The 89174-nt window shown below is 45.0% G+C and carries 89 protein-coding genes and 7 pseudogenes; 55 read left to right on the top strand and 41 right to left on the bottom strand.

Going from position 1 to position 89174, the window contains the following annotated elements:
• The 19 genes from KNP95_RS14670 to KNP95_RS14580 form a co-directional block, all read right to left on the bottom strand.
• Window positions 1–392, bottom strand: a 392-nt coding sequence (locus KNP95_RS14670) for an ArdC-like ssDNA-binding domain-containing protein (protein ID WP_251138575.1), incomplete at its 3' end; no start/stop codon positions are given.
• A gap of 4 nt (window positions 393–396) precedes the next feature.
• On the bottom strand, window positions 397–684 hold the full coding sequence (locus KNP95_RS14665) for a hypothetical protein (RefSeq protein ID WP_214754919.1): 288 nt from the start codon (window positions 682–684) through the stop codon (window positions 397–399).
• 5 nt (window positions 685–689) lie between these two features.
• A complete protein-coding gene (locus KNP95_RS14660) occupies window positions 690–1139 on the bottom strand; it encodes a hypothetical protein (protein WP_214762886.1) in 450 nt (149 codons plus the stop codon).
• Between the two features lie 9 nt (window positions 1140–1148).
• Entirely contained in the window at window positions 1149–2303 is a 1155-nt protein-coding gene (gene mobP2, locus KNP95_RS14655) for a MobP2 family relaxase (protein WP_214838120.1), read from the bottom strand.
• Complete coding sequence (locus KNP95_RS14650) at window positions 2296–2547, bottom strand: hypothetical protein (RefSeq protein ID WP_058765879.1); 252 nt, start codon at window positions 2545–2547, stop codon at window positions 2296–2298. Before KNP95_RS14650 ends, mobP2 begins: the two co-directional genes overlap by 8 nt.
• Window positions 2548–2739: 192 nt before the next feature.
• Window positions 2740–3579, bottom strand: a complete 840-nt coding sequence (locus KNP95_RS14645; RefSeq protein WP_214838117.1) for a hypothetical protein — start codon at window positions 3577–3579, stop codon at window positions 2740–2742.
• Entirely contained in the window at window positions 3580–4158 is a 579-nt protein-coding gene (locus KNP95_RS14640) for a hypothetical protein (RefSeq protein ID WP_214838114.1), read from the bottom strand. It lies immediately after the preceding gene.
• Between the two features lie 30 nt (window positions 4159–4188).
• Window positions 4189–5295, bottom strand: coding sequence for a lysozyme family protein (locus KNP95_RS14635; RefSeq protein ID WP_214838111.1), 1107 nt, complete (start codon window positions 5293–5295; stop codon window positions 4189–4191).
• On the bottom strand, window positions 5295–7247 hold the full coding sequence (locus KNP95_RS14630) for a VirB4 family type IV secretion system protein (RefSeq protein ID WP_214838108.1): 1953 nt from the start codon (window positions 7245–7247) through the stop codon (window positions 5295–5297). The genes KNP95_RS14635 and KNP95_RS14630 overlap by 1 nt, the downstream gene beginning before the upstream one ends.
• A 17-nt stretch (window positions 7248–7264) precedes the next feature.
• Window positions 7265–7885, bottom strand: a complete 621-nt coding sequence (locus KNP95_RS14625) for a hypothetical protein (protein ID WP_214838105.1) — start codon at window positions 7883–7885, stop codon at window positions 7265–7267.
• A gap of 1 nt (window position 7886) precedes the next feature.
• Window positions 7887–8186, bottom strand: coding sequence for a DUF5592 family protein (locus KNP95_RS14620; protein ID WP_029336108.1), 300 nt, complete (start codon window positions 8184–8186; stop codon window positions 7887–7889).
• A 6-nt stretch (window positions 8187–8192) separates the two neighbouring features.
• Window positions 8193–10160: a pLS20_p028 family conjugation system transmembrane protein gene (locus KNP95_RS14615; protein ID WP_353048999.1), complete on the bottom strand. Its 1968-nt coding sequence runs from the start codon at window positions 10158–10160 to the stop codon at window positions 8193–8195.
• Between the two features lie 20 nt (window positions 10161–10180).
• Window positions 10181–10588, bottom strand: a complete 408-nt coding sequence (locus KNP95_RS14610; RefSeq protein WP_214834974.1) for a hypothetical protein — start codon at window positions 10586–10588, stop codon at window positions 10181–10183.
• 16 nt (window positions 10589–10604) lie between these two features.
• Window positions 10605–10847 carry a hypothetical protein gene (locus KNP95_RS14605; protein WP_012390470.1) on the bottom strand — a complete coding sequence of 81 codons (243 nt, stop codon included), beginning with the start codon at window positions 10845–10847 and terminating at the stop codon, window positions 10605–10607.
• A gap of 16 nt (window positions 10848–10863) precedes the next feature.
• Window positions 10864–13227 (bottom strand): VirD4-like conjugal transfer protein, CD1115 family, encoded by a 2364-nt coding sequence (locus KNP95_RS14600; protein ID WP_214838098.1) that lies wholly within the window; start codon window positions 13225–13227, stop codon window positions 10864–10866.
• Between the two features lie 14 nt (window positions 13228–13241).
• Entirely contained in the window at window positions 13242–14342 is a 1101-nt protein-coding gene (locus KNP95_RS14595; RefSeq protein ID WP_214838095.1) for a hypothetical protein, read from the bottom strand.
• A gap of 66 nt (window positions 14343–14408) precedes the next feature.
• Window positions 14409–14633 carry a hypothetical protein gene (locus KNP95_RS14590; protein ID WP_012390467.1) on the bottom strand — a complete coding sequence of 75 codons (225 nt, stop codon included), beginning with the start codon at window positions 14631–14633 and terminating at the stop codon, window positions 14409–14411.
• A 12-nt stretch (window positions 14634–14645) separates the two neighbouring features.
• Window positions 14646–14828 (bottom strand): hypothetical protein, encoded by a 183-nt coding sequence (locus KNP95_RS14585; RefSeq protein ID WP_021065836.1) that lies wholly within the window; start codon window positions 14826–14828, stop codon window positions 14646–14648.
• 299 nt (window positions 14829–15127) lie between these two features.
• Window positions 15128–15616, bottom strand: coding sequence for a helix-turn-helix domain-containing protein (locus tag KNP95_RS14580; RefSeq protein ID WP_214838092.1), 489 nt, complete (start codon window positions 15614–15616; stop codon window positions 15128–15130).
• A 367-nt stretch (window positions 15617–15983) separates the two neighbouring features.
• Here KNP95_RS14580 and KNP95_RS14575 point away from each other — a divergent pair, with 367 nt between their 5' ends.
• Window positions 15984–16178, top strand: coding sequence for a helix-turn-helix domain-containing protein (locus KNP95_RS14575; protein ID WP_214838089.1), 195 nt, complete (start codon window positions 15984–15986; stop codon window positions 16176–16178).
• Window positions 16179–16282: 104 nt separating this feature from the next.
• On the opposite strand, the gene KNP95_RS14570 is transcribed toward KNP95_RS14575, so the two are convergent.
• From KNP95_RS14570 to KNP95_RS14560, 3 genes are all read right to left on the bottom strand, one after another.
• Complete coding sequence (locus KNP95_RS14570) at window positions 16283–17080, bottom strand: hypothetical protein (RefSeq protein WP_214838087.1); 798 nt, start codon at window positions 17078–17080, stop codon at window positions 16283–16285.
• 240 nt (window positions 17081–17320) lie between these two features.
• Window positions 17321–17764 (bottom strand): hypothetical protein, encoded by a 444-nt coding sequence (locus KNP95_RS14565; RefSeq protein ID WP_214838084.1) that lies wholly within the window; start codon window positions 17762–17764, stop codon window positions 17321–17323.
• A 5-nt stretch (window positions 17765–17769) separates the two neighbouring features.
• Complete coding sequence (locus KNP95_RS14560) at window positions 17770–18150, bottom strand: DUF1878 domain-containing protein (protein ID WP_214838081.1); 381 nt, start codon at window positions 18148–18150, stop codon at window positions 17770–17772.
• Between the two features lie 269 nt (window positions 18151–18419).
• On the opposite strand from KNP95_RS14560, the gene KNP95_RS14555 reads away from it, so the two are divergent.
• Both KNP95_RS14555 and KNP95_RS14550 read left to right on the top strand, forming a co-directional pair.
• Window positions 18420–19445 (top strand): tyrosine-type recombinase/integrase, encoded by a 1026-nt coding sequence (locus KNP95_RS14555; protein WP_214838078.1) that lies wholly within the window; start codon window positions 18420–18422, stop codon window positions 19443–19445.
• Window positions 19446–19813: 368 nt separating this feature from the next.
• The gene (locus tag KNP95_RS14550) at window positions 19814–20053 is read left to right on the top strand and encodes a hypothetical protein (protein ID WP_214838075.1); all 240 of its coding nucleotides are present in this window, start codon (window positions 19814–19816) and stop codon (window positions 20051–20053) included.
• Between the two features lie 315 nt (window positions 20054–20368).
• Here KNP95_RS14550 and KNP95_RS14545 read toward each other — a convergent pair whose 3' ends face one another.
• Window positions 20369–21160, bottom strand: coding sequence for a hypothetical protein (locus KNP95_RS14545; RefSeq protein WP_214838073.1), 792 nt, complete (start codon window positions 21158–21160; stop codon window positions 20369–20371).
• 586 nt (window positions 21161–21746) lie between these two features.
• Between KNP95_RS14545 and KNP95_RS16245 the strand changes: the two genes are divergently transcribed.
• Window positions 21747–22154 (top strand): transposase family protein, encoded by a 408-nt coding sequence (locus tag KNP95_RS16245; RefSeq protein ID WP_214838071.1) that lies wholly within the window; start codon window positions 21747–21749, stop codon window positions 22152–22154.
• Window positions 22155–22520: 366 nt separating this feature from the next.
• Window positions 22521–22916, top strand: a complete 396-nt coding sequence (locus KNP95_RS14535; RefSeq protein ID WP_214838133.1) for a site-specific integrase — start codon at window positions 22521–22523, stop codon at window positions 22914–22916.
• Between the two features lie 208 nt (window positions 22917–23124).
• Here KNP95_RS14535 and KNP95_RS14530 read toward each other — a convergent pair whose 3' ends face one another.
• Window positions 23125–24492 carry an AbiJ-related protein gene (locus tag KNP95_RS14530; RefSeq protein ID WP_214838069.1) on the bottom strand — a complete coding sequence of 456 codons (1368 nt, stop codon included), beginning with the start codon at window positions 24490–24492 and terminating at the stop codon, window positions 23125–23127.
• Window positions 24493–25027: 535 nt separating this feature from the next.
• Between KNP95_RS14530 and KNP95_RS14525 the strand changes: the two genes are divergently transcribed.
• Window positions 25028–25876 carry a hypothetical protein gene (locus KNP95_RS14525; RefSeq protein ID WP_214838067.1) on the top strand — a complete coding sequence of 283 codons (849 nt, stop codon included), beginning with the start codon at window positions 25028–25030 and terminating at the stop codon, window positions 25874–25876.
• 298 nt (window positions 25877–26174) lie between these two features.
• Here the strand turns inward: KNP95_RS14525 and KNP95_RS14520 are convergent, their stop codons facing one another.
• A complete protein-coding gene (locus tag KNP95_RS14520) occupies window positions 26175–26798 on the bottom strand; it encodes a BA5345 family protein (protein WP_214838066.1) in 624 nt (207 codons plus the stop codon).
• Window positions 26799–27971: 1173 nt separating this feature from the next.
• Here KNP95_RS14520 and KNP95_RS14515 point away from each other — a divergent pair.
• From KNP95_RS14515 to KNP95_RS14480, 8 genes are all read left to right on the top strand, one after another.
• Entirely contained in the window at window positions 27972–29408 is a 1437-nt protein-coding gene (locus KNP95_RS14515) for a hypothetical protein (RefSeq protein ID WP_214838064.1), read from the top strand.
• An 837-nt stretch (window positions 29409–30245) separates the two neighbouring features.
• Window positions 30246–31313 carry a hypothetical protein gene (locus tag KNP95_RS14510; protein ID WP_214838060.1) on the top strand — a complete coding sequence of 356 codons (1068 nt, stop codon included), beginning with the start codon at window positions 30246–30248 and terminating at the stop codon, window positions 31311–31313.
• A 703-nt stretch (window positions 31314–32016) separates the two neighbouring features.
• Window positions 32017–32799 (top strand): ParA family protein, encoded by a 783-nt coding sequence (locus KNP95_RS14505; protein ID WP_214838057.1) that lies wholly within the window; start codon window positions 32017–32019, stop codon window positions 32797–32799.
• Window positions 32796–33485: a hypothetical protein gene (locus KNP95_RS14500; protein ID WP_214758469.1), complete on the top strand. Its 690-nt coding sequence runs from the start codon at window positions 32796–32798 to the stop codon at window positions 33483–33485. Before KNP95_RS14505 ends, KNP95_RS14500 begins: the two co-directional genes overlap by 4 nt.
• Window positions 33482–34258 carry a ParA family protein gene (locus tag KNP95_RS14495; RefSeq protein WP_214838054.1) on the top strand — a complete coding sequence of 259 codons (777 nt, stop codon included), beginning with the start codon at window positions 33482–33484 and terminating at the stop codon, window positions 34256–34258. Before KNP95_RS14500 ends, KNP95_RS14495 begins: the two co-directional genes overlap by 4 nt.
• On the top strand, window positions 34255–35058 hold the full coding sequence (locus KNP95_RS14490; protein ID WP_214838050.1) for a hypothetical protein: 804 nt from the start codon (window positions 34255–34257) through the stop codon (window positions 35056–35058). The genes KNP95_RS14495 and KNP95_RS14490 overlap by 4 nt, the downstream gene beginning before the upstream one ends.
• Before the next feature lie 86 nt (window positions 35059–35144).
• Window positions 35145–35702 (top strand): DUF6036 family nucleotidyltransferase, encoded by a 558-nt coding sequence (locus tag KNP95_RS14485; protein ID WP_214686071.1) that lies wholly within the window; start codon window positions 35145–35147, stop codon window positions 35700–35702.
• 32 nt (window positions 35703–35734) lie between these two features.
• Entirely contained in the window at window positions 35735–36085 is a 351-nt protein-coding gene (locus KNP95_RS14480) for a hypothetical protein (RefSeq protein WP_214838048.1), read from the top strand.
• Window positions 36086–36272: 187 nt separating this feature from the next.
• On the opposite strand, the gene KNP95_RS14475 is transcribed toward KNP95_RS14480, so the two are convergent.
• Window positions 36273–37019, bottom strand: coding sequence for a hypothetical protein (locus tag KNP95_RS14475; protein ID WP_214838045.1), 747 nt, complete (start codon window positions 37017–37019; stop codon window positions 36273–36275).
• 302 nt (window positions 37020–37321) lie between these two features.
• Between KNP95_RS14475 and KNP95_RS14470 the strand changes: the two genes are divergently transcribed.
• The 10 genes and pseudogenes from KNP95_RS14470 to KNP95_RS14425 all read left to right on the top strand — a co-directional run bounded on the left by KNP95_RS14470 (window position 37322) and on the right by KNP95_RS14425 (window position 48170).
• Complete coding sequence (locus tag KNP95_RS14470; RefSeq protein WP_214686063.1) at window positions 37322–37576, top strand: hypothetical protein; 255 nt, start codon at window positions 37322–37324, stop codon at window positions 37574–37576.
• 87 nt (window positions 37577–37663) lie between these two features.
• Window positions 37664–37834: pseudogene (locus tag KNP95_RS14465) on the top strand (family 1 glycosylhydrolase); the annotation flags it as partial.
• A gap of 264 nt (window positions 37835–38098) precedes the next feature.
• Window positions 38099–39277 carry a galactokinase gene (locus tag KNP95_RS14460; protein ID WP_483299319.1) on the top strand — a complete coding sequence of 393 codons (1179 nt, stop codon included), beginning with the start codon at window positions 38099–38101 and terminating at the stop codon, window positions 39275–39277.
• The gene (gene galE / locus KNP95_RS14455) at window positions 39274–40272 is read left to right on the top strand and encodes a UDP-glucose 4-epimerase GalE (protein ID WP_214838042.1); all 999 of its coding nucleotides are present in this window, start codon (window positions 39274–39276) and stop codon (window positions 40270–40272) included. The genes KNP95_RS14460 and galE overlap by 4 nt, the downstream gene beginning before the upstream one ends.
• Complete coding sequence (locus KNP95_RS14450) at window positions 40269–41741, top strand: UDP-glucose--hexose-1-phosphate uridylyltransferase (RefSeq protein ID WP_214838040.1); 1473 nt, start codon at window positions 40269–40271, stop codon at window positions 41739–41741. The genes galE and KNP95_RS14450 overlap by 4 nt, the downstream gene beginning before the upstream one ends.
• Window positions 41742–41843: 102 nt before the next feature.
• Window positions 41844–42872 carry a LacI family DNA-binding transcriptional regulator gene (locus tag KNP95_RS14445; RefSeq protein ID WP_211780506.1) on the top strand — a complete coding sequence of 343 codons (1029 nt, stop codon included), beginning with the start codon at window positions 41844–41846 and terminating at the stop codon, window positions 42870–42872.
• Between the two features lie 110 nt (window positions 42873–42982).
• The gene (locus KNP95_RS14440; protein WP_214838037.1) at window positions 42983–45193 is read left to right on the top strand and encodes an alpha-galactosidase; all 2211 of its coding nucleotides are present in this window, start codon (window positions 42983–42985) and stop codon (window positions 45191–45193) included.
• Window positions 45190–46437, top strand: a complete 1248-nt coding sequence (locus tag KNP95_RS14435) for an extracellular solute-binding protein (protein WP_214838034.1) — start codon at window positions 45190–45192, stop codon at window positions 46435–46437. Before KNP95_RS14440 ends, KNP95_RS14435 begins: the two co-directional genes overlap by 4 nt.
• A gap of 21 nt (window positions 46438–46458) precedes the next feature.
• Entirely contained in the window at window positions 46459–47331 is an 873-nt protein-coding gene (locus KNP95_RS14430) for a carbohydrate ABC transporter permease (RefSeq protein WP_114167080.1), read from the top strand.
• 11 nt (window positions 47332–47342) lie between these two features.
• Window positions 47343–48170, top strand: coding sequence for a carbohydrate ABC transporter permease (locus KNP95_RS14425; protein WP_251136609.1), 828 nt, complete (start codon window positions 47343–47345; stop codon window positions 48168–48170).
• 136 nt (window positions 48171–48306) lie between these two features.
• Here KNP95_RS14425 and KNP95_RS14420 read toward each other — a convergent pair.
• From KNP95_RS14420 to KNP95_RS14410, 3 genes and pseudogenes are all read right to left on the bottom strand, one after another.
• Window positions 48307–49568: pseudogene (locus KNP95_RS14420) on the bottom strand (IS3 family transposase); the annotation flags it as partial.
• Between the two features lie 107 nt (window positions 49569–49675).
• Window positions 49676–49828 (bottom strand): AbrB/MazE/SpoVT family DNA-binding domain-containing protein, encoded by a 153-nt coding sequence (locus KNP95_RS16240; RefSeq protein ID WP_214720060.1) that lies wholly within the window; start codon window positions 49826–49828, stop codon window positions 49676–49678.
• A 71-nt stretch (window positions 49829–49899) separates the two neighbouring features.
• Entirely contained in the window at window positions 49900–51564 is a 1665-nt protein-coding gene (locus KNP95_RS14410) for a multicopper oxidase family protein (RefSeq protein WP_214720059.1), read from the bottom strand.
• 345 nt (window positions 51565–51909) lie between these two features.
• Between KNP95_RS14410 and KNP95_RS14405 the strand changes: the two genes are divergently transcribed.
• From KNP95_RS14405 to KNP95_RS14355, 11 genes and pseudogenes are all read left to right on the top strand, one after another.
• A complete protein-coding gene (locus KNP95_RS14405; protein WP_251129040.1) occupies window positions 51910–52299 on the top strand; it encodes a QcrA and Rieske domain-containing protein in 390 nt (129 codons plus the stop codon).
• A gap of 357 nt (window positions 52300–52656) precedes the next feature.
• Window positions 52657–53805 carry a YncE family protein gene (locus tag KNP95_RS14400; RefSeq protein ID WP_214838008.1) on the top strand — a complete coding sequence of 383 codons (1149 nt, stop codon included), beginning with the start codon at window positions 52657–52659 and terminating at the stop codon, window positions 53803–53805.
• A 90-nt stretch (window positions 53806–53895) separates the two neighbouring features.
• Window positions 53896–54531 (top strand): annotated as a pseudogene (locus tag KNP95_RS14395) (transposase); the annotation flags it as partial.
• 674 nt (window positions 54532–55205) lie between these two features.
• Complete coding sequence (locus KNP95_RS16235; protein ID WP_081828361.1) at window positions 55206–55580, top strand: thioredoxin family protein; 375 nt, start codon at window positions 55206–55208, stop codon at window positions 55578–55580.
• Between the two features lie 112 nt (window positions 55581–55692).
• Window positions 55693–56151 carry a CopY/TcrY family copper transport repressor gene (locus tag KNP95_RS14385; protein ID WP_029336169.1) on the top strand — a complete coding sequence of 153 codons (459 nt, stop codon included), beginning with the start codon at window positions 55693–55695 and terminating at the stop codon, window positions 56149–56151.
• A 45-nt stretch (window positions 56152–56196) separates the two neighbouring features.
• Entirely contained in the window at window positions 56197–56412 is a 216-nt protein-coding gene (locus tag KNP95_RS14380; RefSeq protein ID WP_029336168.1) for a heavy-metal-associated domain-containing protein, read from the top strand.
• 18 nt (window positions 56413–56430) lie between these two features.
• The gene (locus KNP95_RS14375; RefSeq protein WP_214838006.1) at window positions 56431–58890 is read left to right on the top strand and encodes a heavy metal translocating P-type ATPase; all 2460 of its coding nucleotides are present in this window, start codon (window positions 56431–56433) and stop codon (window positions 58888–58890) included.
• Between the two features lie 14 nt (window positions 58891–58904).
• Window positions 58905–59180: a glutaredoxin family protein gene (locus KNP95_RS14370; protein ID WP_214838004.1), complete on the top strand. Its 276-nt coding sequence runs from the start codon at window positions 58905–58907 to the stop codon at window positions 59178–59180.
• A 142-nt stretch (window positions 59181–59322) separates the two neighbouring features.
• Complete coding sequence (locus KNP95_RS14365) at window positions 59323–59565, top strand: heavy-metal-associated domain-containing protein (protein ID WP_214684165.1); 243 nt, start codon at window positions 59323–59325, stop codon at window positions 59563–59565.
• Between the two features lie 50 nt (window positions 59566–59615).
• Window positions 59616–60293: a hypothetical protein gene (locus KNP95_RS14360; protein ID WP_236355812.1), complete on the top strand. Its 678-nt coding sequence runs from the start codon at window positions 59616–59618 to the stop codon at window positions 60291–60293.
• A 79-nt stretch (window positions 60294–60372) separates the two neighbouring features.
• Window positions 60373–61794 carry an MATE family efflux transporter gene (locus tag KNP95_RS14355; protein ID WP_214838001.1) on the top strand — a complete coding sequence of 474 codons (1422 nt, stop codon included), beginning with the start codon at window positions 60373–60375 and terminating at the stop codon, window positions 61792–61794.
• A gap of 227 nt (window positions 61795–62021) precedes the next feature.
• On the opposite strand, the gene KNP95_RS16115 is transcribed toward KNP95_RS14355, so the two are convergent.
• Window positions 62022–62249 (bottom strand): PRD domain-containing protein, encoded by a 228-nt coding sequence (locus tag KNP95_RS16115; protein ID WP_260564213.1) that lies wholly within the window; start codon window positions 62247–62249, stop codon window positions 62022–62024.
• A 60-nt stretch (window positions 62250–62309) separates the two neighbouring features.
• Between KNP95_RS16115 and KNP95_RS14345 the strand changes: the two genes are divergently transcribed.
• Window positions 62310–62537 (top strand): Lrp/AsnC ligand binding domain-containing protein, encoded by a 228-nt coding sequence (locus KNP95_RS14345; protein WP_214686849.1) that lies wholly within the window; start codon window positions 62310–62312, stop codon window positions 62535–62537.
• A gap of 531 nt (window positions 62538–63068) precedes the next feature.
• A complete protein-coding gene (locus tag KNP95_RS14340; RefSeq protein ID WP_214720068.1) occupies window positions 63069–63986 on the top strand; it encodes an IS3 family transposase in 918 nt (305 codons plus the stop codon).
• Between the two features lie 62 nt (window positions 63987–64048).
• Here KNP95_RS14340 and KNP95_RS14335 read toward each other — a convergent pair whose 3' ends face one another.
• The gene (locus KNP95_RS14335) at window positions 64049–64768 is read right to left on the bottom strand and encodes a peptidoglycan DD-metalloendopeptidase family protein (protein ID WP_029336161.1); all 720 of its coding nucleotides are present in this window, start codon (window positions 64766–64768) and stop codon (window positions 64049–64051) included.
• 226 nt (window positions 64769–64994) lie between these two features.
• On the opposite strand from KNP95_RS14335, the gene KNP95_RS14330 reads away from it, so the two are divergent.
• Genes KNP95_RS14330 through KNP95_RS14315 form a run of 4 tightly spaced genes read left to right on the top strand, consistent with a single transcriptional unit; the run spans window position 64995 to window position 68574 of the window.
• Window positions 64995–65693, top strand: coding sequence for a cytochrome c biogenesis CcdA family protein (locus KNP95_RS14330; RefSeq protein WP_285801155.1), 699 nt, complete (start codon window positions 64995–64997; stop codon window positions 65691–65693).
• Between the two features lie 37 nt (window positions 65694–65730).
• Entirely contained in the window at window positions 65731–66537 is an 807-nt protein-coding gene (locus KNP95_RS14325; RefSeq protein WP_214837995.1) for a hypothetical protein, read from the top strand.
• A 52-nt stretch (window positions 66538–66589) separates the two neighbouring features.
• On the top strand, window positions 66590–67906 hold the full coding sequence (locus KNP95_RS14320) for a sensor histidine kinase (protein WP_214837993.1): 1317 nt from the start codon (window positions 66590–66592) through the stop codon (window positions 67904–67906).
• Window positions 67903–68574, top strand: coding sequence for a response regulator transcription factor (locus KNP95_RS14315; RefSeq protein WP_214837990.1), 672 nt, complete (start codon window positions 67903–67905; stop codon window positions 68572–68574). Before KNP95_RS14320 ends, KNP95_RS14315 begins: the two co-directional genes overlap by 4 nt.
• A 60-nt stretch (window positions 68575–68634) precedes the next feature.
• Here KNP95_RS14315 and KNP95_RS14310 read toward each other — a convergent pair whose 3' ends face one another.
• Window positions 68635–69207, bottom strand: a complete 573-nt coding sequence (locus tag KNP95_RS14310) for a YdhK family protein (RefSeq protein ID WP_214735356.1) — start codon at window positions 69205–69207, stop codon at window positions 68635–68637.
• 187 nt (window positions 69208–69394) lie between these two features.
• Here KNP95_RS14310 and KNP95_RS14305 point away from each other — a divergent pair, with 187 nt between their 5' ends.
• From KNP95_RS14305 to KNP95_RS14290, 4 genes are all read left to right on the top strand, one after another.
• Window positions 69395–69730 (top strand): hypothetical protein, encoded by a 336-nt coding sequence (locus tag KNP95_RS14305; RefSeq protein ID WP_214686842.1) that lies wholly within the window; start codon window positions 69395–69397, stop codon window positions 69728–69730.
• Window positions 69714–70910 (top strand): multicopper oxidase family protein, encoded by a 1197-nt coding sequence (locus KNP95_RS14300; RefSeq protein WP_214837988.1) that lies wholly within the window; start codon window positions 69714–69716, stop codon window positions 70908–70910. The genes KNP95_RS14305 and KNP95_RS14300 overlap by 17 nt, the downstream gene beginning before the upstream one ends.
• 91 nt (window positions 70911–71001) lie before the next feature.
• Window positions 71002–71328, top strand: a complete 327-nt coding sequence (locus KNP95_RS14295; protein WP_214720047.1) for a four-helix bundle copper-binding protein — start codon at window positions 71002–71004, stop codon at window positions 71326–71328.
• A gap of 319 nt (window positions 71329–71647) precedes the next feature.
• Window positions 71648–72328: a response regulator transcription factor gene (locus KNP95_RS14290; RefSeq protein ID WP_214684184.1), complete on the top strand. Its 681-nt coding sequence runs from the start codon at window positions 71648–71650 to the stop codon at window positions 72326–72328.
• On the opposite strand, the gene KNP95_RS14285 is transcribed toward KNP95_RS14290, so the two are convergent.
• The gene (locus KNP95_RS14285) at window positions 72251–72868 is read right to left on the bottom strand and encodes a PCYCGC domain-containing protein (protein ID WP_214837986.1); all 618 of its coding nucleotides are present in this window, start codon (window positions 72866–72868) and stop codon (window positions 72251–72253) included. The two genes, KNP95_RS14290 and KNP95_RS14285, sit on opposite strands and share 78 nt — an antisense overlap.
• Before the next feature lie 643 nt (window positions 72869–73511).
• Between KNP95_RS14285 and KNP95_RS16230 the strand changes: the two genes are divergently transcribed.
• Together KNP95_RS16230 and KNP95_RS14275 are read left to right on the top strand one after the other, a co-directional pair.
• Window positions 73512–73730 carry a PRD domain-containing protein gene (locus tag KNP95_RS16230; RefSeq protein WP_214841450.1) on the top strand — a complete coding sequence of 73 codons (219 nt, stop codon included), beginning with the start codon at window positions 73512–73514 and terminating at the stop codon, window positions 73728–73730.
• Window positions 73706–73912 (top strand): annotated as a pseudogene (locus tag KNP95_RS14275) (GGDEF domain-containing protein); the annotation flags it as partial. The gene KNP95_RS16230 and the pseudogene KNP95_RS14275, both read left to right, overlap by 25 nt.
• A gap of 261 nt (window positions 73913–74173) precedes the next feature.
• Here KNP95_RS14275 and KNP95_RS14270 read toward each other — a convergent pair.
• From KNP95_RS14270 to KNP95_RS14260, 3 genes are read right to left on the bottom strand one after another with little or no spacing between them, the layout of a single operon-like run.
• Complete coding sequence (locus tag KNP95_RS14270; RefSeq protein ID WP_214837982.1) at window positions 74174–74734, bottom strand: hypothetical protein; 561 nt, start codon at window positions 74732–74734, stop codon at window positions 74174–74176.
• 3 nt (window positions 74735–74737) lie between these two features.
• The gene (locus KNP95_RS14265) at window positions 74738–74992 is read right to left on the bottom strand and encodes a hypothetical protein (RefSeq protein WP_214837978.1); all 255 of its coding nucleotides are present in this window, start codon (window positions 74990–74992) and stop codon (window positions 74738–74740) included.
• Window positions 74993–75042: 50 nt separating this feature from the next.
• Complete coding sequence (locus KNP95_RS14260) at window positions 75043–75528, bottom strand: hypothetical protein (protein ID WP_029336194.1); 486 nt, start codon at window positions 75526–75528, stop codon at window positions 75043–75045.
• Between the two features lie 292 nt (window positions 75529–75820).
• On the opposite strand from KNP95_RS14260, the gene KNP95_RS14255 reads away from it, so the two are divergent.
• Entirely contained in the window at window positions 75821–76942 is a 1122-nt protein-coding gene (locus KNP95_RS14255; RefSeq protein WP_214841448.1) for an ISL3 family transposase, read from the top strand.
• A 54-nt stretch (window positions 76943–76996) separates the two neighbouring features.
• On the opposite strand, the gene KNP95_RS14250 is transcribed toward KNP95_RS14255, so the two are convergent.
• The 4 genes and pseudogenes from KNP95_RS14250 to KNP95_RS14235 form a co-directional block, all read right to left on the bottom strand.
• On the bottom strand, window positions 76997–77476 hold the full coding sequence (locus KNP95_RS14250) for a TVP38/TMEM64 family protein (RefSeq protein WP_214686824.1): 480 nt from the start codon (window positions 77474–77476) through the stop codon (window positions 76997–76999).
• 143 nt (window positions 77477–77619) lie between these two features.
• A complete protein-coding gene (locus tag KNP95_RS14245; RefSeq protein ID WP_214837972.1) occupies window positions 77620–78780 on the bottom strand; it encodes a D-alanyl-D-alanine carboxypeptidase family protein in 1161 nt (386 codons plus the stop codon).
• Window positions 78781–78805: 25 nt separating this feature from the next.
• A complete protein-coding gene (locus KNP95_RS14240; RefSeq protein ID WP_214837970.1) occupies window positions 78806–80257 on the bottom strand; it encodes a UDP-N-acetylmuramoyl-L-alanyl-D-glutamate--2,6-diaminopimelate ligase in 1452 nt (483 codons plus the stop codon).
• Window positions 80258–80456: 199 nt separating this feature from the next.
• A pseudogene (locus KNP95_RS14235) lies at window positions 80457–80882 on the bottom strand (YdhK family protein); the annotation flags it as partial.
• A gap of 185 nt (window positions 80883–81067) precedes the next feature.
• Here KNP95_RS14235 and KNP95_RS14230 point away from each other — a divergent pair.
• The 5 genes and pseudogenes from KNP95_RS14230 (at window position 81068) to KNP95_RS14210 (ending at window position 85799) form a co-directional block, all read left to right on the top strand.
• Window positions 81068–81818 (top strand): annotated as a pseudogene (locus KNP95_RS14230) (cytochrome c biogenesis CcdA family protein).
• 77 nt (window positions 81819–81895) lie between these two features.
• A pseudogene (resA, locus tag KNP95_RS14225) lies at window positions 81896–82402 on the top strand (thiol-disulfide oxidoreductase ResA).
• A 330-nt stretch (window positions 82403–82732) separates the two neighbouring features.
• A complete protein-coding gene (locus KNP95_RS14220; protein WP_029595519.1) occupies window positions 82733–83641 on the top strand; it encodes a F510_1955 family glycosylhydrolase in 909 nt (302 codons plus the stop codon).
• 99 nt (window positions 83642–83740) lie between these two features.
• Complete coding sequence (locus KNP95_RS14215; RefSeq protein WP_214837968.1) at window positions 83741–85144, top strand: sensor histidine kinase; 1404 nt, start codon at window positions 83741–83743, stop codon at window positions 85142–85144.
• Window positions 85122–85799: a response regulator transcription factor gene (locus KNP95_RS14210; RefSeq protein WP_029595517.1), complete on the top strand. Its 678-nt coding sequence runs from the start codon at window positions 85122–85124 to the stop codon at window positions 85797–85799. The genes KNP95_RS14215 and KNP95_RS14210 overlap by 23 nt, the downstream gene beginning before the upstream one ends.
• Window positions 85800–85858: 59 nt before the next feature.
• Here the strand turns inward: KNP95_RS14210 and KNP95_RS14205 are convergent, their stop codons facing one another.
• The gene (locus tag KNP95_RS14205; RefSeq protein WP_081828355.1) at window positions 85859–86191 is read right to left on the bottom strand and encodes a four-helix bundle copper-binding protein; all 333 of its coding nucleotides are present in this window, start codon (window positions 86189–86191) and stop codon (window positions 85859–85861) included.
• Between the two features lie 272 nt (window positions 86192–86463).
• Between KNP95_RS14205 and copZ the strand changes: the two genes are divergently transcribed.
• On the top strand, window positions 86464–86667 hold the full coding sequence (copZ, locus tag KNP95_RS14200) for a copper chaperone CopZ (RefSeq protein WP_029336157.1): 204 nt from the start codon (window positions 86464–86466) through the stop codon (window positions 86665–86667).
• Window positions 86668–86804: 137 nt separating this feature from the next.
• Window positions 86805–88943: a heavy metal translocating P-type ATPase gene (locus KNP95_RS14195; RefSeq protein ID WP_251138574.1), complete on the top strand. Its 2139-nt coding sequence runs from the start codon at window positions 86805–86807 to the stop codon at window positions 88941–88943.
• The last annotated feature ends 231 nt before the right edge of the window (window positions 88944–89174 follow it).

Genomic DNA, 89174 nt, shown 5'->3' with positions numbered 1-89174 from the left:
TTGAAGTACATCATCTTGCGTGACGGGATGCGTCCTTGTTTCACGCCGTCCTTGATTGGCTTCGGTGCCTTGCTGAGCGGTACCCATTCATCTTTGTGCAAGACATACGTCACCGGGTTCGGGACAAATACTTTGATGCCACGCTCACCTTTTTGGACCTGTGCGCCTTGCTTTTCCCAGAACGGGTAAGAGCCGACCGCGACCGCGCCGGGGAATTGGGACTCGATCAAAATTGCGTTCCGCATCGAGTATTGATGAAACTTGCCGAGGAACTGTAGATGTTCCCGGATTTTTTCCGGACTCTCGAAGTAGCTGTCGATCTGTTTTCCCATCTGTTCGGTCAAGGCCTCGAGCTCGGCCTTCCGTTCTTCGTTCGTCTTCATCTTGGCCATCGTGTCAGACTCCTTCCTTCAACAAGTCGGTGACAGATTCATCACTATCCGCAAATTCGTCCAGTTCACGCTCGAGTTGTGGCGACGTTTCCGGTATGTCGAGTAACAGCTGTGTCCGCTCGAAATTGACGGGAAGCAAGACGATCTCGTCTTGCGCGACGGCGGTCAAAAGTTGGTGCTCGGAAACGGACACCGGCATGTCGTATCGCTTTCCATAGATGAGGACCGTGACGGTATCCGGTTGAAGCGTCAACAGTTGTCCCATCGTGAAGGGACGGTCAAGTGGTCGCATAAGATTCATCCTCTCTCAACAGTTAATGTGTCCTTCTTCTGTTTTTGGTGTTCGATGCGCTCCTGGACGATGCGTTCCGCCGTCGCGAGAAACGTCGGCTTGAATTGATCCGTCGTCATGATGTCCTCGATGCCCTCGGTCTGCATCAGCGCCTGCAGAAGCTCTGTCAGGATCTGCCCGTGGCGATCGGAACGGTTCGCGGCGAGTCGGATCCGCTCGAGTTCCGTCGACACCTGCTTGTTCATTAACTCCTCGATATGACTTGTAACCTGCGTGCTGATCGAGCGGGTGAGGAACTGCATGTCCCACTTCCCGTCAGCCAGTTGTTTATGCTCGTCTGCGATATGGTCGATGACCTGACCGAGATGGCCGAAGCGTTTGTCGTCGGCGAACTCTTCTAAATACGCGACCGTCTCCGGCTTTAATCGGAGACGGATCTGTCTCAACTCTTCCATCGTCCTCCCTCACTTTCCATATTCGATGTCCCGTTCCAGCTGTTCGAAAGCTCGTTGGTTCTTCAAATGTTCGAATTCGTCATTCATGTGCCGCTCGATCCGGTAGATTGATTCGTTGAATATCTTTTGTTGGTTGAACGCGCGTCGGACCGGATGTTTAGGGGCTTCAATTTTTTCAAGTGTCATTTGTTCCTTTGACAAGTCTCGCATCTCAGCGAGGATGGCATTCCCCATCCGGGTGTAGAGGTCCTGTCGTTTCGTCGTCCGATAACGCTCGGCCTTCTCCGTGTCGCCGTAGCTGCGACGATGGAACGACACCTCCTGTTCGAGCCGCTCGTTGAAGGCTTGAAACTCTGATTTGAAGTGAATGTCGATGTAGCGGTCGGTCAGACGATCGAGCGACTCACGGAGCGGCTGCATCCCGTTCATGTTGTAGCGCCATTGACGTTTGTCTTCCGGCAAGCGTTCATAGATGTCCTTGAACTGGCGAACGAGGTCAGGATGCAGGACACGGTTCGGGAGCGTTGGAATCTTCCGGTTCCGTTTATGGGCGACCAGTTCGTCTCTTATGAACGCATTCAGTTTCTCCTGTTCTTTCGTCCGGTCGGCGAGGGAATGGATGACCTTCGACTTCATCAGCTCGATCGATTTTGGTTTGCGTTTGCCGCGCTCGCGCATATGGCTCGTCTCGACGATGGCGACATGCACGTGGATGTTGTCGGTGTTGTAATGCACGGCGCCGGTCCAGTAGGCATGGACCATCTTTTCTTTTTGGAGCATCGCCTCGACCGCGTTCCGTGTCGCCTGGATCAATCGTTTCTCGTCGACGAGGTCATCGTGGAGCACACCGGTCTCGCGTAGCCAGGTGTTATCGAACGAGATGACGTCCTGCCAGAGGATGCTCCCTTTCTCTTGTGCTTGCTTGAAGATGTCGCGGACGGCGCGACGTTTTTCGTGGTTCAACCGGTCGTCCTCGCGTGTGAACAGACCGCTCGACTTCGTCTCGTCTTCCATATAATCGTGATACGTCTCGAACTGTTCCCGGCTGTCTTTCGCGTCCGGTCGGTTGATGTAGTCGAGGTACGTCGTGTAGCGACGCGACTTCTTTTTTGTGCCCGGCACCTTGAACTTCGACTTGATGACGATGCCCGGCGTCTCACGCATCCTGCATCACCTCGTTCAACAACCGGGTCACCGCGGCGAGCTCGTCCGCGCTCCGCTTCAGGTGGAGCGTGTTCGCCTCGAGCTGTCGTTCGAGCCGCTCGACCTGCGTCGATTGGATGCCGTTCGCACACCAGGAGGCGAGCAGTTCTTTCAAATATTGTTGCCGGGAGCGGTTGTGTTCCTTCGCCCATTCATCGATTTGCTTCACGATGACGGGGTCGATGTCGCGGAGTAACAGATCCATTTGCCTGACCACCTTTCTAGAGGCTACATATTGCCGACGTCCTAAAAGTTCGTTCAAAGAGCATAAGGGGAAACTGCTATCACTTGTCGTGATAGCCCAGGCAGAGCCTGGGGTTTCTGTGATATCACCAAAAGTCCGAAAACGGCACGAAATGTGCCAGTAAAACCAGCGATTTGGCACAAAATGTGCCACTTAAATCGATAGTTCCCGAAGCCGGACGCGTAACTTGTCGTGCTTTTCTTCGAGCGCTTGGACCGACTGTTCGAGTTTCTCGAGTTCGAGTGTGAGCTCGTCACGCTTCCGACCGAGGTCGAAAATCTCGTTCTCCTGTTCGACCTGTTCGTCGAGCGAGAGGTAGGGAAGTTCGTCTTCGAGTTCCTCTTTGTCACGGTCGAGTCGCTCGATCTGTTGCCGCTGCGCCTCGACTGATTGTTGCGTCGTTTCCACCTGTCGTTCGGTCTCCGCGAGCTCATCCTCGACGAATAGTCTCGTGAAAGTTGTCTCGTCAGATGAGGTATGGTTCGCCTGTTCGATGGTCCGACGGTCGGCATAGAGGGACGTCAACAGACTGCTCTCCCGTTCCTCGGGTGTGAGTGATTCGATTGCTTGTGACTCGTCCACCCCATAGATTCGGATGGCGAGCTGGTCGAAGTCGTTCGGCACGTCCTTCAATTCGAGCACGTACTGATTGTTCCGTTCATACAGCGATGTGACTTCCTTCTCGGAATCAGGACGTGCCTTATAGACGTAGCGGAAGAGATGATCGTTCGTGTTACCTGGTGCTTCATCGAGTGAGAGTCGAATGCGCATTGTCTTCGTCTTCGTATCGTAACTAGACGCGTGGAGCGTCACGGTCTCCCCGTTCGAGAGACGGATTGCCTCGTTGATCGGCGTCTCATTGACCGGTGCCTCCTCGGCGAAGAAGAACGACGAGGTACCGAAAAAGAGGAAGCCGACGACAAAGAATACGCCGAGTCCGAGGTAGAACCGGGAGACGTTCTGGGTGAGACGCCGTCGTGTTTGTCGTCGCATCTAGATTCCTCCTTCAGGTGTCAGATCTTCCATTTCTGTGACGACCAAACGTCCGTCGATGGACTCGAACGTCAGGGCCAACAGTTCTTGCGTCGTCTCTTCATAACCCGTCTCGGTGATCAACAGGTCTTGTTCGAATCGCACGAGGCAATCTTCTCCGGAGACAGAAGGGAACACCTCGATGTCGCGGACGATCGTCTCGAACGTGCCGACGTCACTGCCGTCAGCGGCGAAGAGCGTGGCCGCGAGTTCCTCAGACATGACACCTTTCGCCTGTCGTTTCTGGGTCGTGTAACTGTCCTTTGTGACGGTGAAGGCGTACTCGATGAAGCGCGTCGCGCGTGTCACCAGCTCTTCCATTCGTTCCGTCTCCGTCGAAGCGACGACTGGTGCAGTGTCTGACGGCGTATTTTCGGAGGTTGCCGATTCAGAGTGAGTGACGCTCTCATTTTTCGTCTCGCTCGTGTCTGAAGTACTCGTGACAGCCGTCGCTTGTTGATAGAAAAAGACGTTCGCTGCGATCGAAATCAGGAGCAGTACCCCGAACAGATACGCGAGGTGACGTGCGGTGAAGTTCATTCTTCCTCCTCCTTTTCATACATGCATGACTTATAATCCGAAGACCGGGGCGGGGTCGATATGACCGGACCATTCGCTCGTCTTGATCTCGAAATGCAGATGGTTCCCGCTCGAGCGGCCGGTCGTGCCGCAGTACCCGAGCGCCTGTCCGGCTTCAATCTGTTGACCCGTTTGGACGCCGAGACGACTCAGGTGCGTATACGCCGTGATGTAGTCGTCATGCTGGACCTGGACGAGATTTCCGTACGGTCCACGGTTCCCGCTATAGATGACGGTGCCGCTCTTGACCGCGTGAATCGTGTCGGACGGGGTGCAACTGAAGTCGATACCGGTGTGGTTGTCCCGTTGTCCGAAGACGACGCGCCATCCGAAACGCGATGTCACGTTGAGCGGGATGGCGAGCGGGGAACGTAACCCCGACAACAGCTCTTTCGTGATGACCCCATCGGTGACGGCGACCGGCGCGAGGTATTTCAGCACCGCGTCGACATACTCGATGTCCCCGTAACAGGCACCGTGCTGGACCGCGCTCGGGCGATGACAACGATAGATGCCGGTGTGTTTCACGCGCTGGTACATCATCTGCGAGAACGAGATGGCGAGCTCTTTCGAGTACCGTCCTCCGTTCTGTTGCACATAGTCAATAAAGCCGCCACCGAAGTTGTAGCTCTGTAGCGTGAGTTGCACGTCGCGATTAGCCCGTTCGAAGACGGACGCAAAATGTTCGACGCCGTAGACGATGCTCTCCTCGGGAGAGGTGATGCACCCAATTCGTCCACACTTCGACTCGCTCGCCTGCATCGGGTCATTCCCGCGTCCGCCACTCTCCTGCATCATGAGCGCGAGCACGAGGTTCGTCTGTTCGGTCAGCCCGTGCTTCGTCAGTTCCGATTCGACCAAGCCCCGATATTGGAGCACCTGGTCGCTCACTTGAAGACCACCGGCCGTGTTGAATGTGACGTCGGTCGGTTGTTCGTTCTGGACACCCGTGAGCGTGTCGAGGATGCCGACGACGAGGATGACCAGGAACAACACGAGTGCCGCGATGGCGAGCAGGATGAGTCGCCACTTGAGCGTCGCGAGCTGCCATTTCGCCGTGACGGCGAAGCGGGCCGTCCGTTTCGCGGCCGCCCACATCAGGCACCTCCACCGAAAAGCGCGAGCTCTTCGGGCGCGACGTCGACGTCAAAGATGAGGTTCTGCACGCCGGAAATGCTGAGGACGACGCGTCCCGTCTCGAGCGAGGGGATGATGCGCATCTCGGAGTTCGAGAGCTGTCCGTCGAACACCGTTTGAATGATCGGGATGCTTTCCGCGTCCTGTTCGCCGATGATCTTGTACTGCGTCAACTGAAAGAGCGACTTGACGTTCTCCGCGTTCTCGGACTTTGACCCGGCCGGCACGAAGTCGGTGATCAGATGCGACACGAAGAAGATGCCGCCGAAATACTTGCGCGCTTCGCGCATGCAACGTTGCAGATACAGGATGGCCGGTTGCGCGATGTCGCGCGTGTTGATCAAGTGGTGCGCCTCGTCGATGACGATGAGGTACTTGCACGCTTCTTCGGTCCGGAGCACGCCCTGGTTATAGGCTTTCAGTTGACTCGAGCCGTTGGCGATCATCCCGTCCCACAGCATGTTCATGAGCGAGAACACCTGTGCCTGGAACACCTCGTCGCGCAGGCTTGTCAGGTTCCGTAGCGGGAACGAGACGATGAGCTCCTCGTCGAACCGGTCGATGGAGGAGTGGCCGTCGAAGATGTTGCCATAGTTGTGGACGAGGTTCGTGACGGCGAGCTCGATGTTCTCGAGACGCCGCACTCGGTTCGGACTGATCGCATCTTTGATCGAGGTGCGCGTGTCGTCCGTGTAAAGCTCGCGACGCACGAGTTTTAAGAAGTCGGAGAACGTCGGGTACCGGTTCGCCGGGTGCGTCGTGATCGGCAGTTCGCCCTGTTCGTCCCAGAGCCCGTGCCGGACGTACAAGTCCCGAAGCAAAATCTCGAACTCGTTCGTCTCTTCCTGCGTCGCCGCCGGGTTGATGTAGTGATAGAACACGGCCATCTTTGACAGATGCTGCATGAACGAGAGTGACTCGTTGGCGCTGCCGTCGTTATTCGTCACGGTCTTATAGACATGGAGAGGATTGATGAGCCCGGCCGACCCGTCGAGCGCGATTTCTTTCCCGCCGAGCTGCCGCACCAGGTCGGAGAACTCGCCCGTGACGTCGAGGATGCGAATCTTGTTGCCCTTGATTGCCTGGTCGAGCACCGTCTTCTTGAGGAGTGTCGATTTCCCGGACCCCATCTTGCCGATCATGAGCGCGTTGTAGAACTTGCGTTGTTTGTCCTTGTGGAACAGGTCGAAGATGACGCTGCCGTTCGTGTCGGTCGTCCCGTAATACGTGCCGGTCGCGTCCTGAAGCGACGTGAAGTGGAACGGATAGCCGCCGGCGATGGAGAGGGACGGGATCTCTTTCCCACGGCGCCGATTCGGGAGCTTTTGTTGCTGGTCATAGCTCGTGAACAGGCTTTGCCATTCCCATTCTTGTTCGTTCAGGAAGATTGTCGAGCGGAAGTTCCGAGCCTCGAGTTCTTCCATCACTTCCTGTACTTTCACCTCGAGCGCGTCGAGCGTCTTCGCCTTCACATAGAGGCGCAGGTGTAGATATTTCATCGTCTCGCCCTGGGTGATCTGTTCGTAGAGGTCGTTCAGTTCTTTATACGTCTCTCGGGCGTCGATGCGGTCGATGTTGTCCTTCGCGTTCTCGAAGCGCGTGTTCTGTTCGGCCATCGACTTGTTGATGGTCTGGATGATCTCGCGCTTGTCGGCCGTCCCGATGTCGAGCGTCGTCAAGACATCTGGCATGTTCAGGATGGGTTCGAGCCAGTAGTCATAGACGAGCGACTGATATTTGTAGACATGGAGACAGGACAGATAGCCGTCCCCGAGCCGGACAAAATTGGCGTCGAACCGGATGCCTCCCTGAGGCTGGATCTTGCCGATGACGTTGGGATTGTAGCCTTTTTCGATCTTGACGGTCTCCGGGTCCGATTGTTTGGATAACTTGTCACGCAGGCGCTGCCACATGTTCGTCACTCCTTTCTTCAAGCGTCGAGTTGCGGTTTCGTATTCGGGTTGTTCAGTTGATACAGCACATGGACCTTCTGGTCGAGCGTCAGCTCGCGCATCGGGTTCGAGCGGCGGAGCAGTTTATAAAGGTGCGTCTTCCGCTCGCGTAGCGCCCGCTCGTCGTCGGCATAAAAAAAGAGGAGATAATCGCGATTGGTGCGATGCTCCTCGAGATATTCAAGCTCCTGCTTTTTCTTCAACAAGAAGGGCAGGTAGGCCGGTGTCTGATTTTGTCGAATCTGTCGTTCGATGCTGATCTTCTGCCGCTCGAGACTGAGCGGTGTGTTCAGCGGCACGACTTTGAGCGGATGCGTGTACGCTTGCAAAAGATAGGCGAGGGAGAACACATCATGGTCTTTTTCTTCCTCGTTCAAGGAGTAGATGTCCTTTGAGGTGAGTTGGACCATGTCGAGATAGGTCCCGTCGCGCATCTCGAATGCCTCGTTACCGGTGATCTCGACGACCGGCATCAGTTCGGCGACCGTCGGTTTGACGACGACCTTGTCTTTGACCTTCCGTTTCTCGACCAAGTCCTGTTCGTCGAGCCAGGTGCCCGTGCGTCTCGGTTCTTGTAGCGACTCCTCGATGAAAGCCATCTCAGTCACGTCCTTTCGTGTGCGCGTCGAGCGCGAGATAGGTGTCTTTCCGTTTGATGAGCGCGTAATAGAGCGCGTGGACCATCCGCTTCTGCGGGTTCGTCGCCGGTCTGAGCACCATGAACAGACCGAAGACGACGAGAAAGACCGTGAACGGGATGTGTAGCACCGACGGGATGAACGGGAGCGTCACGAGCCGGAGCACGATGAGCCCGACGAGGAACAGGAAGTCATGCAGATAGAGCATCTTGTTGATCTTGAGCTCGGTCGTGACCTCGTTCGGGATCCGGTATTTGCGCATGGGTCATCACTCCTTTTTCTTCATGTTGTCAGATTTCGGTGGCGAGGTCGGATAGATCCTTCGCGTTTCTTCATGATTCTGTGTATGACGGTGCGTCTGATTCTCTCGGACCTGTTCGATGACCTCGGTCTCGACGTCGAACACGGTGTCCTGATGGATGGTCCGTCGGGCGCGTCCTTGGCGTTTTTCTGTAGCCGCATCACTCGAGTCCCTCGTAGATGACGAAGAAGAGGATGAGCCGTTTGAATGTGTTGCCTCATGAGGTGTCGGTGACGTCGCGTCGTTTCGGGCTACCGATTCATTGTGACGATGGTCTGGTCCGGATGCGGCATCGATGGACCCGGTGACCGGTTCGAGAGCCGACGAAGCCGGGATTGGAGCATGATGACCTGAACTTGAATGGTCGTGAATCGACTCCGGTCTCTGCGTCTCCGATGATGTTGTTTGGTAGTCGGGTCCACGCTCAATATTCGATTTCGGATTCGTCGCATGGATTGATTCTGGAGACGTGCGGTCCGACGCTTCGTTCACGTGTTGGGAACCGTGCACTTCAAGCTCGGTTTCTTGACCGTTGTTTGGTTGCGCAACGTCTTGCGGAATTGTCGGTTTATCTTGTTCAGGTTGAGTGCGACTGGCGGTTTGAGCGGTCTGACCGATACTATCTGGCTCGGTTTGTCTTTCGATGTCCGCTCTTTGTGGAGCTTGGCTCGCCGCACTAAGCGGTGAACCATTCTGAAGAACGGAGTTTGAATCCATCCGTGTCGTCGCGGCCTCATGGAGCGATGGCATCTTTGGTGTGCCTTGTGTGGCACGCGCGACCTTCGAGACGGCGTGGGCACCTGCCGAAGTCACGCCTTTCCCAGCGGCATAGGCGCCGAGCGCAACACCCCAGCCCCGTTTGAGTCCGGCATCGATCCCAAACAGCCGCTCGACCATGTTCGGTCCATCAATCAAGGCGACCGAGAAGGCGATGAGGGCAATCAGGTAGGCGAACCCGTCCAACGTCTCTGCGAGATAGGCGGTCCCAATCGTGTACAACTTGATGGAGACGAAGATCAGGATGATCACGAGGAACGTGTTCAAAATGCTCTGGATGACCTTCTTCGTCTTTTGGCCACTGTGTAGGTCAGCCGGTGCAACGAGAATCGCCAGGACATAGTTGAAGGCAAGCTCGAACGAGAGACGCGCCAGTTTATAAGCAATGGAAAACAGCGTGAAGCCCATGATCCCGAGCGTCACGAAGATGGTCAACCAGTTCGGCTGATAGCGGTAGTAATACTGGTTGTTCCATTCGACACCTCCTTGATCGAGTTTCGTGGTTCCCATCGTTTCACCATTCCAGGTTAGTTTGGACTGAGAGATTTGTTCACCAGTACTTCCCAAGCGAAATTCATTGCTATCGAATACCTCATTGATATCGATATTTCGTAAATGGCTTTGAGGCAGAGAGTTCAAAGCCTCACCTTCCAAACTGGGAAAATCGTTTCGGTCATATTCAATCAAGTCATGAATGTGTTCTCGTAAAATCTGATTTGATATCGATTCACTGGAAGAATTTTCGCCAGAGTTTTGAGTTGTGAAATCAATCGCAGTATCACTAAATTCACTTACTTGCGTCATTGTTGGGGATAAGAGTCCGAGAATGAGCAATGTGATAAACAGATTGATCAAAAATCCTTCTCGATCAAATTTCTTTTGAAAAATGATTAGGTAACCCGTAAATAGGAAGCTAGCAGCTAAAAGAACGTACAAAAAAGGTTGAATCGTAGAAACGAATTCAACCACTTGAGAGTTATTAAAAAATGTTTTCGTTAGTAATATGCTGTCAGTCACTTTTTCAAGTCCATCAATTAATGCTGCTAAGCCACGTACTAAAATCCAACCCATTGAGCGGAGGGCATCCAGTACCAGTGTACTGAGGCTAAGGATATCAGTGAACTCTTGTAGCTTATTTACGACTTCGTTATCACCCATAGAATCCCTCCATTCAGAGGCTATTTAATGAAGTTAGTGACTTGGTCTTTTAATTCATCTTCTGTAAGGGCAGATACATTTAATTCACGACTAATTTCACCATCAGTCATCTCGTACAACCTGCCACCTTTAAATTCAGGATGTTCTTGGGTAGAACGTTCTTCAAGATCTTCCCCATTAGGCTGAAACGGATTGAATAAGAGAACGTCTTTCTTTTTTTCCGTGGCGACTTCTCGCACAGTATCAACGTAAGCCCCTTCATTACCTTGACTATCGCTGTCTACAAGAACGTATGCACTTTCTTGGCCAGTTTTAATATCTGCAATTTCTTCAACAGAAGTCATAGAAAGATAATTCGAACTCTCGGCACCACACGATGCTAAAAGTAACGAACTCCCGAGTAGGACACCAATCAAGATTTTCCTCATAACGTTTACCCCTCCGTCAGACGATTTTCCCCTTCAATAGATCCGCGACTTTTAAGTTGACGCGGAAGTCGAACTTATCTATTAGTGTAACAGTTTTCGGGGTGTCTGAGGTGTCGTCTTGATAGACGGTCAGAAAGCCATCGGTCGTTTGGATATTGAGCACGTCGCCCCGTTCGAGGCGGACGCGTTGCGTCTCGATGATCCTCGCGACGACACGCAATTCGTTCTGGATTCGCTTCTCTCTCGCACTCTCGGCCATGGGTTCGGCCTCCTCTCTACGGTGTGCCTTGCTTCAGTTTCTCGAGTCGCTTCGCGATCATCGTGCTCAAAAAGCTCTTCTGGCTGTCGGTGACGTCGTATACTCCTAGGTTCAGGTTCGTCTCGAACTCAGGGAGGGACATCCCACCGATGTCATGTCCTTCGAACATCGAGCGGAGGATGCTGTCCTGCAACACATCACGTACCGTCAATGACTTATCTTCCTGATTCGATGGAATATTGATATCCGTTTCGTCTTCTTGCTTCGCGAAACGGATACGGATCTGTTCGAAGTCGAGACCGGCGTGACGGCATGGGATGTCGATGTCATGCAGGGAGCGGTCCGTGTCGAAGTCGTCCGCCAGGTATTCGTAACGATATTTCATCGCCGTCTTGCCGCTCAGGAAGATCGGATACGACTGGATACGTCGTTTCTTCGTGTCCTGACGCTTGATGACACGGATGATGAGCATCTCGCCCTCTTTGAGTCCCATGACCTCGGTCGCTGTCATGAGCCGACGGCCGTCCACGTTCTCCGTCTTCGATTTCTTGAGCGAGAACGTCTGCCCGGACCGCGATTTCGTGACGATGGTCGCCTCACCGAGCTTCTTCGAGATCAGTTCGGCGGTCGACTCGTCCGCGGTCAACAGATAGTGCGTGTTCCCACAGTTGCCGTCAATCGTCTTCCAATCCTCTCCGTATAGGTTTTCGAGTTGGGAGTAGGCCTGGATGACGAGGTTGAAGCGCATGTTCCTACCGAGGCAGACCGTGATGATGTTGGCCATGCCTTCGATCGGCGGCATGTTGCCGAACTCATCGAGGAGGAAGACGACCTGACGCTCGCATTTACCTTGTTTCGTCTGCGAAGCGACCCGGGCGAGTGACGTATACACCTGCTTGATATAGAGCGACGCGATGACGTTGAACGTTGGGTCATAGTCCGGGACGATGAGGAACACCGCCACGGGACGCATCTGGTGCATCACCTCACGGATCTGTATCATCCCATCGATTGCGTAACGGAAACGTCCACTTTCCTCGTCATACGCTTCCAGCTGGATCGTCGCAGTGCTTGAGTCAGTCGAAATGTGAACGGCGTCTCCAGTTCTAAGTGACCACGCGTGGTACACGATGAAGCTGCCATCGTCGTCTGTCGTGAGCGCATGGGTCGTCCCATCGGGGAACGTGAACGTGAGCCGTGTCAAAGGTTCAGTCCGTCCACTGATCCAGCGGTTGAATCCGATGCGTCGCATGTCGAGCGAGTTCATCGACGTCAGTTTCCCGGTCCCGTTCAACGTGAAGATGCCGAGTTTCGCGTTCGTGTTGGCCAGAATACTTGCCCGTGTCTGCCCACCCGAGAAGTGGAGTGTCGCGAACTGGAGCCGGGCCGGGTGGTTCTCAGGGAACCGTTGAAAGAACTCGTCGAGTGCGGAGATCTCCTGTCCTTGTCGCGTCACCACCGTCCGTGATCCTAAATCCGAGAGCATGAGGGCGACGTTGTACATGTTGATCTTCTCCGGTTTGTCCTTCGCCTCTTCACAGAGCCCGAGGATGAGCGCCGTACACAGGTCGATTGACGAGTTGGCCCAGAACGGGTCCCGTGCCTTCGGGTCATGGTACAACATGAACGCGACCGAGCGCGCATACTGTTGGGCGAGCGAGTAGTTCTCCTCAAGGAATGCGTCGATTGTCAGCTGCAACAGGTTGTACGACATCGATTGGAGCGGGTTCATCAGGTTCAACACCTCGACCTGATAACCGCGTTGCTCGAGCGTCTCCTTCGAGGCGGCGAAGAGCTCACCTTTCGGGTCGTTGATGATCAGGCTCGCCTGGTCACGCGCCCGGCTGTACAGGTCGATTGTCGAAAAGACGAACGTCTCGCCTTTCCCGGATCGGGTCGTCCCGATGACGAGGTTATTGACGGGCGAGTCGTCGATGAACAGCTCGTTCTTGACCCGTCCGACGGGGACACCACCTGATCCTTTATATTGTTTCTTCCGGTCCGGGACGCGACGATACTGTTGTTTCAATTCATCGAATGAGGTGAAGCGGGCGCTCCCTTTCTGATTCTGTCGCAGATCCCGGAAGTTCAGCCATACCTTGCTGAACACGACCAATCCGATGAACAGACTGAACGCGGTCAGTCCGAGCAAGACGGTCGAAGAAGGAAGACTCACCTCCAAGAATAAAGAGGGTGAGAGCGTCGGAATCGTCGCCTCGGCCAACAGCCCGTCTTGTACGATCGGGGTCATGATTTGTCGAATGATGTTGTAGACCCCGTTCAGCAGATAAAAAAGCCCGGCCGGTAACACCAACAGGCAGAACAGGGCGGGGAAAATCAGACGTATCGGAAATCGTGGTGACAGAGACTGAATTCTCAATTATTTCACCTACCTTAATCTGAATGAAGAATCGTTTCTAGGTTAACTTCTTGAGCAGCGATAGCGGCTTGAATCTTCTCACGTGCCGAGGTGTCCTTGCTAGAGGTCTTCTTAAGTTTCTCGTTCAGTCCATCGATAGTGGCCGTGATATTTTGGTACTTGTCGACTTGTTCTTGTACGTCAGGGTCGTTCGTTTTGGATGCCCACTCATTCGCGGACTGGATGTCCCCGAGATAGAGATAGGCGGTCACTTTCGCAGAGATGCGGGGAGCAGTCCACTCCACGTCTTTCGTATTGGCCACGGTCTCATGGTCTCGTTCCAGTGTGGCGATATCGAACGCACCCTCATCGGTCGGATGTGACGCTTGGAACTCCTGGAGCCGTTCCAATTTCTCCTTATCGGATAGGTCGAGCCTGGCCAGCTTCGTCTCGATCAGGATGGGATCATCCATGAGCTCGAGCGCCTTCTGGTCTTCTCCTTCCGTCAGATAGAGGTCGATTAATAGGGCATCCTCTTCCTCGGACCGGTCTTTTCGTTCCAGTAAATTGATTAGTGAGGATTCCTCACCTTGGAGCGCCTGCTCGTAAGCATTCAGCCACGTCTGTTCGCCATCGGTCCCCTGTTCGGCGTGTGCCTCTTTATCGATAACCCATTGCGCGGCAGTGAAGAGTGAGGTGAATAGAATCCCGGCCGTGGCCGCCCCGTAGATGAGGCGGCGCTGTAGTCGGGTCAGGCTTGATTGATAGGTCGACGATACAATCGGATTCGATTTAGCGGACGGGCGCTTATAGTCGTCCGGTGTCTCGGACTCGATTTCGTCGAGAAGCCACATCTTCTTCGAATTGTCCTCTTTCTTCGTCCGGATCCGTTGTACCCGGTCTTGCACTTGATGATACAGGTTCGGATACGTTCCTTCGGTTCCGAACGTGAACGTTCCCCGATAGAGCAGCTCATCTTTCTGATCAAAGAGCCGGAAGTCACCGGAACAGCTCGTCCCTTCTTCGCTAAGGGCCTGGTGCAGATCATGTGTCGCGACGACCGCCTTGGCAAAGGTGAGCCGCTCATAGTTCTGGATCCGCGTGTCCGGCACGTCGGTGAATCGTACAAACAGCATCTCGTTCCTCCTCTCGTTTCAAGCAACAAAAAAAGCCTTCCGATTGGAACGCTGCGTGCGTGTGCATTAGAATTTGATGTTCTGGTCGACCATCTCGGCGAGCGTGAACGCGCCCATGACGATAATCAGGCCGACGGCGCCTCCGACGAGCCAACCTACGGCCTTCGAGCGGCCACGATCCCCGCCGAAGATGAAGTAGAAGCCCCCGATCGCGAAAGCGATGGCCGCAGCGATGACGGCGAGTCCCTGGAAGAACTGAAGCAAGCTGAGCCCTGTCTCATTGAGTCCCATGTCGTTCCCTCCTTAATCCTGGTGCGCCGGTGACTTGAAGCTGAGCTTCGCCTCGAGTGCCTCCAAAATGAGTTCCTGGTTGTCCTGGATGACTTGTTGATGTTGTTCGTCGAGCCATTCCTCATAGTCCTTCCCACGGATGCGTAAGAGTTTCTCGGCGAAGCTACGGTTCTGTTTCTGTTCTTTTGATGCCACAATACACACTTCCTTCCCTTGATCTCTTGATGTGCAGCAGCACATCATTAAGGACAGTCGGATTCGGTGCGGTGGGTTTCTAGCCGTTGCCCCACGAACTCCGCTCCTTGTTGAATCGAAGGAGCTGTACAGGGTTTTTCGATGACCCGGAACGATGTGGTGACCTTGTGGCGAGTTTTAGGCGACTCTCGCCGAACCATCTGTGCGTAGATCCCGCCCACCCGGTCACTGGTGAGGGATACGCCGGTATGTGATTGGAGTAGACCATCCTTAAGGATGTGCTGCTGCGTCGATGTCGATTACTGTCGAACTCTTTTCCGTTTCTTGACGTGGATGAGCTCGTCGTCCGGGTTCTTGCGTTTGGCAAGCACGTGGGCGTCACAGACGACCGTGCGGATCCGGTAATAGAGTTGCGTCAACTGGACCGCCTCACCGCTCCCTTTCTCGACACCGATGAAACCGTGCAGTTCGTATGTCTTCCCGTCGAACGTGCGCACCGAGTCGGCCTGCGGGAGTTCCTTCAGGTCGAACCGGCGTCGCTCAAGCTTAGTGACGGAACGCTTCGCTCCGTACCCGAAGTCGATGGCGTCCCATGGCACCGTCGCGAGTGTGTGTCCGAATGCGCGGGCCAGATGGTCGATATCCGCAATCGACGGCACCGAGCGGTTCTGTTCATACTGACTGATGGCGGGCTGTGAGATCTCTCCAAATGTCTTCTCTGATAGTTCGATCTGTGACCAGCCCGAGAGCCGGCGGTTCTCTTTCAACCACTCCCCGAATCGATACATAAGCCTTCCCCTTTCTGTAAACCAGAGCGGCGAACAAACAGATGTTTCCTTTTGTTGGTTCCAATATAACAGGGTTAGGAATAAAAATCATCAGTTTTCTGATATGTCAGAAATTTTACAGTTGACGATTCTTGTCGAATCCGCTCTATACAAGGGATAATGAGTAACAGTAACTCAATATTTTTGATTTTGTCGCACAATTGTAAAAAAATAACGCTTTGATTATAGAAAATAATGATAAATATTTTGATTTCAAGAGATTGTGATAGGGTAGAGGAATAGAGGGATTTGTAAAGAATAAGTGATGGAGAGAGTACTAGGATCGTGGGGTGAGCAAGTGGAATTGAATGAGGCAATCGTCGAGCGGATGAAAGAGCTCGCAGCAGAACGTGATATGACAATCCATCAAGTCATCAAAAAAGGTGGATTGAATCAAGCTACGATTTCAGAGTTGATGAGCGGACGCACAAAACATCCTAAAGTGAGTACAATTCAAAAATTTTGTGATGGTTTAGATGTTTCTTTAAATGACTTTTTTAATGATAATAAATTTAACAAATAACTAGATTAAATAGATATCAATGGTTACATACTTTCACGCCGTCATATTGAAAAAACTACATTTTGCATGATAGCAAAGTGTAGTTAAATAATTGCTCTTTCAAATTAATTTTGCTTATCTAGTTTGATGCCGTCAGACAGGGTTAATTTTTTTAATTTCATGGTAGTGTCATTATTACTGACGACATTTACTACGATTACTTCTTCTGTATAGGTGTTAGTCTTAGTGTCAAATTTAGCTAATAGTAATTTTTCATTTCCGGCATAGATCATTACAAAACTTTCTCCTTTGAACTCAGTTACATAGTAAGTTGTTTGATTTTTTGTATCTGTATCAGCGAGAAAACTAACTATGGACAAGGAAAATGACAAAAATGCGACTAAAACTACAAATTTTGCTACGTTTGAAGTTGAAATTAAATGAACAATATCGCTTAAATTTATAACTTTATTATTTAAATAGGCTTCAACCTTATTTTTTGGACCTTTTATGTGTCTATAGTTCCACCAAGAAACTGAAATAACAAACAATAGAATTGATCCAAAGAAAACAGAAAAATAAAAAAAATTATCTTTAAATTGAACAAAATATAATACTAACATCATAATAAAAAAAGCATGGTATTCAAATGCTAACTTTGCATAAGGATGCGTTCTATACATTAAATTTAAGACTACTGTTATGTACATGACTGCATATACCATAAAGATAATAACAATTTTTGAGGATATCTTAATAAAGTTTGAAAATGAAACTGTAACAATGCCAAAATCATCTAGTCCAAAATTTTTAATATAAGTTATTTCATATTGATATACCAACAAATACAATAAAGCAGTTGCGAGCGTGATGAATATACTCGCATCTAATACACTGCTTCTTTCTTTTTTTATATTTGGCATAAATAATTCCTCTAACTTTCAAGAGATTTTCTATAAGAAACCAAGTACGTATTCAAAAAGCGCTTAAAATTAATTCTAGTTTTAAGCGCTCAACAAAGTCTATATTTTTGAATTCCTGAGAAAATAACAGTAATAGTTGGCTATTACCATTCTAGACGCATAAAAGGGAACCTCAAAAGAACCCGGAGAAGTACCAGAGTCATCTTAGTGATGGGTGAAATTTTTAAAAAAATTACTAATTTAAATTCCCTTGCGCAAATCTTCAACAATTATTTTTGTATTTGTTTTGATAGTATCAATTCTATCTAAAATTTTATACTGTTCTTCGTCGACCAGTGGTTCATTTTTGTCTTTAGAGCTTTGAATAGCACGTTCGATCTTTCTAAGTTCTTCTATCAGTTGAGTGTAAGTAGTTGGTATATCATTAACTATATCATTTATTAAGCTTTCAACTTCGCCATAAACTCGTTGGGGATTAGATCCTTTTTTTACCCTTCTAATATTTACTTTTATGGTATCAATTCTACGATTAACTTCTGTAAAAATTTCAATAGTTCTATAGTTTTGAATAATTGAAAGTGATTGTTCTGCTTTTTTAGAATGTTTTCGAGCTTTGAACCATGATAAACCAGCCGAAAATGCAGCAAATATTCCCATTATATCTGCAACAGTGCTTAAATTCATATGATTCATAGACCCCTTTGATAATATTTATATTTTTCCATATAACCGTACAAATTGATAAATACTTCTTCCCACCGTCTATCTTCCCAAAAGTTTCTCGCTAAAGCTTCAGCAAAATGATAATTACCCTTTTGTTGAGGGATAACTTCATAAATTATTTCTTCAAATGCTCTATGGTCAACTGGTTCATTGTTATTAATTTTAGTTTCAAACTCATCCATAACATCCATGATCTGACTAAATTGATTTTTGTTAATATCGTATTCGTATAAAAATTTATTAACATTATTATCGTAAAAAATAAGATCTTGTTTAAAACTTAGATGTTCAACAATTTCTTCTAATTTTTGTATTTTTTCAATTAATTTCAAACTCTCATCACTCATCGTAATTCCTCCTTTTTTAACATTATATCAGACGTTTTTTGAAGATTATTTTTATTTTAACTAACTAACTTGTGATAATATAAGATTATCACAAGTGTTAATAATTTAGTTGTACTTAAATATATAAATGTAATACATATTTTTTAATCAATTCATCTAATTACAAACGTATTTTAAATATAAATACATATGTATTACTTATATTTCACCTCATATTTCAAGGACTACAGATATTTAGTAGAAAACAGAGAGCGAAAAGAGGGAGAAGCATGGAGATCGAGAAAAAACAGCAAGCGTTCGAGGTAGCATTGCGAGAACTGACCGGGGCCAACCCGAAACTGGCCGAAGCATTAAGGAAGGACCATATTGATCTCGAGACCTTGAATGATGTCGAGATCATCGAATTGTTCTGGGCGACAGAACTGTTCCCGATCTATGCGGACAAGAGCCCGCACACGCGACGCGCGTACAAACTGGACCTCGAGTTCGTCCTCAGTTTTGTGATGACGAAGACAGATGGGTTAAAACACCTGACCGTACTCGACATCCATCGTTACTTGTTTGAGGTGAACGAACAGTATGCCCCACGCACGGCACAGCGGAAAAACCACATGTTAAAACGCCTCCTGACCTACCTCCACGTCAACCAGTATCATCTGCATAACCTGGCCTTCCATGTGAAGAACCAGCAGCGGCCTGAGTTGCTTCGGCGTGAAATCGATTTCGACGAGATCGAGCGGATTGCCGAGTCGTTCCGATATACCGTCAAGCGGGCACAAAAAAAAGAGCTCATGGAGCTCCGAAACGAGACGATCGGGTACTTGTTGTTGACGACAGGCATGCGAGCTGCAGAACTGTTGTCAATCAAGTTCACCGATGTGAAGCGAAATCAGCATACATCTTACCTCGAGGTGAAGGGGAAACGCGACAAGTGGCGCCGCATTCCGATTACCGAGAAAGCGTCCCATCTCGTGAATCGACTGCAGACATTGATGATGATTGAGGAGGTATCGTCCCCTTTTATCGCCTTCAGCACCAAAAAAGCTCACAAGGCGATCACCTATGAGGCGTTACGGCTGATGACCCATCAGGCGGTCGACCATGTCGCACACGAAGAGAAGACCCCGCCCCACTGGTTCCGCCGGGCCTACATCACAAAGCTCCTGGCGAACGGAAATTCGTTGATTGGAGTCATGCAGTTGGTTGGTCATGAATCAATTAATACAACGAACGGTTATTTACAATCTCTCAACGAACTTTCAAACTTTTCTAATGCTAATTTGCCATTTAAATAAGTTCTATTCCTCTTTTAAAAAGTAGAGCTTATTTAATCGAAAAGGCTATACAAACATTTTCTTAGTAATGAAAGCATACTGTTCTTTTATTTGAGTATATAAAGGAGATAATACCAATAACATCGGAACACATCTGTAAATGACTATCAATTTTTTCTTAATCATTCATATGAACCCTGTGAAAAATTACCAGTAGTTGAGTACCATAAATATCGCTACGTCGTAATTAAGAAGCACTTTTTAAATGATTGTTTGACATACATATACGGTTACATTAATCTATCAGTAACAACTAAAAATACCCAAAAATCTAAAATGAATTTGTTAAATTATTAAAAACTATACTTTTAAAGCACAAAGGAGTAAGTATGAAAAAAATTGGAACTATTCTGTTATATGCCTCATTGATGTTGGGAGTTTTAGCTATTTTTTTGAAAGGCATTTGGCTATTTCTTTTATGGCCACTTTCATTAATTGCTTGGACTTTAGTGATGGCGATAAATAACAGAGGAACAAAAGGCTATTACTTATGGATTGTTTTCTTACTTGTAACATTGTTTGTTTTTGGATATGGATTAACCAGATGGTCCGATGGTGCAAATTTGTAACTTACATAAAACTAAAATAACGGGGCTAACTGCAGGCAATTAAATTTAATTCAGCTATAAAATAGGTGACGAATCCAATCGCATATTGTGATTGGATTTATTTTTTCTCTTTTTTTATGCGTCGAGTTTCATTTTTTCTCACTTACAAAATAATTTTTATAAAGCTAAAACTAAATTGTTATTAATTGATAATTTTTATCTTTAATAGAAATCACTTTATTTATAATTATATTCTAGCTATAAGGTTTTATATAAGAAAGTCAAAAAAGATGACTCTTAAAAAATAAGAGCCATCTTGATAAAATGTTATATTAATTATAACGTGACTGTTGAAACAACTTGCATGCCCGTGCGACCAGATACTGTAACAGAGTAGCCGAGAGCCTTACTATAACTGCTAGTTGTATAAACATATCTATGGGTCATCACTTCCGAAGTCAAGCCAGATCCTCTATGATAAGAAACATATTTGTAATATACTTTATCGTTATAAAGCTGGAAAGTTAGGTTTGCAATATTCGTAACCCATTTAACAGTGGCAGGAACTTTAGTAATGGCGGCAATTGTTATACCAATCGCACCTACTAACCATTTCGTTGGAGTACTATTTCCATAGCTAGTACTACTATATGTCCATGGTGTATACGAAGAAGCCGATAGGTTTAGACTTTGAGTCAAGTCGTCATAAGCTTCAGTGTTTTTTTCGATAACACTTTTCATTGAATCAATATCGACATTACTAATTACTTCAAAAGATTCATTTGTTTGAACTACCGTTCCTTCGTTCTCTAAATACGAAGTAGTGATGACATCTTCTTTTTTGTATTTCCCTGTTTTTTGGTTTTTAACAAAGATCTTACTAACCACTTTTTTATCGTTTACAAATTTTTCTTCGACTAAATAACTTTGTCCATTTGCAGTATATGTATACTTTAACATGCTGTTTGAATCATCAATCATTACAAAATTTGTTATCTGGTTGCTTTTAACCTCATTCAAGTAATTACTTGTACTCTCTGAATTCGCAGCAACAGAAGAGGGTAAAGTGTAACCAACGATTAAGAACATACCAAACATACTAATTAAAAATCTTTTTACCATTTCCAAACACATCCATTCCTATTTATTTACTAAATTGTATCATAAATTCTTTTAATCGTTAAAATTTCTTTAATATTCTTTATATTGTATTTATTTTCTAAATTGTAATATTCGAATTCAATATCGTGACAATATTAGATTCAAAGATGCGGATTTAATCGCCAAACAATTACATGACATCGCTAAGTAGTCGCTGTTAGGTGACCGCTTGTTTTTTTTTTGAGACCTCGATAGTCGCAGAGAGAGTCCCGGACATATTCTCTGAACTGGTGAAAACAGAAAAGGATAAATAGGTACCAAAACCGTTCATAAATAGGGAGGAGTTCGACATGAACCGTTCCATATTTAAACCATCTTGGACTAAACTGTTCCTGCAATTACATCTTGTCTTAAAAATTAACATTATGAACAGATAAAAATCGTAATAGGAATATATCTCCAGGTACCGAATTAAATCGCATCGTATAAATGTCACGGTTCTAATTTTGCAATGCTGTCCATTGTCAACAGCGGTTTAAAATTGGTTCTTCCTCACTTTTGATGAAGGTAATCTTCGAGAATTAGTTTACTAAAAGGATTGAAGGGATCAATCATGTTAAACGAGTTTCTTCCAGAACTAGAAGTAGTCGAGGTGAACCGTTGCAATGAAGCGTATCAGTTCATTTCTCATGGAAAAAAGTCGTGTGCACCCTGTCCCCATTGCACTAAAGGTTCACAACGTATCCATAGCCGATACATCAGGACATTGCACGATGAGCGTGTGTTCGGATATGATGTTCAGCTACGAATTCAGGCAAGACGTTTCTTCTACGACGAACCAAACTGTCCCTCAAGCATCTTTACGGAAAGATTTCTATCCCTGTATCGACCACACTCCTGCAGAACGATTCGTTTAGAATGTGGGCTACTGAGGCTCTTAAGTGGGATGAGTGCTATCGGACTGGAACGTATTTTGAACAATATCAGCGATAGTACGCTAATCAAACTATTGAAACGCTAACAACATCATCGAAAGATGTCTGACCCTCGCTGGTTGGCATTGATGACTGAGCCTGAAGAAAACAAAAAAAGTACGGGACAATCATCTGTGATCTAGAGACGCGACGCCCGATCGCCTTACTTCCTTCTCGGAATTTCAAAACCGTCTGTGCTTGGATCCGTCGAGTTTCGGGAGGCCATCCGTTTAGCCGATGAGACGATTCAGCAAGTGAGTGACCGATGGCACTTGTTTCATATAAACAGGCAAGAAAAAAGGAGCTCATGGAGCTCCGGAACGAGACGATTGGCTATTAATTATTAATGACTGGCATGGGAGGCGCAAAACTTTTATCAATAAAGTTCACGACGTAAAGCGAAATAAGTATACATACTACCTGGAAGTGAAGGGAAACGTGACAAGTGGCGCCGCATCCCGGTTATCAAGAAGGCGATTCACCTCGTGAACCGGCTGCAGACATTGATGATGATTGAGGAAGTCTCGTCTCCTTTCATCGCCTTTAGCACGAAAAAAAACAACAAGGCCATCACATATGAGGCCCTGCGCCTGATGAGTCATCAGGCAGTCGACCATGTAGCGAATGAAGAGAAGACCCCGCCTCACTGGTTCCGCCGGGCCTACATCACAAAGCTCCTAGCAAACGGCAATTCGTTGATTGGGGTCATGCAATTGGTCGGTCACGAATCGATAAATACGACGAACGGTTACTTGCAATCACTTGATCGACTCTCAAACGTATCGAACGCTGACTTACCGTTTGAATAAATACCTGAACACTCGGATAAATTTGTTTCGTTGAACATTAAGATACCTATCATCATCTGAAAGGCAACATAAATCAATTATGGACGTATTAGGTTTTTTTCTACTATCAATAAAACCTTTGCAACTTATAAAAAAGAGCGAGCAGGAAGGCATCTTGTTTTCAATCTCTAAAAACTAACAATCACCTATGTTTAATTTCTACTTTTGGTTATTGGGCATTTGTAGTTTTAATGGCGTACTTCTTAAAGAAGCTATTAAAGAAGTTTTTCATCAGTTCAGCACTTTTATCTTCATTCATTAATTCATAACCACCGAATCTGTAGACATCATACCCATGTAACTTCAAATCCCGATCTGCCGAAACCATCTCTGCATACCGTTGAGGACTAGCAACATTTTCTTCTGAATAATGTTGTTTCCCGTCAATTTCAATAACAACTCTTTCTCGATTTGGAAGAAGCAATAAGAAATCCATTCTCTGACGTGGCAAATAAATTTCTCCATTCCGCTGTCTTTTTGTATAGGGATCATAATGAAGATAAACTTGAGGGATTAGCGCAGGCAGGTTTTGATGATATTGACCTCTGAGTAACTGAAAATACGCTTTAAAGAAAGTAATTTCTGGTGGAGAATCTAACGAATTTAACAATCGTTTGTACAGTGAAACTTCTTTTTCTTTATAGGATGTCAGCGTAGGATTCATATCGCTCCACCAATCAACTAATTCTGCCCAGTACAATCCATCAGAAGATATTGGTTTTTCATAAACCAAACAGTTGTCTTTGTGCTTTACAATGGTAATGTCATTGTTGAGAGAATCATTTATAATAATTTCTGGCTTGGCGCCTACAGCAGCAAAAATAAGGTTCTTTACTTCGCCTCTCACTCCGTTTTGAATTCTATGAACTTTATAAATCGGGTATCCAGAGAGTTGGCTAGTAGGATATAGATGAAATCCATCATTATGCAAATGTTCATTCAATAAATTGATATATGACTCTTGGGAGGATTGATTTCTTATCATTGGATGAACTAATTGCTCCAAAAAATTCATGAATTCTTGATCGTTTTTTATCAACAATTCAAAGTATTCCTCCAATAAGAACTGTTCATCATAGTCATAATTATTAATCATGTGTTGCCAAATATCCTGAGCAGCTGTATCAAATCTACCATCTCTTGAAGGCATCGCGTCTAAATCCCAAATTCTCTTAAAGAAAGAAACGACATCTGCTCTCCCCCATAAATCAGTTCGCTTGTATAGCTCATCAAAAATGTTTTTTCTGGTTATTTCACTGATTTCAAAAACCCCTTTGGGATTCACACTGTACATTAATTTTGATAGAGACTTGGCACTTTCTCCATAATCATCAATAATTCTTTTAGAGAGGTCCAAAAGAAAGAGTTGATTCTTCCCCTTTAACCTCTTTTGGATATACAACCTCTTACTAGAGAACGCCTCACTTTCTTCTCCCTCGTCTAATCCATATCTTCCACAGACACTCGGCAAATTATAAGCCTTTTCTCCACTTAAAATATTTGAAATCTCCTCAACTATTTGATTTAATTTTGCCACGAGATCACTCCTCACGATGATTGGATAATCCTAAATAACTTTAATATAAACTTAATAACGATCATATGGGGGGTTTATTTTCCCGTATACTCAACGACATGATATCTTTTAGATCATTGCTAGGCCTAAAGAACACGGCGAACGGATGGGAAAATGAATGAGGCTTTAGGGCTTTCCGATTCACGACCAACACTTTTTCTGTTGGAAACGCTAGCTGATTCTAGACGTTCTCCCAGAATGTGAGCACCTATCTGGTTAAAATATCTGGATACGTCATCAGGAAACCAAGAATCAAATGTCAGCAGTAAGTATTCTCTTTTTTACACCAACAATATTAATTATCTTTATTACTTTGTTCGTACTTTTTACGATTTCTTTTCCTTAAATATTTATCTATCCAATCTCAATTCTCTTATTCCTGAACTTATTGTTTCTGTAGTAACAACTTTTGCAATATGTACGTCTATTCCCACTAAAGCGTTTATTATACATTTCCTATAAAATAGAATTACTTATGATGAAAGGAATGAGTTCAATGGGCAGAGACAAAAAAGAAGATGTGAAGCAATCTAGCCGTGAATTTGCTCTGGATACTTTTTTGACAGTAGGAAGCGAAATAAGTGCGGAGGTAGCTAAGAAGTCTATCGCAAGTGCGGCAGGTGATTTAGCTGTAGATGCGGCGAGCTCATTTATCCCCGGGGTATCAGGAGCCGTTCAAGGCTATAAACGTGCTCGCTTCGAAAGAAACATGATACGTGTCGCTGAAGAGTTAAATTTAAAAGTGGAATCCATTCAGTCTAATCTCGATTCTAAAACCAGTGAACAAAAAGAGCAGATTGATAGACTGTTTCAATATGTAATAGACTCGGCGATAGACGAGCAACAAGAAGAAAAAATTAAGTACATGGTCAATGGATTTGTACAAATCACGAAACACGATTTTGTATCAGAAGACTTTGTCTTAACCTATTACGACGTGTTGAAAGAATTACGAATAATCGATATTTCGGTCTTACGGCTAATGAATTCGACTCGATTCTGGTACCAAGAGGGTTCTAAAGAGACATTTCACGATGTCATGGAGAGACATGGGATATCCTATGAGCAGTACGAAGCAGTAAGAAGAAATTTGCTTCGGATTGGTTTATTGACAACTCGCACAGATCTTAATGTCGTTGATGATCTCAAAGAAATCTCAATGACATTCAAAAATATTTTTACATACCTTGAAAAACTTTCAAATCCGAAGTCCAATCGTTTACCAAAATTGAAAGAACCTAAATTTAAATCTAAGGAGCAGTTCGAAATCTCAAGGTTTGGGAAAGATTTTATTGATTTCTTTTTTGAAATGAACCAGAACGAAGAGGAAGAACCTCTGTCGTGATAAATGTTTTTGCAAAATCCGGCTTCTACCCCTACTCTTTTTAACTTCCCAGCAAAAATATGATGAATGCTTTCGTGTCTGCTTGGTTGATATTTATATTGGATAAATTAAATGAATATGTAAGATGCTGAAAATTTTCATCATAACGACTACAGATATTTCATCAAAAAGAGATGATTCAAGAATATACATGATTCATCTCTCCTTTTAGATGAAAAAGAAATCAATAAGCATTTTTATAATCACTAGTCTATCTTGTATTTTTAGAACTATGATTTAAATCCTTTGGCACATCACTTCAAGATAGATATTTATTTAACATGCTGATTTGAAACGCACGAAGATTATCGGAAAAGTATCTATAGTTTAGAGCAGCCGCAGCTAAGATAATGATTTGCATTGCAATACCGATGTAAAACAACAATGGCTCTTCGCCTGTGATCAAACTACGAACTAACAAGAGGAAGACAAGAACTAGTGACCCTGTTGCACTGACAAACAATGTCCCTACCCCATGGACAGTGCTCAGCAAATGTCTATATCGCCCCTCCAAATAAGCCCGGATCCCCTCATCCTGTTCCAACAACATAGAATGCCACACGTGCTCAAGATAGTAGTAATCGTTATTTCTATTCTTGTAGAGAGTACCAAAGGTTGTGTCTGGAGAAAATTTGTCTCCAAGCTCGGTTCTAAATTTGTTCAAACTGTCTTTTGTTCTAATACTCCAAAAAAAGACAAAATAGATTTGATAAATTAGATATCCTAAAGGCACCCCTGCAACTATCAAAGATATCAGCAACGGAACATTTTTTACGAATTCGGAGTAATTATTTTGCGTGAATGAAAAATAAAAGAATAACCAAAATATGAACACCCACCCGGGAATTCCCCACCTAATCAAATATTTTGTTTCAAAATTCATTTAATCACCCTTCCTTTCTTCTTATTAGAGTATCATGTTTCAAACGCGATACTGCTAACCTTAGAATTCGAGTACCCACGGGCGGTTCTGTTATCTATTTTTTCAACCTCCTCTATTTATGCGCCCTAAGTTCACCATTTAATGTCTATAATCTAAAAAGTGTGCGCTGGCGCACACTTTTTAGATTATAGATAAAGTCACGTTTCGGACGAACTGAAATATGACTTGTCGTTTTCGGCCCTTGATGTGCCCTGGTCGAACCTTTATTTAGGCAGGCGGAGCATCTTCCATACCCAGCAACCACCTTCGTGTGATTGAGGACAGTAAAAGTAGACACAGCCTCAATTGATTTTTTAGGTCCCCGATGACGGTACAAAGCATAACATGCTTCTCCATTGCATCTGCCAATACACGCTAGTACTTCTAGGGATTTGTAGATCAATCGAGCATTGGGCAGTTCACACAGAGGGTGGGTTCGAGACGTACTTCCGTTCCCCCTCGGGCGAATTCGTGTAATGCCGGCTGGATTCCGCGGTAGATTTACAGCTTAGCAATGGCTGATTTTTTTAATAAGCGGAGACACTGCGACGGCAGTACGAAAATAGAAATCACTGAGTGCATCAATTGAGAGGATGACTAGATTTCTAAGAGTTTCGCGAGAAAAGGAAGACCGAGCAGCGATAAGGTCCGCGATTCAGCTCACTAATTGGCCCTATAGCAGCGAGTTGCGCCCGGTCGGTCAAATAAAAAAACTACACACGATGTTATGTCTATAGACTAGAAAGTGTGCGCCGGCGCACACTTTTTGTTCCTATTGAAATTATAAATATTCAACAGGATTTAAAGAATTTCACTAATTTTCGTTAGCAAAACGGATTGAAGACGTGAAAAACTCACTTTAGAAAGATCATCGTCGAATTTCATCGGTAATCACCGGCGAAAAGGATAAAACATGGAAACATCCTTATTTCTATTTATTCGAAACTCGCCTTTTAACCTCTTGATTTCTTGTGGACTGAATCAAAGAATAAGAAATTATCTTACTTACATTCTTTAAAAGTGTGTGCCGGCACACACTTTTAAAAGGGACTTACGGTATTTGAAATAATTTAAAATCGTTAATTAAGTGCCACCAAATTTGTGCTATATTTATCCTTAGAAGAGGTGATCAATATGGAGACTCAATCAACCTCCAATGGCCGCTCGCAACAACTCATCATTTCTCAAGCGGTCACGGCTATTCAAAGACATCGTATGGAGGAGATTCTCCACAGCGTGTCTATCTTTGATATCCAGGAATTCGTCACGACACTTTATCAAGAGCACTATCAATTCGAAAATTTAGAGGCTTCTTATAAGAAGATACGTTATCATTCATTCAACAAGCTAAAGAAGCGATGGGTGCAGGCTGCCATCCGAAACTACGAAGAGGGGCGTGGCCCGAAAAAAGAATTGCGTGCCCGGTTCGAGATGATTACCGCATATCATCATTTGGTCGGCCCTGAAGCCTTCTTGAAAGAGTTTCACGTGAAAACCATCGAAGGTTATATGCAACAATGCATCCAAGAGTTGAAGGAATGGGCTGAGAATCCGAATCTGTTGATCCATACGTATCCTTACTGGTCCCAAAAGACGGTGAATCAGAAGAAGACCTCACTCAAGACGGACGTTTTGATGATTCTTTGGGAGGTCGCCAAAGAGGTCGACCTCAACCAACCGACGGCGCACCACTCTCCGACGCTCGCCGTCGATATCCCATTCTTCGGCATGTCTGACCGCATCAAGAACCAGACGGACCTGTTGGATGAGAAACTGAATGAAGCGTCGCAGTTGAATCTCGAGCTTCAGAACTATGACACGGTGGTCCCGAAATATAAGAAGGGGATTCCCGACCACCTTTCGGTCCTTGTCAGCAAAGAATTCATCCAAGAATTGAACGGGAAAGTGCCAGACCTTGACTCGAAAGACTTCGAGGCCTTCACAGAGATTCTGGCGTATCGGGACATGACGTTCCAGACTAGCCGGAAAATCATCTTCCCGCTCTCGCAGCTCGTCAAGAAGCTGTATGCGAACGATAGTGGGAAAAGCTACGATTTGACGACGCAACGTCTCATGAAGCTCGGTTATTATCGGGTCGCAGGCCACAACGAGGACGGGGACTTCTTCATCCGAGGCCTGTTCTCCTCGGTTACCATTAAAAATGCGACGACATTAGCCGAGAGCCAGGTCATCGTCACGGTCAGTGAGGAGATTTACGACGACCTGTTGAAACAACAGATCGTCAGCATCTATGGGGAACAAATCGAACAGTTGAAAGGCAGCTTCGCTTATCACCTGGCCTTCGTCCTTCAAAAAGAGCGGATGAGCTCCATCCAGACAGGGGAGCAACAACCCGTCCGTAGGCACTGGCGTCAGTTCACCTATTCGATTCGATTCAACAAGGTCCGAAAGGCCGATAACCTAAAAGAGCTTGAGTTGAATCTGGATCGAATCAAGGAACATGATTTCATCCTGAAGGAATGGCATCGCTCTGGTGATTATTATTTCTTCACCTTCTACCCGTTGGAGTCTTGGGAATTGCCAGGTCATGTGGACACGTTATTATTGTAATTGATATCGTGGAGAACCCAGTCTATCTGGGTTCTTTTTTCAGTTTAGCTGCACCAATGTTTCACATGAATCGATTTAACGATGAAAATGGGCCAAAACGCTCAACTAGTATCCAGACTCATGAGACGTCATGAAACAATTTTTTGATTATGCCGTACCAATCTTACACTCTTCTCTCTTTCTTCTTTATAAATGAGGTAGTTTGAAAATTTTTCACTCGAATTTCCCTTTTTAGATTCGGTTGATATTCAATCTGATCACCTTTTTTAGTGAGTATGGCGTTCATTTATATCAGATTCCAACGATTTTGGTAACAAACGACCGTACCAAACTTGCACTTTTTGTTTTTTGGTAACAGATGACCGTACTGAAACTACATTTTCTTATTTTGGTCATGAAACACCGTACTGAAACCACACTTTTACCGATTCGTCGCCCTATAAAAAATAAATTTTCGAGACTCTTTTTGTCTTTTTGGTAACAGATGACCGTACTGAAACTGCATTTTCTTCTTTTTTGGTAACAAACGACCGTACCAAACTTACACTTTTTCGTTTTTGGTAACAAAATGCCGTACTGACACTACACTTTTCTCTTTTCTGACTAAAAAAATCTACTTTATTTTCAATATGAATGGCATTATAGAGCGGATTAATCGATTTTGGTAACAAATGACCGTACTGAAAGTGCATATTTTTATTCGTTCAAAATGGCTTCATACCAACGTTTTTTTCATTTTGGTAACAAAATGCCGTACTGAAAACGCACTTTGACACTATCTTGAAAGAGCTGGATACTGAAACTAGCATATTTTAGGATAGGGGAGGTGTAGGAGAGATGATAGAGACGAATCGACATATTTTGGTCGCCAATAAACTATTGGTCGCGATGAGCGGATTGACGCGTTGGACAAAACGAGCCGATCATTATCGTTATGAGCAGCATCATTATAACATCCCGGCCTGTTTCACGGCCTTCAAATGGACCAAGTCTCGGATCCGCCATATGCTCTCTATTCTCGCCTACGCTGACGACCAAGGGAAAATAGAATTTATCGAAGACCACATGGTCGCGGATTTTGCATGCACGTCGATCCGCTCCCTACATAATAACTTAAAAACATTTGAACAGAATGGTCTTATGACGGTCGTCCGTCACTTCCCAGGAGTGATCTCAATCCAATTGACGGATTACCTTGAAAACTATCGTGATTTGTTTGTAGACGGTGCTACGGTCGATTCGAAGACCGGGTATACGTCTGTTTGGCACGGCCTCTTGTCCGAACTGGTCGCACTCGATAATGTGAATACGTTGCGACTCGCGCTACGGACAATCGTCCAGGTCGAGAAAGATGTCCATGTCCAGTCAAATGAACAGGCCATCCTGACCTACGATGAGATCAAAGGATTCCTTCCTAAATACTGTGGCCATAAGCTCGCCATCCAAAAGATGATGTCTGGTCTCAAATTCCTCCAAGTGTCGCTTGTTGAAGACAGTAAGCGTTTCTTAAATATGGTCAAACAGAACATCTCGCTCAAGAAACGAGTCCAAGACGTGACGCGACCGCTCTTACTCGAAGTCCAGCTATCGGCTGCGCAAGACAGTAAGCAGATCAAAGAGAAAGACCGCACTGAAGTTCAACTCCTCTGGTTCGAGTTGCGCAAGCGAGTCGGGGAGTTCTTCGACTTTGACGCCCTCAAAGTCAACCGTGACTCACTCTTCTCGATGAGCGATACTTTCGGGGCCGAGACGTTCAAACAGGTCGTCGAAGAGTTAAAACAAGCATTCCTACACCATCGTGAGGACTTGGTCCACTCGAGCACCCATAAGCTGTTCTTTGAGGAGCCAATTTTCTATCTTCACCAACGACTAAAAGAGAACCAGGCAAAATTGGCTATCGCATGATGGTCTATTTGTCATGTTCATTTTTGAAAATATATATGAAAACGACCCATTTTTTCAGGTATTTCCTTCTGTTTATATTGTTTCTCATTCGTTCTAAGTCATCATTGCATACTGAATCTGCTTTTTTTACTTTTAGGAAAAAAATCAAACCAAGTAGTTAAGTAATCAAGGATTTACTGAATTAAATCTTCTCTTGTTTTTTAATTCTCAAATCAGAGTTGAAAAAAAATGAACCTTTGTGAACGAAACGATGGCCCTTTTGAAATATCTCTTTTCACTTAAATCGTCAGAAGGATTGGTATGACTGGATTGAGAGACCCTCTTCTTTTTCTAATTCTATTAATCTTTATTTAACTCTCTCTAATCTATTTATATTTTTTTAACTCAGAAGAATATGGTTTTATCTCTTCTTCTATTATTTAAATCATATCCAGATGTGCCAAGTATTTCTTCTATAGAAAAGATCTACAAATATGAATGACGTTCACAACAGGAACTTTGTATAAATACATAGTCCAAAAATGTCTCTGTATACAATTCGACGTCGAAACGTATACAGAAAATATTTAGATGCAAAAATCGTATACAAACCAAAACTATTATTGTATACATTTTTGTATTGAATTTATCAGTGTCTTTGCTGTTTTTGTGTTGAATGCAAAGAGTGAATGTGACATGATATGAAAGAGAAAGGGGAGATAAGATGAACATACTCACGTTTTACATATCGAAAGGTGGGTCAGGCAAGACGACCTGTTCTTTGAATATGGCTTACGCATTGGGTGAGCTGGGACAACGAGTCCTCATCATTGATTTGGATCCCCAAGGCTCGCTCAGCAAGCTGATGTTAAAAGAATCCGACACGATCAAATACATGACGATGTTTGACGTACATACACGTAATCTTGATATCAGAGAAGTCCTGTTTGATGATGAAACGTATCATGTGAGTCTTCTCCCTTCGAATGAACGAAATGCCCGGTTGATCAACCTAATCTCCGAGCAAGACAAGCTCTTCTTATTAAAGGACATGATTGCACCGCTCGAAGAGGAGTTTGATTGGATCATCTTAGATTCAGTCCCATCGATCAACGAACTTTCGAAAGTCGTGCTTTCGACATCAAATATGACGGTCATCCCTTTCATGCCGAAGAAGCTCGTTTTCGACCAACTTGCGAGTACGGTTCGAACCGTACAAAAAGTGAAAAAGTTCTACAACCCAGACCTCGTCATCACAGGTATTCTTCCTGTCGCGATGGATGCATCTTTAAAGGCAGACAAGGAGTACTATGAAGCAATGGCAACCATCGCGAAGGAAGAGGCATTAGACATCCTTCCGATGATCAAGCGATCCACCTTTATCGAGAAAGCTGCCGATAGTGGGAAGAGTGTCATCCAGTACCGCTCCAAGGAATCGAAGGTACTCGCTGAACCGTTTCGACTATTGGCCAAGCAAGTCGTCGAACAGGCAGGTGAGACATCATGAAGGCACGGAACCGCAATATTCATAAAATCAAACCGAGTGAGCAGCACCCGTATCAGAGCGGTTTGACGAATATCAGCGCGCTCGTCCAAAAACTTCCGGTCTCTAAAGAAGTCGAAGACCTTGTTCATGAGATCAATGAGCTCTCAAAAGTTCAAACGATTTCTGTATTCGAGATCGGGAAGCGGCTCGTCATCGCTCGTTCTGAGATGCATGACAAAAAAGAATGGATGGGGTTCCTCGAGGCTGTCTCGATGTCGAGTTCGCTTGCATCACGGTACGTCAAAGCCTATGAGACGTTACATCCACTCGAATCATCACTTGCGAGCTTACCGGCTTCCAAACTGTTTGAACTGATGTATCTCGACAACGTCGAAGAGGTAGTCGAACAGGGACTCTATATTGATGGAGAGTCACGAAGCGTTGACGAGTTGACGGTCAAACAAATCCGTGAGGCCCGTAAGACCCGTGAGCCTGTGCAACAGGTTAAGGTCAGCCCGTTTCAAAAAACAAAGAAACCATCTGCCGTTCTTTCAGCACGAATCCCGTCCGACCTGTCCGATCAATTCCAACAGTATGCACATGCTCAAAATCGTAGTGTGAGTGAACTGTTGACGGAAATCATCGAGCGGACTGTGAACGACAATATCATCGACGTCACAGACGAGAAGCGAGGAGACGAATCATGAAGAAAATCGCATTGTACAATCGAAAGGGCGGTGTCGGGAAATCGACGACGACCATCAACTTGGCTCATGCTTATGCTCGTGATGGATTACGTGTACTCGTCATCGACGCGGACGATCAGGCCTCTTCGACGAATGGACTCGGTCTCACGAACGATTACGAAGGAAAAGTCTTACTCGATTGTCTACTAGAAGAGAATGACCCATTCTACACACCAATCGAACAGGTCATTGTGACATGCGAGTATGAGACAGGTACCGTCTATCTTGTGCCAACCAGACGTTCGGCCTCACCGAGTGACTTAACGAGTCAAATCGGATATGAATATCGTCTTAGTGAAGAGCTCGCCAAGATTGACGAGCTGTTTGACATCTGTCTCATCGATTGCCCAGGATCGACTTCAGCGCTTAACCCGTATGCTCGCTGCGCACTCGTCGCCCAAGACCGAATCGTGATGCCTGTCCAAATGCAGAAATTCTCGATGGATGCCGTCTACTCTGCACCTGAAGAATTGGAAGAGATGAAACGCTTCCGGGAAGACATCCATATCGCAGCGTTCATCCCGACAATGGTGAGCGTCCGCTCAAAAGGGGATGTCACGACAGTCGAGGAACTTGAAGAACTCGGAAAAGAAGTCGGTATTCCGGTTTTGACGACGATACCTTACGCGGTGAAGGTACAGACACTACAACGTGAGTCTCGTCCGGTGATTGATCACAAGAGCCCAGCAACCGATGCCTATCTACAACTCGCTCAGGAGGTACTTGCTTTATGACACGTAACCGAAAGAAACATACACCGAAGATTTCTACATTCAGTGCCAACCTTCCGGTGAATCAAAATCAACAAGCGACGGATAGCCGTACGGAACAAGTCGAGGCTGTGAAAGAATTCTCCGCGACGACGACCGTATCGAACCCTTATCAGGCCCTCCCGGCGACGGGGTTGTCACGTATCATCACGAAGAAGCTGCCCGAGGACATGGATGGAATCGTTCAGTATTATAACCACATCGATGCGATTCAAGCAACGAGTTTTGTCGAAAAATGTCGTATTCTTGCACACGCAAATAGTCTGTTCCGTGATCCTGAGACGAAAAAAGAGTTCAAACAAGAAGAAGGAAATTGGAAAGACTTCTTAGCCAAAATTGGCATGTCACATTCTCAAGTGAATCGATTTGTCTCATTTTGGAATACATTTGGTCCGAACATCTTGGAGAAGACGCTCGAGCAGGATTTTAGCGCGACGAAACTTGCTGAGTTGTTGTCGTGGCCAGAAGATCCGAAGCTCGCGCTACTCGAGAATAAAAAATACTATACAGCTTCAGGAGACAAGACGGTGTACGAGATGACACGTGAAGAACTCCGTGAAGTGAAACGGATGTTGATCGAACGTCAGGAACAACGCGTGCTCGAAGTCGAAACTAACTCTGTGAAACCGATGCGTGTACAGATTCGCTTTGCTGATTTGACAGATCCTTTATACGTCGGATTAACGCAAGCCGCGCAAAAAGAACATGTGTCAGAAGACGAGATTATTCGGCGGGCTCTCAGTGCCTATTTGAATACGAATTAAGTTGAGAGCAGCGAAATATATCATGGCCCACGAAGACTCCTAACATATCGGATCAGAGTGGGTCATTTTCATTAGGAGGAACATACATGACTTACTCCAATCAATATAAAGATGTAGAGAGTATTATTGACACCTTGCTTATCCTAGATACATTTTGTGCCTCAAGAGGAATCGAAGTCGAGTTTGTCGTGGTTGGCGCTTCGGGGATTCTTCTGTTCATTGAAATGATGAATAAAGATGCCGAGTATCGTCCGACGCGAGATATTGATATTCGCGTGACAGAGGGCGTTGTGACACCTGAATTGAAAGAGGCGCTTCATGAATATGAAATTGAAATTGTCGAAGGGGTGATTCAGTTCCCACCCCGTGAAGACTTTAGGGAGAATGAATTCCGGCATAAGATTGAAGGGCTGTTCGAGGCGATTGATGTGTATATCCCCGACATTGAACTTTTAGCATGTACCAAGATTTTCTCCTCTCGCCAAAAGGATCTAGAGGATCTCGAAAAAACGAATCTATTGGCACTTTGCGATAAAGATAAACTTCTCGACCTTGTAGAGGAATACAAAGCAAACATGACGTGGGACGATCCATTTTGTAACGTGCATGACTTGAGTCGAATTTTTCAGGAAAAGGGTATATAATAAATCAAAAGAAGAGTAGAGGAGGGTGACCGATGTCAGACAGTAATCATGTACTTCTGCAAAGCGAGCTAGCGGATGAACTGAATCGTATGCAGGCAGGCGGGACAAGCTATCGCTTAGAGACGGCTCAATTGGCCCTGGCATTAAGTCGTCATGTATCGGTCCCTGAATCGCTACGTGACCGAGAAATGGCTCGCCAGTATGTTCGATCTTCACTGCATGATTTACAGGACGACCGGGCAGAGGATGTGGCAAAAATGCTTAGTATGGCAGCACGGCGTGCCTACAACACTCCTGAAAGTACGTTCTCGGTAGATATGAAAGTGAAATTAGAAGAAAAGCGTAATCGATTCAAGATGCGTGGATTGCGGGTAAAATCTTAATTGGACCAAGTGGAGTCATTTTTATACTCTCATGAGGTTATGGTTCTACGTGCGAAGGAAGCATCTTTGGTCAAGTCATTGAACATGTATCATACGATTTCTGCGAACCGTTAAATCCTTACTTTGTAATAAATATAAGGGTACTAGATTTAGTCACTGGTTGACTCAATCTAGTACCCTTTTCGTATCATTGTTTATTTTGTTGGGTGTTCCGCTCCCGCAAGACCGCGAGCTCGACCTGTTCCTGTAACCGGTTCTCGAACGCCTCTTTTTCACGACGGAGAAGCTGCACTTCCAAATGAAGTTTTTGGTTCTCCTCTTCGAGTTGGTCGCTTCGTCGCGTTCGTGCCTTCAACTCGTCAAGCGTGTCCATCAGGTTCTGGTTTTGACGATTGAGCTGGCTGCGCTCTAGCTCGAGCTTCTTGACGTCTTCTTCTAAATTAAAGACCAACTTCTTCTGAGCCTTCAGTTCCTCTTTGAAAGAAGCACGTTCGGTCTCGAGGGCGTCCTGAGCGTTTTGTTTCTCGGCGAACAGGAGCTCCACTTGATGTTGAAGTGGAATTAATTCCTGGTCGTGGGCCGCGACTTGACGCTCATAGTCCTCTTTGAGCTGTTCCGACTCTATGATGATGCTTTGCTCAAGGTCATGAATCGTCTTTTGATAGCGCGAACAGATCCGTTCGTGTTCCTTTGATTGAAGCTCGAGCCGCGTGGCTCGTTCATTGAAAAGGGCCAGCACCTGATTCAATGCCGCCTGGAGAGCATCATTCTCCAAACTGATCAATGGATCTGGCACCTGTTTATCAGCCAAGGTGATCAGTTCTTCAAACAATTGATTTGTCGACAGCTGCCGCTGTTCCGACAATCGCTGGATGTGTTCTTTTACCTCTTGTGAGACTCGAAAAGAGGTCACTTTGGTTTCATTAGACTGCACAGCATTCACCACTTTACCATTTGATAGTTTTCTCGTTTGAACGCATATGGACTCGCATTCATCTCACTTCCATTTTCGCGTATTTACTACGTAAACACAAGACGAGGCATTGCTGACAAGCCTAATTCGTTTCGACGTCGAAATGTATACAGTGAATGAGTACGGGTTGTCCGGTTTTGTATTAAAGCCGTTCTTATCATCCGTCAAAATCTATGAATCTTCTTTCAAGTCGAACTCGTAAGTATATAAACTCGTGAGTACGAGCGCACTCTCGCAATCAAAAAAGGATGGGGTGTGTCATTGTGAATAAACTTAAAGTCTTCTCAACTCTATTTACCACGGTATTTATCATGTTGAGCGTATTCTTTGCTCTGACGACAGAATTAAATGTCTTTTTGGGTGGAGCTTTGGTGGGGGTAAGTGTACTCATCAGTGGCCATCTGGCAGAACGATTGTTTAAACGCTTCGAACATGAGACGGTCTCTCCTCCGACAGTCATTTTCTCATACGTGCTCCTGTTGGTGGTCGCTGCTTACTTTATCGGACTATACTCATAAATTCCGTCAAACGGACCAGGTTCATAAAAATGAACTTGGTCCGTATTTAATATATACAACCATTATAAGATGATGGAGAGCTTATGATGGGGATGCATCGAACCGATTTCATTCACGACAGGAGAGATGAAAAAACGCTACGGATTTATTTATGTGGACCGTAATAATGACGGGAAGGGGACGCTCAATCGCTATCGAAAAGATTCGTACGAGTGGTATCGTCACGTCATTCTAACGAATGGGAAGAGTCTTCGTTAAAGAGAGATGAGATATCAAACAAGTGAGATATCTCTATTGTGAATAAGCTCCATATAAAACCCGCACTGGCGAACCAGTGCGGGTTTTATAATCGGATTCAATCGATTTTGTTAACTGAACAATAGTTAAATTGTAAATTTTAAATTATTTTAGTTCTTCGTAAAAATGAAAAAAACTCATAATTTGTTTACTAAACATTATTTATTTTATAGATTGAATGCGTTAGAATCAGAGTGTGGTGAAACTGATGAGGAGGGAATGGCTATGAAAGATATGATGAAACTGTCTGAAGCATTTACAAACACTTTTCACGAGGAGTTCGAGCGGGTATTTTTTGCGCCTGGGAGAATCAATTTGATTGGAGAGCATATCGACTACAATGGGGGACACGTCTTTCCTGCGGCGTTGACGTTCGGAACATATGCGTTGGTACGACGTCGGACGGATCGACAGTGCCGTTTTTACTCGATGAATTTTCCGGAAGCTGGAGTGGTCACTGTGCCGTTAGGTGAGCTTGATTATCAAGACGCTCACGGGTGGGTAAATTATCCGAAAGCGATGCTCCGTTACATGCTTGATGGACGTGAACCGTCGTTCGGGTTGGACTTTCTGTATTTTGGCGATATCCCTAACGGTGCGGGCTTGTCTTCGTCGGCTTCGATTGAGTTGGTGACGGCGGTCGCTCTGAATGCGGTGTATGATTTGAACTTTGATCAACTTGATCTCGTCAAATTCGGACAACGCGCCGAGAATGAATACATCGGGGTCAACAGCGGGATCATGGACCAATATGCGGTCGGGATGGGCAAGAAGAATCAAGCGATGTTACTCGATTGCGATACGCTTGAATGTACGTATGCGCCGTTTGAGTTTGGGGATGTATTGGTCGTCATCATGAATACGAATAAGCGGCGTGAACTGGCCGACTCTAAATACAACGAGCGGCGACAAGAGTGTGACACGGCACTAGAAGTTCTCAATCAAGAATTGAATATCCGTGCGCTCTGTGATTTGGACAGTGACACACTAGAAGAAAGACAAGGTCGATTTGAAGATGAGACCATCTATCGCCGAGCAAGACACGTCGTCAGTGAAAATGAGCGCACACGTGAGGCGCTCCGCGCGCTTCAGGCCGGTGACGTCCATCGCTTCGGAGAACTGATGGATGCCTCTCATCGCTCATTGGATAAGGATTATGACGTGACCGGTGTCGAGTTGAACACATTGGTCGAGAGCGCATGGAGACATGGAGCGATTGGGGCGCGCATGACGGGCGCCGGTTTTGGAGGTTGTGCCATCGCTTTGGTACGGGAACATGAGATTGCTCGTTTTATCGACGAAGTGAGTGCGGACTATGAACGTCAAATCGGATATGCGCCGACTTGCTACGTCGCTTCTATCGGGGAAGGAGCCCATGAAATCAAAGGAGGGAGCATCTCATGAGTATTCTCGTTGTAGGGGGCGCCGGTTATATCGGCTCTCATGCGGTCTATCAACTGATTGATCGAGGCGAAGATGTCGTCGTCGTGGATAATTTGTCGACGGGACATCGCCGAGCGTTGCATCCTGATGCGACGTTTTATGAGGGGGATATCCGAGATAAAGCCTTTTTAGACAAGGTGTTCTCTCAAGGTCAGTTTGACCAAGTGGTCCATTTTGCGGCAAATTCGCTCGTCGGCGAGTCGATGGAGAAACCGCTCGATTATTATGACAACAACGTTTATGGGACCCAGGTGTTGTTAGAGACGATGGTGAGACACGGTGTGCTTGAGATCGTTTTCTCTTCGACGGCAGCGACGTATGGCGATCAGGAAATCATGCCGATTGCCGAGTCGGCCCTGACACATCCGACGTCGACGTATGGTGAAACGAAGCTCGCGATGGAGAAGATGATGGGTTGGATCGGGAATGCCCATGGACTGCGCTATGTGGCTCTGCGCTATTTCAATGTGGCGGGGGCAAGGTCGGGAGGAGAGATTGGTGAGGACCATCATCCCGAGACACATCTCATTCCGCTCATTTTGGAAGTGGCGAACGGGAAACGGGACCACATCTCCATCTACGGAACAGATTATCCGACAGAAGACGGGACATGCATCCGTGACTATATCCACGTCGAAGACTTGGTAGATGCACATGTGCGTGCTCTCCACTATTTGCGTGACGGTCAGAAGAGTGACGTGTTCAATTTGGGATCGAATACGGGATTCTCTGTCAATGAGATGATTCAGGCGGCCCGTCAAGTGACGGGACACGCGATTCCTGCTCAGGCGACGACACGCCGAGCTGGCGACCCCGCACGTCTCATTGCCTCTGCGGAAAAAGCGAAGCGAGTACTGGGGTGGGCTCCTGAAAGAACCGATATCACCCGTATCATCGCAGATGCATGGGCATGGCATGCCGCCCACCCTGACGGATATCGTGAGGTGGGACGATGAGTGCGCTTGTGAATGGACTCGTGGCGGCAACGCTAAAAAGTGGACTCATCCAGGAGCGGGATGTTATCTACGTGAAGAACCGGTTGCTCGCCATGACGGGGGCGACACCGAGCGATGAGACGACGAACGGTCGAATCCCGGAGCTCGTCGACCGATTGGTGGACGAGGCGGTCCGGAACGGTTTGACTGAGGACGGCCGGTCACAGCGGGATCGATTCGCGGCAGACATGATGAACCAATTCATGCCACGCCCCTCGGAAGTGGAGAAGGTGTTTTACGGCAAGTACGCGACGGACCCGGTCATGGCGACGGATTACTTTTACCGGTTGTCGACGGACTCGAACTATATTCAGACAGAGCGAACGAAACAGAATATCTCTTATCAAGTAGATACAAGATATGGAATGGTCGACATCACCATCAACGTGTCGAAGCCAGAGAAAGATCCGAAAGAGATCGCGCAACAGAAGAGCGTGAAGAAAGAGGGGGCCCCATACCCGAAGTGTCTCCTCTGTGTGGAAAATGAAGGGTACGAAGGGCGTTTAGATCATCCGGCGCGAGCCAATCATCGGCTTGTGCCGCTCGAACTCAGAGGCGAGGAATGGTATATGCAGTACTCGCCTTACGTCTATTACGACGAACACTGCATCTTATTGTCGGGTGAGCATCGAGATATGCGGATCGACCGTTCGTCGTTCGTCCGTCTGCTCGACTTTGTAGAGAAATTTCCGCATTACTTCGCGGGATCGAATGCCGACCTGCCGATTGTGGGCGGCTCGATTTTATCGCACGACCATTACCAAGCAGGACGATACACGTTTGCGATGGCGGAGGCGCGCGAGACAGGCCGATTCTCTTTTGAGGAATTCCCAGATGTGAGCGGACACACGTTGCTTTGGCCGTTGTCGGTCATTCGGTTGCGTAGCCAAAATCAGAACAGCCTCGTCGCGTGCGCGGATCGTGTCTTGTCGACTTGGCGCAACTATTCGGACGAAGCATGTCACATCTTGGCCCACACGGACGCCCCGCATAATACAATCACACCAATCGCACGAAAAAAAGGTGAGTTCTTCGAGTTGGATCTCGTTCTTCGAAACAACCGGACGACATCGGAACATCCACTCGGACTCTTCCATCCCCATGCAGATGTTCACCATATCAAACGAGAAAATATCGGATTGATCGAGGTGATGGGGCTTGCTGTACTGCCGGCGAGGCTCCAAGCTGAGATGGACGAAGTTAAGAGATTTATTGTAGGAGAAACGGACAACGTACAAGATCTCCATCAAGATTGGGCTTGCGAATTGAAACGAGCATACGATGGAAGGGAGAATATCGAACGTTTCATCGAAATGGCCGTAGCCGAAAAATTTGTTAAGGGACTTGAGGACTGCGGCGTCTTTAAGTTGGACGAAAATGGACAACGAGGACTTCAGCGCTTTATTCAAGTAATTCAATCACGGGACTAAAGGGAGGCGGACAGGTGAAGACTTGTCTGCCTTTTACTTTACGGTTGAAACAAATCATTCTGTTTAGTAAAATGAAATCACATTTTACTCAATATTGGAGGCATGATTACTTTGACAAGCATTCGTGAAGTGGCGAAGAAGGCGGGCGTTTCGATTGCGACTGTATCCCGCGTATTGAATTCGGATGAGAAGTTATCCGTCAGTCAAGAAACACGTGATAAAGTGTTGCAAACAGCGAAACAATTAAAATACAGCCCACGAGAGAAGAAAACACATAAGAACCGGATCGCGACAGTTGGGCTCGTGACCACGGTCAATGAGATTCAAGAGATTGATGATCCATATTTCCGAGCGATTCGACGCGGTATTGAACAAGAAGCCGAACGGCTGAGGGTGAGTGTCAACCGGGTGATCCGTCTGTCTGATAAAAAAGCGGACTGGGAAGGATTGAACCATCTCGGAGGAATCCTCGTCCTCGGTACGGTCGACCCGAAAACATTGGAGTCGCTCTATAACGAGAATCCTAATATTGTCGTCATCGATGACTCGCATGCCGACGCACGGTTTGACGCCGTATATTCTGATTTCAAAAGCGCGACCATAGCGAGTCTAGAACATCTATACGAAAACGGACATCGCAACATCGCCTATATCGGAGGGCAGCGTGTCGTCATGAACCAAGAGGGTGACGTCTATTTCAATGAGGACGAGGATCGATATCAGACCTATGTATCTTGGATGAACGACAAAGGGTTGCAGCATCTCCGCTATGGGCTATTAGGAGGATGGAGCACGTTGGAAGGACTGCGTTTAGGTGAACAGTTGACGGAGCGTGGCGACACGACAGCGGTGTTGGTCGCGAGTGACCCGATGGCCGTCGGTGTGTATCGCGCTTTTCAAAAACAAGGATACAGCATCCCAGAGGACATCTCGATCTCTAGTTTCGACGACATTGAAATCGCTGAATTCCTGACACCTTCGTTGACGACCGTGAAGGTAGAGACCGAAGAACTTGGGAAATTTGCCGTCAAGTTGGCGTTGGAACGGATCCGCGAAGAACGAGATATTCCCGTACGAGTCATGATTCCGGCCAAACTGATCAAGCGAGAAAGTGTCCATTATAAAAATTGAATAAAAGCGATTGACAAAGTGTTTACTAAACGTTAAATTATAGATGTGTTTAGTAAACGCTTTCATTTTAGTTTTTAATGAAAGCGCAACCACTATTGGGAGGTTGAGCCATGAAGTTGATTCATGTTAACGAAACAGAGAGAGTATTCCATTTGTCTAATGCAGTGTTTAGCTATGTGCTCCGTGTCGAAGAAGGCAACGTGTTGACCAACGAATATTTTGGTCAGGCGATTTCGGCATATCGCGGTGGACGGAAGTATCCTCGCGTCGACCGTTCCTTTTCCCCGAACTTTCCGGAGGCGACGGATCGCCTTTATTCCCTCGATACGATCTTGCAAGAATATCCAGGTTACGGGACGGGAGATTATCGGACGCCGGCCCAAGTCATCCGCCACGAAGACGGATCGACTGTCACGGATTTCCGTTACAAGTCCTATGAGATTGTGACAGGAAAACCGCGTCTTGATGGCATGCCTTCGACGTATGTCGAACAGGATGAAGAAGCCGAGACGCTGATCATCACACTCGAAGATCCGAAAGAGCGACTGACTGCTCGTCTCGTCTATACCGTGTATCGTGACCGTCCGGTGTTGGCACGATCCGCTCGAATTGAAAATGAAGGAGCGGAGACCCATTACCTTCAAAAAGCAGCGAGCCTCTCATTGGACCTTCCGCTTCAAGAGCTCGAGGTCATCACGCTGAACGGGATGTGGGGCCGAGAACGAATGATGGAGCGTGAACCAGTAAAACGTGGCGTGAAAGTATTCGACAGCAAACGTGGCTCGAGTAGTCACCAGATGAACCCGTTTCTCGCACTCGTTTCACCCGAGACGACGGAGTATGCGGGAGAAGCAGTCGGCTTCAGCCTTGTCTATAGCGGAAGTCATCAAATGTTGCTCGAACGAGACCCATACGGACAGACCCGTGTGCAACTCGGCATCAACGAATTTGGATTCGAGTGGCGTTTGGATCCAGGCGCATGTTTCCAAACGCCGGAAGTGAACATCGTCTATAGTGCAAACGGGACGATGGAAATGTCACAAGCATTCCACGCCCTGTATCGTGAACGGCTCGCACGCGGAACCTTCCGTGACGCAGACCGACCAATTTTGATCAACAACTGGGAAGCGACTTATTTCGACTTCGACGAAGCCAAAATCAAATCGATCGTCGATGAGAGTGCCGAGCTCGGAATCGAGTTGTTCGTGCTGGACGATGGCTGGTTCGGACGTCGCGATGATGATTACACGTCACTAGGCGACTGGTTCGAATATGAGCAAAAGATTCCGAACGGATTGAAAGGACTCGCAGACTACATTCACACCAAAGGCATGAAATTCGGTCTATGGTTCGAACCGGAGATGATTTCGAGAGAGAGCGAACTCTTCAAACAGCATCCGGACTGGGCGATTCAAATCCCGGGACGCGGTCTATCCAAAGGACGAGATCAATATGTACTCGATTTCAGTCGGAAAGAAGTACGAGATAACATCGTGCAGCAGATGACCGAGGTGTTGGACCGCGTCCCAATCGATTATCTCAAATGGGACTTCAACCGTAACGTGACCGAGGTGTTCTCGACGTCACTACCGAGTGACCGTCAAGGAGAAGTGTTACACCGCTATGTCCTTGGACTATATGAAGTGCTCGAGACGATCACATCACGCTATCCGAACATCTTGTTCGAGAGCTGCTCCGGCGGCGGCGGTCGGTTCGATCCAGGCATGTTGTACTACATGCCTCAAACGTGGACGAGTGACAACACGGACGCCATCGCGCGTTTGAAAATTCAACATGGGACGAGCATAGTGTATCCCATCTCCTCGATGGGCGCACACGTCTCGGCTGTGCCAAACCACCAGACACACCGTGAGACGAGTCTCGAGATGCGGGGGAACGTCGCGATGGCTGGCGTGTTCGGTTATGAGCTCGATGTGACTGAGATGTCAGAAGACGAGAAGGCGATCGTCAAACAGCAAGTCGCATTCTATCAGGAGCATCGTCGTACGTTCCAATATGGGACGTTCTACCGGCTGGAGAGCGCATTCGACAGCAATCATCCTTCTTGGATGTTCGTATCGGAAGAGGAAGTCATCGTCTGTGACTATAGCGTGCTCAGCGAAACCGCACCGCTCATCCGTTTGTTGAAATTGAGAGGATTGAACACAACAGCCGTCTATGAAGTAGAAGGCCAGCATTACGGCGGTGATGAGCTCATGCACGTCGGGCTTTACATCGAGCCGATTGTCAAAGGTGATTTTGTAAGTAAGTTGTACGTGCTGAAAAAAGTAAACGAACTTTCAGGAGGCCAATCAAAATGAACAAGACAATGAAACTAGGCATGGTAGGGCTCGTCGCATCATCTCTCGTACTCGCAGCTGGTTGCTCGGGCGGAGCGGAGTCGGACAAGACAGAAATCGAATTCTTCTCCCAAAAAGTCGAAATGAAGGGGACGCTCGATGAGATCATCGCTGATTTTGAAAAAGAGAATCCTGATATCGACGTCAAATTGACGAGCGTCAGCAATGCCGGGACCGTATTGAAAACGCGGGTCGCCGGCGGGGACATCCCGGATATCGTGCACACATACCCGCAAAACCCAGACTTTAAAGGGTGGGCGGCTGACGGGAAGTTCCTCGACCTGTCTGACGAAGATTTCTTGAGCAACTTGAAGCAAGGGGCGGCTGAATCGTACGCGGTCGACGGAGGGATTTACTCACTGCCGCTCAACTCGAACGCGTGGGGCTTCTTCTATAACAAGACGAAGTTTGAAGAGCTAGGACTGGAGGCGCCAAAAACATGGTCCGAGTTTGAAGACGTGGTCAAAGAAATTAAAGATGCTGGCGAGACACCGTTTGCGGCAGCACTCACGACAGACGACTCATGGACGATGAACGGTTATCACCAATTGGCTTGGGCGACAACGACAGGCGGTTTCGACCAAACGCAAGACGCATTGAAAAATAGCCCGAAAGATGGCATCAAAGTCGGTAACGAAGATTTTGAGACTGTGGCAGATGAGTTAAGCCTCGTCAGCGGTAACACGCAAAAGAATGCGAACGGGGCATCTTACAGCGATGCGGTCGCACTCTTCGCAAGGGAAGAAGCGTTGATTTTCCCGAACGGCATTTGGGCGCTCCCGGTCATCCGTGATCAGCAGCCTGATTTCGAAGTGAGCATGTTTGCCTTCCCAGGCCAAGAAGCAGGCCAAGAGATGACGGTCGGTGCGGCTGACTTGGCGCTCTCTGTGTCGAGCGCTGGATCGGAAGCGGAACAAGAAGCATCGAAAAAACTGCTCGCGTACATGACGGAAGGAGAAGTCATGCAGAAATACTATGACAAGGACGGTTCTCCGACGTCGGTCGAGGCAGTCGATACAGATGGCGCGTTCGAAGAGACGAAAGCTGTTTCGGACCTCGTGTTCACAGACAAACAAATCATCTGGCTCCATTCTGAATGGCCATCGGAAGAAGAGTTCTGGCACCTCACGGTCGATTATATGAACAAAGAAGATAAAGACCAACTCGCCAAGGATTTGAACGCCTTCTTCAACGGTATGAAATAAAAACATTAAAGGAGTTGCACCATGAGAGAGAAAGGGTTTGTCAACCGCTACTGGCCGTACCTGTTCATTCTTGTGCCGCTCTTGCTTCAAATCGTGTTCTTCTTCATACCGCTCGCACAAGGTGTGATCTACAGTTTCACGGACTGGACAGGGCTAACAAGTTCGTACAATTTCATCGGAATCGATAATTATCTGGCCATCTTCTCAGATGCGAAATTCTTATCGAGTATCGGCTTCACGTTACTCTTCACGATCGGTCTCGTCGTTGGACAAATCGTGTTAGGGATTGCGATCGCACTGCTATTGAATCAAAAAATTAAAGGGGTCGGGCTGTTCCGGACTGCCTACTTCTTCCCTGCGGTCATCAGCACCGTCACACTCGGCTTGATCTTTAAACAGTTCTTCAATTACGGGCTGGCGCCACTCGGTGAATTTTTAGGCATCGAATGGCTCTCGCAAAGTCTAATCGCGAACGAAGGGACGGCGTTCTGGGGCCTCCTCTTTGTCGCCCTCTGGCAAGGGGTCGCCATTCCGGTCGTCATCTTCTTGGCGAACTTACAAAGCATCCCGAACGAGATTCGGGAAGCGGCCTCGATTGACGGGGCGAACCGGTGGCAAACGTTCAAGAGCATCGAATTGCCGTTCTTATCACCAGCCATCAGCATCGTCCTCATCTTGGCGATGAAGGCGGGATTGACGGCGTTCGACCTCATCTACGCCTTGACGGGCGGGGGACCGAGCGGGTCGACGACGTCACTCGGACTACTCGTGTACAACTATGCGTTCAAAAACAACCAATTCGGATACGCCAGTGCGATCGCGATCGTCCTCTTTATCATCATCGCCATCGTCTCGGTCATCCAAATCAATTCTTCGAAAAAATTTGAAGTGTAAGGAGGGGCATCATGAAAAAGGACAAAATTCATATCCCGACGTATGTGTTTCTGACAGTAGGGCTCGTCTTGATCGCCCTTCCGATGTATTTGACCGTCTTGAACTCGTTCAAAGAAACACGGCAAATCACCGGCGGCTTCTTCGAATTGCCGGACCCGTTCACACTCGAGAACTTTCAACGTCTCTTAGACGACGGGGTCGTCCAATACTTTGCGAACTCGATGACGATCACCATCGCGTCCATCGCGCTCATCATCTTGATCGTCCCGATGGCAGCCTATGCGCTCGCACGGACGATGCCGCGTAATCGCGTCTTCCAAGGGATTTACATCATGTTGATCATCGGGATATTCGTCCCGTTCCAAGTCATCATGATCCCGATCACGTCGATGATGTCGGATTTGGGGTTGTCGAGTAAACTCGGGTTGATCATCTTGTATCTGACGTACGCGGTCCCGCAGTCACTCTTCTTGTACGCGGGGTACGTCAAGACCGTGATCCCGAAAGAGTTGGATGAGGCGGCGGCCATCGACGGCAGCGGGAAGTTCAACACGTACTTTAAAATCATCTTCCCGATGATGAAGCCGATGCATGCGACGGTCCTCATCCTGAACGCACTCTGGATTTGGAACGACTTCTTGCTTCCGTTGCTTCTACTCAACCGAGATGAATCGACATGGACGCTCCCGTTGTTCCAATTCAACTATCAAGGACAGTATTTCAGTGATTTCGGACCTTCCTTCGCCTCGTATGTCGTCGGGATCGTCTCGATTCTCATCGTCTACTTGTTTTTCCAGCGCCACATCATCGATGGGATGGCCAACGGATCCGTCAAATAAACGAAGCTCCTACACGTGAAAGTGAACTGAGCCCCGTAAAATGGACAGTTTAATAAAAAGCCCACGTTTTCTATGCGGCGATCAGATGGCCCCGATATTGTTCCGGGGTCATCTTTTTTAGGTTCCATTGACCTCATTCGCAGTTGTAATAGCTTATGTAGTCCCCGACCATTTCTCGGACCTCCTCGAGCGATTTGCACGAGCGGTTGGTGACATAGTCCTTCAACTGGCCGAAGAACGATTCGATTGGTGCGTTGTCGAGACAGTTGCCCCGACGTGACATGGACTGGACCAGTCCGAGGTCGCCGACGAGTTGTTGGTAGTCCGGATGTGTGTAGTGGAAGCCTTGGTGCGAATGAATCATCGCCTCGGGATGTAGGTTCCCTTGGAGATGCTCTTCGAGCTTTTCCATCGTCTGAAAGACGAGGTCCATGTGAAGGCCCGTGGACAGCTTATGTGCCACGATCTCGCGTGTGGCGACGTCCTTCACACAAGACAGATAGACGTTCTCGCCGGAGGCGATCGGGAGATAGGTGATGTCGGTCACGAACACCTTCCCGGGCTCGCTCTGCCGGAACTGACGGTTCAATAGATTCGGCACGACGCGATGCTCGAGCGTCGCTTTAGCTAGTTTTCGATAAGGGCTCATCTTTCGGATTTTGGTGACGATGTTATACTTGCGCATCAGTCGGAGGATGCGCTTATGGTTGATTCGGATCCCGAGGGTTGCGCGCACCTCCATGTACAGTGCCCGATAACCGACTTTGCCACCGTGGCTGTCGTGAATCTGCTTGAGTAGGGTCGCATCTAGATAATCACGCTCTTCCCGGAGGGACTCTGCCTCGGCTCGGTTCAACCAGGCATAGTAACCACTCCGGCTCACACCAGCGATTTCACATAGTGGGCGCACGAGGTTTTCCAGCTGCGCGATTCGGATGATGGTATTGATGACCTGATATTTCTCTGCCGGTGTCAGTTCGTTCGTTTCGCCTGCCCTTCTAACTTCTCTAGCTTTTTTAAGAGTTCGTTCTCGGCCGTCAGATATTTGATCCGTGCCTCTGCCTTCGCCAACCGTCGCTCCATCGACTCGTCTTTTTTCGGACGCCCGCCTCCCAGGGTCTTCCCACGTTTGTTGTTCAGGAGACCGTCTTCTCCGTCCGTTCGGTACGTCCGACGCCAACGCTTCAACGAAGACTTCGCCTTCTCTTTCCCAATCACCGTCAGGTCGAACCCCGCCTCTGTGAAGATCTGTTGAGGTCCTTTGCCGTCCATGTTCTCACGCACGGCCTTGACCTTAAACTCGGCGGTGTATTGAATCGAACGTTCTGATACGGAGGCGACGTTTGGATTTTCTTCGAGCTGATTGATTTGTTGAATGTTGAAGATGATTTTACTCATGACTGTTTCTCCCGTCTGAATGAATAGGTTCATTATAGCGATTCGTGCGCACACGAAAAACCCCGAGTGAGGCACTTTTTTCAAGTGTCCATCATTCGGGGTTCAGTTCAGGTCTTATCGTGATGGGTCTTTTTAATAATGATTCGGCGGTTCTTTTCGTAAATAAACACATATGCTCCATTTTCGATTCTTATTGATTTGGTAATGTGACTGGGAATGGTAACCTGTCCGCTTTTTGTGATTTTCTTTAAAATGGCCATACTTCAGCCCTTTCATTCGATTTATTATGAAAGGATAGCTGCCCAAGGAGGGCTTAGGCAGTATCTCCCTGTTATTCAGGCTTATTGCCTGCATCCGGATCTGGTGTAAAACTTGGTGTAAAGCCGTCATACTTCACCATATTTACCATACCGGCTGTAGCATGATGCAAATCATGGCAATGGAATAGCCAGTTACCAGGATTGTCTGCCTTAAATGCTACGACAACTTCTTCTCCCGGTTTTAAATTTATGGTATCCCTAATGATTGAAGAGCCTTCAACCGGCTTGCCGTTTTTGCTCAGGACTTGAAAGAAGTGTCCGTGCAAATGCATTGGGTGGTCGTCCATCATCGAACTGTTGGTTAAAGTAACTTTTACAAGATCTCCTTCTTTAACATTAATATTGTCTGTCTCAGGAAAGGTCTTTCCATTGATGGTAAATACTTGCCCCTCTCCATCCATTTTTGTATTAAGATCCATTGTATACTCAACATCATAATCCTGTTCGAGTGTGAACTCAGCATCTTCAAACACACCGTAATTCATATAGTTAAACTCTGGGAGCTGCATTTCCTGGTTAGAAGTGTCAGTGGACCCTTCTGTATCTTCATATTTGATTAGAGTCTTCATGCCTGCTGTGCCTTCCATGTCACCATGACATTCAATGAACCATTCACCAGGGTTATCAGCCGTAAATTCTATATCGTAACGCTCGCCTGGTGCTATAGAGATTACTTGATCCTTAATTTCCTGTGGTTCATTCAACTCTTGCCCATCAATGGCAGCCACTTTAAATTTATGTCCATGCAAATGGATTTTGTGGGACATAAAACCCACATTGACCAGACGGAGGCGGACTTTTTCTCCCTCTTTCACCATCAGCGGCTCAATGCTATCCCCACTTTTACCGTTTATCGTAAAGATATCATAAGCACTCATGTCATGGCCCATTCCGCCCATGCCGCCTTGATCCATGCCCTCCATTTTGCTTTCTTCTTCATTGCCTGCTTCGGAACTCATATTGCTGTGGTCCATGTTGCTTTCGCCTTCTGCTTCTTCATTGTTATTCATATTATTATGCTCCATACCTTCCATTTCGGCGCTTTCCTCTTCGGGATTGCTCATCCATTCATCAAGCATCAAGGTATAGTCGCGATCATAAGTTTTTTCTTCAGGCTCGACAATAATGGCCCCATAGAGGCCTTTATCCATTTGTTCTACAGCGTTTTGGTGCGTATGGTACATATAGGTTCCCGGATCCTCAGGCGTAAATTCATAAGTGAAGGACTCACCAGGCTGAACCGCATTTTGGGTTACCCCCGGAATTCCATCCATTTCATTTGGAACAGTAATTCCATGCCAGTGGATGGAAACCGGTTCAGAAAGTTCGTTTTTCAAATTCACTTTGACTTTTTCCCCTTGTTTTACCCTTATCTGGGAGCCGGGAACGGAGCGGTTAAAAGCAAGGGCATTAACACTGACACGATCATTCAACTGATGTGTTCCTTCTTTGGCAACAATGGTAAATTCGTTCCCTGTAAGTGTCTCGGAACTTACAGTTTGAGCACCATCAACCTTTTCAGGATTAACCTTATTTTTAGTTCCTTCTTCCTTTTTCGTATTTCCATGATCCATGCCTTCCATATCGCCGCTCTGCTGGCTGGAACAGGCAGCAAGGAAAAGGACAGCAAGGAAAAGGACAGCAAATGCAAACAAAGCAAGCAATTTTCTTTTCATAACCATACCTCCTGTTGTTTTTCATCCTAACAATAGTAAAAAATGTTGCAGAAAGTATGGATAAAAATGATTAAAATAGCTCATTCACTACATTTTCGCAGTTAAAATATGAAAGTTAACAGAATCTCCATAATTTAACCAAGCCTATATTTTAGAAAGCATGAAATTTCTGCAAACTTAAGGGTCAACATTAAAAGTTAAATAGGAGGGTGGTTAAAATGGAGAAGGTGAATAGGGGAACATTCATTTCCAGTTCCTTAAAGGAGCAGCGGGTCTATTTGCTATATCAGTTCTTCCCTCAGTTTATCTGCGTGCAGCAATAGAGAGAAAGTGGATACTAGTGCAATGGCCAGCCTGGGCCCGCTCAGTGAACTGGAGAAAGGTGACTTTCCCAAAAAAGTGTTTTATAAAACAACGGTTCAGGATGCGTGGGTTGAACAGGAAATGGAAGGGTTTTTGTATATCAATAAAAACAAGGAGGATAATTCCCTGTTAATTATGTCACCTATCTGCACACATCTGGGCTGTGCAGCAGGAAACGCAGAAGTGTCCATGAAGGAAAATGAAGGAGTCGAGTTTTATTGTCCATGTCATGGAGGCAAGTATGATGAGCAGGGAATCAATGTAGGAGGGCCTCCACCAAGGTCGTTGGATGTTTTTGAATCCTTTATCGAGGATAAAAATGTTTGTATTGCCATTCTCAGCCCTATGGTGAGGGAAAAGCGGAAAAAGTGAATGGAGGTGCTCTATGGCATGCTGTTCGAATCAAAAGGAAAAGCAAGGAAGAAAAAAACTCTCGCCGTTCGCTTTCTTTATTTTCTGGTCACTAGTAGTTGCGGCCGCCGGACTGGCTGGTCTTTACTTTAAATGAGCAACTACAAATATCCCCTAGAGAACAGGCCCTTAATGCAGGCCATGTTCTTTTTTTATGACTTGAAAACCTTCTATCTTATAGGCAGAATATGCAGTTTTAATGGATTTCAACAAATTGTACGATTTTAAAAACCTTTTATTTGCCAAGTGAAATATATCACAGTTGGTACAAAAATCAGCTGTTATGATTGCCTTACATTGATAAAGGAGGAGCTTTACATGAATAAAGTGAAAATGAGTATATTTATTTTTCTATTAATGCTGGGAGTTCTGGGAGTTGTACTAGCAGGGTGTAGTTTAGGCAACAATGCAGTTGATGAAGGCCCCAACAAAAAGGAGCTTGTTGCAGCAGTGGGAGAAAATGAGAAGCAAGAAGGGGAGAATACTGAAGAAATGGCTGGGAAAACAGCTGCCCAATATTATTATACTGCAAATGAAGGTGGAAGCATTTCCAAAATTGACGCCGCAACCAACACAATTATAAATACGATTGAGCTGGAAGGTTCTGTTCATAATGTCCAAGTATCTCCAGATGGAAAAATCATTGGTGCAACCCTTGTACCGGAAACAGGCGGCCATGACGAAGAGGATGAAAGCCATGAAGAAGAGGGCGGCCACGGAGAGGGGAATAGTGGAAAAGCGCTTTTCTTTGATGTGGAAAGTGATGAACTAATCAAGGAAGTTGAAGTAGGAAATCACCCTGCCCACATCGTATTTACTGAGAACGGGAACTTTGCGGTCGTGACGAATAATGAGGATAACAATATTTCTGTCATAGATATGGCAAGCTACGAGGTTGTCAATACGGTAGAGACAGGAATAGGCCCTCATGGATTCAGGATTTCAGCCGATAGCCAGAAGGCTTATATTGCGAACATGGGAGAAGACACAGTCAGTGTGGTGAACCTAGAAACGATGAAGGAAGAAAAACGGATCAAAGTCGGTGCAGTTCCCGTTACTGCAGGTGTCACATCGGATGGAAAAACCCTTGTGGCCACTTTAAATGCTGAAAATGCGTTGGCTGTAGTGGACCTTGAGACTGAAAAGGTTGAAAAAATCGAAGTTGGCGTTGGTCCGGCACAGGTTTATGTTGATGTAAATGATGAATTTGCCTATGTGGCAAACCAGGGTACAAAAGACGCTCCATCTAACTCCGTCACAGTGATTGAACTTGCCTTAAGGAAAGCAACTGCTGAAATTATAACCGGAAAAGGGGCGCACGGAGTCGTAACCAGTCCGGACAATAAGAAAGTATATGTAACCAATATGTTTGAAGATACAGTGTCAATCATCGACAAAGGGCAAAACAAGGTAATCGAAACGATCGAAGTGAAAGGTGTTCCAAATGGTATCAGCATAACAGAATAACGCCAAGCCCCGCTGCCCACATTGATATGCTCCCCAATAGGTAGACAGATGAAATAACAAATCTGTTTATTCTATTGGGGAGTGTTTTTTATGGCGAGAAGTCGGCATACGATCGAACAAAAATTGAGTGCGCTGCGCATGATGGAAGAAGAAACATATACTTGGAAAGAAATCATGGAGGCTCATGGCGTCTCTAGGCACACCCTCCAGGTGTGGAAAGTGAAATTCGATACCGGTGGGATCGATGCGTTGAAGGAATCGAAGGCATGGAAATCTTACACCAAGGAACTGAAAATCGCGGCCGTCCGCGACTATCTCGACGGGTTCACTAGAATGGAGGCACTCTCCAAGTATCAGATCAGTGATTGGTCTGTTCTTCGTAAATGGATTAAGAAGTATACTAGTCATAGCGAGTTAACAGATTCGAGAAAAGGGATGGATCGAGCTATGACAAAAGGAAGAAAAACTACATTCGAAGAGCGCCTTGAGATCGTGAAATATTGTTTGGAGAATGGACGCAACTACCAGCAGACCGCGGAACAATTTCAGGTGTCCTATGCCCAGGTCTATGGCTGGATCAAAAAGTATGACACGGGCGGGGCAGAGGCGCTCGTGGACCGCCGTGGGCGTACGAAGCCAGAGGACGAACTAAGCGAAGAAGAGAAGCTTAAGCGCCGTATCCAGCAAATGGAGCTTGAGAATGAACTTCTTCGTGCGGACATGTTGATTTGATCTTGTAATTGAGTGAGTGCAATTTCATGTGACGACACCTTTCGCTCATACTCCTCTTGGAGTCGTTCAGCTTCTGCAATTACGCTTTGTTCAAGGTCATGAATGGTATTTTTATATCGCGCGTTGATTCGCTCATGTTCTTTTTGTTGCGTTTCTAGTCGAGTGGCTCGTTCATTGAACAGGGCAAGCACTTGATTCAGTGCTGCTTCGAGTGATTCGTTCTCCTTGACGACTAAGGGGTCCGGTGACTGTTTATCGGCCAATGATATTAATTGCTCGAATAATTGGTTGGTTGATATTTGACGTTGCTCCATTAAACGCTGAATATGTTCTTTCACTTCTTGTGACACGCGGAATGACGTCACCTTGGTCTCGTTTGATTCCAATTCTAATCCCTCATTTGGTTATTATTTTGTATACAGCATATGTAGTTCCTATATTTAAATCATTTAAATACAAGTTGTTATAAAAAAAATCACTCATAAACTGGCACTTTGTGGTGTAGGAAGGTATACATTTCGACGTCGAAATGTATACCTTCCTACACTTTTTACTTATGAGAATGTCTCAATAGTAAGCTAGTAGTCGAATCATCTATTTAATCCTAGCGACTAAGCAACAAAACGCTTAAGACAATTCCTACTTTGTTTTATTACATCACATAAGAGATGACAGTAGTTAACAATTTAAAGCTGTATGAGTTCAAAATAAATACGACCCAACTAAGTACGAATCGAATTAGTGTTTTGAGAGAAACAATAAGCTTAAAGAAACATACAAAATGGACACGAATATATAGATTGACAAATAACGTTTACAGTTGTAAATTTAAATCGATTACAAACGTAAACGAAAAGAGAGGAGAAAAAATGCTTTCGAAATTTCAATTATCTGATTTGCAAATGGTTAATCACTCTACGCAGCCTGTAGTCTTAAAGTTCACCGCCGATTGGTGCCCGGGATGCCGTCAGCTCGCACTACTATTTGAAAGCGTTGCTGAAGGATATCCAGATGCGTTTTCTAGACAAGAATATAGCCAATGAAGACTGAATAGCGAACCCAAAAACATAATGGTTGACAGTCGACGTTTACGAATGTAAACTGAAAACAAATAAAACGTTTACGATTGTAAACTTAAAATTGGAGGTTAGACAAATGGCTGAACATGTCGAAAAACAAATCACGGATTCAGAATGGGAAGTCATGCGTGTCGTTTGGGCCCAAAAGCACGTGACCAGTAAAGAAATCATCGAGGTATTGGAAAAGAAGATGAGCTGGAAGCCTGCGACGACGAAGACATTCATTGGAAGGCTCGTGAAAAAAGGGATGCTCTCAACCGAGGCCGAGGGGAAGAAATTCATCTACTCCGCGAACGTCGTTGAAGGTGACGTCATCAGAGAGACGTTACACGATCTACTCGATCATATCTGTGACAGGGATGTCGGTAACACAATCGGAACGATGATCACACAGGCGACACTGAGTGTACAGGATATCGAGAATCTCAAAAAAATCCTTGAGATGAAGGAAAGTGAAGCGGTGGAGGACATTCCATGCACCTGTACCCCGGGTCAATGCAGATGTCAGGACCATTCCTGTGGATCCAGACATTGAGTTTGAAATGATGTCATGAAGGTAGTGAATAGGAGGAGATTCAAGATGAAAAAAACGATTTTAACGATTAAAGGTATGTCATGCGCTCATTGTGTCAACAAAGTCGAGTCAGCACTTGAAGGTCTGAATGGGGTTGAAAGTGCGAAAGTCAACTTAAAGAAAGGCATTGCAAAAGTGAAGTACGATGAAACACGACTAGATGTGAATGAATTTAAAGAAGTTGTGGGCGAGGTCGGTTACGAAGTCGAATCAGCCCAATAATAATGGAGGTAAGACGATATGGAGAGTAAGACATTTGCCGTGGAAGGGATGACCTGTGCGTCCTGCGTTCAGACAGTTGAAAAAGCAACAAAAAAATTGCCTGGCGTAGTGACCTCCAACGTCAACCTAGCGACTGGGAAATTGAGCATTCATTACGATGAGACGAAAATCTCGCCGCTGGATATTCAGACGACCGTCGAGAAGGCTGGCTACAAGGCCTCAACCGAGACCGAGCAAAGATCATTTGTCATCACAGGGATGACTTGTGCCTCGTGTGTGCAGACGATTGAGAAGGCCACGAGGAAAATGGTGGGTGTGACTGAGTCGAATGTGAACTTGGCGACAGAAAAATTAGTTATTCGATATGATCCTCAGCTGGTGACTGTATCAGATGTCATCCGAGTGGTGGCAAACGCCGGATATGAGGCAAGAGAAGATCAAGAATCAGCGGATAGTCAAGATACCGAGAAAGAAAAGAAACTGAAAAAAATTCAATCGATGTGGAACCGATTTGTAGGGTCGGCGATTTTCACGATTCCATTACTCTATGTGGCGATGGGGCATATGATCGGCCTACCCCTACCGATGGCATTGCATCCAACGATGAACCCAGAATTGTTCGCTGTCTTGCAGCTCATGATGACCATCCCAGTGATGTTGTTCGGATGGAAATTCTTCTTCGTCGGATTTAAGACATTGTTCCGAGGGCATCCGAATATGGATTCACTTGTCGCCCTAGGGACGAGCGCAGCCTTCTTCTATAGCGTCGGTGCCACCATGGCTATCCTCTCAGGTTATGAGGGATACGTGAATAGCCTCTACTATGAGACAGCCGCAGTCATTCTCACGCTGATCACATTAGGTAAATATCTTGAAGTCCGGTCGATGGGTAAAACATCCGAAGCGATTGAAAAATTGATGGGACTGGCACCTAAGACGGCAAAGGTCGTCCGCAACGGACAAGAGTTAGAAGTATCAATCGACGAAGTCATCGTCGGCGACACGATTATCGTAAAGCCTGGTGAGAAGATTCCGGTGGATGGCGTGGTTCTATCAGGTAATACGTCTGTAGACGAATCCATGCTGACCGGTGAAAGTATCCCTGTTGAAAAAAATGTGGGTGCTCAAGTCATCGGTGCCAGCATCAACAAGAACGGGATCATCCAATACCGAGCCACGAAAGTCGGTAAGGATACGGCGCTATCTCAAATCATCAAATTGGTCGAGGATGCACAGGGCTCTCGAGCTCCTATCGCAAAACTGGCCGATATCATCTCCGGATACTTTGTACCGATTGTCATCGTCGTCGCGATCCTTTCAGGAATTGCATGGTATTTAGGCGGTCAGACCGGCCTCTTCGCCTTGACGATCACGATTTCAGTACTGGTCATCGCCTGCCCTTGTGCACTAGGTTTGGCCACACCAACAGCAATCATGGTGGGTACGGGCAAAGGTGCTGAGAATGGTGTGTTGATCAAGAGTGGCGGCGCCTTGGAGACGACCCATAAAGTCCAGACGATCGTGTTCGACAAGACAGGGACGATCACTGAAGGAAAACCGAAAGTGACAGATATCGTGACAGTGAATGGACATCAAGAAGATGAGTTGTTACGCTTGACCGCTTCCGCTGAAAAAGGGTCTGAACATCCATTGGGCGAAGCAATCGTAAGAGCGGCAGAGGACAGAATGATGCGTGTCATGGATATCGATCGTTTTGAAGCCATCCCAGGGCACGGGATCGAAGTCCTGATCGACGGAAAAGTCTTGCTTGCCGGAAACAGAAAATTGATGAAAGACCGCGGCATCTCACTGGATGTCCTTGAAGGCGCTTCAGACAAACTCGCACACCAAGGCAAGACGCCGATGTATATCGCGATTGACCAACAAATCGCAGGGATCATCGCTGTCGCAGACACCGTCAAAGAAAACAGTCGTAAAGCCATTCAGAAACTTCAACGAATGGGTATCGAAGTAGCCATGATCACCGGAGACAACAAAGGTACGGCCATGGCGATTGCGAGACAGGTCGGGATCGATCGGGTACTGAGTGAAGTGTTACCTGAAGACAAAGCGAACGAAGTGAAGAAGTTACAGGCCGAAGGGAAGAAGGTCGCAATGGTCGGTGATGGAATCAATGACGCACCAGCCTTGGCCCAAGCAGACATCGGAATCGCGATCGGTTCGGGTACTGACGTTGCGATCGAATCTGCAGACATCGTCTTGATGCGAAGCGATTTGATGGATGTACCTACAGCTGTCGAATTGAGCAAGTCAACCATCCGCAATATTAAACAGAACCTGTTTTGGGCATTTGCCTATAATGTCATGGGTATCCCGTTTGCGATGGGGATTGTTTATCTACTTGGTGGGCCCTTATTGAACCCGATACTTGCTGGAGCGGCCATGAGTTTAAGCTCAGTCTCGGTCCTGGTGAACGCACTCCGTTTGAAACGATTCAAGCCTTCGATGATCAAATAAAAGGAGGAATTGGGATGGATAGAGATCTACAGCTCGAACTTTACACGCGTCCGACGTGTTCAGATTGTCAGGATGCCAAAAAATACTTAAAAACAATCTCAGTCTCTTATGTGAACAAAGATGTGGGTATGAACCTTGACCTTGAACAAGAAATGGTAGCGATATCAGGAAATCGAATCGTGCCACTGTTTGTCTTCTACAAAAAAGGGATGCTCAGAAAGAGAAAAGTAGTGAAGTACTTTGTTGGCTTCGAGAACAACAAAGAGGAGATTCTAACATTGCTACGATAAGCAACGATAGCTCACTCTCAGAACCTGTTGAAAGCGTGTCGCGCAATGAGGGACACGAACATAAGGTGGCGAGGGTGTAAAAAAATCGATACTTTTACACCCTACCCATGTATGGTAATTAAATAATCAGGAGGAACATATAATGAAAAAATCAACATTTCAGGTAGCGGGTATGTCTTGTGGATCTTGTATCAATAAGATTGAAGGACACGTTGGAAAGTTAGCGGGTATTGAATCAGTGAAGGTCAATCTTTCGGCGGGAGAGGTGGACGTGACGTTCGATGAAAGCCAACTCACACTTTCTGAGATTGAAACCGCAATTCAAGAGACTGGCTACGAGGTAACGGAGGCGGCCGTTAAAATCGGTTGTTCTTGCTGCAAGTAATGGAGGTCGAGTGACGGTGCGATCAAGGACTACACAAAGGAGTGTTAAACGTGAAAGACCATGGACATCATCATATGAAGAACTTGACGGGAAATGAAGTGTCTGTAGAAGCTAAATATGAATTCGGGAAAATCAGTATCGAGTTAAAGGATCAACATCAGCAAGCCCCGGAACTCGAAGTCAGCCATGAAAAGGAATTCCATTTGATTCTCGTGAACGAAGACCTAACTGAGTACCGACACCTCCATCCGTTTAAAAAGGGTGAGGGTCGATTCGAGCACCCCGTCCAACTTGAGGCAGGGGCGTATAAACTCTTCGTGGATATTCAGCCTAAGGGACTGGCATATCAAGTGAAGCCGGTTCACTTACAGATTGATCATCAGTCCTCTTCCTCTATCGAATCGTCACTTAAAGTGGATGAGCGTCTGACGAAGACGATCGAAGGTCATACCGTCGAGCTGTCGATTGACTCTTTAAAAGCGCATGTCCCGACTGTCTTCAGCTATGACACCAAAGAAAGTAACCCGGAGCCATACCTTGGAGCACTTGGTCATGTCGTCATCTTGGATGAAGCCGGAGAACAGTTTATCCATGTGCATCCTTCTTCTCATGATACGACGGAATTTGAGACGGTCTTCCATAAACCTGGCCTATACAAGGTCTGGGCCGAATTCCAGTTCCATGGGACTGTGCACACCTATCCTTTCGTCATTCGTGTCTCAGATTGACCATGAGCGACCCATGGTTCCTCGTTGGGTCGCTTTCCTGTAATCGTTGTAAGCATAATTTTCGAAGGAGAGGACTCAGATGATAGAAAGTGAGCGGCTGGACACTCATGGTGATCGAAAAACCAAGATGAAATTCATCCTTCTACTCGCGTTACCAGCGGTTGCCGAGAATTTTTTCCAAACGTTGCTCGGATTTGTCGATACGCTGTTCGTCTCAAGAATCGGCCTAGCAGAAGTGTCAGCGGTAGGAGTGACGAATGCCATCCTCGCCATCTACTTTGCTGTCTTTATGGCAATCGGTGTGGCAGTAAACGTTTATGTCGCCAATAACTTAGGCTCAGAACGAATCGAGCGCGCGAGACATATCGCGCAGCAGGCCATCGTCCTATCTGTCGTGGTCGGGGTGACCTTTGGGGTCGTGACGCTATTTTTCGCTGAGCCTCTCCTGCGGTTGATGGGGGTGGAGAATGACGTTTTAGAAGCTGGTAGCACCTACTTCAAAATTGTCGGGATCCCATCGATCGTGATGGCATTGATGTTTGTGCTCAGTAGTATCTTACGAGGTGCGGGAGATACAAAATCACCGATGAAGGTGAGCATCGTCATCAATGTCGTCAATATTGTGCTCGACTATATGTTGATTTTCGGTTTTTGGATCATCCCCGAACTTGGTCTCGTCGGAGCGGCACTCGCGACCGTCATCGCCCGGCTCGTCGGGACGCTCTTATTGATGAACTATATTCGTAAGACGGAAGTGATCGCCTTCAGGAAAGATTTCTGGAGACCGGATCTCGAACACCAGTTGGAGCTCGTGAATCTTGGAAGCCCGGCGGCTATCGAGCGATTGGTCATGAGAGCCGGACAGATCGTGTATTTCGGATTCATCGTGGTACTCGGGACGAACACCTTCGCCGCGCATCAAATTGCAGGGAATCTAGAGGTGTTCTCTTATATGTTGGCATATGGTTTCGCGACAGCAGCAACCATTCTCGTCGGTCGCAACATCGGAGCGGGAGACCACGAGACCGCCAAAGAATATGCCAGATTGAGCACGTTCATGGCGATGGGCTTCATGTCCTTATTCGGGGTCGTCTTATTCTTCTTCGGAGGATGGGCAGGTTCACTTTTCACCGACGATCCCCAAGTCATCAAAGACATCGATGTCGCGTTAAAAATAGCAGCGGTCTTCCAGCCTTTCCTAGCAGTCGTCCTTGTATTGACCGGTGGATTCCAAGGAGCGAACAATACGAAGTTTCCAATGTATCTGACCACGATCGGTATGTGGGTGATCCGGACTGGGGCAGTATATGTATTGGCGATTCAGATGCAGATGGGCATTGCAGGAGTGTGGATCGCCATCGGTCTAGACATCGTCTTTAAGGCGATCGTCCTTTGGACTCAATTCAGCCGAGGGCGTTGGATTGTAGTGGAATCCGAACCGCAGAAGCCCTGTCATCCCAAAACCAAGCATGAAGACGTGCGATGTATAAATAATTATTAACACTTGACTGAAATTGTAGGAAAGAGCAAAGTTGTTCTTTCCTTTTATCTTTTCTGAAAAAGTTATTAAAGGAGCCCGTCACGCCGACCTAAAGAAATCGAATCAGTGGTGAAAAACACACATATGTCATGCGGCCTATAGCTGCTCGATTATAAAAAATGGATATTTTTTTGTTCAATATAGAAAAAACCTGGTCTTCGTCAAAAAGAACCAGGTAATTAAAAAAGTTATTGTTTATTCAAATCCATATTAGTTGTCAGTCGATGAATATGAACGGCTAGATAAGCTAGTTCCTCATTAGGAATTGTCACACCGTGCAACTGTTTAAGGTAGTCCCGTACTTTGAATGAACCATTCATGGCCTTTGGGTAGATGTTCGCCATCTGCTCAAATAGTTGATCGGATTCTTCATTCAACATTTTTCCAGCATAAAAGCGTTCAGCGAAATATTTCACATGTGTGATGAATCATGAATAACGAATATCTTCTTCATCGGTTTCAATATTGTAAGCATTATGAAAACGTCCAATCATGAGAAGTTTATTCAATTTCTAAACGAGCGCCAAGAAGTAGTGGAAGCCCATCGTGTATCAGGAGAAGGATGTTACCACCTAAAAATAAAAGTGACATCTCAGGAAGAACTGAATCTCTTTCTAAATTCGATTCTTGAATACGGGAATTATACGCTTTACTTGTCTATCAACGAAATCAAGCGGCGTCTCTCGCCAATAAAAGACGTATAAAATATATCGCTAGCTGTACAAAAGTTGATAGAGACAGTTAAACACCTTAGAAAAATCATTTAATTCTATGAAAAAGCTCAAATTCTTGTGAACTGCCCCATAAAAATTGGACATAAAAAAATCTAACTTTGGGCTAACCTAAATTTTTGAGACAATATAAAAACACCTTCGCAGTGGTCCACTTTAAAAAAGTGCTGGCATCGGAGGTGTTTTTGCGTGGGCAAAAACGTATATTCAAGTGAAGTGAAGTGAAGTGAAGTGAAGTGAAGTGAAGTGAAGTGAAGTGAAGTGAAGTGAAGTGAAGTGAAGTGAAGTGAAGTGGGCAGTGGTGAGAGACAAACTAAGTTGTGAGTTGACGACTAGAGAGATTATGGAGAAACACGGAATCAAAAATGAATTCCAGATTCACACATGGATGAGATGGTATCGGTCCAATGAAATCTATCGATTCGGCCAACCGATCGGGAAGCAGTACACCTACGGACTCGGTCCTGATTCCGCCAGCGAGGATGACAAGAAAGAGCGTCAACTATCCCACCTGAAGACGGAGAACGAAATCTTAAAAAAATTCATGGAGATCGAAAGAGAGTTGAGAAAGAAGTAGTCCTAAAGGTTGTAGAGCTCCTGAGGAGCAAATATACAGTCACGACAATCCTACGTGTGATAGACGTTCCGCGGGCAACCTATTACCGTTGGGCCAGAGAACCGGTGAAGCACCCTTCGGTGCTAGAGCAAACAATCGTCGCAGTATGTAAGCTTACAAAGTATCGATATGGACATCGAAAGATAAAGGCCCTGTTAGAACAAACCTATGAATTGGCAGCAAACCGGAACACCGTACAGAGAATCATGAAGAAGCACCATCTCCAGTGTCGGATCAAACCCAAACGAAAATGGAAGTCTCAGGGCGAGAGTATCGTCATCGCCCCTGACCTTCTCAAGCGAGACTTCACTGCCAGTAGACCGAATAAGAAGTGGGTGACGGACATCACCTACATCCAATACGGGGGCACGACGAAGTACCTCTCCACGATCATCGACCTATTCAACAATGAGATTGTTGCCTATAAGCTATACGATCATCAACAGACGCCCCTCGTCATCGATACGTTAAGGATGGCGTTGGAGAGTCGGAACAATCCCGAAGGGGTTATCATCCATTCAGATCAAGGAAGTGTCTATACATCATATGCCTTTCAAGATTTCGTAAAGAGGAAGTATCTGACGAGCAGCATGTCTCGAAGAGGCAACTGTTGGGATAATGCGGTGATCGAATCGTTTCATTCGAACTTGAAGTCTGAGGTGTTCCAGTACGTCAAGTTCAACTCGTTAAGCGACTATGAAGTGCGTGAGCGGGTGAATAATTACTTAACTTACTACAACGAAGAACGTATCCAAGAAAAATTAGGCTACCTCACACCGATAAAATATGGTGTGGCGGTAGCCTAATCAAGGTATTTTTATTAGTGTCTCATATAGCTAGGTCAGTCTAATCTTTTCTTTTTTTTAGGTTACAAATAGTTCATTGGGTTGACACTATTCGCTGCAGAATAACTGCTGTATTTATAACTGTTTTTATGAATCTCAAAGTGCAAATGATTTCCGAACGAGTTTCCTGTATTCCCAACTGTTCCAATCTTCATACCTTTAGAGACTGTCTGACCATTTTTTACCGAAAGGCTGTTCATATGAGCATAAACGGTTACGTATTTTTGATTCTGTAGACTATGTGAAATCATAACGTGTTTACCGTATGCACCGCTGTTTTTAGATGTAATGACTTTTCCACTGGCAGAAGCGTAGACGGGTGTGCCTTTTGCTGCAGCTAGATCAACGCCATTATGGAATGTATAACCGTAAGCACCATTAGAGTTTCCGTATCCTTGGGTCAGCCGACCTTCTGTAGGAGAAGCAAAAAGAGAGTTATTATATGATGTTTTTTTGGCAACGTGGCTCTTATATTTTTTTAGGTAAGAACTATAGATATACCGTGTGTTTCCTTTGTAAAGTACTTTTGTCCAAGCTCCTTTTTTTCCTAAATAAGAAAAGGTCTGCCCAGTGTTAGTGATGCCGACAATTTTGTGATTGAGAGAAGGACCAGTCCGAACACGAAGATCGTCTGTCTTCACTTTTACGTTATATGCACTACTTGCTTCGACTTTTGGACTATGCATCGAAAAAGTTGTTGTGAGTAAGACACTAGAAGCGATAAGTATTACCTTGTTTTTCATTAGTTGTACTCCTTTAAAGATACAGTGACGAACGATTTGTTAAAAGGAGTATAGCATCACTATATTACAAAAAAGTATATCAAATTCATTTCAAAAATTGACAAGAGATTTAATCAAAAAATGCATATTTTTTTCACAAACGGATTTTATGATAAAAGTTAAACACATTTCTTTTTTATAAATATTCCAAAAAATAGATTTATTTTTTGTGTGTAGGAGGAATTTGATGGAATTATCTTTTTTGTTAGCTTTTGGGGCAGGGTTTTTATCTTTCATTTCGCCATGTTGTCTGGCTTTATATCCCGTTTTTTTATCTTACATTACAGGGGTTTCAGTTAGAGAGTTAAAAGAAAATGAAAAGTGGAACTGGAATGGAGTTCCCCATACATTAGTTTTCCTACTTGGATTTTCGAGCGTATTTTTAGTGATGGGTTTTTCAACGTCATACTTGGCTGATTTTTTTATAGTGTATAAAGATTTTTTACGGATGAGCGGTGCACTTATTTTATTCATATTTGGTGTTATTCTAACTGGTCTATGGACTCCAACATTTTTACTTAAAGAGCGAAGATTGAACTTAGGAACAAGAAAGCGTGGCTATATCGGAACGTTTTTGGTCGGAGTCGGATCAGCTGCTGGATGGACTCCTTGTACAGGACCAATTCTCGCTGGAGTTATTGCTTTGATTGCCACAAATCCTGGTAATGGATTTTTATATATGCTCTTTTATGTTCTAGGTTTCTCCATTCCATTTTTCTTAATGTCGTTTTTGGTCGGGAAATCAAGATATTTAATGAAGTATTCTTCAAAGGTTACAAAAATAGGTGGAGGGTTTATGATTTTATTAGGTATCATATTGTATTTCGATGGTCTAACGAAACTAACTACAATATTGATTGATTTTACAGGGTTTAGAGGGTTCTGACGCTCTATTTTCTATTTCAAGAGGAGATGCATCGTAAATGTTTCGTAAAAATGTCCTGATGATGGGAGTAGAGGAAAACTGGAAAGTGATGGAGAACATAAAACAACTTAAACCCTCAGGTATAGATATTCATATTTCTTCAAAAGAAGGATGGGTTCGAAAACTACTTCCTGATTTTAAATATTTTGATTCATTTTCAAAAAAAGAATCAGAAGAAGGGTATATTAGTAATCTCATTGAATATTGTACTTCTCAAAAAATAGGCTGGATTATTCCTTTAAGCGAACAAGAAGCAACTACGCTATCGAAACACAAGTTAAAAATGAGAGAAAATAACGTAATGTTTATAACATCCTTTGATTTGGATAAAACAATACTTCATGATTCATTTTCGGTTCAAGGTAATACCTTTACTTACTCTTTTGACCTAATAAAGAATGCGCCTGAAGGTGTAAAGCTGGGGAAAATTGATACATATATCGATTATCGATCTGATGAAGTGATTTGCTGTTTTATGAGAGAAGAGTATGAACGGTACCAAGATACTGTTCTTTCATACGAGGTGTTTGCCAACTCGATTTTAGAGGAGTGCGTAGCAATAATTGCTCAAAGGCTTAATATAAAGGGTTCTTTTTCTTTCGATTATCAACGTGATTCGGAGGGAATGTATACGATTACAAAAATAGAATGTTTCATGACGCATTCTACTCGTGAGGCTATTTTTAGTGATTATGATTTCGCTAATTATTTGTGGAGCAATATTCAAGGAATTGTCCTTTTAAAAGAATCAAATGATAAAAGCTCTTTTGTGTATCGCCTAAATGAAGAATACTTTCTTTTCTAAATCTCAACAGTTTGTTTTTATATGTAATCATCTTAAATGAGAAAGGTACTTTATGAATAAACTTTCATTTAAAATAACGCTATTTTATTTTTTCGGGATTCTCATGATTTTCATTCTCTCATCTGCTATCATATACAACATTCTTGAACATCAACAAGTAGAAAGGGAACTAGAGAGCCTTCAAGAGAGAGGAAATAGTCATCGAGATGTTCTTTCCACTAACTTCGACAAGCAAACGGTTGAACACGTTGTTTTAATGGAGGAAAAGGCGATGACTGATGTGATTATCTTAGACAAAAATAATCAAGTCGTCGATTCATCTAACGACGCTGAACAATTTTTGAACCTGGATTGGATTCAAAAAAAGGATGGAATCGTAGAAGGTAATTGGAGAGAAGGCAAATTTTTAGTGACGGTGAGTAATATTGAAGATGGCGGTCAAATAATCATGTTAGAGCCGACGAAGTATATACAGCATTTGATGGGGGAATTGAAACAACAAGTAGTGTTCTCTCTATTCTTGTTAGTACTTTTTCTATTAGTAAGTGTTTATTTTTTGAGTTATATCATTATAAAACCACTTCTATCAATGAAAGAGGCGACGGTAAAGTTAAGTCAAGGCGAGGTACTGAAAATCAGAGAAGCTGAGAGAAGCGACGAAGTGGGAGATTTAGCACGAGCAATCACTAAGTTATCTGTTGATTTACGTCATATTCAAAATACAAGAAAGCAATTTCTGACTTCGATCACACATGAATTACGTACGCCGATTACCTATATTAAGGGATATGCAGGACTTCTCAAAAAAGACGAATCAAGATTTGGAGATATTATCTATGAGGAGTCCGAAAGACTTCAAGAACTGATTGAGGACTTGTTTGAACTTGCTAGATTGGAAGAGCCACATTTTCAAATAGATCCTCAGATCACAGAGATGAATGATTTCTTAAAACAGATCAGTGAAAGAATAATTGTTAAATTTGAGGAGAAACAAGTGAAATTAATCCTTCAAATTAATAAAACACCCATTTATAAAGAGATAGACCAAGCTAGATTCGATCAGGTTCTCTTAAATTTACTGGATAACGCGCTGAAATATACACATGCGAACAAACGCGTATTTTTAAAACTTGATGAAAACTTTATTGAAGTTACGGATGAAGGTGGTGGTGTGGATGAACAATCACTCCCGTATCTTTTTGATCGTTTTTATCGAGTAGATTCTTCACGAAATCGTGAAACAGGAGGTACTGGGCTCGGTCTGGCTATCACGAAAGAAATAGTTGAAGCGCACAAAGGGACCATCGTAGCTATTAATGTAGAAAACGGGCTGAAGGTTGTCATTGACTTGAGGGGGATTCCAGGATGAGAACCATTGCTTTGGTAGATGATGAGAATCGAATGTTAGAACTGATTGAACTGTATCTGCAAGACAGTTATACCTGTATTAAGCTGAACAGCGGAAAAGAGATATTGAACTTGATTGATGTAGATGAGCCTGACTTAATCATATTGGATGTGATGATGCCTTTAATGGATGGTTTTGAGACTTGTCAAAGGATAAGGGAAGTTTCGAATGTACCAGTCATTTTATTGACAGCACTCGACGGAAAAGAAGAAATCGTAAAAGGATTGCAACTGGGAGCAGATGATTACATTGTGAAACCGTTCGACGAGGCGGAATTGAAGGCAAGAATTCAATCGATTTTCAGACGAACTACAGTTTCTTCAGGATCAAAAATCGAATCGTCGGGTCTAATCTTAAATGAAGACGCCCATGAGCTGTATTACGATAATCATTTAGTCAAAGTCACACCAAAAGAATTTTCATTACTTGCTAAATTATTAAAAAATCCAGAACGTGTCTATTCAAGAGAGGAACTGCTCTCAAGTTTATGGTTAGCAAATGAGTGGACAGATGAACGAACGGTCGATTCTCATGTAAGAAACTTAAGAGAAAAGCTTAGGAAACTCGAGTTTCCTATTGAAGAACACTTTCGCACAGTATGGGGAATTGGTTACAAGTGGGTTCCTTAAATAAGGAGAAAGAAGACAAGAGAGGAACGGTTAAAAAACCGTTCCTCTCTTGTATATCGTTTATTCTGCAGATAGTTCGTCTTCAGTCACCCATTTATGATTTTTCACTTCTTCACCTGTAGTCGATTCAAAATCAATCATATACACTGTTGTTTGCTTAGCTGAATCGATAGTGGCCGTAGCGTCCTTCATTCCTCCCATATGATCCGCGTCTACTTTTACTTCATCGCCTACTTCATAAGGAGATGACTTGGCATCTACAATCTCTTCTTGAATAATCCATTTATGATTCGTGACGCGTTTCCCGCCATTTGTAGGGTCATAAGAAATGCTATAAGCAGTAGTATCATAAGCACCTACAATTTTAGCCTCGGCCCCTTTCATGCCTTCCATATGTGCTTCTTTGATCATCGCCATGTCGCCAACTTTAAATTTAGGGTTTTTAGCCTCTTGGAGCCCTTTCGGAACCTCTTTCGATCCAGACATGTCCATCGTCGAATGATCCATACCATCCATATTTTTATCCATGCTTCCTGTTGATTTAGAATCATCACTATTGCTTCCGCACGCAGCGAGTGCTAAAGAAAGCGAAGCAGCCATAGTTGTCATAATAATCTTTTTCTTTAATTTCATAAAAATTACCTCCAATTGCTTTTTTATGCTCTCCATAGACTCTATCACATAAATTTGCAGAAACATTGCAGAGAGCAGAAAAGTAACACATTGAAAAAAACTATAAAATTCATGGGGAGAAAGACATAGTTCTTTCACAATCATTCTTTAAGTTAAAGATAATAATTGATTGGAAGGAATGATCCATATGAAGATAACATGGTTAATCGCAACTATCGGTATCTTCACTCTCATGATTATAGTGGGCGGTTCGTATTTACTTCTTACCCGAGGTACTATGTCAAACAACAAACAGCACATGGGATCTATGATGAATGGAGGAAACACTACTACAAATCAGAATATGATGGAAGGTATGGGACATGGTGCGAGTGTCGATTTAAAATCAACTGAAGAAAAAGAGCGACGATTAAACATCCCTAAGATACTAAAAGCCGATCGTGAAACCAAGAATTCCATTCAATACACGATTGTCGCTAAACAAGGGGAAACAAAGTTCTTTCGAGATGCTAAAAAAAACTAAAACTCTAGGATATAACGGAAATTATTTAGGTCCTGTAGTGGAGTTAAAAAAAGGGAAAACAGTAACAATCCGTACGGTGAATCGCTTATCAGAAGCCACTACATCCCATTGGCACGGTCTTGTTGTACCATCATCCGTAGATGGTGGACCACATCAGGTCGTGAAAGCTGGTGAGACGAAGGTAGTAAAGTTTAAAGTGAAGCAAAATGAATCGACATTGTGGTTTCATCCACATCCAATGGGTAAGACTGCTGAACAAGTATACAAGGGGTTGGCAGGATTGTTGTACGTAAAAGATGAAAAAACTAAAGAGACGATGCTACCTCAAAAATATGGTGAAAATGATATTCCATTAATTCTTCAAGATCGAAAAGTTAAAAACAGGAATGTCCTTGGATATGCTGATGTAGAAAAAACAGATGGGGCTTTAGGCGATACCCTCCTCGTAAACGGTACGATTAATCCATATTTCAACGTAAAATATTCGCAACTTAGGGTCAGGTTGATAAATGGCTCCAATGCACGGAACTACGTAGTGAAGCTATCTGACGGTTCATCCTTTAAAAAAATTGCTGATGATGGTGGTTACATCTCAAAACCGAAAAACGTGAAGAAAATTGAATTAAGTCCAGGCGAACGTATAGAGGTATTGGTAGACTTTTCAAAAAGAAAAATTGGTGAGACTGTTTCATTTGAGACGAATGGAGTAAGGGTCGTTAACTTCAAGCTGAAGGATAAACAAGGGACGAACCTAAGTGCATTGGCGCCGAAAAGTGGATATGAAAAGCCGCTAAAGACCTTGTCTACAGTGAATCAAAAGTTAACTCTTTTCGGGATGGGCAAAAATGTTGAAATCAATGGGAAAAAGTTTGATGAGACGAGAATCGATATTAAAGCGAAACAAGGAGAAACCGAAATTTGGGAGGTCTATAATAAAAAAGACATGATGGGTGGAATGACTCATCCCTTTCACATTCATGGAGTCCAATTCAAAGTATTAGAGCGAAACGGACAGAAACTGGATAATCAAGAAACAGGTCTAAAAGACACTATCGCTATAAAACCAGACGAACGAGTTAAGATTCAGATGACTTTCAAGGAAAAAGGGGTATTCATGTACCATTGCCATATCCTTGAACATGAAGAGAACGGAATGATGGGTCAGTTGAAAGTGGACTAAAAAATAGGTGAATGTTTTCATCTTTTCTTCACAAACTAAGGGAATAGGCTTTGTGTAAGTCAAAAAAGACGGAAAATGGAGGTATTTTAGAATGAATACTGGACAACAAGAAATCTTAGGTGCCCTACACAACTGTATAGTGACTTGTAATGAATGCTTTGATGCGTGTTTGAGTGAACATCATGTTTCTTCGATGGCAGAGTGTATACGTCTAGACAGAGATTGTTCTGAAATTTGTAGTCTTTTAGTACAAGCTATTTCTCGAAACAGCAGCAATATTGATGTTCTTGCAAGAAGCTGTGTTGAAATTTGTGAAAGATGTGCCGACGAATGTTCGAAACATGATCATGATCATTGTAAGAAGTGCGCTGAGGCCTGTAATGAATGTGCAAAAATCTGTCGTAAATTAATTGCTTAAAGCGAAGTGTTAAAAATGAAGGAGCATCTATGTCGCCATGCCGAAAAAGGTATGAGCTAAAAAGCTGATGCTCCTTTATCTATAAAAACTACGGTACTTAGTTATGAAAAATTTCATAACCTTTATAGACCAGTAGTATGGTGAGAAAAAAGAAGGATACATAGAAAGTAACGATTAAACTCTTCATAAATGCTTTCTATATAATCAACTCCATCCTATAGTTTGAGTTGATTATATAGAAAGTTCGTGAAAATAATGAGGAAATAGATTGACAATCATTTATTATTAAAAAATTCTAATGTAAGAGGTGGTGGCTAGGATGGATAAAATATTAATTGTTGATGATGAAATAAGAATGAGGCAATTATTAAGACTTTATCTAGAACCAATAGGATATGAATGTAGTATGGCGAATAATGGGATCGAAGCTTTGGAGAAAGTGAAAAAAGAAACTTTTGATTTGATTTTATTGGACGTCATGATGCCAATGTACGATGGAGTCGAAGTATGTAAGAAAATAACGGATTCTCACCCGGAAGTCCCAATCATCATGATAACGGCTCTAAATGATGCTGAATCCATCGTCAAAGGACTAGATGCTGGAGCTACAGATTATGTCACAAAGCCGTTTAATGGGGACGTACTTTTAGCAAGAGTTCGATCTGTCATGAGAAGAAAAGCAAAAGAACCCGTTATATACCACGGACTTACGTTCGATGAGAGCAACGATTTAATTGTGTTAGATGGTAAGTCGATTGATTTCACACCCAAAGCACATGCGTTACTGAGATTATTTCTTCAACATCCTGGAAGGCTATTCAACAGATTGGAGCTTTATGAATTCGTTTGGTCTTATACATCAGAATCGGATCCAAGGACAGTGGACTCTCATATTAAAATGATCAGAGAGAAGTTAAGAGAGTTAGATTATCCAATTGATAGCCACCTGAAAACAATTTGGGGGAGAGGATATCGTTGGAGTGAGGATGAAACAAAATGACCCCTTTGCTATACAAGTAAAAGTGTCATTATAAAAATCATAAAGGAGTGGTGTCGGTTTCGAGTAGCCATCTTTATACGAAGAATCGATTTCAGAACGAATATCTTTAATCGATTCTCCATCCCGTTGCTTCAAAATAGACTTTACAGCAATCTCAAGACATGTGCTGCATGTTGTTCCGTGGCTTGTCCATTTCACCGACCCATCCGTTGTATTTTCTTCTATGAAGCAATCATAATTATTTTTGTGATTGACTGTTTCACCACAGCCACAATAACAAGGCATTTTCTCTAGTAGTTTACGATTTTTTGATACAGCTTGATAAACATTTCGTACATCTTCAGGTTGAGTTTTTAAAAATGTAGGAAGTATCACCGATGATGATGTTTCTTCAATCTTGTCACCGCTCAAATGTTTCGCATGATCGGCTTCCTTTGAATGATTGGGAGTAGAAGACTTCGTCGTGTCTTGAGCACAGCCGACCGCGATCAAGGACAGGCTAATAAGGCTTACTCTTTTTAAGAGTATGTTAAGTTTCACGATTCGATTCTCCCTCGAGATAATTTTGTAGGCGCGCAAAACAAAGCGTGTGAATTAGCATTTTTCGTATTTTCTAGTAGCTCTTTTTTCTGTTCAAGATAATACCTATTCATTCATTTGACATAGTTTTCATTGATTCAGTTAATTCATGAATCGTCATCAATCGTTTGATGTATACCTCGAACTTGTCCTTCAATTCCTTTTAAAGTTCCAGTACTTGTGTTTTTCACTCTAAATAGTCTTCTTTAAACAAAGGGTCTCATTTTAAAAGATATACCCTACTTGTATGATAGTTTTTAATTTTTAGTGTGTCAAAATACATTTTATATATAAATATAATTTAAAGAAAAAACGATATGTCACTCTATATAGACACCATACAGGTATATATGAACTGAACCCCGAATGATGGACACTTGAAAAAAGTGCCTCACTCGGGGTTTTTCGTGTGCGCACGAATCGCTATAATGAATTCTGAGTGTACCGCTTTTTTTAGGTTATGCCTTTTTGTGTGGACAAGCACCTAAAAGAGAGGGACCTAATATGAAAGTTGTGAAAGTTTTTAACAATAATGTCTTTTTGATTGAAAATGATAATAATGTTGAAGAAATAGTGACTGGAAGCACTTCTACAACGAATCGATGTGAAGGACATCGAATTGGCCGGCGATAATCTCCAACTTTATGAAACTGAAGTAGGGAATACGGTCAACAACATGGCTCTCCTTGGACTAGGTGATCACATTAATTTTGCGGTCGAACGTGCGCGAAAAGGGATGAACTGCCGTTCTGCGTTAGAGTGGGAAATTAAGCAGTTGTATACGAAAGAGTACTCGGTCGCATCGGCGGAGATGAGTTCGTGATCCTTTCGCCTTATCCTTTGGACTTCAAGAAAGCGACATTTAAATACGAGCTCTCAATCGGAGATGTGCCGGTGACGCTCGATGCTTCAATTGGAGAAGCTGCTTATCCGACAGACGGGGACTCACTAGAGACACTGATTTTGGTCGCAGATGATGCGATGTACATACAAAAATATACATGATTGAGTCACGACATGCCATGACTCGACAACAAAAGAGAGTGTACACGTTTCGACGTCGAAATGTATACACTCTTTTATATATCCATCAAAGTGGAGTCGAATCGATTGTCTGGAAAGCACTCTGTCCCTTTAGAAATATACACATCTCAAAGTATTGTCGTCGCTTTTGATTATATATGACCATATATCATTTTTTTGTATACAAAAATCTAGATTGATCAGGAGAGGTAATTATCGAGATTAGGCGGTACGAGCGTAAGGTTAAGAAGGGCTCGATGAACGCATCAAGGACTCTTCCAACAACCGAGACTCTTCTAATAGTTCTTTTAACGTATTGCTATACGGGTTCAATGAGATTTGAGTATATCCGATGCTTCCAAAACTGAACGAACGCTGCATCAATACACCCAGGAACGTCAGCTTGTCTGTACTCGTGTAAAACGATACGAATTCCGGGTCGTCGCTTAGCCTCGCCAGGAGGGCAGCCTCACGTTCTTGAGGGGGAAGTTGTTGAAAGACTGGATCACCGATCGATTGATAATAGGCGTCACAAGCGTAAACTAGTGTAAATTTAAGTTCGAGAGCAGCCGCGTGGTCATAGATGAGTTCAAAATGGCGAAGGTCGTTGTCATTCACTTGTGACAGAAGATGTAAGAAGAAAGCGGACTCACTATTCGCAGCGAGTTCTGGCCGGGCGAACACTTTCGCAGAGTAGATGGCCAATAGAATGGTCGACTGATAAGAGTGATTGGTCTCCGAAATCTCTTTGGCACGGGCGATGAACAGTTTGACGACATCATCGCGTGTCTTGAACTCATCCATGAGTCAGGACATGTTCTCGAGGGTCATATCGCCCTCCGAATACAGTTTCCATGCGAGATAGTCCATGAAGCGGTGTCGGTATCTCACATAAGGAGACTTTTCGAGCTCATCGGAAAGACTGACCGAGAGAAGTTTGATTGGGTTAGTTGCTATTTCACAAGCAAGGGCTCCGTAATGACCGAGTGACACAGCAGACTCTAAAACAAGTTTAGGGGCATATTTGACGACTTTGCGGATTGGTTTTCGTTTTTTTCCCATGTAGCATCCTCACACCTTCCTGTAAGGGCTGGTCAACAAACGATTGGACGTCAATAGTGGCCGAACAATTTTTTGAGGGACCTCCACTTCGGCGGGTAAGCATTGCTGCCGCTATAGGAACTAGTCTCCTCCCCCTTCTTACAGACCTCCAACTTCCACTGGGTCCCATCGTGAGTGATTGTTTCTGTTTCTACGAACAACTCCGGCCAGAGATGCGTCTTAAAAGAATTGAATTTCTTTAAGACTTTTGCAGAGTCATCCTGGTTGTACCAACCGGATTCTATCCGTTGTTCCTCGCCAAACGTTTGAAGGATCAAGAGTTCTCGTTTAACGAAACCGTTCGAATGAAAAGTCAAAATGGACTCGTTATAAACGCCAAAACTCCCGATCCATAGCGTCACTTTCATGATAGGGTCTGTTAGTGTTAATTCACTAAGCGGAATGGTTGGCTCTAAAGCTAAAGACTGACGACGTTTGTTCTTTAACTCTGACTCCTGAAATTCCTTCTTGTCGAGAGAATCATCTTTTTTGTGCATCCTAATTCCTCCCGTTACATAAGTTTGATGTTGTACGAAAGTCATTTGTAATGGAGAATTACATAACTGTGTAGAATAAAGGAAGTAATTATCCGAAATGACTTTTCATGGGCTCATCACCGTAAGGTGTGGTTGACACATAAAATCCATCGGATTTTGAATTGAACATAGAAAAAAAGCGAAAACCCCGGTATCGTAATTGTTGCTTAGACAAACCACGATTGGAGTTTTCGCTTTGTCCCAACAGTTTATCAAATTACTTCTTCCACTTCCAGCCCTTTTTCAGATCCAAATGTCATCAGACGAAGAACCAAACGTTTTTCCGATCATCCCGGATCGACATGACATCCCTTGTCCGCTGTGCCAGAGAAAGACCATCCTGCATTCGAAAAAGCGGCGTCGCTTTCGACACGGTCATGCGTGGAACGTCGGTGTACTCTGGATCGAACTGGATGTCCCACGTCAAAGATGCACCTCTTGTGATTTGACGTTCGTGTATGACTACGGTCTCGGGCTCGTCCGCACTTCCACCGAGGTTTTCCGGAAAGGCATCGCAAAACGTTGCCACGGACGGACGATCTCAGATGTCGCACGCGAGTACGGCCTCCCTTATACGACGGTGGAGCGCTGGTTCTATCAGTACGCTTCGGTGGAGACGATGGAGCGTGCAACGCAAGTCCTGGTCGACGAGTTCGCCACGAGAAAGGGGCACCACTATGCGACGATTGTCCTCGATGCCAAGAGTGGCCAGCTTCTGTCCATTGTCCCGGGCCGGGACGTGGCAGCCATCACGGCAGCACTTCAAGGCATATCCGGGGATATCCGTTCTGTCGTCAGTGATTTTGCACCGGCGATGGCGAAGGCCATCAACCATGTCTTCCCGGAGGCAGAACATGTGCTGGACCGGTTCCACCTCGTCCAGTTCGTCACGGACGCCCTTCGCCGACGGCGTCGTTTTTTGAACGAGGCAAGACGCCATCACCACGTTCGCGTGATCGATCGTTCGCTCGCGCGTCGCCCGGAAACACTGACTGGGGAAGACCGGGAGGTCGTCCGTTCCTGTATTCAGGAAGATCCATTCATTCGGAACCTCTATCAAGGGCTCCAGCATATCCGGTATGTGCTGAAGGCGACGTGCGAGATACAGGCGCAACGGCGGCTGTCGGACTGGTTGGACCGTTATCAGTTCCATCCGTGCGGGCCCCTGGCGAAGATCGCGAAAGCAATCCGGGTCCGGGAGCAAGCGATGCGCCAGACCATCGTGTCAAGGCTGTCGAACGGGAAGATGGAAGGGACGAACAACAAGATCAAGCTCATCAAACGCCGTGGTTATGGCTATCGAAACCTCGAACGATTCTTTTTAAGATTGCGCCTCGAGATCGGTCGTCAAAATAGCAACCACGAGTTATGGTGATGAGCCAGAAAAAGAGGATGAATTTATCGAAGTTTTCTCAAACAGGGGGTAAAATTACAAAGAATTTTTTCTTTTGTTCTTTGCCCAGATCACTAGAAACGATAGAAAGATCAAAATAAATAAGCCGTACTGATAACCGGGAGGTATGGATTCTACAAGGCCATAAACAACAGCCACTTCAAGAGAAACGGCCGGAATTTTACCGATGGTGCTGGCAATAATGAATAAGCCACCTGGAATGGGCGTCAAGGCCGCCCCTGCTGTTACCAGACCTGATGGGACAAAAGGAATTAAGCGCAGCAAGATGATTGCCCAGAAGACGCGGCTTATTGAAGAACTCTGGATGTACCTCCAGAACGGCCGCTTTAACCACTTTGGATTAACTTTTGAAAACCCATATCGATATAGGTAAAATCCGACGATAGCGCCAAAAATCTCCCCCGACAAAGAAAGGATGACGCCAATGGTTAACCCTAAAGAACTGATATTGAGAGACGTGAGCAAAAAGCTTGGGAAAAAGCCAACTGCACCCATACTTATGTTGAAAATGAGAAGCAGCAGAAATTCTAAAACGGGGAACTGAGTGTTTATGGTATAATCCGCCTCCTGCGCTGTTTAAAAAATTGATGGTATATAAAAGTTCAGTTGAATGAAATTTTAAGATAGAGAAGTGCGTTCTATATCCGTTTTTTTCGAATTCGGTAATACACTAATCCTGAAAAGCCAACGACGAGGAGGAACAAATAGATTGAACTTAAAATCCCAGGTGGGAAAAATGTGCGAACGTCTTCAGAATTAGAAGGAAGGTTTGTCTCAGAAGCACTGACAACGGGAAACTGATAAGAAGACAAAAGAGTGCCATCCTGATCAGTAATCCTTAATAGTCCATCTTCTTTTACAGCGATTGTCACTTGCTCATCTGTTTGGTGTGTATAAAAGAAATCGCCTGGCGTAATGTATTCCACATCACCGGCAAAAAAGCTGCTTTCTTTCGGAATGCTCACTGTTTTAAAATTTTCAAATCCAAAATCCAAAAGTTGAATAGTGTCAGCATAAGCTTCTGCCTCTGTGTCGCTTTTTAAGGTGACGACAATTAAATTCAGGTTTTCTCTTTTGGCTGTCGTGGCCAGCGTGACGCCTGCTTCTGGCACAAACCCGGTTTTACCACCCGTAACGCCTTCATAAGGTTTTTCCCTTAATAGTTTGTGGTGGGTATAAAGCGTGGTATCCCAGGATTCACCGTTCCAGGGCAGTTCTTTTGTTCCAAATATTTTCATGAATTCATCGTTCTTCATCGCATATCGGGTTAACTTCGCTAAATCTTCGGCTGTCGTAACATGCTCGGGATCAAAAAGACCGTGGGGATTTTCGAAGTTCGTATTCCGCAGGCCAATTACATCTTCTAAATATAAATTCATATCAGCAGAAAATAACTCAACGCTGCCGCTGATGTGTTCAGCAATGGCGACGCCGGCATCATTTCCAGAGTTGACTAAGAGGCCCAGCAACAGTTTTTCTAAAGTCACTTGTTCTCCCTCTTCCAAATAAACACGGGTGCCTTCCGTATTGCGTGCTTTTTTACTGATGGTTACAACATCATTTAATTTTCTGTTTTCAATTGCATAAATGGCTGTGGCAATTTTTGTTAGGCTGGCAGGATACATCTGCGACTGTGCATTTTTTTCATAGAGGATTTTTCCAGTCGTTGCTTCCATGACAATAGCTGCTTCACTGGATACGTTTGGCAGGGAAGGGTCATCAGTTTTACTGAAAACGGACGAAACGATTAAAGTGTTGATCATGATTAAAATGGTTGAAACAACACTTAGTTTTTTCATAACTACTCCCTCCTGAGTGATTATTTTAGTTCTGCTTTATTATATAATTGACGGTTTCCCGGTCCGAATCAGTCGGTAAATGAAAGGTTTGCTGGTATTTCTCGTGTCCTTTACCGGTAATCACAATCCAGTCGCCTTCCTTGCTTTCATGGATTGCTTGCTGAATGGCGAGTGTACGGTCTGGAACGATGCTGCCTTTTGAGTTGCCGTATGTTTCATTTAGTTGGTTTAAAACTTCCAGCATATCTCCTGGAGAAACATTGTTCAGGTCGTCCAACGTTAAAATGTAGCGATCACTCATTTCAGCAGATATGGATAGCATGTGCTTTCTCTTGCTGGCATCTCGATTTCCACGAAAGCCGAAAATATGGGTTATTCGTTGGGCCCCTTGTGATTTTGCAGTTTCCAGGCAGTAAGAGATGGCATCCGGAGTATGGGCATAATCCACAATAACGATCGAGCCCTTGTCCAGTTTCGTGATCTCAAAGCGTCCATCGACTCCCTTGAAATGGTGAATGGAGTTTAAGAGCTTTTCTTTGGGGATACCCAGCAACAATGATGTTCCGTAGGCCATTAAGGTGTTATACATATTGTGCATTCCGGTCATGGCAGCGACCATTTGATACGTTTCGTTACTTTCAATCACCCGCATAGTGGAGGACAGTGAATGAATTTTTGCAACACGCAGGTTGCATTCAGTGGATGTGCCAATTGCATAAATCGGTTTTCCCTTTGTTTGCAGGATTCCACAGAGCTTTCGTCCCCACTCATTATCTGTATTCACTACAGCAATCCCATGTTCTTTCATCTGATTGAACATTGTAAGCTTCGTCTGAAAATATTCTTCCATGGAACTGTGATAATCCAGGTGTTCATGGTGAAGATTGAGGAACAAGCCGTAATCAAATTCAATGCCTTCTAACCGATACTGGGCCAGTCCATGAGAAGAAACTTCCATAATGACGACCTCATCCTGACTGAGGGTCAACAGTTTATGGAGAGCGAGTGAATTTGGTGTGGTGTTCGAGCTTTTCATTTTTTCGCCATTGATAATATTTTGGTTGGTACCGATGACAGAACAACTCATACCGTTGCTTTCCAGAAAGTGCTGGAGCATATAGCTCGTCGTCGTTTTTCCGTTGGTGCCCGTAATTCCAATCATTATTTTCTGGTCAGATGGACGGCCATAAAAATTCCTGGCCAGGATGCCAAGCGCTTTCCGGCTATTTTCCACCTGTAAATAAGGGACACCTAACCGGGTAATTTCTTGTTCTCCGATGACAAGGGCTGCCCCTTTTTCAATTGCCTGGTCAATAAACCCGTGACCATCAATTTCAAATCCTTTAATAGCAACAAACACAAAACCTTTTTCCACATCGCTTGAGTTATCGGCAATCCCCTTGATGTCTAATTCTAATATTCTGGAATCTAATCGGGAGATTAGACCGGATTCGTTCAAAAGCTGATTTGTTTTCATAGATTTGGTGACCTCTCTAAAACTATTTAAATTTGATTTATTCTATTATAAAAATGTTGAAAAAATGTGCAGAATTTATACGGGAAGCCTAACTACTAAAACTTAATGTTTTTGTAATACAAACGAAATCGAATCCTTTATGAACCATTACAGATAAAAACCCGGGATCTTGTTGACAAGATCCTGGGTTTTGGCGCTTTTATTCGGGTAACAGTTCGCTTTCAGTCACCCATTTATGATTGGTGACTTCCTCGCCTCCGGTGGTCGGGACGAAATCAACCATATAGACGGTCGTTTCTTCGGTAGAATCAACCGTAGCCGTTGCGCCGTCCATTCCCTCCATATGGTCAGCGGCAATGGCCGCTTCATCGCCCGTTTCCAATGGTTCATCACCTGGATTTTCCAATTCTGCGTGAATCACCCATTTGTGATTTTCAACCGGCTCGCCTCCGTCCGTCGGCGTATAGGTCACTGCATAGGCGGTTGTATCATAAGCCCCGACAATTGTGGCTTCAGCACCTTTCATGCCTTCCATATGATCGGTTTCAATAATCGCCTGGCTTCCAACTTCAAAGGTTGGATTTTCGGCTTCCTGCAAATCATCCGGGACTTCACCTGAACCGGAATAGAAGAAACTGCACAGAAAATCAAGAATTAATCGGTAAACTGGATTGGTTGACGTCTTCTGGAACGGTTAAGCAAGCACGGGGAAGTAGAAGTTAAGAGAGGGGCTGTATTTAATTTTACATACCTTGAAATTCCCCGAGTCTTATATAGAAAATTTCATTTGATTCCTTAAGGGATACAAAAATGATAAAGAAGAGGATTCAACTTACTGTAATAGGAGGTGTACAAGTGGCGGAAATTAGTTTGTATCTTGCCTTTGGCGCAGGGCTTTTATCATTTATCTCTCCATGCTCCCTTCCTTTGTATCCGGCTTTTTTATCCTACCTTACTGGAGTTTCAGTCAATGAGTTAAAGACGGGCAAGGGAATGATGAGGAGCACGGCTTTGATTCATACGGTTCTATTTTTGATAGGTTTCTCCATCATTTTTTAGCGTTGGGCTTGTCGACTTCGCTTATCGGAAACTTCTTCTTGGAATATCAAGTTCTTCTACGTCAATTGGGCGCTATTTTGATGGTGTTTTTTGGCTTGGTCCTAACCGGTATTCTGAAATTCGACTTCCTGCTGACGGATAAGAAATTACAGTTCCAGAAAAGGCCCTCCGGATACGCGGGTTCTGTTCTGATCGGCATTGGCTTTGCAGCTGGATGGACCCCGTGTACCGGTCCCATACTTGCAGGAGTTATTGCACTCGGAGTAGCGGATCCGGACAGTGGCTTACTCTATATGCTGTTTTACGTTCTGGGATTTCCATTCCTTTTCTCTTGATGTCGTTTTTTATTGAGAAAATGACTTTCTTGAAGAAGAAGAGCGCTCTTTTCATGTCAATAGGAGGAGCATTAATGATTCTGATGGGCGTTTTACTTTACTTTGACATGCTGACAGAAATCATCGCTTTTTTATCGCAATTTACGGGTGGATTTACAGGGTTTTAATGGACTCAACCCAGCATCTAGGAAGGACGTGACAGTGTATGGCTGCTAAAAAGGATAAAAAGAGAAATCGCTTGATTATGAGGACAAGTATTTTGTTGATTCTGGTTGTCACTATTGCATTTACCATCTAAAACGGATTAACAAAAGAGAAAAACGAATTACTGCAAGTTGGAGATTCGGCACCCGATTTTGCGTTGACGGATTTGAACGGGGAACGGCATCAGCTGTCTGAGTACAAAGGGCAGGGGGTGTTCGTGAACTTTTGGGGTACTTGGTGCAAACCGTGCGAAAAAGAGTTCCCGCTGATGGAAAAGCAGTACCAGGTATACAAGGATCAAGGTGTGGAGATACTCGCTGTCAATATTGCGCAATCCGATTATGAAGTGAGACAATTTGCTGAACAGCGAAATTTAACGTTCCCGATTGTTATCGATAAGGACAAAAGTGTTATGGAAGCTTATAATATCCGTCCATTGCCGACTACTCTGTTAGTCAATCAAGAGGGCAAAATCGAGAAAATTATTACGGGTGAAATGTCCGAAGAGGATATCGCGAGTTATATGGAACAGATCAAACCGTGCTGATACCTCTGAATTTCCCAAGCATAATGCGGGCCACGTTATTTTGAAAAATGCTGCAAAGAAAAAACGAGAAAAAAACATTTCTTTAAAGTGGACTAACCGAAAGAAAAGAAATGTCAGGTGTAGAAAATTTATAAATAAAAATCAGGCAAAGATCCTCCACCGGACCGATTGGAAGGATTATTCCTTTTGGGTCAATTGTAGAGGGAATGGATTAGCTGTTTTGAAATCAAGATATCTGCACAAAAAGTCGAAACTTTTTCGTTAAACTTTAAGAATGTTATACTTATAAAAAATAAAAAATAAAAAATGACATATTCGGAGGGCATCTACATGAAAAAAAAGAGAATAGGAACGGCAGTGCTGTCGGCTTTTCTTTTGCTGGCAGGCTGCAGCAATGATACAACGGATTCATTTGAAGTGCCGTTTGAAGGGGAACTGAACCATGTTCATGGGATGGGTTATGCAGGAAATGAGAACGGACTGTATTTTGCCTCGCATACCGGGCTGAAAATTTACCGGGAAGAGGGCTGGTTCGAAACGGCGGATAATTTTCATGATTATATGGGCTTTAATGCAACAAATGAAGGATTTATTACGTCGGGCCACCCAAGTGCAGACTCAGAATTACCCAATCCCCTAGGGATACAGCGAAGCATCGACAGCGGTAAATCGATTGAAGAGATTGCATTTCAAGGAGAAACGGATTTTCATGCCATGGCGGTGGGATATAACAGTAACGACATTTTCCTAATCAATCCGGCCAAGAATTCCCTATTGGAAGCCGGCGTATATAAAAGCGGTGATGAAGGCGAATCATGGAAAACTGTGAAGGCTGAAGGGCTGGAAGGCGAAGTGACTTCGCTCGCTCTTCACCCGGCTGACTCAAACTTCGTCGCTGCAGCTACGGCTGCAGGGATTTATTTCTCACGGGATGGCGGAGAAAATTTTAAAGCCATTACAGACGGAAGTGAAACAGGCACAGCGGTGCATTTCACCGAAGACCATTTGTACTTCGGAAGCTACGGGACAGCGGCGGCTCTGGTGAAGTATACTATGGAAAATGAAGAACTCGAGCCGGTGGATACACCGGACCTTTCACAAGATGCCGTCGCTTTTATTGCACAAAACCCGATGGATGGAATGGAACTGGCGATCTACACATTTGAAGGCAATGCCTACTTGTCGGAAGACGGATTACAGACCTGGAAAACGCTGCTGGAAGAGGGAAAAACCAAGTAGAAACCAGCTAGCCGTTTGAAAGACGAACCGAATCCAACAGCTTTCGGCAGCAGTCTTTGTCTTGATTGCTGCTAACCAATCGACTTAAAGAGGGATGCCATGTTAAACAGGCTTGCATTGAAAATAGGTTTGCTGTTTTTTGTGTTTATTATCATCATTGAATTGGTTTTGTTTTTAACCCTGTACGTTACTTTTGTCAATGAACGGGTGGATGAAGTCATGACCAACCTGCTTGCAAGAGGGAACACCCACAGCGAAGTATTGGAAGACAGTTTTGAACCGGCGACATTGAACCATGTGGCGTTGATGGAATCGGCCTCCGATTTCATCGTCATCATCACGGATGCAGATGGCAACGAATTGACCCATTCCGATCTGATTGAACCTGAAATGAGGGAAGTGTTGGAACACACCGATTTTGATGAGGTTCTGCAGGGAGGGAAGGTCGTGGAAGAGCGATGGGACAAAAAAGAGTTTATTGCGACGGACAGCCCAATCACCATTGAAGGAGAACATAGAGGCCACGTGTTCATGTTTGCGGAAACCAATCATATCAAAGGGATGGTCAGTCATTTGCGAAACCAATTCCTGATTGTTGGCCTGATTGCTGTCGGGTTGACCGTCATCACAATTTTTCTGCTATCCCGATTGATTACGTTGCCGTTGATTCGGATGAAAGAAGCGACGGAACAGTTAAGCGAAGGGCACCACGAGGTCAGCCTGAATATTGGCCGAAACGATGAGTTGGGAGAGCTGGCGAACGCCATCACTGCTCTATCCAGTGACTTGGAACATTTAAAAAATGAGCGGAATGAATTTTTGGCGAGTATTTCGCACGAGTTGCGGACGCCGTTGACCTATATCAAAGGATATGCCGATATCGCGAGCCGGCCGGATGCATCCGAGGAAGAGAAAAAGGAATACATTGGCATCATCCGGGAAGAGACGGCCCATTTGACGGAATTGATCCGGCAGCTGTTTGAGCTGGCTCAGATGGATCATAACCAGTTCGCCATTCAAAAAGAGGAATTTTCACTGGAGATGCTTTTTGCATCCGTCGTTGCCTTGGTTCGGCCAGCTTTTGACGAGAAACAGATTTCATTGGCTGTCCATTGTGAACATGAGATTGTCGCCTTCGTTGATCCCGAACGTTTTCAGCAGGTATTGCTGAATGTCTTGGACAACGCCCGCAAGCATTCTCCTGAAGGAACACAAGTGGTATTACAGGGAGTCCAAGATAAAGGTACCATCACCATAAGCATCCGTGATGAAGGAGAGGGCATACCGGAAAAAAATCTTCCTTTTGTCTTTGAACGATTGTATCGGGTCGATAAATCCAGATCCAGACAGTACGGAGGAAGCGGTCTTGGCCTGGCGATTGCGAAAGAAATCGTCGAATCGCACGGTGGTCTCATGACGCTTCAAAGTGAGTACGGACAAGGGACAACCGTCCTGATAGAATTGAAAAGGGGGGATTCGCTTGCAGAAAGTGCTGTTGGTTGATGATGAACAACGAATGCTGGATTTAGTGGCTTTATATTTGAAGCCGCATCAGTACCTCTGTAAAAAAGCACTGGGAGCTCATGAAGCCCTCGACTATTTGGAATCGGAACCTTTCGATCTCGTCTTACTGGATATCATGATGCCGGAAATGGATGGCTGGGAACTGTGCCGCGAAATCCGGAAATTTTCGGATGTGCCAATCATTATGCTGACGGCGCGGGAACAACAGGAGGATATTGTTAAGGGATTGAATATCGGGGCGGATGATTACATCACAAAGCCGTTTAATGAAGATGAGTTGCTGGCCCGGATGGGGGCGCTGCTTCGCAGGAGAACTCCGAAAAATACCATTGAAGTGGACGGTTTGGTGTGGGACGAAGACCGGTTTGAACTTACGTACGGCAAACATATCATCAAATTGACGCCAAAAGAATTTCTGATGGTGGGCCATCTGATGAAGAATGCCGACAAAGTGTTTACGAGGGAGCAGCTGATCCAGTTAATTTGGGGATTCGACTCAGAGACGGAAGGGCGGACCATCGATTCGCATGTGCGAAATGTTCGGGAAAAAATCCGCCAGTCCGGTTTTCCGGTCGATGATCATTTTCTCACGGTTTGGGGAATCGGCTACAAATGGATCCATGAAGCAGAATGATGCTTGATAAAAGAAAAGGTCCGTCGGAAAATATTTCCGACGGGCCTTTTTGAGTAAGGTTATGCGGCGTTACGGCAAGCTTCTGCACATCTACGGCAAGCTTCCGCACAGCGTCTGCAATGTTCATGATGATCGGCGTGCTTCTCACATTCCTCTGCGCAAGCTTCGCAAATGGTTGCGCAAACGGCTGCCAGTTCGGAAACGAACGGTGAATTGTGAGTAATGGCATGTTCCAAAAATGCACAAATGTCCGCGCATTCCCGGTCTAATCGAATGCACTGTGCTAGCATCTTCACATCGTCTTCCTGCAGACAAGCGTCAAAACAATGGTTACATTCCGCTGCACAATCATGTAATGCCCGAATCAATTCCTGATGTTGTTCATGAGCCATGTTAAAACCTCCATTTCTTATTTTTGCTTCATTTACTGGATTTCCCTCTCCTTTCCAAACTAAACAGAAATACCGAAACTCCATAGAAACTGCACATTTTATAGACAAGTAATCAAATATTAAAATCAATGGTGCGGTTTTTTTGGGGGGTCATTGTGAACTTCTAAATTAGAGTCATGGAAACAGCGATAAAGTAAAATGATACTAAACACTTGATATACCCTATCGGGGTATGTTAAGTTTAAGGAAATATTACTTTAGGAGGAATAATAATGATTGAAACATTAAAAGTACAAGGTATGTCCTGCGGCCACTGTGCAAACTCGGTTGAAACGGGCGTCGGTGAACTCGAAGGGATTTCATCTGTGACAGTTGATCTTAAAAAAGGCGAAGTGGCAGTAGACTATGATACTGCCAAGACATCATTAAACGAAATTCAGAAAGCGATTGAAGAACAAGGGTATGACGTCGTATAAGGGTGCTTTCACAGCACACTTTACTTTTAAATGAAATATACCCTCGCGTGGTATATTCGGCAAGAACTTTGTGAATGTTAAGAATGTAAATAGGGTTAAATAGGATAAGAACCACTAGTTTGGAGGAGGCGCACTGAATGGCTAAAAATGATAAAGACCATCACCACCATCAAGACGAACAGGTAGATCACAGTAAAATGGATCATTCCAAACATGTTGGGCATTCGTACCATGAAGACCAAGTGAAAGAAGGCATTCAAGACGACAGCAATCCTGCCAAAATTCATGATGATCATGCCCATCACAATCATGGTGGCCACGATCATAGTGACCATGGACATCACCATCATGGGAATTTCAAAGAAATTTTCCTGAAGTCGCTGCCCTTGGGCATTGTCATTCTATTATTGTCGCCGATGATGGACGTTCGGCTTCCTTTCCAATTTACTTTTCCATACTCGGATATTGTGGTCGCTGTATTAGCAACTATCTTATTGGTTTATGGCGGAAAACCCTTCTATCAAGGTGCAATCGCTGAATTTAAGGAAAAAGCACCGGGCATGATGGCCCTTATTTCATTAGGGATATCCGTTTCCTATTTGTACAGCATTTACGCCGTGCTGGCACGCTACGTAACCGGCGATCACATCATGGATTTCTTCTTTGAATTCGCGTCCTTGCTGTTGATCATGCTCCTTGGACACTGGATCGAAATGAAGGCTATCGGAGAAGCAGGAGACGCGCAAAAATCGCTCGCCGAATTGGTGCCGAAAGATGCACATGTGGTATTGGAAGATGATTCGATCGAGACGCGTCCCGTAAATGAGCTGAAAGTCGGAGACCTTGTACGGGTTCAGGCCGGAGAAAACGTCCCTGCCGATGGCATCATCAAAAGAGGCACCTCGCGGATCAATGAAGCTTTGCTGACGGGGGAATCTAAACCCATTGAAAAAGGAGCCGGAGACAAAGTGATCGGCGGTTCCACGAACGGTGCAGGCATCATATATCTTGAAGTACAGGAAACCGGCGACCAATCGTTCATTTCCCAAGTACAAACCCTGATAAGCCAGGCGCAGGATCAACCTTCAAGAGCTGAAAATCTGGCTCAAAAAGTAGCCGGCTGGCTGTTTTATATCGCCATTGCGGCGGCTTTCCTCGCTTTTGTCGTTTGGCTGTACATTGCTGACATTCAAACCGCTGTTCTTTTTACGGTTACGACATTAGTCATTGCATGTCCACACGCTCTCGGCCTTGCCATTCCGCTGGTTATTGCACGAAGCACCAGTTTAGGTGCAAACCGCGGGCTGTTGGTGAAAGACCGCGAAGCATTGGAGCTGGCAACTAAGGCTGATGTAATGATACTGGATAAAACGGGTACATTGACTACTGGCGAATTTAAAGTTTTGAACATGGAAACACTGGATGGTCAACATACCGAAGCCGAAATCGCGGCGTTAATGGCAGGGATTGAAGGCGGGTCCAGCCACCCAATCGCCCAGTCAATCGTCCAATACGCTGAGAAACAAGGGATTCAGCCTGTCCACTTTGATTCGATTGATGTTGTGTCGGGTGCGGGTATAGAAGGAAACGCCAATGGCCGCAAATACGAATTGATCAGCCAAAAGGCACTTGGAAGAGATGTAGCGGTGGATGTTCCCAAAGGGGCAACATTAAGTATACTAGTTGAGGACGGGAATCCGATCGGTACGGTCGCATTAGGCGATGAATTGAAAGAAACGAGCAGAACGCTCATACAGGCATTGAAGCATTACAATATAAAACCGATTATGGCTACAGGTGACAATGAAACGGCTGCCCAAGGAGTAGCAGAGGAACTGGGCATTGAATACAGAGCCAATCAATCACCGCAAGATAAATATGGTTTAGTGGAATCACTGAAAAATAATGGACAAACGGTTATCATGGTCGGCGATGGCGTCAACGATGCACCATCCCTTGCAATAGCAGACGTTGGGATAGCAGTCGGCGCCGGAACTCAAGTCGCCATCGATTCCGCTGATGTGATTTTGACTCAGTCGGATCCAGGCGATATTGAATCCTTTATCGAATTGGCCAATAAAACAACCAGTAAAATGAAACAGAACCTCGTGTGGGGAGCCGGTTATAACTTTATTGCCATTCCCATAGCGGCGGGTGTTCTAGCCTCCATTGGGATTACGTTGGCTCCTGCCGCAGGAGCAGTTCTGATGTCCGTGTCCACGGTTATCGTGGCTATCAATGCGATGACATTGAAACTAAGAAATAGAGCTGTTTAACACCGTGTTTAATTGTCGTACACGAAAAGTGCTGCCTCCCAAAAGTTGAATTTTCTTTAACCTTGGGGGCACAGTTTTGTATTAGGTTAAAGTCAAACGGAGGTTTGAAGACTTTGGATAATTAAATATATTTTTATAGTTAACATATGAGATATTATCGGAAGAGAGGAAGCCCAAAAGCTTCTTCTCTTTTCTACTTAAATTCAATTAACACAAAAAAGTTTTCAAAAA

Origin of the sequence: Exiguobacterium sp. s36 (genome assembly GCF_018618345.1) — a bacterium.
Classification (GTDB): Bacteria; Bacillota; Bacilli; order Exiguobacteriales; family Exiguobacteriaceae; genus Exiguobacterium; species Exiguobacterium chiriqhucha.
This window is presented reverse-complemented; position numbering and strand designations above follow the sequence as displayed.

Coding starts and splice junctions, on each gene's coding strand:
- KNP95_RS14665 (WP_214754919.1), bottom strand. CDS start 684: ATGCGACCACTTGACCGTCCCTTCACGATGGGACAACTGTTGACGCTT.
- KNP95_RS14660 (WP_214762886.1), bottom strand. CDS start 1,139: ATGGAAGAGTTGAGACAGATCCGTCTCCGATTAAAGCCGGAGACGGTC.
- mobP2 (WP_214838120.1), bottom strand. CDS start 2,303: ATGCGTGAGACGCCGGGCATCGTCATCAAGTCGAAGTTCAAGGTGCCG.
- KNP95_RS14650 (WP_058765879.1), bottom strand. CDS start 2,547: ATGGATCTGTTACTCCGCGACATCGACCCCGTCATCGTGAAGCAAATC.
- KNP95_RS14645 (WP_214838117.1), bottom strand. CDS start 3,579: ATGCGACGACAAACACGACGGCGTCTCACCCAGAACGTCTCCCGGTTC.
- KNP95_RS14640 (WP_214838114.1), bottom strand. CDS start 4,158: ATGAACTTCACCGCACGTCACCTCGCGTATCTGTTCGGGGTACTGCTC.
- KNP95_RS14635 (WP_214838111.1), bottom strand. CDS start 5,295: ATGTGGGCGGCCGCGAAACGGACGGCCCGCTTCGCCGTCACGGCGAAA.
- KNP95_RS14630 (WP_214838108.1), bottom strand. CDS start 7,247: ATGTGGCAGCGCCTGCGTGACAAGTTATCCAAACAATCGGACCCGGAG.
- KNP95_RS14625 (WP_214838105.1), bottom strand. CDS start 7,885: ATGGCTTTCATCGAGGAGTCGCTACAAGAACCGAGACGCACGGGCACC.
- KNP95_RS14620 (WP_029336108.1), bottom strand. CDS start 8,186: ATGCGCAAATACCGGATCCCGAACGAGGTCACGACCGAGCTCAAGATC.
- KNP95_RS14615 (WP_353048999.1), bottom strand. CDS start 10,160: ATGGGTGATAACGAAGTCGTAAATAAGCTACAAGAGTTCACTGATATC.
- KNP95_RS14610 (WP_214834974.1), bottom strand. CDS start 10,588: ATGAGGAAAATCTTGATTGGTGTCCTACTCGGGAGTTCGTTACTTTTA.
- KNP95_RS14605 (WP_012390470.1), bottom strand. CDS start 10,847: ATGGCCGAGAGTGCGAGAGAGAAGCGAATCCAGAACGAATTGCGTGTC.
- KNP95_RS14595 (WP_214838095.1), bottom strand. CDS start 14,342: ATGCTGTTTGTACGATTCACCGACGTGCCGGACACGCGGATCCAGAAC.
- KNP95_RS14590 (WP_012390467.1), bottom strand. CDS start 14,633: ATGGGACTCAATGAGACAGGGCTCAGCTTGCTTCAGTTCTTCCAGGGA.
- KNP95_RS14580 (WP_214838092.1), bottom strand. CDS start 15,616: ATGTATCGATTCGGGGAGTGGTTGAAAGAGAACCGCCGGCTCTCGGGC.
- KNP95_RS14575 (WP_214838089.1), top strand. CDS start 15,984: ATGAAAGAGCTCGCAGCAGAACGTGATATGACAATCCATCAAGTCATC.
- KNP95_RS14570 (WP_214838087.1), bottom strand. CDS start 17,080: ATGCCAAATATAAAAAAAGAAAGAAGCAGTGTATTAGATGCGAGTATA.
- KNP95_RS14565 (WP_214838084.1), bottom strand. CDS start 17,764: ATGAATTTAAGCACTGTTGCAGATATAATGGGAATATTTGCTGCATTT.
- KNP95_RS14560 (WP_214838081.1), bottom strand. CDS start 18,150: ATGAGTGATGAGAGTTTGAAATTAATTGAAAAAATACAAAAATTAGAA.
- KNP95_RS14555 (WP_214838078.1), top strand. CDS start 18,420: ATGGAGATCGAGAAAAAACAGCAAGCGTTCGAGGTAGCATTGCGAGAA.
- KNP95_RS14550 (WP_214838075.1), top strand. CDS start 19,814: ATGAAAAAAATTGGAACTATTCTGTTATATGCCTCATTGATGTTGGGA.
- KNP95_RS16245 (WP_214838071.1), top strand. CDS start 21,747: ATGTTAAACGAGTTTCTTCCAGAACTAGAAGTAGTCGAGGTGAACCGT.
- KNP95_RS14525 (WP_214838067.1), top strand. CDS start 25,028: ATGGGCAGAGACAAAAAAGAAGATGTGAAGCAATCTAGCCGTGAATTT.
- KNP95_RS14520 (WP_214838066.1), bottom strand. CDS start 26,798: ATGAATTTTGAAACAAAATATTTGATTAGGTGGGGAATTCCCGGGTGG.
- KNP95_RS14515 (WP_214838064.1), top strand. CDS start 27,972: ATGGAGACTCAATCAACCTCCAATGGCCGCTCGCAACAACTCATCATT.
- KNP95_RS14510 (WP_214838060.1), top strand. CDS start 30,246: ATGATAGAGACGAATCGACATATTTTGGTCGCCAATAAACTATTGGTC.
- KNP95_RS14505 (WP_214838057.1), top strand. CDS start 32,017: ATGAACATACTCACGTTTTACATATCGAAAGGTGGGTCAGGCAAGACG.
- KNP95_RS14500 (WP_214758469.1), top strand. CDS start 32,796: ATGAAGGCACGGAACCGCAATATTCATAAAATCAAACCGAGTGAGCAG.
- KNP95_RS14495 (WP_214838054.1), top strand. CDS start 33,482: ATGAAGAAAATCGCATTGTACAATCGAAAGGGCGGTGTCGGGAAATCG.
- KNP95_RS14490 (WP_214838050.1), top strand. CDS start 34,255: ATGACACGTAACCGAAAGAAACATACACCGAAGATTTCTACATTCAGT.
- KNP95_RS14485 (WP_214686071.1), top strand. CDS start 35,145: ATGACTTACTCCAATCAATATAAAGATGTAGAGAGTATTATTGACACC.
- KNP95_RS14480 (WP_214838048.1), top strand. CDS start 35,735: ATGTCAGACAGTAATCATGTACTTCTGCAAAGCGAGCTAGCGGATGAA.
- KNP95_RS14460 (WP_483299319.1), top strand. CDS start 38,099: ATGAAAGATATGATGAAACTGTCTGAAGCATTTACAAACACTTTTCAC.
- galE (WP_214838042.1), top strand. CDS start 39,274: ATGAGTATTCTCGTTGTAGGGGGCGCCGGTTATATCGGCTCTCATGCG.
- KNP95_RS14450 (WP_214838040.1), top strand. CDS start 40,269: ATGAGTGCGCTTGTGAATGGACTCGTGGCGGCAACGCTAAAAAGTGGA.
- KNP95_RS14445 (WP_211780506.1), top strand. CDS start 41,844: ATGATTACTTTGACAAGCATTCGTGAAGTGGCGAAGAAGGCGGGCGTT.
- KNP95_RS14440 (WP_214838037.1), top strand. CDS start 42,983: ATGAAGTTGATTCATGTTAACGAAACAGAGAGAGTATTCCATTTGTCT.
- KNP95_RS14435 (WP_214838034.1), top strand. CDS start 45,190: ATGAACAAGACAATGAAACTAGGCATGGTAGGGCTCGTCGCATCATCT.
- KNP95_RS14430 (WP_114167080.1), top strand. CDS start 46,459: ATGAGAGAGAAAGGGTTTGTCAACCGCTACTGGCCGTACCTGTTCATT.
- KNP95_RS14425 (WP_251136609.1), top strand. CDS start 47,343: ATGAAAAAGGACAAAATTCATATCCCGACGTATGTGTTTCTGACAGTA.
- KNP95_RS16240 (WP_214720060.1), bottom strand. CDS start 49,828: ATGGCCATTTTAAAGAAAATCACAAAAAGCGGACAGGTTACCATTCCC.
- KNP95_RS14410 (WP_214720059.1), bottom strand. CDS start 51,564: ATGAAAAGAAAATTGCTTGCTTTGTTTGCATTTGCTGTCCTTTTCCTT.
- KNP95_RS14405 (WP_251129040.1), top strand. CDS start 51,910: ATGGCCAGCCTGGGCCCGCTCAGTGAACTGGAGAAAGGTGACTTTCCC.
- KNP95_RS14400 (WP_214838008.1), top strand. CDS start 52,657: ATGAATAAAGTGAAAATGAGTATATTTATTTTTCTATTAATGCTGGGA.
- KNP95_RS16235 (WP_081828361.1), top strand. CDS start 55,206: ATGACAGTAGTTAACAATTTAAAGCTGTATGAGTTCAAAATAAATACG.
- KNP95_RS14385 (WP_029336169.1), top strand. CDS start 55,693: ATGGCTGAACATGTCGAAAAACAAATCACGGATTCAGAATGGGAAGTC.
- KNP95_RS14380 (WP_029336168.1), top strand. CDS start 56,197: ATGAAAAAAACGATTTTAACGATTAAAGGTATGTCATGCGCTCATTGT.
- KNP95_RS14375 (WP_214838006.1), top strand. CDS start 56,431: ATGGAGAGTAAGACATTTGCCGTGGAAGGGATGACCTGTGCGTCCTGC.
- KNP95_RS14370 (WP_214838004.1), top strand. CDS start 58,905: ATGGATAGAGATCTACAGCTCGAACTTTACACGCGTCCGACGTGTTCA.
- KNP95_RS14365 (WP_214684165.1), top strand. CDS start 59,323: ATGAAAAAATCAACATTTCAGGTAGCGGGTATGTCTTGTGGATCTTGT.
- KNP95_RS14355 (WP_214838001.1), top strand. CDS start 60,373: ATGATAGAAAGTGAGCGGCTGGACACTCATGGTGATCGAAAAACCAAG.
- KNP95_RS14345 (WP_214686849.1), top strand. CDS start 62,310: ATGAAAACGTCCAATCATGAGAAGTTTATTCAATTTCTAAACGAGCGC.
- KNP95_RS14335 (WP_029336161.1), bottom strand. CDS start 64,768: ATGAAAAACAAGGTAATACTTATCGCTTCTAGTGTCTTACTCACAACA.
- KNP95_RS14330 (WP_285801155.1), top strand. CDS start 64,995: ATGGAATTATCTTTTTTGTTAGCTTTTGGGGCAGGGTTTTTATCTTTC.
- KNP95_RS14325 (WP_214837995.1), top strand. CDS start 65,731: ATGTTTCGTAAAAATGTCCTGATGATGGGAGTAGAGGAAAACTGGAAA.
- KNP95_RS14320 (WP_214837993.1), top strand. CDS start 66,590: ATGAATAAACTTTCATTTAAAATAACGCTATTTTATTTTTTCGGGATT.
- KNP95_RS14315 (WP_214837990.1), top strand. CDS start 67,903: ATGAGAACCATTGCTTTGGTAGATGATGAGAATCGAATGTTAGAACTG.
- KNP95_RS14310 (WP_214735356.1), bottom strand. CDS start 69,207: ATGAAATTAAAGAAAAAGATTATTATGACAACTATGGCTGCTTCGCTT.
- KNP95_RS14305 (WP_214686842.1), top strand. CDS start 69,395: ATGAAGATAACATGGTTAATCGCAACTATCGGTATCTTCACTCTCATG.
- KNP95_RS14300 (WP_214837988.1), top strand. CDS start 69,714: ATGCTAAAAAAAACTAAAACTCTAGGATATAACGGAAATTATTTAGGT.
- KNP95_RS14295 (WP_214720047.1), top strand. CDS start 71,002: ATGAATACTGGACAACAAGAAATCTTAGGTGCCCTACACAACTGTATA.
- KNP95_RS14290 (WP_214684184.1), top strand. CDS start 71,648: ATGGATAAAATATTAATTGTTGATGATGAAATAAGAATGAGGCAATTA.
- KNP95_RS14270 (WP_214837982.1), bottom strand. CDS start 74,734: ATGGATGAGTTCAAGACACGCGATGATGTCGTCAAACTGTTCATCGCC.
- KNP95_RS14265 (WP_214837978.1), bottom strand. CDS start 74,992: ATGGGAAAAAAACGAAAACCAATCCGCAAAGTCGTCAAATATGCCCCT.
- KNP95_RS14260 (WP_029336194.1), bottom strand. CDS start 75,528: ATGCACAAAAAAGATGATTCTCTCGACAAGAAGGAATTTCAGGAGTCA.
- KNP95_RS14255 (WP_214841448.1), top strand. CDS start 75,821: ATGTCATCAGACGAAGAACCAAACGTTTTTCCGATCATCCCGGATCGA.
- KNP95_RS14250 (WP_214686824.1), bottom strand. CDS start 77,476: ATGGGTGCAGTTGGCTTTTTCCCAAGCTTTTTGCTCACGTCTCTCAAT.
- KNP95_RS14245 (WP_214837972.1), bottom strand. CDS start 78,780: ATGAAAAAACTAAGTGTTGTTTCAACCATTTTAATCATGATCAACACT.
- KNP95_RS14240 (WP_214837970.1), bottom strand. CDS start 80,257: ATGAAAACAAATCAGCTTTTGAACGAATCCGGTCTAATCTCCCGATTA.
- KNP95_RS14220 (WP_029595519.1), top strand. CDS start 82,733: ATGAAAAAAAAGAGAATAGGAACGGCAGTGCTGTCGGCTTTTCTTTTG.
- KNP95_RS14215 (WP_214837968.1), top strand. CDS start 83,741: ATGTTAAACAGGCTTGCATTGAAAATAGGTTTGCTGTTTTTTGTGTTT.
- KNP95_RS14205 (WP_081828355.1), bottom strand. CDS start 86,191: ATGGCTCATGAACAACATCAGGAATTGATTCGGGCATTACATGATTGT.
- copZ (WP_029336157.1), top strand. CDS start 86,464: ATGATTGAAACATTAAAAGTACAAGGTATGTCCTGCGGCCACTGTGCA.
- KNP95_RS14195 (WP_251138574.1), top strand. CDS start 86,805: ATGGCTAAAAATGATAAAGACCATCACCACCATCAAGACGAACAGGTA.